Annotated in this window: 69 protein-coding genes and 4 pseudogenes (1 of these 73 cut by a window edge); 8 read left to right on the top strand and 65 right to left on the bottom strand. The window is 48.6% G+C overall.

Features of this window, described 5'->3' with window-relative positions:
- From FHS16_RS02370 to FHS16_RS02340, 7 genes are all read right to left on the bottom strand, one after another.
- Positions 1 to 2,409, bottom strand: partial view of a DUF5696 domain-containing protein gene (locus FHS16_RS02370; protein WP_183558289.1) — the 5' portion only. The gene continues 144 nt to the left of window position 1, outside the view; 2,409 of the gene's 2,553 nt are visible here — the first part of the coding sequence; its start codon is at positions 2,407 to 2,409; its stop codon lies beyond the left edge, outside the window.
- Between the two features lie 16 nt (positions 2,410 to 2,425).
- A complete protein-coding gene (locus tag FHS16_RS02365; protein WP_183558286.1) occupies positions 2,426 to 3,052 on the bottom strand; it encodes a Yip1 family protein in 627 nt (208 codons plus the stop codon).
- Entirely contained in the window at positions 3,045 to 4,508 is a 1,464-nt protein-coding gene (locus FHS16_RS02360) for a hypothetical protein (RefSeq protein WP_183558284.1), read from the bottom strand. Before FHS16_RS02360 ends, FHS16_RS02365 begins: the two co-directional genes overlap by 8 nt.
- A 16-nt stretch (positions 4,509 to 4,524) precedes the next feature.
- Positions 4,525 to 5,385, bottom strand: a complete 861-nt coding sequence (locus tag FHS16_RS02355; protein ID WP_183558545.1) for a carbohydrate ABC transporter permease — start codon at positions 5,383 to 5,385, stop codon at positions 4,525 to 4,527.
- A gap of 17 nt (positions 5,386 to 5,402) precedes the next feature.
- A complete protein-coding gene (locus FHS16_RS02350) occupies positions 5,403 to 6,284 on the bottom strand; it encodes a carbohydrate ABC transporter permease (RefSeq protein WP_183558542.1) in 882 nt (293 codons plus the stop codon).
- A gap of 92 nt (positions 6,285 to 6,376) precedes the next feature.
- Positions 6,377 to 9,271, bottom strand: a complete 2,895-nt coding sequence (locus tag FHS16_RS02345) for an extracellular solute-binding protein (RefSeq protein WP_246431542.1) — start codon at positions 9,269 to 9,271, stop codon at positions 6,377 to 6,379.
- A gap of 97 nt (positions 9,272 to 9,368) precedes the next feature.
- Positions 9,369 to 10,742: an ABC transporter substrate-binding protein gene (locus FHS16_RS02340; protein ID WP_183558279.1), complete on the bottom strand. Its 1,374-nt coding sequence runs from the start codon at positions 10,740 to 10,742 to the stop codon at positions 9,369 to 9,371.
- 267 nt (positions 10,743 to 11,009) lie between these two features.
- Here FHS16_RS02340 and FHS16_RS02335 point away from each other — a divergent pair, with 267 nt between their 5' ends.
- A complete protein-coding gene (locus FHS16_RS02335; protein WP_183558278.1) occupies positions 11,010 to 11,768 on the top strand; it encodes a helix-turn-helix domain-containing protein in 759 nt (252 codons plus the stop codon).
- Between the two features lie 91 nt (positions 11,769 to 11,859).
- Here the strand turns inward: FHS16_RS02335 and FHS16_RS02330 are convergent, their stop codons facing one another.
- The 13 genes from FHS16_RS02330 to FHS16_RS02270 form a co-directional block, all read right to left on the bottom strand.
- Positions 11,860 to 12,741 carry an ABC transporter ATP-binding protein gene (locus tag FHS16_RS02330; RefSeq protein ID WP_183558276.1) on the bottom strand — a complete coding sequence of 294 codons (882 nt, stop codon included), beginning with the start codon at positions 12,739 to 12,741 and terminating at the stop codon, positions 11,860 to 11,862.
- A gap of 2 nt (positions 12,742 to 12,743) precedes the next feature.
- Positions 12,744 to 15,605, bottom strand: a complete 2,862-nt coding sequence (locus FHS16_RS02325) for an ABC transporter permease (RefSeq protein WP_183558274.1) — start codon at positions 15,603 to 15,605, stop codon at positions 12,744 to 12,746.
- A 49-nt stretch (positions 15,606 to 15,654) separates the two neighbouring features.
- Complete coding sequence (locus FHS16_RS02320; RefSeq protein ID WP_246431541.1) at positions 15,655 to 16,713, bottom strand: efflux RND transporter periplasmic adaptor subunit; 1,059 nt, start codon at positions 16,711 to 16,713, stop codon at positions 15,655 to 15,657.
- Entirely contained in the window at positions 16,688 to 17,413 is a 726-nt protein-coding gene (locus FHS16_RS02315; protein WP_246431540.1) for an ABC transporter ATP-binding protein, read from the bottom strand. Before FHS16_RS02315 ends, FHS16_RS02320 begins: the two co-directional genes overlap by 26 nt.
- A 248-nt stretch (positions 17,414 to 17,661) precedes the next feature.
- Positions 17,662 to 19,290, bottom strand: coding sequence for a response regulator (locus FHS16_RS02310; protein WP_183558269.1), 1,629 nt, complete (start codon positions 19,288 to 19,290; stop codon positions 17,662 to 17,664).
- Positions 19,283 to 21,037, bottom strand: coding sequence for a sensor histidine kinase (locus FHS16_RS02305; RefSeq protein ID WP_183558266.1), 1,755 nt, complete (start codon positions 21,035 to 21,037; stop codon positions 19,283 to 19,285). The genes FHS16_RS02310 and FHS16_RS02305 overlap by 8 nt, the downstream gene beginning before the upstream one ends.
- A 73-nt stretch (positions 21,038 to 21,110) precedes the next feature.
- Positions 21,111 to 22,808: an extracellular solute-binding protein gene (locus FHS16_RS02300; protein WP_246431539.1), complete on the bottom strand. Its 1,698-nt coding sequence runs from the start codon at positions 22,806 to 22,808 to the stop codon at positions 21,111 to 21,113.
- A gap of 384 nt (positions 22,809 to 23,192) precedes the next feature.
- Entirely contained in the window at positions 23,193 to 24,707 is a 1,515-nt protein-coding gene (locus FHS16_RS02295) for a glycoside hydrolase family 43 protein (protein ID WP_246431538.1), read from the bottom strand.
- A gap of 197 nt (positions 24,708 to 24,904) precedes the next feature.
- On the bottom strand, positions 24,905 to 25,954 hold the full coding sequence (locus tag FHS16_RS02290) for an ABC transporter substrate-binding protein (RefSeq protein ID WP_183558263.1): 1,050 nt from the start codon (positions 25,952 to 25,954) through the stop codon (positions 24,905 to 24,907).
- 51 nt (positions 25,955 to 26,005) lie between these two features.
- Positions 26,006 to 26,974 (bottom strand): galactofuranose ABC transporter, permease protein YjfF, encoded by a 969-nt coding sequence (gene yjfF, locus FHS16_RS02285; protein ID WP_183558260.1) that lies wholly within the window; start codon positions 26,972 to 26,974, stop codon positions 26,006 to 26,008.
- Positions 26,967 to 28,007 (bottom strand): ABC transporter permease, encoded by a 1,041-nt coding sequence (locus tag FHS16_RS02280; protein WP_183558257.1) that lies wholly within the window; start codon positions 28,005 to 28,007, stop codon positions 26,967 to 26,969. Before FHS16_RS02280 ends, yjfF begins: the two co-directional genes overlap by 8 nt.
- 6 nt (positions 28,008 to 28,013) lie before the next feature.
- Positions 28,014 to 29,525: a sugar ABC transporter ATP-binding protein gene (locus FHS16_RS02275; protein ID WP_183558254.1), complete on the bottom strand. Its 1,512-nt coding sequence runs from the start codon at positions 29,523 to 29,525 to the stop codon at positions 28,014 to 28,016.
- A gap of 108 nt (positions 29,526 to 29,633) precedes the next feature.
- On the bottom strand, positions 29,634 to 30,659 hold the full coding sequence (locus FHS16_RS02270; RefSeq protein WP_183558251.1) for an ABC transporter substrate-binding protein: 1,026 nt from the start codon (positions 30,657 to 30,659) through the stop codon (positions 29,634 to 29,636).
- A 268-nt stretch (positions 30,660 to 30,927) separates the two neighbouring features.
- On the opposite strand from FHS16_RS02270, the gene FHS16_RS02265 reads away from it, so the two are divergent.
- The 3 genes from FHS16_RS02265 to FHS16_RS02255 are packed head-to-tail and all read left to right on the top strand — an operon-like array spanning position 30,928 to position 35,357.
- Positions 30,928 to 32,757: a sensor histidine kinase gene (locus FHS16_RS02265; RefSeq protein ID WP_183558248.1), complete on the top strand. Its 1,830-nt coding sequence runs from the start codon at positions 30,928 to 30,930 to the stop codon at positions 32,755 to 32,757.
- Complete coding sequence (locus FHS16_RS02260; RefSeq protein WP_183558246.1) at positions 32,750 to 34,375, top strand: response regulator; 1,626 nt, start codon at positions 32,750 to 32,752, stop codon at positions 34,373 to 34,375. Before FHS16_RS02265 ends, FHS16_RS02260 begins: the two co-directional genes overlap by 8 nt.
- The gene (locus tag FHS16_RS02255; RefSeq protein ID WP_312890753.1) at positions 34,368 to 35,357 is read left to right on the top strand and encodes a sugar ABC transporter substrate-binding protein; all 990 of its coding nucleotides are present in this window, start codon (positions 34,368 to 34,370) and stop codon (positions 35,355 to 35,357) included. The genes FHS16_RS02260 and FHS16_RS02255 overlap by 8 nt, the downstream gene beginning before the upstream one ends.
- A 232-nt stretch (positions 35,358 to 35,589) precedes the next feature.
- Here the strand turns inward: FHS16_RS02255 and FHS16_RS02250 are convergent, their stop codons facing one another.
- Together FHS16_RS02250 and FHS16_RS02245 are read right to left on the bottom strand one after the other, a co-directional pair.
- A complete protein-coding gene (locus FHS16_RS02250) occupies positions 35,590 to 36,390 on the bottom strand; it encodes an alpha/beta hydrolase (protein WP_183558243.1) in 801 nt (266 codons plus the stop codon).
- A 229-nt stretch (positions 36,391 to 36,619) separates the two neighbouring features.
- A complete protein-coding gene (locus FHS16_RS02245) occupies positions 36,620 to 37,357 on the bottom strand; it encodes an S-layer homology domain-containing protein (RefSeq protein ID WP_183558241.1) in 738 nt (245 codons plus the stop codon).
- A 462-nt stretch (positions 37,358 to 37,819) separates the two neighbouring features.
- Between FHS16_RS02245 and FHS16_RS02240 the strand changes: the two genes are divergently transcribed.
- Positions 37,820 to 39,832 carry a cohesin domain-containing protein gene (locus FHS16_RS02240; protein WP_183558238.1) on the top strand — a complete coding sequence of 671 codons (2,013 nt, stop codon included), beginning with the start codon at positions 37,820 to 37,822 and terminating at the stop codon, positions 39,830 to 39,832.
- A 116-nt stretch (positions 39,833 to 39,948) separates the two neighbouring features.
- On the top strand, positions 39,949 to 40,995 hold the full coding sequence (locus tag FHS16_RS02235) for an S-layer homology domain-containing protein (RefSeq protein ID WP_183558235.1): 1,047 nt from the start codon (positions 39,949 to 39,951) through the stop codon (positions 40,993 to 40,995).
- A gap of 237 nt (positions 40,996 to 41,232) precedes the next feature.
- On the opposite strand, the gene FHS16_RS02230 is transcribed toward FHS16_RS02235, so the two are convergent.
- From FHS16_RS02230 to FHS16_RS02085, 30 genes and pseudogenes are all read right to left on the bottom strand, one after another.
- Complete coding sequence (locus tag FHS16_RS02230; protein ID WP_246431537.1) at positions 41,233 to 41,610, bottom strand: CPBP family intramembrane glutamic endopeptidase; 378 nt, start codon at positions 41,608 to 41,610, stop codon at positions 41,233 to 41,235.
- Positions 41,611 to 41,744: 134 nt separating this feature from the next.
- Positions 41,745 to 42,479 carry a C40 family peptidase gene (locus FHS16_RS02225; protein WP_183558232.1) on the bottom strand — a complete coding sequence of 245 codons (735 nt, stop codon included), beginning with the start codon at positions 42,477 to 42,479 and terminating at the stop codon, positions 41,745 to 41,747.
- Between the two features lie 226 nt (positions 42,480 to 42,705).
- Positions 42,706 to 43,506, bottom strand: a complete 801-nt coding sequence (locus FHS16_RS02220; protein ID WP_183558230.1) for an undecaprenyl-diphosphate phosphatase — start codon at positions 43,504 to 43,506, stop codon at positions 42,706 to 42,708.
- On the bottom strand, positions 43,506 to 44,243 hold the full coding sequence (locus FHS16_RS02215) for an ABC transporter permease (RefSeq protein WP_183558227.1): 738 nt from the start codon (positions 44,241 to 44,243) through the stop codon (positions 43,506 to 43,508). The genes FHS16_RS02220 and FHS16_RS02215 overlap by 1 nt, the downstream gene beginning before the upstream one ends.
- Entirely contained in the window at positions 44,236 to 45,156 is a 921-nt protein-coding gene (locus FHS16_RS02210) for an ABC transporter ATP-binding protein (RefSeq protein WP_312890762.1), read from the bottom strand. The genes FHS16_RS02215 and FHS16_RS02210 overlap by 8 nt, the downstream gene beginning before the upstream one ends.
- Positions 45,157 to 45,216: 60 nt before the next feature.
- Positions 45,217 to 46,263, bottom strand: a complete 1,047-nt coding sequence (locus FHS16_RS02205; RefSeq protein ID WP_183558221.1) for a sensor histidine kinase — start codon at positions 46,261 to 46,263, stop codon at positions 45,217 to 45,219.
- On the bottom strand, positions 46,253 to 46,966 hold the full coding sequence (locus FHS16_RS02200; RefSeq protein WP_183558530.1) for a response regulator transcription factor: 714 nt from the start codon (positions 46,964 to 46,966) through the stop codon (positions 46,253 to 46,255). Before FHS16_RS02200 ends, FHS16_RS02205 begins: the two co-directional genes overlap by 11 nt.
- A gap of 435 nt (positions 46,967 to 47,401) precedes the next feature.
- On the bottom strand, positions 47,402 to 49,813 hold the full coding sequence (locus tag FHS16_RS02195; protein WP_183558219.1) for a glycosyl hydrolase family 95 catalytic domain-containing protein: 2,412 nt from the start codon (positions 49,811 to 49,813) through the stop codon (positions 47,402 to 47,404).
- Positions 49,814 to 49,854: 41 nt separating this feature from the next.
- Positions 49,855 to 51,018 carry a glycoside hydrolase family 88/105 protein gene (locus tag FHS16_RS02190; RefSeq protein ID WP_183558216.1) on the bottom strand — a complete coding sequence of 388 codons (1,164 nt, stop codon included), beginning with the start codon at positions 51,016 to 51,018 and terminating at the stop codon, positions 49,855 to 49,857.
- 19 nt (positions 51,019 to 51,037) lie between these two features.
- Positions 51,038 to 52,180 carry an oligogalacturonate lyase family protein gene (locus FHS16_RS02185; protein ID WP_183558213.1) on the bottom strand — a complete coding sequence of 381 codons (1,143 nt, stop codon included), beginning with the start codon at positions 52,178 to 52,180 and terminating at the stop codon, positions 51,038 to 51,040.
- A gap of 36 nt (positions 52,181 to 52,216) precedes the next feature.
- On the bottom strand, positions 52,217 to 54,292 hold the full coding sequence (locus FHS16_RS02180; protein ID WP_183558210.1) for a glycoside hydrolase family 65: 2,076 nt from the start codon (positions 54,290 to 54,292) through the stop codon (positions 52,217 to 52,219).
- Positions 54,293 to 54,335: 43 nt separating this feature from the next.
- A complete protein-coding gene (locus FHS16_RS02175) occupies positions 54,336 to 56,615 on the bottom strand; it encodes an AraC family transcriptional regulator (protein WP_183558208.1) in 2,280 nt (759 codons plus the stop codon).
- Positions 56,616 to 56,713: 98 nt separating this feature from the next.
- On the bottom strand, positions 56,714 to 58,897 hold the full coding sequence (locus tag FHS16_RS02170; protein ID WP_183558205.1) for a glycoside hydrolase family 88/105 protein: 2,184 nt from the start codon (positions 58,895 to 58,897) through the stop codon (positions 56,714 to 56,716).
- Complete coding sequence (locus tag FHS16_RS02165) at positions 58,897 to 60,255, bottom strand: Gfo/Idh/MocA family protein (protein ID WP_183558202.1); 1,359 nt, start codon at positions 60,253 to 60,255, stop codon at positions 58,897 to 58,899. Before FHS16_RS02165 ends, FHS16_RS02170 begins: the two co-directional genes overlap by 1 nt.
- A gap of 53 nt (positions 60,256 to 60,308) precedes the next feature.
- Positions 60,309 to 61,850 carry an extracellular solute-binding protein gene (locus FHS16_RS02160; RefSeq protein WP_183558528.1) on the bottom strand — a complete coding sequence of 514 codons (1,542 nt, stop codon included), beginning with the start codon at positions 61,848 to 61,850 and terminating at the stop codon, positions 60,309 to 60,311.
- A gap of 90 nt (positions 61,851 to 61,940) precedes the next feature.
- Positions 61,941 to 62,810 (bottom strand): carbohydrate ABC transporter permease, encoded by an 870-nt coding sequence (locus FHS16_RS02155; RefSeq protein WP_183558199.1) that lies wholly within the window; start codon positions 62,808 to 62,810, stop codon positions 61,941 to 61,943.
- Positions 62,810 to 63,712, bottom strand: a complete 903-nt coding sequence (locus tag FHS16_RS02150) for an ABC transporter permease (protein WP_183558526.1) — start codon at positions 63,710 to 63,712, stop codon at positions 62,810 to 62,812. The genes FHS16_RS02155 and FHS16_RS02150 overlap by 1 nt, the downstream gene beginning before the upstream one ends.
- Positions 63,713 to 64,184: 472 nt before the next feature.
- Positions 64,185 to 68,393 (bottom strand): S-layer homology domain-containing protein, encoded by a 4,209-nt coding sequence (locus tag FHS16_RS02145; protein ID WP_183558197.1) that lies wholly within the window; start codon positions 68,391 to 68,393, stop codon positions 64,185 to 64,187.
- Between the two features lie 578 nt (positions 68,394 to 68,971).
- Positions 68,972 to 70,621 carry a GTP-binding protein gene (locus FHS16_RS02140; RefSeq protein ID WP_183558194.1) on the bottom strand — a complete coding sequence of 550 codons (1,650 nt, stop codon included), beginning with the start codon at positions 70,619 to 70,621 and terminating at the stop codon, positions 68,972 to 68,974.
- Between the two features lies 1 nt (position 70,622).
- A complete protein-coding gene (gene cysD, locus FHS16_RS02135; protein WP_246431536.1) occupies positions 70,623 to 71,546 on the bottom strand; it encodes a sulfate adenylyltransferase subunit CysD in 924 nt (307 codons plus the stop codon).
- Between the two features lie 329 nt (positions 71,547 to 71,875).
- A complete protein-coding gene (locus tag FHS16_RS02130) occupies positions 71,876 to 76,435 on the bottom strand; it encodes an Ig-like domain-containing protein (RefSeq protein WP_183558191.1) in 4,560 nt (1,519 codons plus the stop codon).
- 240 nt (positions 76,436 to 76,675) lie between these two features.
- A pseudogene (locus FHS16_RS02125) lies at positions 76,676 to 76,927 on the bottom strand (transposase); the annotation flags it as partial.
- A 1-nt stretch (position 76,928) separates the two neighbouring features.
- Positions 76,929 to 77,060: pseudogene (locus tag FHS16_RS02120) on the bottom strand (sigma factor); the annotation flags it as partial.
- A 258-nt stretch (positions 77,061 to 77,318) separates the two neighbouring features.
- Positions 77,319 to 78,347 (bottom strand): S-layer homology domain-containing protein, encoded by a 1,029-nt coding sequence (locus FHS16_RS02115; protein WP_246431535.1) that lies wholly within the window; start codon positions 78,345 to 78,347, stop codon positions 77,319 to 77,321.
- Positions 78,348 to 78,505: 158 nt separating this feature from the next.
- A complete protein-coding gene (locus FHS16_RS02110) occupies positions 78,506 to 84,328 on the bottom strand; it encodes a sugar-binding protein (RefSeq protein WP_183558184.1) in 5,823 nt (1,940 codons plus the stop codon).
- A gap of 330 nt (positions 84,329 to 84,658) precedes the next feature.
- Positions 84,659 to 85,396 carry a carbohydrate ABC transporter permease gene (locus tag FHS16_RS02105; RefSeq protein WP_246431534.1) on the bottom strand — a complete coding sequence of 246 codons (738 nt, stop codon included), beginning with the start codon at positions 85,394 to 85,396 and terminating at the stop codon, positions 84,659 to 84,661.
- Between the two features lie 91 nt (positions 85,397 to 85,487).
- The gene (locus tag FHS16_RS02100; RefSeq protein ID WP_183558177.1) at positions 85,488 to 86,372 is read right to left on the bottom strand and encodes a carbohydrate ABC transporter permease; all 885 of its coding nucleotides are present in this window, start codon (positions 86,370 to 86,372) and stop codon (positions 85,488 to 85,490) included.
- 76 nt (positions 86,373 to 86,448) lie between these two features.
- Positions 86,449 to 87,816, bottom strand: a complete 1,368-nt coding sequence (locus FHS16_RS02095) for an ABC transporter substrate-binding protein (RefSeq protein ID WP_183558174.1) — start codon at positions 87,814 to 87,816, stop codon at positions 86,449 to 86,451.
- 202 nt (positions 87,817 to 88,018) lie between these two features.
- Positions 88,019 to 89,626, bottom strand: a complete 1,608-nt coding sequence (locus tag FHS16_RS02090) for a response regulator (protein ID WP_183558171.1) — start codon at positions 89,624 to 89,626, stop codon at positions 88,019 to 88,021.
- 75 nt (positions 89,627 to 89,701) lie between these two features.
- Positions 89,702 to 91,498, bottom strand: a complete 1,797-nt coding sequence (locus FHS16_RS02085) for a cache domain-containing sensor histidine kinase (protein WP_183558168.1) — start codon at positions 91,496 to 91,498, stop codon at positions 89,702 to 89,704.
- Positions 91,499 to 91,837: 339 nt separating this feature from the next.
- On the opposite strand from FHS16_RS02085, the gene FHS16_RS02080 reads away from it, so the two are divergent.
- Positions 91,838 to 95,434 carry an S-layer homology domain-containing protein gene (locus FHS16_RS02080; protein ID WP_183558165.1) on the top strand — a complete coding sequence of 1,199 codons (3,597 nt, stop codon included), beginning with the start codon at positions 91,838 to 91,840 and terminating at the stop codon, positions 95,432 to 95,434.
- A gap of 648 nt (positions 95,435 to 96,082) precedes the next feature.
- Here the strand turns inward: FHS16_RS02080 and FHS16_RS02075 are convergent.
- Positions 96,083 to 96,673: a TetR/AcrR family transcriptional regulator gene (locus tag FHS16_RS02075; RefSeq protein ID WP_183558162.1), complete on the bottom strand. Its 591-nt coding sequence runs from the start codon at positions 96,671 to 96,673 to the stop codon at positions 96,083 to 96,085.
- A 149-nt stretch (positions 96,674 to 96,822) separates the two neighbouring features.
- Here FHS16_RS02075 and FHS16_RS02070 point away from each other — a divergent pair, with 149 nt between their 5' ends.
- A complete protein-coding gene (locus FHS16_RS02070; protein WP_183558159.1) occupies positions 96,823 to 97,767 on the top strand; it encodes a ketopantoate reductase family protein in 945 nt (314 codons plus the stop codon).
- Between the two features lie 574 nt (positions 97,768 to 98,341).
- Here the strand turns inward: FHS16_RS02070 and sigK are convergent.
- The 12 genes and pseudogenes from sigK to FHS16_RS02005 all read right to left on the bottom strand — a co-directional run.
- Entirely contained in the window at positions 98,342 to 98,869 is a 528-nt protein-coding gene (sigK, locus tag FHS16_RS02065; RefSeq protein ID WP_183558156.1) for an RNA polymerase sporulation sigma factor SigK, read from the bottom strand.
- 66 nt (positions 98,870 to 98,935) lie between these two features.
- A pseudogene (locus FHS16_RS02060) lies at positions 98,936 to 99,720 on the bottom strand (IS30 family transposase); the annotation flags it as partial.
- Between the two features lie 242 nt (positions 99,721 to 99,962).
- Positions 99,963 to 101,045: a Gfo/Idh/MocA family protein gene (locus FHS16_RS02055; RefSeq protein WP_183558153.1), complete on the bottom strand. Its 1,083-nt coding sequence runs from the start codon at positions 101,043 to 101,045 to the stop codon at positions 99,963 to 99,965.
- Positions 101,046 to 101,050: 5 nt separating this feature from the next.
- The gene (locus FHS16_RS02050; RefSeq protein ID WP_183558150.1) at positions 101,051 to 102,367 is read right to left on the bottom strand and encodes a carbohydrate ABC transporter permease; all 1,317 of its coding nucleotides are present in this window, start codon (positions 102,365 to 102,367) and stop codon (positions 101,051 to 101,053) included.
- Positions 102,368 to 102,372: 5 nt separating this feature from the next.
- Entirely contained in the window at positions 102,373 to 103,245 is an 873-nt protein-coding gene (locus FHS16_RS02045; protein ID WP_183558147.1) for a carbohydrate ABC transporter permease, read from the bottom strand.
- A gap of 63 nt (positions 103,246 to 103,308) precedes the next feature.
- Complete coding sequence (locus tag FHS16_RS02040) at positions 103,309 to 104,727, bottom strand: extracellular solute-binding protein (protein WP_183558144.1); 1,419 nt, start codon at positions 104,725 to 104,727, stop codon at positions 103,309 to 103,311.
- A 94-nt stretch (positions 104,728 to 104,821) separates the two neighbouring features.
- Positions 104,822 to 106,435 (bottom strand): response regulator, encoded by a 1,614-nt coding sequence (locus FHS16_RS02035; RefSeq protein WP_183558141.1) that lies wholly within the window; start codon positions 106,433 to 106,435, stop codon positions 104,822 to 104,824.
- Positions 106,416 to 108,257, bottom strand: a complete 1,842-nt coding sequence (locus FHS16_RS02030) for a sensor histidine kinase (RefSeq protein WP_183558138.1) — start codon at positions 108,255 to 108,257, stop codon at positions 106,416 to 106,418. The genes FHS16_RS02035 and FHS16_RS02030 overlap by 20 nt, the downstream gene beginning before the upstream one ends.
- Positions 108,258 to 108,373: 116 nt before the next feature.
- A pseudogene (locus FHS16_RS31560) lies at positions 108,374 to 109,176 on the bottom strand (SDR family NAD(P)-dependent oxidoreductase).
- Positions 109,177 to 109,201: 25 nt separating this feature from the next.
- Positions 109,202 to 110,320 (bottom strand): galactonate dehydratase, encoded by a 1,119-nt coding sequence (dgoD, locus tag FHS16_RS02015; protein WP_183558133.1) that lies wholly within the window; start codon positions 110,318 to 110,320, stop codon positions 109,202 to 109,204.
- A gap of 174 nt (positions 110,321 to 110,494) precedes the next feature.
- Positions 110,495 to 113,728, bottom strand: a complete 3,234-nt coding sequence (locus FHS16_RS02010; protein WP_183558130.1) for a carbohydrate-binding protein — start codon at positions 113,726 to 113,728, stop codon at positions 110,495 to 110,497.
- Between the two features lie 34 nt (positions 113,729 to 113,762).
- On the bottom strand, positions 113,763 to 115,343 hold a 1,581-nt coding region (locus FHS16_RS02005), incomplete at its 5' end, for a carbohydrate-binding protein (RefSeq protein WP_183558128.1).

The following is a 115,343-nucleotide window of genomic DNA, read 5'->3' as shown; positions in this document are numbered from 1 at the left end:
TGCGATGATTTGCTCGTTTTCCACATTCTTCAGGACCTCATTCACTTCCTTGTAGATTTCTGCTGCCTGATCAATCCATAGCTCGTAATTGACAGCATACAGGTTATTAAATTCCGTATCCTTCACCTTGTAATTCGGCTCATGGATCCATTCGAAATAAATACCTGATCCATATTCCAGGCATTTCAGAATATACTGCCGGACACTTGTATAAGAAGTTAAATTGTATGGTGTTCCCGTATAATCGATATGGCCGCGAATGACCATCTGATAGAACGGAATTTCTTCATCTTCGAGCTTGAATGAGCTATTCGACATCGGCGCATTTGTAATGTCAGACAAGTAAGGCAAAGCATAGGCATTGCCGCCTTCCGCCAGTATTTTCATGTCCTCCTTGCGAATGTCGCTTAATGCTTGAATGGATATCTGCTCCGACTCTGTCCGGTCCACTTGATTGTTTTTCAGGAAATCGCTATTCAGTTGATCGGCCATATCCCGCAGCGATATGCCGCCCGTATCATACCCTTCGAAATCCTTAAGCATCGCATCCACATACGAGCCTACTTTCCTAGGGGATATGACGTAGGACGGAGATTTGCTTCTGTCTCGGCGGTTAAGCGCGAGATCAAGCGGAAATAACGAGGCTGGCACTCCTCTTAACGTGCGGGCAGCTTCCTTTTTCTCGTCCAATCCTTTTCCTGTTTGGGCGGTCAGAATAGAAATATCCGGAAACAATTCAAAACCTTGTTCCTTTGCAAATGACACCAGGCTGCGCAAGCCTTTGCGGCCGCCAACAGCCTGGTCAACCTTTATGCGATCCGGCACCTTGTGATTGAGACCCTCGTTAAACCAGCCCGAATACTTCATCTTAATGTTCGTAATGTCTCGCTGCTGCAACTGGCTTATGATTTGCTGTGTCTGTTCAAACGTCGTAAGCGGTTCAAGTGCCTGGTATGGAATACCCGCAAAGTGCTTCTGTTTGGAGATGCTGCCAATCAGTTCAACATAGAACGGAAGTCCCTGCTTTCCGTTTTCCTTCTTGCGCTCGGGCAGCCCGCCTTTCTGCACCAGAAATTCCCGGTAATAGTGGGCCATTCCTTGATAGGAAGCGTCTTCTCCGCTTAGAAAGGCATACCGAACCGTATAGTCGCTCTTCATCGGATTTTCTTGAAACTTCGGCAGCGTACGCTCCTGACCGTTCGCTTGCAGCGTAACATCCCCTTTATTCCTAACTGTGAAGGATGGATAAACATAGTTATAGCTGTTTAATTTGCCGCTAATATCCGCATTAATGGTGGCGGCTGACGCACCTTCTTCGATGATGCCCAGCATAGCGCTGCCCGCGCGAATCATGCCGAAAACCGGAAGTCGAACCTTCTGCTCCGTTGCTGCGTCTTCAACAGCCTCCATCGTTAGATCCGCCCCATACACCGATTGTTGATAAGCCGGATATTTGGTTTTGCCATTGTTGAAGTCGATTAATGCGCCCGAACCGTCAGGAACGAAGATTGATCCTTTCTCCTCCATTCCCGCCGCGCCGAAGAGACTTAGCAACGATATATTGCCGACCGGATAGGCAGTTGGAGCCTTGATGCCGTCATTCGGAACTTTAACCACTAGGCTGTCATGGTCAAGTGTATATTCGATAGATGCCAGAAATATTCTCGCAGCAGTCGCCTCCTGCGTAAAGCTCATTTCAGCCATATCGCGTTTCAAATCTTCATCCGAGTACCCGAGATCGTCGAAAGCCTTGAACGCACGTTCAAGTTGAAGGCCAACCAGCGCTTTGTCGTTTCTGGCATAAGCCGCCTTCTCTGCATTTTCTGTATAGGCGATTCGCAAGGCGCGTTGCCCCGTTTTATCCAGCTTGCCCGATAATTCCTTGAATCGATTAACGCTAAGCATCAGAGGAAGATCTAATGCGGTTCGTTCTGCTTTTCCGAACTGGTAAGTTACCCGAGCCCCATTCGGGATACTTTCTAATTTGATTTGATCATAGGCTGCGCTGTCCGAGTAGGAATTAATCGAATTCATCTGGCCAAAACTATTATAGTAATCGATCTTCAGCTGTGATGTTAGCAAAGCTTTATTTACTCCAGTCGCAAGCGAATCAGAGTCGCTTTCAAGCGGGTTGCTGCGATAAATAACACCGTTTGTCTGATTGAGCACAGCTATCGCGCCCGTCACATCGTCGATAAACAATCGCAATTGACCGTTCTGTGCAATCCCCTTCATGCCTGCTACCCGATTATCCGTAAATGATGCTTTTAGCGTACTGTCATTTGTGAATGCAGTCGCAAGCTCTTCGCTCCCATCCGCTGGATTCGCTTTGTCGGAACCGGAACAACCCGCAATTAGAAGCCCGAGTATTAGGAATGAAAGCAATAAGGCTTTTTTGGTCGTATGCATCTAGGGCACTCCTTCCTTAGTTCCTCATGGCGATTTCTTGATAAACAACGGTGATGAACGAAATCATTTGCTGCAGGAGACTAAAAAACAATAAACAGAGAAAAGCCATGAAGGCAATGGCTACTATAGTCAGTAAAATCGTTGCGATTGTTTTGGTTGGCGAAAACTGATGCACGGTCATATTGCCAATAAACAACAAATACATGGACCAGATAACGGCTGCGCTGTTGCAAAAGTAATAAAAAGCAGTCTCTTGAATGGAAATGACGTTGCTTAACCATATCCACGGAAAGTTAATGATGATCAACGGGATGAGTGCAAAACAGGTAGACGTAAAAATTTCAACGAACCTGCCTTCCCCGTCCATCAGTGTCGTTAGCGACCAATTCGCGATGCACCAAAATATGATCGGTACAACCACATAAGTAATCTCCAAAAGACTGTTAAAGTACTCGGGGTTATAAATATTGACCAGAAAACCGCTGTATTGACTGCTCAACACATTAGTCATAATGAGCAAAGCCATAATCACAAAGGAAAGTATCAGGTTCAGCTTCTTGCTATGCTCGTATTTAAGATCCCAATAGCCGTTAAAGGGATGAACGATGAGATAAAACGGGTATTTTAAAATCTCTCTATTCAAACGTAACGACCTTCTTTCGTCCCTTCATTTTCCGATAACCTCTAATCAGCAGAGAGCTGGCAACGATCACAATAATGATCGTCATAATCAATCCGAAATGTTCTCTAAGCACTTGCTTGCGATACAGCAGAAATGCTTTGGAATAATGATTTTGCTCAAAGCTCTGTTTGAAGTACTGCATGGATTCCTTATACTCGCCTTGCCTGAACAATGCTTTGCCAATACCGGAATAAGCGAAATCCAGATTGGCATTCCGATTAACCGTCTGGTCGTAAAGCTTGTATGCCTTCTCTTCTTCGCCTCTAAAATAGCTCCTGACCGCTTCATTTAATGTTCGCCCGTATTCCGTTGTACGGAACACCGTTATTTCCCCAAACGCCTTGTCCAGAACGAGGAAATCATCCCCTACCCTTTCAATAGCGGTAGGCGTGTTGAATTCACCAAGCTGGTTTCCCATGCCGCCAAATACATACATGAAATGTCCATCACCGTTATAAGTGAATATGCGGCCTCTCTTGGAGTCAAGCACGGAATAGATTTCACTATCCGTAACATCGATATCCACGAGCCTAGAGGGCCCGATATCGCTTGTATACCGAACATCGCCTTTCGGATTGAAGTAGCCTGTTCTTCTAAGAATATCGTTGCCTTGGGCATTCAGCTTCTTGATGCTGTCGCCCCATAAATCTCCGTTCGTTGCAAAAATGAAGCCTTCGTCATTCATATCCATGTTCGTAAATTCCGTCGGCGTGAACATGATCATCTGGCTGCGCTGCGCTTTCGTTGAGAACCTCTTCCAGAATAGCTCCACTGGATCCACCTGTACTTTATTGGCTCCAATAAATGATGTGAAAGCCCCGTCTGTGTTGAACTCCATAAAGCCGTCAAATATGCCAAGCGCCATTACATAAATACGCTGCGCCTTATCCATAACAACCCGGACCGGCTGGAACACATAATTAGCTTGCAGCAGGTCGGACACCGGCTTCTCTACGATTTTCACTAGACTATGGTTTTGATCGAGATGGACAACGCGTTTATTTCCCGTATCGGCAATAATCAAATGCTTCTGTTCCGTCACATATATGCCTTGAGGATTAAGGAACGAATACGCTTTCCCTTCATGGTCGAAGGAGTCGATCACTGCCGTCTTGTTAAACTGCTGATCCAGTACAACAATCCGATTATTGCCGGAATCCAGCACATAAATTTCGTTATCCGGCGTGACATGAAGATCGCTTGGATTATTGAATGCCCCGACACCAAGGTTCGCTCCATCCAATAGAGTTGTTGCTTCGTAAGCCGCTGGCGATGCGACGCTCCTTGACCAGTACGAATAATTATAGGAAGCTGCGCCATCAGCAGCGTGGATAAGAGTTCCCCCAGCGCTTAAGACAATAAAACAACAAAGTGCTGCAAGAATGCATACTCTCGCTTTTGGTTTGCCCTTGAACATCTTGCATGTCTCCCTTCTACTCTTTCATCCCAGATGTCGCCATCGTCTGAATGACGCTGCTCTGCGAGATGACGAAGAGCGTAATCGGAACAATCATCAAGATCAGTGCAACAGCAGCCCCTACGCCCGCACGGGCTATGCCGCCCGCCGTTATTTGTCCTAACGCATAATGCAGCGTTTTCAAGTTTTCGCTGTATATGAAGCTGCCGCCGTCAGTTCCCCATAACGCAGGGAACTGCAGAATCATAAGCGTTAACCATGCCGGCTTTACGTTTGGCATGACAATGGACCAGTAAATCCGGTACTCGTTCGCTCCGTCAATTTTGGCCGCTTCCAATAGCGCTGTCGGAATTTGCTCCATGAATTGTTTCATCAGGAACAACCCTAACGGAAAAGCAAGTGATGGCACAATAATCGACGCGTGCGTATTGATCCAGCCCAACCATGACATCACCATATAGTTCGGAATCGCGGTAACATGGCCCGAGAACATTAACGCAAGAACGACGATTGCAAATAATGCCTTCGAGCCGGGAAAATGATATTTCGCAAGCGGATATGCCGCCGCAGAAGCCAACAAGATATGGCCCGCGGTTCCAATAATCGTGATCAGCAATGTATTAGCAATATAACGCGATAACGGTACCCATGAATTGCCCATTAATGCGACCAGATCATAAAAATTGTCAAATGTCGGATTGTTGACGAAAAATCGAGGCGGGAAAATGAATAATTCATCTAACGGCTTAAAGGCATTGTTCACCGCATAAAGAAGCGGAAGCGCCATAAAAGCTCCGAACAAGGCAAGAAACGCGAACAGCAGAAAGCTGACTGTAAAAGAACGGTTCAGCTTCCTAGTCGTTCGGAAAGCGGACATCAATTTGACGACCAACGTTACTCACCTACCTTTCTTAACAATTTTTGCGTCACCATGTTGGTCCCGATCATAATACCGAAGAGTACGGTCGCAATTGCCGAGGCGTAGCCCATTTCGAATCGAATCGTTCCATAATCCATGAGATGCGTAACAATCGTATGGGCTGAATAGTTGACACTCGGGAAGCCTGCAAGCGCGATCGCTATATCCGCCACTGCTAACGAGCCCGTAATTTGCATGACGGCACCGAACATAAGCTGGGGCCTCATCGAAGGCAGCGTGATAAACCATAACTCTTGCCAACGGTTTTTGATGCCATCCACAGCTCCAGCTTCGATAAGCGTCTGGTCAATCGTCTGAAGACCTGCAATAAAGGCCAAGAAACTTGTGCCTAGGCTAAGCCAGAGCTGGACAACGATCACGATAGTAAGAATGTACTTTTCATTAGTCAGCCATTGAATCGGTTCCAATAAAAACCCGAATTTAATTAAAAACCCGTTCAAATAGCCATATCGGTCTCCGGAGAAAACAATCAGCCAAATAAAGAACACGTTTCCTGAAATCGAAGGCGCATAGAAGATCAACGTCATGACTGCCCTAACCTTCGGCGACAGCTCGTTAATAATCCATGCAAAGATAAAGCAGGCGATGTAGCTGATCGGTCCCGTGACAACCGCAAACATGAATGTATTCTTCAGCGCGATCATGAAAACATCGTCATTCAGGAATAGTCTTGAGTAGTTCTGCCATCCGACAAATCTTGGAAATTCAAGCATGTTGAAATAAAAGAAGCTTAGTCCTAACGAAAATAAGACCGGAATGACCGTAAAAGTAAAAAAGATGAGCATATACGGACTCATGAGAATGTAATAATGCTTGTTCTTTTTTATATCCGTCATCAAATTAGCGAATTTGGATATTTTTTTCGGATGGATAATATTAGGTGCGACTTGACTTGTTGGTTCGGCTTGCAATGGATTCCACCCCCAAACTATTGCGGTAAATTGAATTCTTTTCGTTTAATCTCAATTTCGTCGTTAATATACAACACGTAATCGTTTAATGCTTCTCTAGCATTTTCATTGGCATTGACGACTTTGCGGAAAGCATTATCCAAATGCCGGCCTGTAAAGTAACCGCCGGGCACCTGAGGAATGCCTCTAACCCACTCCCATTGGCTCTCCAAGTTTTTGTAATCCTTAACGGGCCACGGTAATTCTTTCAGCGCTTCAACATTAGCTGTCGGATAACGAGCAGCTTCACCCATCAGGCCTTCCATCTCGCGGCCATATGCGATTTGCGTTTCCTTGCTGGTCCACCATTTCATGAATGCCCAAGCAGCGTCTTTATCGTCCGCATTCTCAAGCATCATAACCGCGGTTGTGTGGCTGGCTACTTCATGATTAATAGTGCCGTCTTCTTTTTCCGTGCCAGGGACTACCGTAAAGTCCCACAAGCCTTTGATTTCCGGCGCCATAACCGTCAGCATGTTGTACGTCGTATAATCCACGATTCCGATCGGCATTTCACCAGTTCGGAAACGGTTAGGGAAGTCCGCCAGCAGCGGAAATTTATAGTTCGTATAAAATTGCGTCCATTTCTTGAAAACATCCATGGAAATTTCAGAATCCAGCGCACTCTTTGTGTCGCTATCTTTATAAAACTCGCCTTTATTCTGATACAACAGCATGGCGTAAGTCGCATTCGGAACCAAGCTTGCATTTGTTGCTTCAATTGGCAAATAAAATTCCATGTTATGCTTCTGAAGAACAGAGATCATGTTATAGATATCCTGCCACGTTTTTGGCGGCGTCAAGCCCAGCTCCTCTAGAATATCTTTGCGGTAAAACAGCATGGGGAATGACTGCTGCTCAGGAAGGGCAAAAACTCCCTTATCGTACTTATAGGGTACGAGTCCGCTATCATGAAACCGGGAGGCAATGTCATTGAAATCACCGAATTTCGTTAAATCGGCTGCAGCATCCCTCATTGCATAGTTCACCGGTACGTCTTCGCCAATTTGCATGGCAACGTCAGGCCCTTCGCCTGCAAGCGTAGCAGGCAATAAAATGTTACCCGGCACGAGCCTTAGATCAACGGAGATATTCGATTCAAGTGTAAAGGAATCGTCAACCAAACTTTTCAACACCTGCGCTTGATCCCGTCCGGTTGTGATCCAAACCGTAATTTTACGCTCTTGCTCCCCTTCGGTATCGCCAATACTGTCATAATCCTCGGTATAGGAAGCCAAATAGGCACCCAGCTCGTGGTTAACATCCTGTAGAAGAGTCGCTTCCGCTTTCGGCAGCTTGGAGCCGGGAGAGGAAATGATCAATGAATCCAGGCTAAGCGGTTGCTCGCGTACCGTAAGAATCCAAGTTCCGAGACCGCCGACATTCACCTTGTAAGCTTTCAATCGATTAGGCACGGTCTCAGGGTTGTTAACCATTTCTTCCAACTGACTGACCATCGTGTGAAGCACAGCTACTTTATCGCTTCTCTCACCCGTTGATTGTTCCAAATAGTCGGCTACGCTTTTAATGATTTCTGCCTGTTTCTTGAATGTCCCGATCATTTCGGGAATCCGTTTTTCCAATTGGTAATCCCGGAACGAATCAGGCGTATTCGAGGTTATCATCAGTATTTTTCTATACAATTCGTTCAATTGCAGCACGCTGGATTCGATTGTTTGGATTAAAGGAGCGATATCCCCTAGCGATACCATCATACGAATGCGATGCGTACCCTTGGTCAAATGAAACAGAAAAGGCTCAGCGCCGCCCAGCACATTCATCTGCCAATCCAAATGATAGTCGAATCTTAATCGTTTCATTTCTTGGAAAGGAACCTCTCCATCGATCATTAAACTACGAGTGGCATACACTCCGCGCAGCTGATCCTGCTTTTGCTTCAATGCGATTTGATACAAACCGTCCTCCAATACCTCGAACTCCCACTCCATCCATTGACCGGGGAGCTTCCAATTCATCCCGCCAATCGTATTGATTCTAATCTTTGATACATGGTAAGGAATGACCGTAGGGCTGGAACGATCAGTTAGCGGATAAAGGGTAGGCGACGATTTATAGATAGCATCCTCAGCCTGAATTTCAATATATTGATTATCGACAGGCTTGATTCCCGCTCCCTCGTATCGCTGTTTCAAGTCCTCATATTTCAATAATTCAGAATTCTGGTACAGCTCAATATAATCAATCGCCATCGGTTCCCTTAAGGCCGTCAAGGAAATCGATTGCTGCCCGCTCTCAAAATAAAAGGAATAAGGCTCGTCATAATAACCGTTACGATCCGTGATCGCAGTTATTTGCCATGTTGGTTTCTCTACTTGCCTTGGACGAAGGTCATTGTCACGATCGTCTCTTTCGACCTCTTCAAACCGATTTCCCCATACACGATTAAATATAATAATTTCTGCACCTTTGAAAGGTATTTGTTGATTAATGGAAAATTGTCTTTCGATTGCAGAGCTTTTGCCTTCGATCGGCAGATAGTGAATCCTCACATTGTACAAACCTGATTGCTTTATCGGCACGTCCCAACTAATCGAACCCGACTCTGGCGTCCTAACAGCTTTCCCGTCCAGCCCTTGCAGGCGGTCCGAGATTTCAAACCCATCTCCGGTTGTTCCTGAGAAGTCCTCGCCTTCGATTCGAATAGTCGCATCAGGCCTCTCCTCTGTCGAATGGCTCTTCAAGTAGCTGCTGTAGTCGCCTTCTCCAACCGAAGATGTTACGACGTTGAAATCAGCCAGAGCTGAGGCATTCCTCATATCTGACGAAGCGGATGGGTAAAAAGACCAAATCGACGTTACTAGTACTCCAATAATCAGAATGGCAATGGCGTAGTTCTTCTTTCTGAAGTTCAACCGTTCTCCCTCCTGCTGCAAGAGATTAAATTCAACAACGGTCCCCCTTGTAGAGATCGTTACCCAATAGGGACCGTTGCTCATTAAGTGATGCTTGTTACTTTAAGTACACGGCATCAATTGCTGCTTGGAACACTGATTTATATTTCTCAACGACTGTAGATACAGAAGTCCCGCTGTTAATTTCACCTACAAAATCCCAAAATTTCAGGTTGTCCCCAAACGTACCGTGGTCGAATACGATCATTCCTGACCCAACCGTTTTAGCGTTGTTGATATCTTCCTCGTTTTTGAACAAGGATTCAAAGGAGGCTTGGTCTGGGTAATCGTATTCGGAGTCAATATCGTTGATTTTTTCCCAAATATACAGCAGCTGCTCCGGATTTTTGACTGCTTTGGGAATCGTAAGCGCCTGGAACGCACCCTCGCCGGAATGGTATTCGGTGGTGCTTGGTCCTTTAGGGAACGGGACGAAGCCGATGTCTGCATCGGGCATATCCGTTTGGAACCCAGCAAGCTCATAGATCGCACCGGCATACAATAAAGTGTTGCCTTGGCGGAAAAACTGTCCAGGCTCCTGCCAATCGCCGCCTTCTGTCGGCCTATACACTTGTTCGGTAGCCAATTTGGATAAGAAATTCAACGTTTCCTGAGTTGCCGGGTCATCGAGATTTTGCTTGTCACCTTTGGTCAGATGGGCATTGTTCGAGTACATCGCGTGCTCTACCACCTGAGAATTTGCAAGTCCCCATGTATCCAGCTTGCCATCGTTATTGGTGTCTTTGTTCGCTTCTTTCGCTACCTGAACAAACGTATCCCAGTTCCAGTTGTCTTCTTCCACATAATCCTGAAGCGATTTCATGCCAAGTTGATTCAGCAGCGTGCGATTGTAGAAAATGCCTTGAACGAGGTTGCCTTGGCCTTCGGTAAAGCCATACCCTCTTCCTTCATATTGCATAAACTCATTCGTCGCTTTCTGGTTAAATACTTTCGCATTCTTCGTATATTCGTCAATCGGCCATAGCAAGTCTTGCTTGACCAACGTCGGAATCGTGTAGTTTTTGCCTAAACGCACGATATCACCGATTGGTTCTCCTGCTAGCAAGGAAGCGGTTACCTTTTGCTGGTACTCACCAAAATCAATGGCAACGTACTCCATTTTAAAGTTATGTTTTTTCATTAATTCATCTAAATTTTTCTTTTTTTGAATATTATCAGGATTATCCTCTGTAATTTCCATATTCCACCAGGATACTACCTTGATTGTTCTGCCACCCATGTCGAAATCCATCTCAGGCGTACGGCTCTCATCTACCTCTTCTTCAAGCACAGGCGGTGCCGATGCATTGGCCGCGCCGTTGTTCGAAGTTTGGTTTGTTGGCTTGTTTGTGTTGTTCCCTGAACCGCCGCTGCATGCCGATAGTACCAAGACAAGCGCGCAAAGCAGCATCATCGTTTTGCGAATCTTCATATTCATTCCCCCTTTAGTTATGAACCACAACGAAAGTGTAGCGCTTTCATAGGAGAAGCAACAACCTGCTCATTTTCAGTTGTTCTACCCTTCAAATTCTAGGTTGGCGCTTCTTCCCTATGCGTGTTGATGACAATAAGTAAAAACATGCGGGCAATGCAAAGAAAAGCACGTTGTTTCGTTTTCATCCTTTTTACATAATGAATACATAGTCTCTTTCAGTGGCTATGTTCAAAGTACTGCGAATGCAATAGGAGGTTAACCATCGTGTATAAAGTACTGCTGGTCGAACCTGACTCAAGGTCGACGGAGATGCTGCAAGTTATGCTAGAGTGGGATCGAATCGGTTTTGAACTAAATGTTTATTCAGGCAGCCATGCGGATGCTATCGTGTTACTCGATAAAAACCCTTATTCTCTCATATTGATTGGCATGAACGGCGCATATAACGATGCTTTGCTGCTATGCGACTCCATTCGCAAGCAAAGCCGCGTACCGATTATTCTTATTGGCGGGAACAACGACTTTCAGCTTGCCCGAAAAGCACTCTTCTACCAAGTAAACGACTACCTTCCGAATCCAATTTCATCAATCGAGCTTACGACAAGTCTGACTGCCGTCAAATGCAAACTTGATTGTTTCAACAATAAAAATAAAGCGCTTACATATCACTCGCAAGAAATCGGTTCTCCAGCTACAAACCATATTATTGAGAAAGTAAAGGAGTATGTGGATGTATCGCTGAATCAGAACATTACCTTGAAACATATCTCAACTATGCTACATTTTAACTGCTCTTACTTGGGACAAAAATTCAAATACCATGAAAATAAAACCTTTAATGAATACTTGCTTCAACAGCGGATGGAGAAAGCCAAGATGCTGCTAGAAAACACGGATATGAAGGTTTATGAAGTCGCAAACGATGTGGGCTATACGGAAATGGACTGGTTTTATAAAAAGTTTAAAGCCTATACCGGCGTAAGCGCTAACGAATATCGAAAAATAAATGGTATTACGGCATGATTGCATGTCATAAACAGCTGAAAATGAGGCCTATGCATATAAGCATAGGCCTCTCATCGGATCAAACGTCTGCTGTTCACTTTCTCAATGTCTATTTCTCAGAAGGATAGAGAATGATATGGCCCTCCTCTAACTCTACACGTACTTTATTGCTGCCCTTAAACCCTTCTACATCAAGAAAAGCAGCAGGTATTTGAAGCCGTCCTGCCTTGTCGAGAACAGCGTACTCCATATGGCTCTCTTCCTCATGTCGGTTACGCTCTGCATCCAGCATTGCGAGTTCTTCCGTGTATGTGATTTTTCGGATCATTTCCGCAGAGGTCTTGCCGTCACGGATTTGGACAACCCGGTCAACCTTGCGAGCCAGCAGCGGGTCATGCGTGACGATTACAATCGTAATGCCTATGGATTGATTCAGTGACCGGAACAAATCAAGCACTTGGTTCGATGTATCCGTATCCAGCGAACCAGTCGGCTCGTCGGCAAGCAGCAGCTTCGGTTCATTCGCAAGCGCAATGGCAATCGCCACGCGCTGCTGCTCTCCTCCGGACAGCTCGCTAAGTTTATTATTAATCCGCTGCCTTAGCCCAACTGCTTCAAGCAGCTCCATCGCACGTGCCCGCCTCCGTTTGCCTCGCAGCAGCATTGGCAGCTCCACATTGGCTAATGCAGTCAAATAGGGGATCAAATTCCGAGCATTGTTCTGCCATACAAAACCAACGGTATCCCGTTTATAAGTGACTAAATCCTTATCATTACACTTCAACAGATCTTTCCCGCCTACGGACAGCTTGCCTGCCGTTGGCTTATCCAGTCCCCCGAGCATGTTAAGAAGGGTGGACTTCCCGCTGCCTGAGTTGCCGATAATGGCCATTAGCTCGCCTTCCTCGATTTGGAGATCAAGTCCTTGCAGAGCGAAAACCTCAAGATCTGCCATTTTGTAAATTTTAACGAGCCCTTCGCATTGAATCATCCTTATTCCTCTCCCAACTTTAGCGCCTGTGCAATTCGAATGCGAGATAAACGATACCCAAGAATGAGCAGGCCGGCAGTCAGCATGAACCCGACTATACCGTAAAGCTGCACATAATCGCTAAGCTGATGAATAATCTCGAATGGAGGTACTTGATCCGACGTCGCGAACGACATTTCGAACAGAGGCACGAACAGGGCACTGATCGAATTGCCAATCATAACGCCAAGAAAGACCGCCGCGCCAGAGGTGAGCAACTGTTCGCTTGCCAGCATGCCGATCATTTGAGAGAACGGCAGGCCCATCGCCCGCAGCACGCCGTATTGAAGCGTCCTTCCCGATAAGGTCAGAATCCAGAAAAGCAGAAATCCGAAAAAGCTCACCAGCATGGAAATGACAAAACCAAGCGTCATAACGCCGTTGATCGCTAATCGAAACGGATCATTTTTGGATTGAATAAGCTCTTGCGTTGCGTCACGAAGGTTGGTAATGGACAGTTTTTCATTTTCCAATTGGTCATAGATAACTTGGCTGCTAACGCCTTCCTTCAGCTTCATCCATACCTCATAAGGCTCAATCGCCAGCCTGTTCTGAATCGTACCCAGATGACCGACGACCAAATAAGGCTTTTCTTGCTTTTCTCCATCCTCGCCTGCAAGCGGGTTCCAGCTTGGCCAATAATCGATAATGCCATATACGACGAACGGTGCCTGATCCAAGCCGTCCCAGGATATGCGCATCGTATCGCCAGGCTTAACTTTAGCTTTCTCGGCCAATGAACGGGAAATTAGAACCGCCTTCGCGTTCGTTGCCAACAGATTCAGATAACTGTTGATCGGATATTCAAGCAGGCCGCTCTTCATCCAAGCCGTGCTGCCGAAATCCATCGTATCGATTCCATATAGCGCAGTCGTACCGTTCACGCCGCTGCTGGCCGCGGTATACCTCGCTGTCTCTTTCTTGAATACCTTCGCGCTCGCTTCTACTCCCTCAAGTTCCTGAAACGGTACAAATGACGGCTCTGTATATTGAACCCTCTTCGTTTGGCTTATCCCATTATCAGCTTGGACTGGCTGCCCAGAAGATCCGTATATTGCCGGAGATGCGCTGCTCTGCCAGCGGGTCGTAAGCGCAATATCGGCACCTACGGCGTACTGAATTTTGCTCTCCATATTATCGTTGATCGTACGAGCCGCATTCGCACTGAACAGCCCCGTTGCGACCGTCATAATCAAGAACAGCTTAATGGTCTGGTACTGCCCGGATGATCTGCTGATCTGCACTAACGTATTGTAGAGAGCTGGCAACCACCACTTTCGGCCAGCGTGGTATACCAGTCTAATCACCCAAGGATAAATTCGCAGCAGCAGCAGACCACCGCCTAGCGCAAACAATGAAGGCATGAAGAACAACAACGGATCGAGCTGCAAGGAGTCCGAATCCAGACCCAGCCTCTGCAAATCATCCTGGCGCTTATTGAAGTTATAGAGCAGATATACGGACACGGCTACAAGCACGACATCGAGTCCGGTCTTATGCCAGAATGTAGGCTTGTTCAAGCGGGCAGCCTGCTGCTTATGACTCACTATGCTGACACGAGTCGCCATAAAAGCGGGAATCAGGATGAGTATAATCGCTGCGGCCACTGCTGCAGCTGCAACTTTATACGCGTCGCTGCTCAAGCTGACGTCAAGCGCCGACCGCTCCACAAATGCAAGAAATCCGTTCGATGCCCCAAGTACCTTCGTAAACGCAATCCCAAGGAATGGACCTACGGCAAGCGCACTAAGCCCTAGGAATAAGCCCTCAAGCGTGTAAGCCATCATAATCTGAAATCGGCTTGCCCCTCGGCTCCTAAGCACTGATATTTCGGTTTTCTGCCGATCAATAATCAGATTAGCAGCCATATACAAGTAAAAAGCAAGCATCAGCATAACAGGCGCGTAGAGCGAAAGCATCATAATATCAAGCTTATCTTGCTTGTCCATATAACCTGCAATTATAGCGGCAGACGGGATATTAATCTCGTCGACGCCGATACGCCCGCGGAAATACCGACGAATTTCCTTGTCTGCCTGTACAAACTCATCGATCGTATCCACCGTCAATTTTTCGTAATCCAGCGCAAATTTCCATTCCAAGCTCGACAGCCTTGTCTTGCCGCCAAGAACGAATTCACTCTCAAACTGCTCATAAGGGATAATGAAGCCATCACTGTCTTCGTTCGTTAGGAATGGCAAATATAGGTTTGCAGTGGGGTCCGTTTCCATGATCCCCACAGGTACAACTCGGAATTTATCCTTCTCAGGCGACTCCGCGATCAGTTCCTTGCCTAAGTCGCGTTTTACCGCGATGAGAAATTTCTCCGTGACAAGTGCTTCCATCACACCATCCGTTCGTACAATAGGCAAACGGCCATCGACAATTCTCACATGCTTTTCTATGCTGGAGTGCGACTTGATGCTGCCTGCTGCTTTCTGCGATTGCTTCTCCTGATCTGATGCGTCGGCCCCATACACCTTCATTCGTTGAGTGGAACGCTGTTGGTAGAATGATAAAGCAACAAGTCCCATGCGCTCCGGAATACTTTGCACAAACCGATCAGCTCTCTGAATTGCCGTTATCGTCTTATCATCTATTTGGGCTGCGGATACGGTCGTACTCATTCGAATATAACCTGGATAAACATTTTCCTCATGCTGCACCGACTGAACTTCTTTCAACAGCGTCCTCTGCAGAATAGCCTCTGAATATAAGGGAAGCGAGCTAAACAAGGCTACGCATACAGTAAGACCGATCCATAAATTGAGCTGCAGCCATTTGTTATTTGCCATCTTGCGAAGGATCATCGTCCATAAGGCCATGCGTACATCCCATCCTTGCGCCCGAATAAACCGGGCAGTCATTTGTTCGTTAGTTATTCAGAATGACCTGCTGGCCTTCCGCAACGCCTTTGACAATCTCTGCTTCAGTCGGCGTTGTTAGACCCACCTCGACATCAACCTCTTTCCGACGATCGCCATCCGCAATTTGCACATAAAGCCGCCCCATGTAAGTGCGAACAGCTGAGCGTGGAAGCACGATAACGTTCTCCCGCTTCTGCAGCTCGATCGTGAGCTCAGCGCTGTCGCCAATATGAATCCCGTCAGGTTCCTCATTCACGTTGATAAAGATCGTCACCGCATTGCTTTCAATCTTCGCGTTATCTGCTCCGATAGGCACGTTGGACGGAGACTGCACCACATTGCCCGTATACGCTCTGCCTTTGTACTTCAACTTAACGGGCATGCCTGCCACAACGGCTTGAAGCTCCTTTGCTTCTGCAGCTACATAGGTAAGCTGCATGCGCGAAGTATCCGCAATGGATACAATCGTTTGATAGGCATTCACCATTTCACCTGCGTTGAGTTTCTCCACAAAGGTCACTGTTCCGGAAATCGCCGCGTAGATTTGCGATTTCTGTAAGCGGCTCTCCATCGACACGAGCGATATTTTCTCTCGTTCCATATCAATTTCACGAAGTCGCAAATCCGTTTCACTTGCGTTAGAATCGCGAGCTTGTTTGTAGAGAAGCTGCGATCGTTCAACGTTAAGCCGCTGCAGTTTAACCTGGAGCTCCAAGTCTCCCATCTCAAGCTCGACGAGCAGATCGCCGGCCTTTACTTCTTGACCCAGACTCACACGGATAGCCCTCAGTCGCCCGCCGGATTCCTTGAATGATACATGTTCAGCGCTAGAGGATACGAAATGGGCAGTCCCTTTCAGCTGTGTCTGAATGCTGCCCCTGCCTGCTTCCACCATATCCAGCTCTTCCTGAACCGGCTGCACAAGCGGCGGCTGAAGCGCTTCCTGTTCAGCAGGGAGCAGCCCGCAGCCGGTAAGCGCAAGCACGGCTGCAAGTGCCGCTGCAATACGCTTTGCCTGCCGAAACAAACTAATAGATCGATTATTCGATTGTCGTCCGCGATACAATTTTCCCATCCTCCAATGCAATGACATGATCAACAAGCTCCATAATGCCAGGGTCATGCGTCGTCATAACGACAGTCATGCCGGACCGACGCACAAGCTCACGGAACACCCGCATAACTTGCAGTCCCATTCTGGTATCCAATTCTGCCGTCGGTTCGTCTGCGATAAGCAGCACCGGCTTATGCGCGATAGCACGGGCAATCGCAACGCGCTGCTGTTCACCGCCTGACAATTCCCCAGGCCGATGCCTCATTCTCTCCTTCATGCCCACCTGCTCCAATGCATGTTCCGCTGCTTCTTTATTGCCTTTGACCGGCGTACCTGCTATTCGCAGCCCGAATTCCACATTCTCGTAAGCATTCATTAATGGAATCAGTCCAAAGGACTGAAAGACCAAGCCAATGTCCTTACGACGCCATGCACTGCGATCCTTGCCCGACATCTTAGTCATTTCACAGCCACGGAAAAAAACCTGTCCCTCTGTCGGCTCGTCCAGCGCGCTTAGCATGTTCAGCAGCGTTGTTTTGCCTGAGCCGGATCTTCCCTTTAGCGCTACCATCGATCCGGCCGGTATTTCCAAATGCACATCCGTCAATGCGGTGACGGCGGCTTGGCCTCTGCCGAATACTCGCTTGAGTCCCGCAGCCTTAAGGATAACCATTTCGTTTATACCGCTTGGTTCCATTTGCAAAGAGGTCATTGATATCCCCCATCTATTATTTTGGAATAGGTTTGCTAATCCATGGCGTTCCTACTGTATGTTGTCATTTTAACGCGTACCTTTTTCAAACAATACCCGTTCGATCATGTTCAATTACCTAGGAAATAATAGGTTTTCTCGCCTAAACAAAGAAAAAGACCGCAAGTCATCCTGTTAAGAGGAGAACTTGTGATCTTTTTATTGGGTCGGCAATACTGCTTGATCCTTTTCATAAACCGCATCGCTTCTCAGTTTGCAGATAGCGTATCGCGGAATTCTTGCGGAGTCATCCCCGTCACTTTCTTGAAGAAGCGGGTAAACGAATAGGCTGCCTCGTAACCGACAGCGGCTGCCACTTCCCTCACCTTCAAATCGCTGTCCTGGAGCAGCTCCTTCGCCTTCCTTGCCCGGCTATTATCAATATACTCTGATAGATTGATGCCTCGTTCTTGTTTGAAAAATCGGGATAGATAGGAGGGATTGAAAAAGTGGATTTCCGCCAGTCGGACTAAGGACAAATCCTCTCTCAAATGCTCCCCAATATACTGGCATATTCGGTCGATCACTTGGGACGCCCGATCACGTTCATCGCTGTGCTTATGCCTGAAAATGTCCTCCGCCGTTTGCTTCAAATAAGAGAAGCCTTCTTTCATTGAAGCATGATCATCCAGCCGCATCAGCTTGCCATGATCGTCCAAACGATTTTGAATTCCCAATCGCATGAGGCTTGAAAACAAAATGAGCGCGACTGAATAATACACTTCAATCAACCGCTGGGCATGCTCGTTCTGTTGGAGAGCAGCATTCGTCAATTGCTCCAATTCGGCATAAAATTCATTCCCTCGACCTGCTTCTAAATGCGCGGACATGATTTCAACTTTTCGATGTGGCATATAAGACTCTTTGCTGGCAAAGTCGATCGTCCCATTATGATCCCGTAATATCATCGAGATTCCATCACCGATCTTCAATTGCTGCAGTCGACGAAGCCTTTCATATTGTTGGGTGACAGAAACCCATTGGCAGCTTGCGCTGCAAATGGTCAGTGCGATCTCAAGGCCTAATGAAGCCAGGCAGGCTTCTTGGACAAGCTCCAGCATCCCCTCCAAATAGCGCAAAAACCGACTGTCATTGTCCTCATCCGTGTGTAGTACCGGCTGAATCATCCATAAAATGTCACCATATTTGTCTACAATGCCGATACTGCTGGTTTGATCATTCAGAAAGGAATCCAGCAGCGTTCTAGCTGCCGCAAGAAGCTTGCTTTTTTCCGTATAAGATACACCAACGGGGTAAGATAACCTTGCAAGAACCAAGATGACGTCATGAGTTGGATCGAGCGGAATATTCAGATGATGAAATTCCTTGACAAGTTCGTCGCATTCCGCGCAAAGCACATCGCTTTCTTGCAGGAGATGCCTCATGTAATCCCCTTGCGCCATGAACTCGTACGCATACATTTGCTCACGTGACTGCTCTAATAGCTTGCTTTCCAGATTGCTGCGATGTATATCCGATAACGTATCGCTTACCGCTTCGACTACCTTCGCATAACCTTCTGTTTTCAGCAAGTAACGGACATTCGGCATTTGGAAAGCACGGTACGCATAATCAAATTCACTATGCCCGGTTAGGAAAATTACTTTGCACCTCGGCCAATACATTAAAATTTCCTCCGACAATTCCAAGCCGTTCATGCCGGGCATCGCGATATCCGTCATCACGATATCAATTCGCGTACGCGACATCCAATTCAGTGCTTCCTTCGCGGAATAGGCCTTGCACACATCCAGTTGATCTGGCATTAGATTGCTCATTACTTCGTATAACCCATCGGTAATAATATCCTCGTCATCAACGATCAGCAATCTATGCATCTAGATCTCCCTCCTTGATTTTGATTCGAATTTCGACGCGCAAGCCGTTAAGCTTGCTTCGCGATAAGAACAAGCCGCTGCCCTCGCCGTACGTTAACATAATGCGCCGATGGATATTCATCATTCCGGTCATTTCATGCTCATCGTCCGTATTGCCCAATCGAAGAATCAACGAGTCAATTGCAGCATCTTCCAAACTGCTCCCGTTGTCCTCCACAATGATCAGCCACTCCAATGGTTGCTGCTCAAACGAAACATGTAGAAAACCTTCTTCTGCCATATTCTCCAGACTATGCTCATACGCATTCTCGATAATGGGCTGAACGACGAGTCTTGGGACTCGAATACGATCCATTTCCTTAGGCAAATCATCAAATTGGACGCTAATGCGCCTAGAAAACCGGAGCTTCTGAATTTCGGTATACATTCTCGCATGCTTGATTTCTTCCGATAGCCATACGTTCTCCTCTCCATTGCGGGTAATAAATCGAAAGTATTCACCGAGCATGTTGGTGAATATCTCCATTCTTTCCGTATCACCCGTCTTGGCAAGAGAGTTTAGGATGAAGAAGCTATTATACAGAAAATGAGGTTTAATTTGCGATTGCAGCTGCTTCAGCTCCGCTTTCTGCATCATCAGCTTTTGTTTGAAATCCTGATCGATCAGCGACTGCAGCTTAATAAGCATCTGGTTGAAACGATCGTATAAATAGCCAAATTCATCCTTTTGCCCATGCTCGATCAGAATATCAAGGGAACCGCCTTCCATTCTTCTGAAGCTTTGCACGAGAAGAAGAAGCGGGCGATGCACAAGCTTATAGGTATAGAACGAATAGACGATAATCGCTAAGAGCGATGTGCCAACGAACAGCCATGCCCAATAATTGAACCGATTCAATGGTCGTTTGACCGTTGCTTCCGGCAAATAGGTCACGATTGAAAGCCCCAGTTGCGCGGAATCCGCTTTGTCGATATGATAGTTGCGCCCTTCCACTTTCATTAGCATTGAATTTTCTTTTAAATGATTCATGCCATTCAGATATTTGTCCAATATATTTTCCGTTTGGATGTTACCGCTAAGCGTAAAGCCCGCCATTTCGGCGATTAGAAAAGAACCGCTCTTCGGATAAACGCTCAATTGGACCAGTGATTCCTTTAACTTCTCGCTATTAAGCTCTATTTGAACAATAAAGAGCGGCTCATCGCCTTTCCTCCCGCCAAATTTGGAAGCACTGAGGTGCAGGGAATCATTTTGCTCGACTAATCGGCTTCCGCTCTGCTCTGACACGGTACGGATATGATTGTATCTTTCTCGTTCAAAATCATGAACACCGTTACCGGCTGAAATCGTTTTATCAATAGAGCGAATATGTACATAAATATCATTAATATATGCACTGCTATTTTTGATGGAAGTTAGGCGATGCAACAAATAATCCATGCGTTCCTTCTTTTCCGCGTTATCCATCAACTCCCATATGACTGCGATTTTATTAAGCTCGGCATCTTGCAGCATATCGAATTGTTGAATTTCCAACCATTCCACTTCCCGGTTCAAATCTTCTAAGTAAGAAGACATTTGCGCAAGCGTATTTCTTGAAATTTCTTCACTTGCATTTTTGTAGCTCCAATTATACAGATAGACGCCAAGCAATATAATAGGAAGAATCACGACGAGATACATGAATACTAACCTTATAAATAAAGCATGACGCATTGAATTTACCGGAATCTTAAGCAAACACATACATCTCCTCAACTGCATCATTCCACGAAGCGAGCTATGAATATCACGCATGATCTTTATTTTTTATTGTGTATCACTCCTTATTCCGTCCTTTCTCTGAATACCACTGATTAACTTCGGTCGTCATCTCGTTCCCTCCAAGCCTATGCCACTCTTCAACAAACTGATCGAACTCTTCGATAGGCCGGCCAAGAATAATATTAAGGAAGGTTTTATTTTTTAATGTATCCAATATAGGTTGCTTCTCAATAATCGATTCTGTAGGGACACCAACAAAGCTTTCGTACATCAGCTGATTATTTTTTTCATAGTTATCCAGTATTGCGAATGCTCCATTAGGTCCATAGGTTCGCTCCCATCCCCATCCAGATACATCGTTTTTCGTAAGATAAGCATCGATATTTTTTTTAATTGCGCGGGCCTCGTCATGCAAAACAGATTCGTCCCCCGTCAGTCGGTTTTCTTTAAGTTGACGATATGCCTCCATATTTTTCATTAGGGGAGCCGGTGTAAACGGCGAAAGCTGCCAGACTGGATACGGCGTGCTGTAATATTTCTCGTATTCGGCAGTTACTCCCCAATTTTTCTCTAGATGCAAATTGATTAGCTTTACGATCGCTTCAGGATGCTCGAACTCCTTCCTTACAGCCAGAAACTGACTCGTTGCGAACCTCAGTGGAACCTTAGGGAGAAGACCCGAATCCGCTACAATCGGGAATGGCCGCCACTCCGCCTTTGGATCATTCATGTAATTGGCTTGAACGATAAATGAGCCCCATTGCTCCCCATACATGATTCCAATTTTACCTTCAGCTATCATTGCTTTTTCTTTTCTGCCATCTTTAAATGCGAATTCCTTGTCGATTTGGCCATCCGCATACATGCCTTGCACAACTTGCAGCGCCTTCTTCACCTCTGGCTGAACAGCGCCATAGACGAGTTTCCCCGAATCATCCTTTATCCACATATTGGGGTAGGCTTCGTAGCCTGCCATGAAATCGGTCAAACCCATAACAGGATCCCATAAATATTGAGTAAGTGCGAGCCCGTATGTATCTGGTTTCCCGTTTCCATCGGGATCGTTTTCTGTAAACGCTTTCGAAACAGCAAGCAAATCATCCATTGTTTTCGGAGATTGCAACCCTAGCTTTTCCAGCCAATCGACACGAAGCCAAATAAACTGTGATCCTTCGATCGATCCTGCTGTTTCCGGTATCGCCATCAGCTTGCCATCGATTGTTGCGGCTTCGAACGGACCTGTCCCCTCTTGACTTAGCACATCCTTCGTAAACGGCGCTGCGTACTGCTCATACACATCGGTTAAGTCTTGAATCAAGCCTTCATTCGCAAGCTGCCTAAGCTGCTGGGCATTGACCCTTACGATGTCCGGAATATTTCCTGAAGCTAGCGCAAAGCCAAGCTTTTGTTGATATAGATCTCCTTTGGCCGTCCAATTGTACTTGATCTTAATCCCCAGTACATCCTCATAAAGCCTGGTCCATCGATTGTCCTCTAGTGTATCGCCTGGGAAATTAGTGAGTACATCTTCCAAATCGCTGCTCGTTTCACGTACCAGCACAACCTCAATTGGCGGGTTGTATTTGGATAATTCCGAATTCTCGTCGTTTGATTGTACGCCTTCATTGGATATTGGATTTCCATCCGTAGCGTTAGTATCCAAAGCCATGTTTTGTTCGCAAGCTGTCAGTATGAGAGCGAGCATGAGTACGGCAAGTAAATATTTTACTTTATTCCGATTCGGCTTCCGCAAAGGGGCATCCTCATTTCTTGAATATCCATTTAGCTTTAATAAAGTAATTGTCTATCACTCCAATTATCCTGATACGCAAAAGAAATTACAATCTGCATTTATTGACATCGTTATCGAATATTTACTAGAATATCAAAGCTTTCATACAATAACCACTCTTTTCATCATAGTTGTCGAAAGACTTGAAGTCCCCTATTCGGCAATCTTCGCACCATGAAAACAATCGAAGAACTAATAATGAACGCAAAAAGCGAGCACCGAGATCTAACGAATCTCAGTGCTCACTCTTTATTTTTTTATTTTTTGTTTATATATGGTAATCGCAATATATCAGCTTACGAAAGCAAGCGACTCCATTATTCGTCTTCTACCAGCTTCTACCGGTTACTTGTTAAACTGCCAGGATTCCAGATTAAACAAATGCTGCCCTGATTCTCCTCCGAATACAAAAAATAAGGAATGTACCCCATCGGCTTCCATTATTTCCGTTTTCACGTCAGTCCAACTTTCCCAACCGTTCGTTCCAGGCACATTAACCGTTCCGATCCGTTTACCTTCTGGATGATCCAAACGAAGCTCAATTACACCGCCGCCGTTTGCACTAGCTACGGAGGCTGAGAATGAAGAGGCTCCATCGCCAAAATCCACGCTGGATACAGCGATCCAATCACCATCATGAATGTCGGTTACAGCCATTGAGTAGGGTTGAGACTGCTCATCGCCAGCAGCTCCTATTGCTGCCACATTAATACCAGCATTCCAAGCCATTGTCTCGGCCTGTACTCGAGTATAGGGATCAAGCAATTTAACATGCTCGACACCTTCATAGTTAGCAATAACCTCCTGTATCGAACCGTCCTCCTGAAAGAATACCTGATTCAGATGCGTAGAGCGGTAGCCTTTCGGGATTCCCATCGCTTTGGACAACGTTTGGGCATGGTATGCGATATACCAATTATGATGGAACTGGAAGATGGCATGGTGATTGTTGCCGCCGACCCCGAAAAAATGGCCAGGGTTTTTCAAAATCGTTCCTGCGTAAGTCCATGGTCCCATTGGGTTATCGCTGATCATATACGCAATCTGCCCGGCGGGCGGGCTTCCAGCGGAACGTTCGCCATCGTAAAAATTCGAGCAATACGTATAATAATATTTATTGTTATATTTATTAATGCCGGCATTCTCGAACATAAAAGGGGCAGGTATGACTGCGGCACGATCGATAACGCTGACCATGTCCTCGCCGAGCTGCATGACCCGAGCCGTATTCGGCATCTCGTACTCGCCTTCCGGTACTCCCCCTCCAAAATAAAGATAAGCATGTCCATCATCGTCAACCAGAACGGCCGGGTCGAACAGCCAGGTTACAGCCTCTACGCCCGGCGTTGATCTTAGGATTAGCGGTCTGTTAATCGGGTCGATCCAAGGACCGGTTGGACTATCACTGGTCAATACGCCAATCCCGCTGGCATTGTTTGCAAAATACAAGAAAAACTTGTCCTGACCGTCAATGACCTTGTGCGCAATTGCCGGCGCCCAAGATTGGGTAGCCCATTTAGCCGCGCCTTGTGGGCCGGCAGCGATAATAACACCGTGATCTGTCCAATTGACCAGGTCGTCTGAGGAGATCACCGATATTTTGTTAATATGGCCATACGTGTTGTCTTTGACGTTGCCTTCCGCATCAAATTCCAATATATCGTTTGTCATATACAAATAGACGCGATCTCCGAAAACCAACGCATACGGATCTGCGCCAAATTTATGAGCGACAAGCGGGTTGCCGTTAGGCGGCAGCTTGCCAATCGCACTTGCAGGCATTGTTTTCGCTCCTTTCACGGTTTGTTTATCGTTGGTAGACTGAGCGTCTGAGATTTTCATCGTTATTTCTTCATTCATTGTTCTTGTCATCTCCTGTTTGCGTATCATTCGGCTTGCATCATCGCAAATCGATTCCTCAGCCACCTCCTATTTCTCTCTATTCCAAATAGTATCGTTTGACGAGAACGGCAACAACCTGCCAAGTTATAGGTTTTTACCCGATTCGGCTGTTGAACGCCAAAAAATCCGCACTTCGATGAATGCGGACGGTTTTATCAATATGGTCGATTTAAAACTTCTTTCTCAGCCACTCCTTCTGTATAAACGCTCTCCTGGGGAACAATTCGTTTGGGCAGGCTGCGTCCATCCATCACCTCTTTAACGGCTTGCATCAGGATTGGTCCGAGCAGCGGATTGCATTCTACGATGCAGTTGATTTTTCCAGCTACCATCATTTCAAACGCCTTGCGCGTCCCGTCTACCGATATGATTACAATATCTTTTCCGGGTACGAGTCCGTACGCTTCAATTGCCTCAATCGCACCAAGAGCCATATCATCGTTATGTGCGAACAACACTTTGATGTCGCTCCCCATCTCTTCCAAGAACGAGGTCATTGTCTCTCTGCCCTGTTCTATCGTGAAATCGGCTGGCTCAGCCCGTCGGATTATTAAATCGCCGCGCTGTTTAATGATATCCCGGAAACCTTTCCCCCGTTCAATCGTCGGAGAAGATCCTTCCGTTCCCTGCAGCTCCACGATTCCAATCGGTCCCGGCTCGCCGCTCAGCTTATCGAGCAAATATTTCCCTGCTTTTTCACCCTCCTCATAAAAATCCGAACCAATTGTCGTGATATAAAGGGAGGCATCGTTCACCTCGACAGCTCGATCTGACAAGATAACGGGAATGCCAGCCATTCTGGCTTCATGGAGAATAGGCTCCCACCCTGACTCAATGACAGGCGAGACCGCGATCACATCGACCCGTTGTTTAATGAAACCGCGAATGGCTTCGAACTGCTTCTCCTGGGATTGTTCGGCATTCTCGAACATGAGTTGAATGCCCGCTTCCTTGGCCGCGTCACGAATGGACTCGGTATTCGCCTTTCGCCAATCGCTTTCTGAACCAAGTTGCGAAAAACCTACTACAATCTGCTGCTCCAATATGGATGATTCATAAGGTGGGTTTGTCTCTGTCGACACCGTAATAGCCGTTGCAACAGGGTCGAGACTCGTATGATTCAAGCCGCTATTCTCGCAACCGCCTATGAACAGCAGTACACACGCACAAACGATCCAAACGATTCGACATGCAAACTTGCTCATCAGTCCACTTCCCTTCCCCGCCGCAAATCTGCTTTTAAGTTGCAGTATAACTTATACCGCCCTGCTTTTGGAAGCTCTTACATTGATGATGCGCTGCAAAAGGATAAACACAAACAGCAATATGCCAATGACAATTCGCGTCCACCATGAACTGAGCGTACCTTCAAAGTTGATGATCGTTTGAATGACGCCTTGAATCAGAACACCGAAGACCGTTCCCGCAACATAACCGACACCACCGGTTAAGAGCGTGCCGCCAATAACGACAGCTGCTATGGCATCAAGCTCCAAGCCAACGGCATGGAGACCATAACCGGATAGCATATAGAACGTGAAAACAACGCCGCCAAGCGCTGAACAAAAGCCGCTAAACGCATAAACCAGCATTTTAGTGCGGGCAACTGGAAGTCCCATTAACAAAGAGGACTGCTCACTCCCTCCTATGGCGTACGTATTGCGTCCGAATCTCGTATAATGAGCCAAATAAATGGCAAGCAGTACGACCGCTAACGCGATAATTACGCTAATGGAGATGAAACCGCCGCCTGGAAGCTGGATTTTGGTCATCGCCATATCCTTGTAGAAGGCGTTATCGATTGTAATTGTATTAATGCTGATGACGTAACATAATCCGCGCGCGAGGAACATGCCTGCTAGTGTCACGATAAAAGGCTGGATATTGAAATAATGGATAATGGCGCCCATCCCCAAACCGAACAGCGCGCCGAATAGAAGCACACAAGGAATGACTAGGGATGGCGGCCATCCTAGCTGTTCAATTAACGTGGCGGAGAGCATTGTCGTAAGAGCCACCATAGAACCAACGGACAAATCAATGCCGCCAGATACGATAACGAATGTCATGCCGACGGCTACGATTAACAAAAAGGCGTTGTCGATCAATAAATTTGTAAGCACCTGCATGGAGAAAAAGCCTGTGTAACGAAAAGAACCTGCCAGAAAAACAAGTATAAACAATGCGACCGTCACCAATATGGGAAGATATTGCCTTTTAACCATGTTGCGTTACCTCTCTTTCGGCTGGAGCTCGGCGCCTTTTCCCTTTTCCAGTCATGGCCATTCGGAATTTTTCAGACTGAATCAGACAAACGGTAAATACGACAAACGCTTTGACGACCAGCGTTATTTCTGGTGGTACGCCGACCATATAAATCGTGGTGGTCAGCGTCTGAATAATCAAAGCTCCAACGACTGTGCCTGACAGGTAGAAGCGTCCACCGTTCAAGGAGGTGCCGCCAATAACGACTGCCAATATGGCATCCAGCTCGTACCATAAACCCGCGTTGTTCCCATCTGCGCTTGATACATTTGAACTTAGGATGATTCCAGCTAATCCGGCACATAGGCCGCAAAAAATGTAAACGGCAAATATGACCGAACGTGAGCGAATTCCCGCGAGGCGGCTTGCCGTCGCGTTGGAGCCCACAGATTCAATGAACAGACCGAGCGCCGTTCTGCGCGTTAACCAAGCAGCTGCAAGCAAGACAGCCGCAACAATAAAAATCGAGAAAGGCAGCATCGCCAGCCATCCCGCACCTATGTATTTGTACGGGTTGCTCGTCACCGTAACAATTTGACCATTTGTCACCAATTGCGCAATGCCTCGGCCTGCAACCATCAGAATGAGCGTTGCTATAATCGCCTGCATGCCCGCGCCGCCGACAAGAATTCCGTTCCATAAGCCGCAAATGATAGCCAAACCTAATGCCACTCCAACAGCAGTCAGCACGATGCTTAGCGAATGCTGATCAGATGCTCTGCTGACAATGAGACAAGCTATGGCTCCCGATATCGCGACAATCGAACCCACCGAAAGATCAATCCCGCCGGTTGCTATGACGAGTGTCATTCCGATCGCAACTAGAATTAACGGAGCGCCATAATTAAGAATGTCTATCAAGCTTCCATACAAATGCCCTCCTTGAATACGAACAGAGAAAAAGCCTGGCTTATACACCAAATTAAACAGTAATAGTGCCGCAAGTACCGTGAGCGGCCAGAACAGGTGATGCTTAGATATCCGATTCCACATGTTGAATTACCCTCCCGCTATAGCCTTCATGACGTTCTCGTGACTGAGCTCATCCGCTTGCATCATTCTCACGAGTTTCCGATCGCGCAGTACAGCGACACGGTCGCTAACGCGCAGCACCTCTTCGAGCTCTGAAGAAATAAACAACACGGACATGCCTTTACGCGACAAAGCGAGCACGAGTTTCTGAATTTCAGCTTTTGCGCCAATGTCGATACCCCGCGTCGGCTCATCGAGAATAAGCAGCTTAGGCTCCATCAGCAGCCACCTTGCAAGCAATACCTTCTGCTGGTTTCCGCCGCTCAAATTCCGGATCAACTGCTCTGGATTTTTGGGGTTGATATTCAGCGCTTTGATATATTCATCCGCAATCTCATCTTGACGCTTGCGCGAGATTGTCCTGAACCATCCCCGGCTTGCCTGCAGGGCAAGAATAATATTTTCGCGAACGGTTAGATCCGCTATAATGCCTTCTGTTTTACGGTTCTCGGAGCAGAAGGCGATTCCCTCGCTAATCGCTTGTCTTGGCGATTCGATTTTGAGCGTTTTCCCCGCAATTTGCAGTCCGCCGCTGTCTACGCGGTCTGCTCCGAACAGCAGCCTGGCAGTTTCTGTCCGGCCAGAGCCAAGCAGTCCAGCAAAGCCGATAATTTCCCCGCGGTCTATTTGTAGATCATAAGGCTCGATTGCTCCTTTTTTGCCGAGGCCCTTAGCTTGAAGGAATGCTTCTCCCTTCTTAGCAAGCTCCTTTGACCCGGTCTGAGGAAGCTCCGCCAACAGCTCCAAATCTTTGCCGATCATCTTCAGAACAAGATCGATCCGCGGCAGCTCCGAAGCTAGGTATTCACCGACAAATTCCCCTCCTCGAAGAATGGAGATACGGTCCGATACTTCGTAGACCTGATCAAGAAAGTGGGTTACAAACAGGATCGCCAGTCCTTGTGCCTTCAGTTTGCGCATAACCGTAAATAATTCGCGGACCTCGCTCGCATCAAGACTGGATGTCGGTTCATCCAAAATTAATACTTTTGCCGATATATTAAGCGCTCTGGCAATGGCAACAAGCTGCTGCACAGCCACTGAATATGCATCAAGCGGCAAAGTAACGTTTATGCTCAGATTCAGCCTTTCCTTCAGCAGCTGTGCGGCTTGGCGATTCATCTCCTTCCATAGAATCCGGCCGAACCTGCGCGGCTCCCTACCGATGAATATATTCTCGGCCACACTCAGATTCGAGCAAAGATTAACCTCTTGGTAAACGGTCGTAATACCTGCTTCTTGTGCTTCTAGCGGGTTGCTTATCGTTATTGAATTGCCCTCCATGACAACGGTTCCTTCATCAATTTCATGAACGCCGGTAAGCACCTTAATGAGTGTTGATTTGCCTGCCCCGTTCTCTCCCATTAATGCATGGACCTCGCCTGGAAACAGCCGGAAGTTTACGTTTTGAAGCGCCTTAACGCCCGTGAAATATTTATGGATGCCCCTCATATCCAGTATGGGGTTCTGTTTTTTCATCGCGGCTCTCTCCTTCCTTCGAATGAAAGAGTCACCACGCCCTTCTTGCTTCGGGTCGAGAGTGACTCCATCGAATAGATTTAATCCATTACAGGCTAATCCCGCTATTTAGTACTTCCTGTCAGCAAGCACGGCTTTCGCTTCTTCGGACGTGAACGTGCCTTCTTCCGTTACGATTCTTCTTTCAATTTCCGTACCCGCAAGCACATCGTTCACTGCCTGCATGAGCTGTGGCCCTAGAAGCGGGTTGCACTCGACAATGAAGTTGATCTTGCCTTCCGCAGCTGCAGCCATGCCATCCTTAACCGCATCAACCGTAATAATGATAATGTCCTTGCCCGGTACTAGTCCTGCAGCTTCGATTGCTTGAATTGCGCCAAGCCCCATATCGTCATTGTGAGCATAAAGCACGTCAATATCCTTATGTGCCTGTAGGAAAGACTGCATAACTTCCTTCCCCTTGGCACGAGTGAAATCACCGGTTTGTGACGCAATAATCTGAAGGTTTGCTTGATCCTTGATTACTTCCTCGAACCCATTCTTACGGTCTATTGCCGGAGCAGAGCCCGTTGTTCCTTGAAGCTCCACGATTTTGATCGGTTCTGCCGCGTCCTTGTACTGCTCAACAAGCCACTTGCCTGCCCGGCGTCCTTCTTCTACGAAGTCTGAACCAATAAAGGTCTCATAGAGCGATGTATCCTTAGAGTCAACTGCGCGATCCGTCAGAATAACCGGAATGCCAGCCTCTTTCGCCTCTTGCAGTACCGTATCCCAGCCCGATTCTACGACTGGCGAGAATGCAATGGCGTCTACCTTTTGCAAAATAAAAGAACGAATGGCTTTAATCTGGTTTTCTTGTTTCTGCTGTGCGTCAGAAAATTTCAATTCAAAGCCGGCAGTTGCCGCTGCCTCTTTGACAGAGTCGCTGTTTGCCGAGCGCCAGCCGCTTTCTGCACCAACTTGTGAAAAGCCAAGCACAACTTTGCCGGCAGCCGGAGCAGTGGTTTGTTCACCGCCTGCATTTGTCGTATTGGTTGGAGAATTCCCGCTCCCCGTGTTGTTTCCGCACGCCGCGCTAAACAATGTGACAGCAATGAGAGCTGCAGCAGCTCCTAGTTTTGTTGCTCTTTTCATTTTTCATGCCTCCCCTTATTTCACCGCGTTACCGGTGTGTTGCCATTATAAAACGCTTCCAAATGTAAATATACGGAGCATCATATGCATTCTGTTTGTTATTTTGGTAGTCTTTCCGCATCGATCTCTTGAAAGTTTCGTTATTTTATTAGAAATATAGATTATTATGTGCGATGGATGCGTTTTCAAGAGTTTATGTTGTATGATTGGAGCAATTAGGCTGCTCTGGCGCAGTTATTTATACCGGTTTGAAAGGAGCAGAATTACGATGACGAAACGATATCGTCTGGCCTTGTCCAGCCTTAAATCCAAGATGCTGATCATGTTCGTCATCCTTACATCTATCCCTTTAGTTGCTGTCGGCTTAATCTCTTATCAGAAATCGTTTCATACGATTTCCGAGAATAGCAAAGCATCGACGATTTTTGTCGCGGATCAGCTTGCACGCAATATTGACATCCTTGTGCAAGACAGCAGCAGGCTTCTTGAGCTTGGGAAAAATCCGGCCGTGCTTCAGTTTCTGTTTCGCCAAACAGATTCTTACGCCGATGCCAAGGAAATTTTACTCACGTTTGATTTATATCGAACGACCTATAAATACGAGGACGTGCTCAATATCTCCATCGTCAATTTATACGGGCGAGGCATCAGCGAACGCAAAGGCGTTTTTGCACTGAATCAAAACCCGCTGCGAAATCCGCATTTTCAGCAATTAATGTATAATCCCGACGATATCTTGATTATTCCGCCGTCTGAGAGTTCTCCCCTCGATCGATTGGATGGATTCCAATACCCGGATGGCGGCGTGATTTCCATCATAGCAACAGTCAAACAGCGCATCACGCATGAAGTCATGGGATTTATCGTCATTGATTTAAATGATAAATTCGTCAAACAATTTTCTGAGGCGTATCACATCGGAAGCACCGGCCATTTCATGGTTACCGGACAAAAGGGTGAGCCCATTTATCAGCCAGCCAACAGAGAGCAAGATCTCGCGTCTGCATCTCTCGCATCACAGCTTGCTTCCAATAAGGACAGCTTTGTCACCTCAGGCACGGGGAAGCCCGTTTTTGTTACCTACACGACTTCAGAAGCTACCGGGTGGAAAATTATTGGGGTTGCACCATTACAGGAGATTGTCGAGGAAGCGAATGAAATCAGGCAGCTCATTATTGTAAGCGTCTTCCTAAGCATCTTGTTTATTATTATTTTGTATGTATTTATTAGCTCTCGGCTAATCAAGCCGCTTAAAATATTAAAAAACAAAATGCGTCAGGCTGCACACGGTTTTTTGGAAGCCAAAGTTACGCCTAGCGGATCAGATGAGATTGCCGATCTCGGCGTTAGCTTCAATAGCATGATTGAACAGATCAAAGTGTTGATCGCCCGCAGCATACAGGAGCAAAAGCAAATACAAATCGCCGAGCTTCGAACGCTTCAAGCACAGATTAATCCACATTTTCTATACAACACGCTGGATTCAATCGTTTGGATGGCGGAGGCCGGCAAAAATGATCAAGTCATTGGACTTGTCAAAGCGATGTCCCGCTTCTTTCGCATTAGCCTGAGCAAAGGGAAGGATTGGATTACGGTTGCGGATGAGTTGGAGCATGTCCGCAACTACCTTGTCATTCAGCAGGTAAGATACCGCGATATTTTGGACTATACGTTGGATATTGACCCTGAGGCGTACCGACACCACATGCTAAAAATGACGATGCAGCCGATTGTCGAGAACGCGCTCTATCACGGAATCAAAAATAAGAGAGGAAAAGGGTTGATTGCGATTCGCGGCAAGCTTGATGATGCAGGGCAGAGCTTTGCCATTACCGTCCAAGACAACGGCGTAGGCATGAATGCCGATACGTTGGCATTGCTGATCAAGCACATCAGCGGCAGCATGCAGGAACTTGAGCTTGATGAGACTTCAGAGGGCCATCCAACCCAAGGCGGTTTCGGCCTTCATAACGTCAATCAACGTATTCAGCTTTATTACGGAGCCGCATATGGCTTATACATTGAGAGCCAAGAAGGAGTCGGAACATCCGTAACCATCCGAATTCCTATATTGCCAGGAGGAAAATCCAATGGTTAAAAAAGTTTTCTTCGTCGACGACGAAATCGTCATTCGCGAGAATATTCGCGACTGCATTAATTGGGAAGCTGAAGGATTCATATATTGCGGCGATGCCCCCGATGGAGAATTTGCCCTCCCGCTTATCGAGGAGCATAAACCTGATATACTGATAACCGACATTAAGATGCCGTTCATGAACGGGCTGGAGCTCAGCGCAATCGTGAGAATGAGGCTGCCCGATACCAAAATCATTCTTCTAAGCGGTCATGACGAATTCGAATACGCCCGGCAGGCACTTCGCATTGGCATTGAGGATTATTGCCTCAAACCATTAGGCGCACAAGATATCGTGACGTTGCTGCGTAAAGTTACAGATAAAATCGATAAAGAAAACGCGGAAAAAATAAAGATCGAGCAGCTTACGCGAAGCCTGAAGGATAAAGCGAAATTTACACAGGACCAATTGCTTAGCCAGCTTTGCGGAGGCATCATTGCTTCAGCCGAGGCCATTGAGCTGGCTTCTACACTCAACCTTTCGCTGATTGCCAAACAATACGCTGTCATCCTTACCGATATACGGCTCCATACGGAAGATTCGAATGCTGAGCAAAACCTCATTAACCGCATAGAATCTGAGATTTCTGCGCTTTTTAATGAATTTGCTGAGCATTTAACTAGCAAGCGCAGCCGTACTGAGACAGTCTGGGTATTGAAATCCGAATTAAAAATCCGTTTGCAACATTTATGCGAAAAAATAATTGATGCCGTGCGCCTTATCGAAGCATCTTACGGATGCAGCATCTCAGTTGGAATCGGAAGCATCCAAGATAGGCTGCAAGGGGTACATGCCTCATTTCTCGAAGCAGAAGAAGATAAATACTGGCGAAGGCTTGCTGAGCAGCACCGCACCGCGCTTTTCGAGCTATCCGGGTCATTTGACCGGGAGCTGTTTCTCGACCGAGACGGCTTCATCGAATTTCTTTCCATGGGCTCGCCGCGTCAGGCTGATGCTTATATCCAACAGTTCGTTGCCGGACTCGCAGCCATTGATTGGGAATCTTCATTGTTCGGTTATTTCAGCTTGAATCATTTGACCTTCGAGGTCATCCGCAAAGCTCGCAAGCTATTTCGTACCGCCCTAATCACTGAAGAATCCATTGAATCGTTAAAGCGAATGATCCATTCGATTACGTCCACCGATGACGCACGCGTTTATATCGCCCATCTGGCGGAACTATTCTGGCGCTGGCGGTCAGACTCGGCTGGCAAGTACGGAGAATTGATCACGCAGGTCAAGTCATTCGTTCAAACAAGCTATGGCAAAGACGGGCTCTCCCTGCAGGATGCGGCCGACCAAGTCAATGTCAGTCCAAGCCATCTGAGCAAGGTATTCAGCCAGGAAACGGGGCAGACCTTTATTGAGTTTCTGATGAACACCAGAATTCGAAAAGCAATGGAGCTCATGCAATCAACCAATGCCAAATCATATGAAATCGCGAATGAAGTTGGCTATAATGATCCTCATTACTTTTCGAACCTATTCAAGCGCGTGACGGGGATGACCATACGAGAATTTAGAAAAAACGGCTGGCAGCATGATATTCCTTTCGGAGAAGGAGGTACAACGAGTGCCTAGTCGTTTCAATGATCGCCTTGTTATCCTCCGCTTCACGATTGTAATAATGGGAATAGGCTTGCTGCTGCATGCAACAGGCTGTATGAATGTGAATGACAGTGACGCTCCGCCAGTACGATCTGAAGCAGCCATTCCGAATGATGCAAACGCGCCTGCCTTCACTTTTGGCATTATTTATCCGATCTCCCATCCTTTCTATGAAACCGTAACGGAACGCGCAGAACAAGCTGCAGCTGAGGCTGGGGGCAGACTTATCGTCAAAGCCCCAGATGAAGCGAGCCTGGAGCAGCAAATCCGATTGCTGGAGAACATGATTCGCCTGAAGGTCGACGGCATCGCACTTTCACCGATTAACAGTCAGGCGCTGGCTCCCTACATCGATCTAGCCATTGAATCTGGCATTCCCGTAGTATGCTTTGAGTCAGATGCCCCTTCAAGCAGGAGACTAACCTATATTGGAGGCGACAACGCGCATGCTGGGGCTCAAATGGCCCAATCTCTCGAAGGCTTGCTGCGGGAAAGCGGAATGGTGCTCGTTGAATCTGGTCTGTCCACTATGAGCAGCCACAAGCAGCGTTTGGATGGATTTCTAGGATATATACGGGATAACACGGACATTCAAGTAGTTGAGCTAAAATCTCACGAAGGCAGCGATGCGCACGCGCTTGCTGAACTCGAGCAAATGATAAACAACCATCCTCATTTTGACGCGTTCGTTGCTCTGGATTTCATCTCCGGATCCAGCTCCATTCTCGCGTGGAAAGCAATGGGGCTGAACCGTTATGCACTCACTTTCGGCATGACGCCTTCCATCGAGGAAGCCATAAGAAATGGTCAAATTACGTTAGCTGTCACTCAAAACGAGGCCGTATGGGGTACACAAATCGTAAGTACGCTGCTTCAAGCCATGCAAGGCGAACCAGTACCCGATACATTCTCTACTGGCGAGAGTATCATTGATCTGCGAAAACTGTCGCTTTAGCTCCAGAGAAAATGGCCGGATGCCCGCTGCTTCAACGTCCTATTGATTCGCAATCATAAACGGGATTTCATTGCGTAATTTTCCAACTATGGCAGCAGGCAATTATAACTGCCTTAGTAATACGAAAACCCTTCATGTATTTCATGAAGGGTTTTCGTTGAATCTATACTTTACATTGACGCATATCGAGCTATGTTCCTGTAGTGATTTCTCCTCGAACGCATGCTGCTATTTAATCTTCTTGCTGAAATAGAAGTTGAGAAAAATGATATAAATCATTTTTCCATACCAGCCAATCATGGCTCCCGTTCTCCTCATACCATATATGCATTACATGATGCATCGTCAAATACGCATGCATCTTGTCGCTGACATACTTCAGATTGTCCAGATCTCCGCATGAAAGCCATAACAGCTTGAGACGAGCCGACGCTGCTGCCGGATTTGGGACAAGCAGCTCGGGCTCCTTCGTGTTAGGTGCGGATGAGAATCCGCCAATCCATGCGAAATAATCAAGGTTTGCCAGTCCGATATTCAATGACTGGCCTCCCCCCATAGACAACCCGGCAAGCGCTCGATGCTCTCGCCCTATCAAAACCGAATAGTTTGATTCAATAAAAGGAATTAGATCATGAAGCAAGTCGGACTCAAAATTCTCGAATCCTTTTAATTTGTCAGCATCGAATAGGTTCCCTTCCGGCCTGTCGTTCAGCATCGCGCGCCCGTTAGGCAGAACAACGATCATAGGCGCAAGCTTTTCGTCAGCATACAAATTATCGAGAATGGTCTGCAGATTCGCATGATTATGCCATTCTGTTTCATCTCCGCCAATGCCGTGCAACAAATACAACACGCTATATTTCCATTCACTTGAATACCCCGGAGGGGTATATATCATCATTTTACGTTTATTGCCTACTGTTTGAGATAGATATTCGATCGTTTCCATCTCTCCCCGAGAGATCTGTTCCTGGTATTGGTCATACCCTTCTTTCGCATAATGACATATCCATTTATTGTTAAACGCACTCATTTCATTCACGCCTCCTCTAGCAATGCATCTCCTATTTTGTCTAGAAGTATAGCGCATCCCTACATAGCCAACAACCTGTCTATTTATACAATTTGTTCGCCAAATCAAGATAGAATTTTTCGCTTGAAGGAACGCTACTTGAGAATGAGGTTAATCCTCCATAAAGACAAAAATAAGCGATCTCCCATACGCTGGGAGACCGCTTTATCATTTTGAAAAAATGTAGCTCCTATATTGTTCCTGGTATTTGCGGGCTAGTTGACGAAGGAGATCTTTTTGCGTTTGTTTCTGAATCTGGTTGTGACGATGGTGCAGGATGTGCCTTAATGTATTCGAGAACATTGTAGATTTGTTCCGCTGCCTCGGCACGAGTAATCTCCGCTTTAGGATGGAAGTTCCCCTGCTCATCTAATTTCACTACGTTATAAGAAAGCGCGCGCTGAATGGCTCCATCATAATCAACGGTTAGCTCCGTGCTATCATTGATCTGAACGGGAGCAAGCTTAATCATCGGCAAACTGCTATGTGTTTCAAACGTGCTAATAAGCTGGTAAGTGAACTCTTCACGCGTCCATTTCTGGTTAAGATCCAGATCAGCTGGTAATACGACCCCATTAACGCTTGCGGTAATTAATGCATTCGCATACCAAGCATTATTGTCTGCGTTTTTGAAATAATCCGTAGCTTTGGGTGCTACAAGGAATCTGACTAGATCTAGATTCAGATTCGCAGCATTCACAATAAGCTGAACCCCTTGCGCAGCTGTGATCGTGTTATTCGGGGCAAATAAGTCGTCCGAAACACCTTTGACTAAGCCTTGTTCTTGTAAGGCAATAATTTTATCCTTTGCAGCGATATTCGAAATATCCGAAAAGTTTTTGGTAGCCGCGAAGCTTTGACCTGCAAAGGTTAAGGATATTGCGGTAACAGCGGTAAGAGTAATCATTTTGAATGTAGTTTTCATCATTTTCACCTCGTAGAGTTTTTGGTTAAAATTCAAGCATTTATTCCTTGTTCGGATTAACCAGGCTATCTCATGGTTTCCTAATGTCGTCCTTACATTAGTAATACAATCGAAGAGCCCATTATTTTTCACGCTGAAAAAATATTTTTTTGACATAGCTTTAAAAGAGACCATTTAGCAAATGAATAGCGCCTATTTATACAAAAATGATCACAATTGCCGTGGCAAAAAAAAGTTCATGGAGTTTCTATGATGAAATTCTCAATTAAGTAAACAACGGGTAAGTATGTAAAAAAATGCACATTGTTGCTCATGTAAAGAGTTAATATACTGAAAGCGTATACAAAAGGAGCTCCTGAAACTTCCACATGTATGACAAATGAAGAGGGGGAATGAAATTATTCACTATAAAAAGCATCAATTGGAAACTTTCTAAAACATTCGTTTTGAAGGGAGCAACGGAAAATGTTTAAGAAAAGATTCATTACGCTTTATTTGTTTCTCATAGCGATGGTTTTCAGCATACCTTCGGCTTTCGCTTCAGAAGCAACACCGGATATTACTTTGCCGTTTATTCTCAAAAATGTGAACTTTGCTTTTGAGGAGCGTACGGATGCTGTCATTATTGACGCAGGCAAAATTGTAAGCAATTCCAAACTGTCTGTATCGGACTTTAACATACATGTGAAAGCTACTAGAAAGGTCAACGCTGACTTTGTTGTTTATGACGGCCCACGCGTGGTCACAGATGTTTATACTAGCCAAGTGAATGATTCCGGTACTCCTTCCGATACCGGTCGGTATATTGTCGTTGATTTTGCTGACGTTGGTTGGGGCGACGGCGGTACAACGATTGATGGGGGCTACACCCTCAATCTGCAATATACGATCACACTTAATGGGAACAAACTTGAATATGTGGACGGTTCCTCCATTGTACCTGCATTCAACCAGACCGGAGCTGTAAGTCCTGTCTTAGACAAATACAAATATGCTAACTATGACGGGCTGGATTACAGTTACTTCTATAACGAGGATGCTGAGGAGCCGCTGCCTTTGGTCGTATTCTTCCATGGCGGCGGACAGGGCAACGATATCTATACGCCTATCAGATTCAGTAACGGGGGTACCGTATGGGCCAACCCCGAGAATCAAGCCAAGTATCCTACTCATGTTCTAGCCCCACGTAATGCAACAACTGTCCAAAGCATGCACAAAGTTAAAGCTATCATCGACGACATGATCGATGCGGGCAAGGTTGATCCGAACCGAGTCTATATTACCGGGTTCTCAATGGGCGGAGGCTCCACCTGGACTTTCCTGCAGACATACCCCGACTTTGCTGCTGCGGCTGCGCCTTTATGTCCTGCGGGTGGTCCTGGCAATGTGGAAAATGCTTTAAAGGTAGCCAATTTGCCGCTGTGGACTTTTGTCGATGCAGAAGATTTCTTGTACAACTCTGTAGTGAACACGGACAAAACCTACTCGCCTTATTGGAACGACTCCCTGTTGACCATCATTCCTTTTAACCAGTTGCTTGATCCCCCTTATAACGGCCACAGATTCGATGGGCACTCCGTATGGCTTCCGGTCTACAACGAATACGTACATCCGGAGCGCGGCATGCTGATCGACTGGCTATTCTCCCAAAGCAAAATTAAAGAGATAGCGAATGTGGAAGTTGCAACAGAACCCGGAGTTGCTCCTGTTCTCCCTGAAACGGTGGCTGTAGATGTCAATCACAGCGCTACGGGAATTGCTACTGAAGAACGTGCTGTTGTATGGGAGGCAATTGATCCGCAGCTCTATAAGGCGCCAGGAGTTTTCGAGGTAGCGGGTACGATTGAGGATATTGTTGAGAAGGTGACTGCTAAGGTGACAGTTGTCGCCGCTTCCGCAACTCTGTCAGGCCCAGCATTGGTGCAGCCAGGACAACAATTCGATGTCACCTACGGCCTGCAGTACGTGAAGAAGGACGTGTATGCGCAAGACATTACGATCAAATACGACGCGGTTAAGCTGGAGCTTGCCGGTCAGCCCGTATCGTTGGATTCTGAAAAATTTAAAATTGTGGATACGGATGAGCAAGAAGGAATCATACGAATTCTCGGCATCCATTTGAATGATAGCGCAAACAATCCGAACAAGGATCTCATTAAGCTAAGCTTCAAAGCAAAGGAAACAGCCGGAATATCGAATATCGAAGTCTCGCTGCTCGTCCTTGCCGATGGCGAAGGAGTAGAAGTGGAAGCAGGTGGAGATACGCATACGGTTGAGATTCGCAAACCAACAGTACCGGGCGACATCAACGACGACGACAGAGTTAGCGTTGGCGACCTGGCTCTGGTTGCTAAAGCTTATGGCAAATCCTCAGATAGCCCGGATTGGAATCAAGTGAAGAAGTACGACATCAATGCTGATGGCACAATCGACATTGAGGATCTTTCCGCTCTGGCACGTCTCATCTTGAAAAAATAATAGTTATCACACAGCCCAAGGGTATCGCCAAGGCTTGATACGGTCGATACCCTTGTAGCTGTCCCTTGCCTATCCATTCCTATTCTCGATTTTTATGAACAAGGGAGACGATTCACTTGAAGATTCGAATATTACTGCTGCTGCTGTCCACGCTTCTGCTATTCGCGATGTTGCCGGCCATGACATTCGCCGAGGACAAAACCACTTTCTCACTAAGCAGCTCCATCAGCAAAGCAAAAGTTGGCGATGAAGTAGTGGTCACTGTTGAAGGCCATAGCGCGAAGGACGTTTATGGATACGAGCTTCGTCTAAACTACGACCCGAAGGTATTAAGATTCCGTCAAGCATCCACTGCTTGGGGAGGCTTCACGGTCCCTCCGATCATCGAGAACGGAAAAATTACATTCGCACACACTACGGTAGGCAATACCAAGGGCGAGAGCGGACAAGTGCGCTTCGCTTCGTTGCGATTCGAAGCCATCAGTCAGAGCGATGCCGCCATTCAACTAACGCGCGTCAAGCTGGTTGACAGCGTGGGCGGCAGCACAACTGCAGAGCCCGGCTTGTTGTTGAAGGTCAGCATTGCTAAGAAGAGTCCGATTACCTATCTTGACATTAAAGGCCACTGGGCCGAGGAAAATATTGAAAGGGCGACGGAGATGGGCTGGATCAACGGATATCCGGATGGCAGATTCGCTCCGCAGAACGAGGTAACTCGCGCTCAATTCACTACGATGCTTTCAAGAGCGCTCGCTCTGTCTTCTGAATCAGACCTGGCACAACCTTTTAAGGACCATGGGCACATCCCTGAGTATGCAAAACCCCATGTTTCGCAAGCGGCAGCTGCCGGATTGGTTAAAGGATTCGAAGACGCGACGTTCAGACCGTCACAATGGATTACTCGTTCCGAGATCACAGTCATGCTGATGCGTGCAGTAGGGTATGAAGACAAGATGGATTTGAGTCCTCCACTCGCCTATGATGATGCGGACCAAGTTCCTGATTGGGCTTACCCAGCCATTGCGACAGCTACGGACATAGGCATAGTCAAGGGAAGGGGCAATAACAAGTTTGCGCCAGGCGGTTACACGACTCGGGCCGAATCTGTTACCTTGATTCTAAGAATAGTAGACCGTATTTCTTCAACGTCTACCGTCAACTGACCTACATCCTGCTCAAACCGTTATAGCCTGTCTATACAATAAGAATCGACTGCTAGCAGGGTCGCTCTTTTGTACAGACAGGCTATATAAGTGGGTTTACGCTTTTTGACCATTCTTCTTGGATCCATTGCTGTTTGATCTTGCTCGTCAACCGTCTCCGCTGCATAAAAGATCTCCTCCATGGATTCTTCATCCAGATTGCTATGCTAAGCCACCTCAAATCAACCGTGCTCCGAATTATTTCATAAACAAGGCACTGAATATAACGACATCCTGCAAGAAATGAATCGTCAGCGCCCAGAAGAATCCTTTCGTCTCTAACATCGATTTGGCCAAAAACCATCCGATAAAAGCAGCCATCAATACACCCAATATCCCTCCTGGGTTTCCAAAATAATGAACGACGCCAAAGACCACCGCTGCTAATCCTTGCGCTACATACGGGGAGAATCCATATTTGCTGACAACGGCAACAAACGAAAACCGAAAGATGATTTCTTCTGAGAAAGCATTCATAAGCGCAAAAACAAGGATGAGTGGTTGTATATTTCGCTGTCCAATACCTTTAATGCGAGGAGCGGACTGCTTCAAATCCATAGCAGAAGTGGGGCGCAAACAATCACCACAATCGTGATCAACAGGATGGGAACCATACTGAATCGTTTGTGGGTAATCAACTGCAAAACAAACAAAAAACTCCGCACACTACTGGACGGAGTTTGAAGTCTACTTATTGGATTATCTATCTACTACAAAACTCTACGCGCACTGACGTAATGACTAGACCACCAGCCGGAGCTTAAGCTGTTAATGGAAATTCCATCGACAGACGGCGTATTATGAATAAACTTCCCCTCACCTATATAAATTCCAACATGATTAATAGCACGGTTATTGCTGCCAATTGTATCAAAAAAGACCAGATCGCCTTTGCGAAGATTGCTCTTACTTACAGCAGACCCTTGATTTTTCTGAACTTTCGTTCCCCACTTTAAATCTACCCCAACCTTGTTGAAGATGAATTGTGTAAAGGACGAGCAGTCAAAAATAAGGCGGCTTGGATTTCTCGCACCGAAGACGTAGCTAACGCGGCCTTTGTAGCTCTCGGCTAAACGGATGACCTTTTCGGCCTTCGAGACTGAAGCTGTTTGACTACTGCCGCTGCTGCCGCTTTTATAATTCGTATATTTCGTATTAGCCGATATGTACCCGGTTTTCTTATCTTTAGTGCTAACCTTCAACCAATAGCTGTTGACCTTGGAGATTACGTTAATACTCTCGCCTTTGGAGATCATACGAATCTTCTTTCCGCTGGTGCTCGGTTGGGATCTAAGATATACCCCGAACTCGACTTTAGTCTCATAGGTCACGGCTGCTTCAACTTTAGATGTAAAAGGTGCCGGTCCTATCCCTAAAGCACTAAACCCGATTATCGCACTCATCCCTACAATAGCAAACTTCTTTTTCAGTACCTCTAGCTGCATTAATTTGTTGCCTCCCATTCGTTAGGTTAGTAACAAATATAGCAGGAATTAAGTTACCTAAATAATTCCTATGAGAACAAAAACCTAGCAAGAATAGGATAATGAACCTTTTTATTAATAAATAATGAGAGTTGCTTAATCTTTTACGATCCATAAAATGCATTATCATCCGATCTTAACTGCAACTATTTTTGACGATATGATAAAAATCAATTTGCCATCCATATTACATTAAAAAGATGTAAAATACCGCTGCGAGTACAAAACGGTAAATAGCAAACCATTCCAGCTTAAGTCGCTTAATTAAATTCAAAAAAGTAACGACGGCAATCATGGCCACGATAAACGCCGTAATAAACCCGACTAAAAACAGCATCAAATTGCTCGACGTCAATAACTCGCGGTTGTCATACATGTCCAGAATCGTTGCACCGAGCATGACCGGAACTGATATCATAAACGTGAAATCCGCAGCGGCTCTTTGGCTTGTTCCGAGCAGCATTCCACCCGCTATCGTCGATCCCGACCTTGAAAAACCCGGCCATAGTGCGAGACATTGAAACAATCCGATTCCAAACGCCTGTTTGTAGGTAATGTCGTCCGTATGCTCGGTAGTCACTTTCCGATTTGCCCGTGCGCCAATAATCAAGAGAATTCCTCCCAGGATCAAGCCAATTAATACAGGTGCCGGCCCGAACAGTTCTTGTTTAATGACATCCTTGAAAATAAGGTAAACGATAAGCGCAGGAACCATGGCGATTATCAAATGAATGGCGTTTAATTTCCTCGCTGCGGAAAAGTTGAAAGCCAGCAACCCTTTTAACATATCCAAGTACCTTTTCCAATAAAGCACGAATACCGCCAACACAGCACCGAGTTGAATGACAATCTTGAACGTGGTAGCTGCATCACCTTCGAAACCCAGCAAATGACCTGCCAAAATCAAATGCCCTGTAGAAGATACGGGCAAAAACTCGGTCAACCCTTCAATAATACCTAATATAATCGCGCTGATGATATCATTCATTAATGGATGTCCGCCTTTCTAAAGTAGAGAAGTGCTGCGATGAAACAACCAATTGATGGCAAAGCGATCGAAATGTATGAGAATATAGCGGGATACTCCGGCAGGAGCATTCCATTCACAATATCGAATGCCGCTGTCCACGGAATCAATCCTTTGTACTCGGAGTTCCCACCCATAACATTGATCAAAGTAATCACAATGGTCAAAATAATCGCTGGCACATAATTTTTCAACAGGAGTGTAATTAAAATAACAGGCGTGGAAAGAACAAACAGAAACGAGCCGGCAACGATAAATTGCGTGAATGACTGCAGAAGCAAGGACAACGTCAAGCCATCAAACTGTCCGAGCATGCCCAGCAGCAGTGTCAATCCCCAAGCCTCCATCGTAAGCGCAATGATCCACACGAATAAAAGCAGCATCTTGCTGACAAGTATGCCAGTGCGGGAAACCGGGATAGTAAGCAAATTTTTCAACGTATCCTCCGCGTATTCCCGACTAAAAAGATACGCTGTCGCCACACCGTAGAGTGGAACGCCTATCAGTAACGTCGTATATAAGTTGGTGTCAAAGAATAATTCAGCAAACAAAATCTGCTCTGTCGGCTCATTGCTATGAACATGGATATAAGTCGAAACTACGACCAGAAACGGAGCAACCAAGGCACCTATGAACGTTAATAAAAACATTTTAGAGCGTTTAAGCTTCAATATCTCTGTGTAGACCAGATCAACCAATGCTTCCGCCTCCCACGAGCTGAGTAAAATAATCTTCTAATTTGTCCTCACTGACAGCAATCTTTGAAACTTCGATATCATGCTGAACAAATACTTTATTGATTTGACCCTGCTCACCAAAATGCGAATAAATACGGATCTGCCCTTGCTCACGAATTTCATAATCAATGATGTTAAAATGATTCTCAAGAATCATGGCGGCTTTATTTTCGTTTGACACTTGAAACTCCACATGTTTACGATTAATTTGGCGAAGCTTGTCAAATGCGATTTCCTCCAGCAATTTACCTTTATGAATAATGCCAACACGATCCGCAAGCTGCTCGATTTCGGATAAAATATGGCTCGATAAAAGAATGGTGATTCCGCGTTCCTCTGCTAATAATTTAATCAGTTTGCGTATCTCCTTGATCCCGATTGGATCAAGCCCGTTGGTAGGCTCGTCCAGTATAAGTAGCTCTGGATAGTGAAGAAGCGCTCTCGCAATGCCAAGTCGCTGCTTCATCCCGACAGAATATTTTGCTACGACCTTCCTTGTTTCATCCTGCAGTCCAACCATCTCTAGCGTTTCCGCAACCGCATTTCGTTTGTGAAGCCCCATTATTTTGGCGTTAATAGACAAATTCTCCGCCGCAGTCAGATTTTCGTAAAAGCCCGGCACCTCAACAATCGACCCGATTCTGTGTAAAATATCTTTTTGACGGTGAGCCAGATTTTCGCCGAATATATCGATTTGGCCATCCGTAGGTTTGATCAGCCCCATCAGCATGCGAATGGTCGTTGTTTTGCCGGCGCCGTTCCGTCCTAGAAAACCGTATATTTCGCCCTGATTGACTGTCATGCTTACACTGTCGACCACCAATGACTTACCGTAAGCCTTTGTCAGGTTTGTGGTTCTAATAATAACGCTAATCGTGAATCACCTCTCTTCGTGTGTCTCTCATTATTATAGACAGACGATTTTAACAGCTTCTTATCTATTTTTTAATCGTTTCTTAATTTTCAAGCCGTCTCTCGGCAAAAATACGCCGAAAGACGTTTTTTCCCACGGCTTACTTTGGACAACAATCCGTCCGCCTTCTCTTTCCGTTAGCGACCTAGCTATCGCTAGCCCGAGACCGCTTCCACCGCTTACCGAGCTTCTCGCCTTGTCACTTCTGTAGCTTCTTTCAAATATATGCACAAGCTCCTCTTCCGGTATCCCCGGCCCCCGATCCCATATGATCAATTTGTACTCATCGTCCAACTCTAGTAAATCTACACCCAGCACTTTCCCATCTTTCCCGTACTGCACAGCATTTTTCACAATATTTCCGATCGTTCTCATCAATCCCATTCGGTCTGCCCGCACTGAGTATTTGACATCCGAAATCTGTGTTTCTAAGGCGATTCCATTCTTTTTCAGCTCCGGTAGAAACTCAATCAACAGTTCTCTGGTCAGCTCGCCCAAATCGATAGTTTCCTCTTTGCGAGGTATCTCATCGGCATCGAGCTTGGCCATTATAAAAATCTCATCAATCATTTCCTTGAGCGCGGAAGCTTTTATCGACAGAATCGCGATATACTCCTGTTTCTCTTGTTCTGAAGCGGCAATGCCGTCCTTCAAGGCGTCCACATAGCCAATAATGGAGGTGAGAGGCGTTCGAATATCATGTGAAATGCTGGACAAGAGACTTACTCTCGTCGACTGCGATTTGACTGATTCGATTTTAACTTGTTCCAGCTGACCGATGATTTCATTGATTGAAAAAACAACCTCATTCCAAATCGCATCTTCTTTTGCAAATAATCGGGTCTTGAAATTACCGTCAACCGCTCGTTTTAACTCCGCGGACATGTGCACCAATTTCACGCGGAAACGCAGCACCATGGCCAAAATAATGCCCATAACTACGATAGATACACCGAATAAAATCCACTGTGTAACAACTGATCCGTTGCGATTCGTAACCGTGATAGCAATCCCAACGATGATGATCCATTGAACCGCAAGAAGCACGATGAGCTTATTAAGATTCATCTTTTTCACCCGTAAATTTGTAACCGATCCCCCATACCGTCTGAATGAACCTAGGGTTGGAAGGGTCCTTTTCTATTTTCTTGCGCAGTTTTCGGATATGCACCATTACCGTGTTGTCGTCTTCTATGTAGTTGCTATCCCATACATTACGAAATAGCTGGGTCTTGGTAAAAACCTGTCCGGGATTAGTAGCGAAGAACTTAAGCAGTTCAAATTCCTTAGCCGTAAGGGATATCTCGTTTCCGCTGACATTAACGGTATATTGACGGAGATCGATCGAGAAACCTTTGTACGTGATCTTTGCATTGCCCTGGGCAGCCCGTTCGCTCCCTAAGATCAGATATCGCCTCATAAGCGACTTTACTCTGGCGACAACCTCATTAATGCTGAACGGCTTCGTTATATAGTCGTCAGCGCCAATACTTAAACCCAATATTTTCTCCACTTCATGATCCCTGGCCGTGAGCATAAATATAGGAACGTTAGATTTGTTCCGCAGTCTTCTGCATACTTCGATCCCATCCACCTGTGGCATCATAATATCCAATATAACAAGGTTGTATTTGTTAGCGTCAAACAAGCGCAGGGCATGCTCTCCATCTTCCGCAACATCTGCTTGATAAAGCTCTCGTTCCAAATATTTCTTCAACAAATCCCTGATTTCCTTGTCATCGTCGGCAATCAGTATCCGTACCGCGTCCATGGCTTCACCTTCTTTTTTAATTTGTCTATTATTCATTTATATTTCCATGTCTAACCATAATTCAATAGAGTTGTTTCTGTCCATAGTGCTATGTTCGGAGTCAGCATGGAACGCTTTCGCCGTTTCATATTCATAATAAACATATGTTTGGTTGGGAACCCGGAGTTTACAGCCATGCACGCGTACAATAATACGTTCCCGTTCGCCTTTTTTCCATCTTACTCGATGCTGGTCTATTTGCAGCAAGGCGTCTGATATCCCCCTTCCGTCATTGAATACAGTATTGTCCATAACAATAGCGTCACGGTCAATCCCTCAAACACTCCCTGTCCTCTCTTGTAAAACTTAAAAGGCAGCCATTCCATCATAGATGGAATGGCTGCCTTGCAGCATAAGTGCAATAACCCTATTTTGAAATGCGATCATTAATTTCTTTCAAGATTCGAAGACAACCGGCAGGGCCCCGCTCTTCATTCGTACCGTAAAGTAAGTAGGACCGAGCGGAGAAGACTGAACGTCTCCGCCGGTTATGGTGCAGGCTCCTGCCCAATCAGGCAGCTTGACGATCGTATCGGTATCCCTATCGGCTGTCAGCACCGCTTTGAACGAGCCCGTATCTCGATTCCAGTGAAGTGCCACTTTGCCCGTATGGAACCTCCAATCGGCTAGATGTCCGCGCTTCCAACGCCCCGGCAGCGCCGGCAGTAACTTTATGAGGTCGGCCGATACTTGAAGCAGCTGTTCCTGAACGGCATTCACCCACCCCATATTGGCGTCCAATTGCACCGGAGCCGCAGGCATTTGCATCGAGACGCCCATCCCCCGCCAATCATTATGGAGCGTGAATAGATTGGGCATCAGACTCGATCTTGCTAGGATATCCAAACAATCCAAGGAGCTGTCTCCATCGCCCAGCCGCGCATAAATTGCCGCCATATGGGCCAGCGACCAGCCGCTTTGGGCTCCGATTTCACGCCGCTGCACTGCCGTTTCGAACGCTCCGAACAGGCTTGGATCACTCTCTTTTGTTACTTCCTGCCCTGGGAAGACCGGGTACAGATGCGAGAGATGACGGTGTGCGTAGCGATCCTCGAAAGCCGGATGAATCCACTCGCTGACCGCGCCGTCCTTATTCAGTCGGTACGCCGGCAGCCGCGTCAGCATTCGGCTCCATTCCCTCTCGGCTTCCGGATCGCCGCCTGCCATCCGATTCGCTTCTATTACATGCTGCAGAAGCTCCTTCAATATGGCAATATCCATCGTCGCGTTAATCGCCGTAGGCATCGGATGTGCCAGCTGTTTGCCGTCTGACGGCATGAAGTTGAGCGGAGTATTCTCGGGGGATACGGAGGGATACATTTTGTAAAAACCATCCTCGCCAGCAACTAGGAAGTCCTCGTAAAACCTCAGTGCCTCGAGCATGAAAGGCAGCGCCGTCTCCCGCAAAAATTGAATATTTCCCGTGAAACGGAAATGTTCATAATAGTGGCGGGCCAGCCAGCCCGCCGCACCGATCCAGTTCAGAATGACTGGCACAATCTGATTAGGAACACCGATACCCGTCGTCGTGCCTGCCGGGATATAGATGCCGCTGCAGCCATACAGCTTGCTCGCATTTTCACGAAAATCATCCATCAATCCCTCATAGTAACGGAATAAGGAAGGGACCAGTTCGCCCAGTCCTCCAACATGCGCATGCCAATACATCATCTGAATGTTCTCGTTCGCCATGTTGTGGCTCCATACCAACCTATAGTCTCCTCCCCACAGGCCGTACAGCCCGAAAGGCTCCGCTTCTTCCGCAGCTGCAGTTCCACTCAAAAACAAATAACGGCCATATGCCCACATCTTGCGTACAAGCGCGGGCGGCGCTTCCCCCTCATACGCATCCAGCAGCAGGCGCTCATTGGAAAGCAAATCATCATCCGCATCATCCAATTTGAGCGAGGCTGAACGGTACAAAGGCCGGTGGAGAACGAGATGGCGCTCCAGCAAGATCTCATAAGAGGTACCAACAGCAAGCTCGGCCAATTTCTTCTTCAATTGTTCCCAGTCCTTGGTCCGCTCGCCTAGGACGAACAGCTTCACAAGCACGAGCAACCGTCTCGCTCCCTCGAACCGGATCACGTCTCCCTCCGCTTCGATGCATCCGCCCTCCGGAATGACATGCATGACTGCGCCGTAATCCGTTCCATCGTCATTCGTTCCAGCGAACCAGGCATATGCGCCTGCAGCGCTGGTTTCAATCGACTGCTCAAGCTCCTTGAATTCAGGCGTATCCGCCCAGCGGTCGCTCGGGTGAAGAACAAGGCCAAGCTCACCCGATACTCGAGCTTCCCCGTACCCTCCAAGCTCATAAACAACCGTATCGTCAGCGCGCGATACGAACAGCCTTCGCCGGTACTCGCTTGATCCGTCCATCCAGCCTACCGTTACTTCTCCGCTGTCCATCGCAAGCGTTCGGCTGTACCCGCGAAAAGCACTGCCGCAGGGCATGGCAAGCCAGATCGCAGCAAGCGGGAATCTGGAAGCGAGCTTCGTCCCGTACCCGCGCTCCTTTAAAGCATTCGCGAGCTGCCAGCTAGCCTCGGCATAACGCTCTTCATCCATCAGCCTGCGGGTTTGAACCAGCGTGCCGCTTACATCCGGCAGCTCATCCCTGCTCCCCCAATGCCATAGGCGAGCATGATTAAGCAGCACCGTTTCCTCCTGGACGCCACCGAATATGGATGCACCGATTACGCCGTTGCCTGAGGGAAGCGCTTCGCGCCACATGTTCCGCCACCAGGATGCGGGATAATTCATCAAGAGCTTATCGGCGCTGCGGTTGTCTTTTGGCTCCCGCATCCCTATCAGTCCTCCTTCGAATGATCAACGTCAAAGCCGCGTTAAATCTTTTCAGAATCTATTTCAGAATCTGCTTGCTCCCGAAGCCGCTCTATTTCCACGCTCGCCAGCAGCAGCGGAGCAACACCCATAAGTACATCGCTGACGACCTTCTCGCTCATATAATAAGCATAGGAGCCGTCGCGGTATTTGCGCCCGCCCAAGCCGGCTCCGTTGCAAATATGGTGAAGATGAACCCCTTGCTCATCCTCGGTTACGAAGCGGTCAAGAATGCCTTCATATGCGCGCTCCGCTGCCTGCCTGTCAATCTCCGACAAATAGCCGAGTCGAATCCCCTTCGCGAGCGCATAAGTCAGCATGCAAGAGCCCGACGACTCCAAATAGTTTCCTTGGCGTCCGTTGGAGTCCATAAGCTGATACCATACGCCGCTCTCTTGATCCTGCACCCGCAGCACCGCATTTGCCATCCGCTCGAAAATCCCCATCAGCTGGCCGCGTTTCGGATGATGGACGGGAAAATGCTCAAGCGAGTCTACTAGCGCCATGGCGTACCAACCCATTGCCCGGCCCCACACATGGCGTGAGCGGCCCGTGCTGCCATCGCACCAATACTGCTCCCTGCTCTCATCCCAAGCATGATGCAGCAATCCCGTTTGAGGATTACGCGTTCGCCGTTCGATCAGAAGCAGCTGATGCGCCGCTTCGTCAAACCAACCGCTCTCGCCAAAAGTTTTGGCAAACTCGGCCATGTAAGGCGAAGACATGTACAAGCCATCCAGCCACATTTGGAAGGGATATATTTTCTTATGCCAATATCCTCCTTCATCCGTACGGGGCTGGCCGATCAATTGGGTAATTAGAAGCCGAGCCGCATGCTCATACTTGGATTCGCCAGTCTCTTTCCATAATTTCAGCAGATTTTTCCCTTTGTTAATATGGTCGAGATTGTATTCCTCCAGCGCGTAGCCGCGAATGGAACCGTCCTCTTGGACGAAGACGTCCATATGCCGCTTTACCATCGCTTGATATTCGGGTTCAGATGTCCAATCTCCGAGCCGACCGATCGCTGTTAGCGTCATGCCGGACACATAACCCCATTTGCCCGCAATATTCGGGTGATAGCCATCCTTGCTTTGGGACAGGATCGTTCTAGCGACCTTAACGGATATGCGTTCTGCGCTAAGGATTTCAGTTGCAGCGTTCATCAAGCTTCTCCTCCTTCGTTTACGTTGCCATTAGCGGTAAAGAAGTAAAGTCTTCTGGAATCTCGACTAGATATAAATTGCCATAGCCGTTCTTATCGCTTGTGAACAGCAGCTTCTTTCCGTTCGTGTTAAAGCGCGGGTGGGCATGCACCTTCTGCGAATGAAAACTGCAGCGCAGCTCGCACAGGATGCGAGGGCCCTCGTACACGCCTTCAATCTTGCGCCACAGGCTCAGTGTCTTGACCGCACCCTTGCCATCCACGATCGCCTGCCCCAAACCGTCCGCGTATGCGTGCCAAGTATCGAAGCCGAACTCCGTCTCTTCCATACCCGAATTGTCATAATGAATGCTGCCGAAGAAGTTGGTGCCGTTCGCACGGAAACCGTGATAGCCGACCGTCACGCCGTCGGGATAGAAAAATTCATGCCCGACCTTCTCGCCGCCCTCCAGCCGCTCCCTGATTTTCCAAGCTTGGCCGGTGCGCAGGTCCAGCCCCCATATCCGATGGTCAACCAGATGCCATGGGCCTTCATGACAGAAGGTCATAAGCCATGGCTCCTTTGGAGATGTATTAATATGGGTAATGAACCGATTTGCTTCATATACCTTCTCTCCGCCTCCAGCTTGAGCATCAACTCGTATGATCATGCTGTGAGGCGCGGCCTCCATCAGCTCCCGATGGCCGACATAGCCGTTGCCTAGATCAAGCCGAATGCGATGCGACAAATCCTCTTGCACGCAGGTCATAACGAAACGGCCGTCGGCTGTCGCGTTTGCATTGCCAAGGAGATAGCCCTCCGGCGCTTCATAGATCAGCTTCTCTTCAAGCGATATCAGATCCAGACGAATAAGGCACCGGCCAAGCTTGACAAACGCCGCGCTTCCATCCGGCGATAAACAAGCATCCAATTGATCAACATCGTTGTAATCCGTCAGTTGGGTAATCAACCCGCTCTCCACATGCAGGCTGTACAGGTTCGTGCAGTTGCCCCTATCCGAGATCATCAGCAGCCGCTCTTCCCCGTCGTACCAACCGTTTTCTGTAAAATATAAATGATGGCTGTGCGCCTTATAATGGGTTAATTGTGTCACTTCAAGTCCTGTTAGCCGATCGGTCTCCGTCTTCCGTTCCGAGGGCCACACTGTTCCTTTTGCAGACATGCTCTCGCCTCCTGAATATGAATTCCTTAGAAACCTCTACAGCCAGGGCTTCAGCCCTTCCCATTTCACCGACCAACTTCCATCCTGCGGGAAGCCTGGGTTATTGACAGCCATGTCCCCCTTCGCTTCTCCGCCATCGCTTTCCATCCAGCCGGAAGCCATCATGGCAACGGCTGCCAGCAGACCACCATTGCCAGGCAGATAAGCGGACAAGCCAGGGCGCTGATAATTATGTCCGTTGGTTAAATACGTATTCTTGGAAGCATCCAGCAATAGGAAATCCACGGCGAGATCCGGTTCTCCAAGTCTTGCCGCCGTCATGGCGCACATCGGGAAATCCCAGCCCCACGCCGATTCCCAGATCCAAACCTCCTTCACCTTCAACAAAGTATCCCGCATGACCTTGCGGTCGATCAGCGTACCCGGCAAAATGCCAAGTGCCCCCAGCATGGACGGATGGTCGCGATTTTTCGTCAGAAATGTTTCCGGGCACAGCTCATGGGCAAGATATACGCCCTCCGCCTGCGGAGGCACAGCTAACGAACCGGCAACCTTTGCCCATAGCGGGTTGGCAGGCTGCTGCATGCGTTCCGCCCAGCGCATCGCAATTTCCAAACCATATTTCCAGTATTCCAGCTCATAGGGCGGGTTTTTGCTGCCCTCCATAGGATGGCATTCCTGCGCCGGAATAAGAGGAGGTCCCAGATCATAGACTCGATTCTCTTCATTCCAGTGGGCGAAGGATACCATGAAATCAGCAGATTCGAACACGATGCTGCGGAACCGCTCCAGCGTAGCGCTCGATGGATCAGCCTGATAACACAGCTCGGCGAGCGCCATCGGATGCGGCTGCTGCCATATTAGACCGTTTGCAACCGGCGATGGGCAAGGCTTGCCGTCGAAGCCTACCATCTTGGGCCAACGCGCCCCCTCATAGCCTTGAGAGTGCGCCAATTCACGCGCCACAGGCAGGATTTGCGCATACCAATCCATGCTGTTAAGCAAATAATTTTCTCTGCCCCACAATGGAAAATGAGCCGCATGCCACCAATGCATCTCCAGATGGGATTTGCCGAACCAGCTGTTGTACATCAGTCCGGTCTCTTGCGGCGGCAGCGACCCGCCGCTATGCAGCGCAAGCAAGAATTGGGACAATACGACGCGTCTCTCCAGCTCATAAGCTCTTGGATCAGCGCTTCCCGAGAAATCGATCGCCGCGCCGCTCATCCAGAACGACTCCCAGTGACGCTCGCTCGCGGCCTTTATCTCCTTGACTTCTGATGTCTGCGCCGACTCCTGCCCGAAGCCGATCGAGAATTCCAGTGACTCGCCGCTCGCGTCCGGCAGCAGCGTGAACTCGTGCGCGCCGGTCCGCTCAAGGCTCCCGGCGCTCCAAGACCAGCTGACCTTATAAGAATCCGCATCCATGCTTCTCGCAATACTTGCTCCGTTAATGCCTGACTCTCTCAGTTCCGACTGATGCCTGCCGTCATTGCCAAGATCCGGGAATACGGCCTTGGCCCATGTAGCAGAGGTCATATCAGGTGCAGGAAAACGGATGAACACCTGCAGCCTTCCCTGCTTAATTAGCGGCGAAATGACCCTAACACCAATAGCGTCAATCGCCGGATGGCAAGCCGTCATGACATGAACCGGTTCACCATGTACAACGAATTCGCTGTTCAATATACCGGACCATAGATTCAATTTTTGGCTGATATTCGTAATATCCTCCGCTTGCGCTTCTTCACCCGACTCGGTTAAGAATCGAAACGAAATACGCCCAAGCTGAAGGCGATGGGGGTTTTGGCGAAGCCAGTGATAAGCCTCAGCCTTATCCCCTGGCTTCATGGCATACCCAACCGGCCTGCCGTACGTATCGTAAGCCTGGTACGCGGCATCACGCTCGGTGTACAGTTCAGGTCCCCCTGAATAATGCCATCCCCAATTGGACTGCGTGCCGAGCGGCACTTCATATTGATTCGGAAAAGACTGCAGGCCGGTAATATCGGCGCTGAACGCAAACTCTCCATTGCCTACGGTAAACGGGGACACGGGGTCCCATTTATTCAACTCCGGTTGATGTCGTTCCACAATCTGTCGTCTGTCCATGGGCCCTCCTATTATTAGAACCCAGAGGCCGCCCAACCTCTACTTATTCAAACGGAAAATCCATCCGGGTTCTCATCATATCCCGGTACTTGCCCGGGGTAATATCTTTGAATTTACGGAAACTGCGAATAAAGCTATTCTCATGCTGGTAGCCGACCATCAGCGCGATATCCGAAATGCGGTCATCCGTCTTCAGCAGCAGTTCACTCGCTCGTTCGATGCGAAGCCGGGTCAAATAGTTATAGATTGTCTCGCCCGTTTCTTGTTTGAACAACTGGCTGGCTAGACTACTGCTAATGCCAACCGCGTCAGAAATCTCCGGTATGCCTATCGGTTCGTTAAGATGCTGCTTCAAGTAGTCAATCATCCGCTGGCACATGATGAAATCCTTGCTCTCGGTCAAGCGGCGGAAACGCTGCGCCAGCATAATTACCCGGCTCTCCAGCTCGTCTTTGATATCCGCCAGATGAAGAGTGTCGAAGCGTACATAGGATTGGCCTAAGGAGCCGTCTGCGGCTGGACGGATCTGCTCGATTCGCTCGACAGCCGACTGCAGGAATGATACAGCCGCTGAAGGATATCCATACTGGCTGCGGATACAATCGATCATTCGTCCGACTGCTTCCAGGGATCCTGGCTCATTGCCCATTTCAATAGCGCCAATCAATTCATCTAGCATGCTTTCATGCTGCAGCGGTTCATTCACTTCATGCCCGGACACCTCTTGGAACGTGATCACCTGTCCATAGCCTTGGTACAACCGGTATGTAAGCGCATTCTCCGCTTCCAGCATGACTTGCTTCAGTTTGGCAATATCCGTCTGCGCGTTGCCGATTCCCGCCGATATGCTGAATTTCAATAAACGCGATACAACCTCCAGCGATTCCGCGAGTATATTCTCGCATCGCAGCCCTTCTACACGCGGCTGCAGCAGTATGGCTGCCTTATCCGTTCCGAAATCGGCGCATACAATTCGCCATTGCGGCTCGAACAACTCAGCCACAATGTTGGCCAAAGCGAACTTCAACAGCGAATGATCGCCGCCGGTGAACGTCCTTGACCATTCTTCGTAACGATCGATCGATAGAATAGCCACCGTAACCGGCGCTGCCGTCCACTCTCCGAAATAGCGGCTCCATTTCTCTTCAATATCCCGCTTCCCGATAAGATTGCCGGAATAAATATCTGTAAGCAGCTTCGATGAGGCCTCAGACATCGACTCTCGGACGAGCTGTGACAGATGCGCATGGTTGGTGAGCAGTTCCCCGGCAAGCTTCTCCAGATCAATGCCTTCCGGACCGTTTGTTTTGCGGTCAAACCTGCTAAACAACTGCTTCAGCCGGCGCACCGGACGGAAAGCCGCCGCATTAATATAAAAAATCGTTGCTCCGCCAAGCCCTAGAGCCGCAATAGAAACCAGCAGAACCACCTTTGCCACCCGTTTGGACTTGGCCAGCAGGCTGTCCTGCTCAACAATGGACACATACCGCCACCCTGTCACGGGTGATTCGAGCTGATTTATAAGCAATTGGCGATTCTGGATCATGATGTCCCCGCCCTCGTCCGCCCTGAGCGCCTCAATCGCGCGGCTTACCGAGTCTTGATTGAAATCGTAGTTCGAAACGGAGTAAAGCAGTTCGTCATGCTCGTCGATAATATAGCGCATTCGATTCAAATTGCTCATGATAGGCGGATTCAGCTTAGCGAATAATTCCTCGTTTTTCAGATTGACGGCGACAATTCCTTTAAATTCCCCTTGGATCATGATCTTACGAAACAGCGTAATGCTCGAGCCCTTGGCTCCGGCCCCTTCAGGCACCATTCGCTTCTTAATGAGCGTCGTCCGCTCTCCGAATTCAGAGGCTATGCTGGTCCAGCCGGAATCGTCGAACGTCAGCTTATTGGAGCTGAAGCCTTGCGGGATTGCCAAGAAGCTCTCCTTCGTAAGATCGTAAACATAAATACTTTTGATATACTTGGAATTGCTGATTAATGTGGATAGAAATTGGTATGCCTCCGTAATATTCGTGTAGGAGCCCTGTACTTTGCTAGTCAAAAACTTGTAGACATTATCGCTCAAGGCGACTTGAATCGCGACCTTGTCGCTCTCGCTGACCAATTCGTCGATTACGTTCATATCGAGCTTCAGCATCTGACGCTGCAATTCGCTGAGCTCTTCCTGCATCACCGACTTCGACGTATTGTACGAGGTCAGGCTTACAGCCAGAATAATGAGGAAGACAGAAACGGTTAAAATCAGCACGAGTCTAACTTGGGTATGTGCCAGATTGTATTTCAACCATTTCTTGATAGACTGTGTCACGATAAATCCCACCTTATGCCGAGGATCATTCCATTATAACGTGAACCTGCCCTCGTAACATACTCAGCCTGATCTACTTACTCACACTCCGAACCCGCTCAAGCCTTCTCTTTCAACCATTCTTTCATTCGCTGCGTTTCGATGCCGGCAAGCAGCACGATGCCGATGCCATGCGTATCGTTCAAATTCCAGCCTAAATCATGCTTATAGTAAGCATGGGAGTTTGACCAGCTCGATCCCTTGCAAACCCCGTATAGATTCCCTCGTTTGTCGACAGCCCGCTCGCATAATCCCTGCCAGCCGGCCAAGGCCGTCCGAATGTACGGCCCCGGATCCTCAAGCCAGCCATGGCGGACGCCAAGCGCAAATCCGTATATGAACATCGAGGTGCACGAGGATTCCTCATACGACTCCGAATCGACCAATACTTGATGCCACAGGCCGTGCTTGCCCTGCAGCCTGCGATACCCTTCCGCCAGCTCCCTAAAGAAAGCAAGTACGGAAGGATAGCTCGCATGCGTATTCGGCAGTGCTTCGAGCATTACCGCCAGCGAGAAAAATACCCAGCCATTGCCCCTGCCCCAGGCCGTCCGGGAAGGCTTGCCATTCCTAACATCGTACACATGGGACATGATCTGCTGCTCCGCCATATACAAATACTTCTTATATAGCAGAAGCTGCATGGCGGCTTCGTCGATGTATCTTGAATCGCCGGTAAGCTCGGAATACCTGCACAGGAACGGAACGCTCATATACATATCATCGCACCACATCGTATTATGCATACTTGGCGAGACGCCGACCTTGCGGTAGAGCGCACCGTCCTCCATACGATCCTGTACATTCATAATGTAATGCGCAATTTCATCGGCCACCGCGCGCGAACCTTTAATTGGACGGTGCCGTTCAGCCATGACGGCCAGTGCTCCGAAGGACCCGCAATCATCAAGGCTATCGATATGCGACAGCTGATTATTCAAGCCTGCTGCTCCGAAGCGATCGCGGTCCCAAAGGGAGTAGGCATACGTCGCTGTCGCAAATTCGACATGGCCAACGACGTAATCAGCAAGCTCTTCGCGCTGCAGTAGTTGGCTCGTACCCAGCAGTCCGGACAATGTGACGCCAAGCGGATAATTCCACCGGCCGTACAGCTCATTTTCGAGAAATGGTCGCACATGCGCTCCAGGCTGATCCGTCATCCAAAACACGTTCACGTGCCGGTCCGCCACCGCTTTGTCGAGCGCCAGATAATCAGTCGGATCGATATTCGCTTCCGCAGAAAGAGGACCTAACTGCAGCCACTTCCCGTCATAGCCATGTACGCGTCGCCCGATTACGAATTCAACCTCAAGATTCGCAAGGTCCCGAAGCTGAAAACCCCATCCTTGCCCATCGCAATAACAATGGGCGATCAAGTCACCGCTTCCCGGGTCTGCATCCAGATCGAAGGAAAAGTCTCCCGGTCGCTGAACCGCAAGCAGCTCCTTCCCCTGCCAGATGAACCGTAAAGTACCATAGGCCGTACCAGCGATCGATACCCGGTGTTTTGAAGCGGTACGGTTGGCAAGCGTCGTCCATGCAAAAGCGGAATAGCCCGATTGCATCCCGTATAGATGATTCAGATGCCCATTTCCTTCTTCTATTGCAGGCAGCCACTCCACTCCGGTGGCTGCCTCCGCCTGATTCGTACCTGGGATGCGATTAAGCGGCTGCGCGAGCGGCGCCGTATAGATCCAGCCTTCCTCCCCTTCCCGCTCAACCGATGGCGTCAGAAAGTGGTACGGTTTATTTTTACGGCTGCCTGTTCCGAAGGCTGCCCCGCCGATCCCTTCTCCGTCCTTTCCCAGCTCTAATACAAAATGATTCCATCCACGCAGCAGATTTATTTTCAGCTTTATCGGCAGTGCAGCTGTGTTGGATTCCTCCTCCTCCGTTGACGATCCGAAGCGCTGATCCCCGTTATGGTACAGCTTCACTTGCCCGAAGCAGCGAAGATGGAAGATAAACTCATGCGGCTGGTCGATCCAAAGCTTTGCCCAAGCGTAAACGCGCTGACCCGCTTCCATATCCTTAAACATACTTCCCAGCGGAAATTCATATAAATGATCCGCTCCCTTGCGAATCGCGCTGGTCCTCGTCACCCGGTACACAGGTTCATGCGGCGGATTGTCGCCAACATACCGCTGCGCGATGACCTTAAGCACATGCGGTATGCTGCTGCCCTCCGTCTGCGAAGCTATGCTTTCCATCGGATCGAAATACCGGCTTAGATTTGTTGTCATTACGCTCTGCCTCCCTGGCCGCTCAGGCTCTCTTGACATTGCTGCGCTTCGCTGCCAGATGTATCGGTGCCGCTGCCCAATACCTCCTCAATCGTGATCGGACGATGCTCCTTCACCGAACGCCATACCGCTTCGCCCGTCGCAACCGAATAAGCGCCATCCACGGCGCCCGACAACATTCGGAACGGCCGTCTGCGGTCTTCACCCATGAACAAATCTTCAAGCAGCAGAGGATCTCCTCCGCCATGCCCGCCTTCCCGATGCACGACATGTATCGTTTCCTTCGAGCCAAACAACGGAAAGTAGTCGATCGTTTGTACTGGCGTAGGGAAAGGGGTTCTGCCCGGCATATGATATTCCACCGTCTCGATTCTTCCTTTCGTCCCGTTAATGGCAAGTCGATAGCCTTCATACGGCAGCGAGAAGTTGACGGAATAACTGAGCAGAGCGCCGCCGCTGTATTTCACGGTCGCAGTATACGTATCCTCAATTTCGATTTCCGAATCGAAAATACAGCGATCCGGACGATAATCCGAGTAGGGAAACGCCGAGGTCTTCCCCGCTTCGAGAGAACCAAGATGGTCATCCGGTACATTCAGATTCCGGCTGCGGGCATTCCACCGCGAATAATACGAGCAATCCTCGGTATACGCGCAGGTACTGCAGAAGCGTCCGTCTTCCTTCTTCGGATTCGCCTCTGCCTCTGCGCCATAATAGTTCAATGCGCCAAACGCGAATACCTCAACCGGCCTCTGATCAATCCACCAGTTAACCAGATCGAAATGATGCGTGCTCTTGTGTACGGACAAGCCGCCTGACAGCTCGCGGTCCCGGTTCCACCTTTTGAAGTAGCTAGAGCCATGATACGTATCCAAATACCAGTTCAAGTCAATCGACGTTATTCTGCCAAGCTTTCCTTCCTGCACAATCTCCTTGATCTTCGTATGAATCGGAGCATAGCGGTAATTGAATGTCACAATAACAGTGCCTTTGCTCGCCTTCTCTGCTTCGGTAACGCGCCTGCTATCCGCTCCAGTCGTCACCATCGGTTTCTCCGTAATGGCATCCAGATCGCGTTCAAGCGCGGCAATCAAGTACTGTGCATGCGTGTCGTCGCGGCCCGCGACGATGATCACATCCGGCTTCGTCTCATCGACCATGCGATCGAACTCGCTCTCGCCATAGGTCCTTACATCGGCATGCTCCGGGTATCTCGAGCGGTACAGCTCAAAGCGCATCGGATCGCGGTCGAGCAGGCCAACAAGCTCACAGCTTCCAGCGAAAGTGGTCAGGATAGGCTTGGCGAACATGCCCAGCGCACGTCCGCTCACTCCGCAAATGGCGTATCGTTTTCTCATCTGAACCCATCCTTTCTTGCTATTTCGCGATCTTAAAGGCTGCCTCAAGCCGCCTAATTCTTCACTTTGGCATACCATTCTTGGACGCGCTTGGTAACGGCTTCGCCTCCAGCCTTATTCCAACGGTCAATGAACTCGTCAAATTTCTCCAGCGGCCATTCGCCAATGACGATCTTCGTCAGATACTCTTGGAAAAGCTTATGCGATTGAATGTCCGGGAAACCTTCGTACACCGTATTCGGCAATCCATCGCCAGCGATGCGGCGCGCGTCGGCACTGCTGACAGCAAAGACATCCTGAACCATCTTCTGCATGTCTTCCGGAATCGTCTCCTTAATCCGTACGTCCATATCTTCTTTCGTCGTCAGATTGCGCATTCCAAGCGCGATCGGACGGCTGTCCTCTGGCGGAAGCACGACCTTCTTGCCGTTTACGACTTCATGCTGCTGCCCCTCGATACCAAAGCGAATAAATTCGTCATTGCTTTGGTCATAGAAGAAATCGAGCAGCTTAAGGGAATATTCCGCTTTATCCTTTGCCACAGTCGGGATCATCCATTCTGGTTCTCCCATGCTCTTCTGCGTAACGAATCCTTCATAGCCTTCTGCCTTCGGCATCGGCATGCCGACGACATAAGCATCCGGCGCTCCTTTTAGCATCGCCGTATAGCGGTCCCGGAGGTTCGCCGGTAGATGATACCAGCTGCCGACCAAATTGTTGTTGATTTTGGCCTGCCAGACATCGCCTTTATTCAGAAACGTCTCATTGTCAAGCAGCTTTTCTTCGTAAAGCTCACGAATATAAGCGATAGCGGCCTTCATATTTTTCGTAACGCCTGCGTATTGAATCTCTCCTTCATAGCTATCCCATTCCGGTACGCCTTCCCACATCGCGACGCCATACATACCGAACAGATGGTCCATCCACTTGCCAAACTCACGTCCCGAGGTAGGCAGCTCATCCGCTTTGCCATTGCCATTCGGGTCCTTGTCCCGGAATGCCAGCAGCACCTCTTTATACTCCTCTGTTGTTTTTGGAACAGGCAGTCCCACCTTGTCAAGCCAGTCTTGACGGATCATCGGCGCCCGCTCGGGGACGAGGAACACCTTAGGCACATAGTAAATATGGCCGTCCGGGGAAGCAGACCTCACGATATCCCAAGCTTCTTCGGGAATGTTCTCCCATACATTCGGCGCGTACTTCGGCAGCAAATCATCTAGCGCCAAAGCGCCGCCCTGTTTGATTAACGTCTGCTCGATGCCCCCGATTGGACGGAGAATGTCCGGCAAATCATCGGAGGCAATCATCAGGTTCAGAAATTCCGTCGGCTCCGAGCCGGGTGCCGTCGTCACCAGTTCGTATACGACACCCGTCTTCTCCTCCACATATTTCACATGCTCATTATCATTGTCCGGAATGGTTCCTACGCCCATATGGCTTTTGAATACTTTTACCGTAACGGATTCATTCTTGTCTGTGCCATCGGCCGAAGCCGCAGGCTTCTCACCGTTGTTAGAGCAGCCGCTAAGGATCGAAACGACCAGCAGCGATGCCAATACGAATATTCTGGCCGATTTTCCGAATACAGGTTTCATCATGTGTTCAGTCCCCCTTAATTGTATAAAAGCTATATATCAAGCCAGCGAGTCGGCTTCATACCTCTTGTTCTCCCGCCAAAAGACCAGCTACTCCTTCAAGGAGCCCAGCATAGAGCCTTTGACAAAATATTTTTGCAAATAAGGATACACGAGCACAATCGGAATGGTAGCAAATAATATTGTAGCCGCTTTCAACGTTGTCGTATTGAAATCGTAGTCACCGAGAACCAGATTGACTGCCGCCAGCTCCTCCGGCGAGGTCAAATAAGCGCGAAGCTTCGTTTGCAGCGGCCATTTCTCCGGATCGCGAATGAACAATACCGCCCGCTGAAAGGTATTCCAATAGCCTACCGCGTAAAACAAGCTTACGGTTGCCATCACCGGCTTTGACAGCGGCAAATAAATTCGGAATAATATACCGGCCTCGTTGCAGCCATCAATTCGCGCAGAATCATCAAGTTCTTTCGGAATGCCTGAAAAGAAGGTGCGGATAATGATCATATTGAACGTACCGATTGCTCCAGGCAAGATGAGTGACCATAAGGAGTTCATCATGCCGAGCTCGCGCACCGTAAGAAAAAACGGAATCATCGGCGCATTGAAAATCATCGTAATAATAATACCGAGCATGATCGGCTTACGGATGAGAAATTGCTGATGCGATAACGGATAAGCCGTCAGCACCGAGAACAGCATGCTCAGAAAAGTTCCAGCCACCGTTATATACACGGTGATACCGAACGACTTCCACAACCCCGTGTTCTGCAGGATGTGCGACCAGGAAGCTGTCGTAAATTCGACGGGGAATAGGAATACCATCTTGGAATCGGCTGCGACCGGCGAACTGAAGGATACGGCCAGCAGTTGAAGAAGCGGAAGCAGCATCGTGGCAGCCGCAGCGATTAGAAACGCATAATTGAAAAACTGGAATAGTTGATCTCCTGTCGTTTTTCTCATCACCACAACCCCTGTTCTGTTTTTCGGGCCATGCGGTTAAATATCCACAATAACATGAATCCGATGACCGACTGGAATAAGCCGATTGCTGTCGTTACGCTGTACTGCCCTTGCAGCACGCCTGCGCGGTAAACATACGTCTCGATGATATCACCGACCGAATAAGTCATCGGCGTCAATAAATTATAAATCTGATCAAAGCCAAGTTCCAAGAAATTGCCGATATTCAATAGGAACAATACGAGTATGGTAGGGAACATGGTAGGCAGCGTAATGTGGATCGTCTGCTTCCAACGGTTTGCCCCGTCCATGACAGCCGCTTCATATAAACTCGGATTAATGCCGGCGATTGCGGCCAAGTAAATGATCGTTCCCCAGCCCACATCCTTCCAAATGCCGGATATGACGACAATGGTGCGGAAGTATTGCTGCTCCTGCATGAACAGGATCGTTTCATGCCCGAACCATCCTCGCACCATATTGATGACGCCCTGGCTCGACAGCAGCTCGAATACGATGCCCCCAACGACGACCCAGGATAAAAAATGCGGGAGATAGAACAAGCTTTGCATAACCCGTTTGGCCAGCATCAACCTGACTTCATTAAAGAGAAGAGCTAAGATGATCGGTGCCGGGAACCCAAACACAAGCTGATAAAGGGCGATTGTCGCCGTATTTCTTAATACTAAATAGAAGTCTTCGTACGTGAATATAAATTTGAAGTTGGCGAAGCCGACCCATGAGCTTGACAGCATACCTTTAAAAATCTGATAGTCTTGAAACGCGATCACGCTGCCGGCCAGCGGTAAGTATTTAAATACGAGATAATAGATGATGCCAGGCAGTATCATGACGTAGAGCATCCAATACTTTCGCATATTTACGAGATAACGATTCTCCATCAAGTTGAATCTCCCGATTGGTATGCGAGTGGAGCCAGGCTCCAAATGATCTTGCGCATTTGCCATCGTGAACCTCCTTCGCTTCTGTTACCGCCATCTTACCTGTTCAAGCGCTTGATAAACAATCGATCAATTCTCCATGGCATGCACAAATCCGCGATCTCTCCCAATTTGGAGGATTAGCGTACTCAAACCAAGATAGGTTGATGAACAAATACGGCTCGCTAGCGATTCCGATGATCATATCGAGACATGAAAAAACACCGCAGCAGCAAGGCTTCCGCGGATTTGTTGATGCTGTGGCGGATTGGTTTGTTGACGCACAGCGGCGTCCCCTCTCTGCTTTTCAATTCCTTTCTAATGCTTGGCACATGCCGCATACAAAAGAAAACTGCCGTTAAAATCCCGGCAGTTTTCTGGGCGGATCGTTGTTCTTTATCCTTTATTTCCACCTTGTTCACTGGATATCTAATTATTTATTGTATACGCTGTAAAGCAGAACGGCAGCCTCCGCTCTGGTCGCTTTCGCAAGAGGATGTATCTTGCTTCCGCTCCCCTTAATCAGGCCTTCTTCAACCATTATTGCGATGTCCTCTGCTGCATAGGCTGCGATATCCTCCCTGTCTGCAAAGTTATCTAGGCTGATATCCAGTTCGGCTGCATGCCGTTTCTTCGCTATTGTCATAGCTCTTGCAGTCAAAACTATCATATCCTGCCTGCTAATCGTCTCTTTCGGATGAAAACGATTTTCTCCTTCTCCTTTCGCAAGGCCCAGCGCTTTTGCAATGCCTATTGCTTCATAGTAATAAGCTGATTCATTCAGATCGGCAAAATTCGAATCGGCTTTTGCCGTCAATCCAAGAGTCTTGATCAACAATAAAGTGAAATCCGCTCTGGTAACAGCGGCAGCTGGGTCGAAGGTATTCTCTCCGATTCCGTTAATGATGCCTTTAGATGCCAAGACGTTTACCGAGTCTTTTGCCCATTCATACTGTTCCAGATCCCCAAAACGTTTAAAAACAGACACAACGGAAAATGTTCCTGTACGCGTGGCTGTAAATGTGATCCTTCCCGCTTCCTTATCATACCTTCCGCTAGGTACAGGCTTGATGTTTCCCTGCCCATCTATTAACCATACCGTAAGATATTCCGGATCTTTCAGCTGCTCGGCTGTTGGCTTGTAAGCTACAGAAACGAATACAGGTTTCTCTAGATCGTTAAATTCCACGATTTCGCCGTCAGCCCATACTTCCAAATGGAGAACCGGGCTATTTCCAGCATTGTCCTTCACCTGTGCAGGAAGTGCCGCGATATTCCCGTTACCTATTCGTATGCCGATTTCTTTCGCCGAAACCTTAGCGCCTGAGAGCATGCCCGCCGGCACGGCCAGCGTGCCTAACTCGGTTTTTATCTCCATTCGTCTGACTGTATCGGCAATGGTAAGAAACTCAGCCGGGAGTACCGTCGTATAAGCCTTCGCTCCTTCAACCCTAGGGATGTCGACAGTAAATGTCTTATATCCGTCTTTGTCCACCGCTGTCTGCTCAAAAGCAGCCGCAATGTCTTTCATCGCCAGCATTATCTTTGCTTCTCCCGTTCTGGGATCAAGGACCGGCTTGGGGACACCCATCTCAGGCTTGACGGTGTTGTCGGTGTTGTCGGTGTTGTCCGGTTCTACGGACGTTCCCAATGTCCTAATCTTCACGGTGTTGGACTTTTCTGATTCTCCGCTCGCATTTTGGGCGATGATGTAATACATGTATTCGACACCCGGCTTTACCGTGCGGTCATAATAAGCGCCAACCTTGGCAGAACCGGGATTGTATACACTCTCGCCAACGGATTCCCTATATATGTTGTATTGAGTTGCATCGCCTTTGGCTGCCCATATGAGACCGACAAATGATTTCCCCACCAAACCAACAGTCAGATCGGAAGAGGTAGCGGGTACAGGCACTGCAATCGTAAGCGCATCGCTTTGCATGGACTCTCCCATTTCGTTTACAGCTGATATTTTGTAGGTGTAGCCTGACTCTGTCACATAAATGCTGTCATCAACGTAGACCGCTGACTCGGTACTGCCTACCTTCGCATATCCATTTTCTCCATTTTCTTTTCTATACAAGTTGTAACTCTCTGCCCCGTCTACTGGATTCCATAATATTTCAATAGATGAGGTCGTAACTGTACCTGCTAAAATGCCTGAAGGTACTTGCGGAGGAAGCACGGGCGGATTAGTCTCGGCACTAACACTGCTTGACTGGCCGGACTCGCCGCCAATGCCTATCGTCGATACCTTATAGAAATAGGCAGAAGAAGGACTCACCGTCTTATCGGTGTATTCTTCCGTTAAAGAAGCGCCAATCTTTTGGTAAGGACCTTCCTGTACCTCAGCTCTATAAATATTGTAGCTTGCGGCTCCGTCCACCGCTGTCCAGCCTAGTTCCACGCTCATGCTCTTTGCCGCTTCTACAGTTAGCCTCGCCGGCACAGGAGGTACGGGCTGCGATGGATCAAACGTAACTGCTTCTGCCATATTGGAGTAAGGAGATTCCCCTCCGGCATTCAAAGCTGACACTTTATATTGATAAGTAATCCCCCGAACGATGGCCGTATCCTCAAACGCTGCTGTCTCAGAACTGCCAATGGCTTTAAATGCATGGTTAATGGAAGAGGATCGATAAACGAGATAAGAGGCTGCTTCGCTCGCCGGTGACCAATTTAGCGATACAGCGGCACCTGATGCAGAATCAGCTGTCAACTCGGAAGGAGGAACTGCAGGCGGCTCTGTTTGCGGAGCTGTCGGTTTTAGAACAACGTAGTAGTTGCCCTTCGAAGTGCTGCCATTCGCCCCCATCGATACCAAAGTACCTGCTGAATAATGCTTTTTGTATAACCGGTACTGCACCGGCTGATCATCGGTAATATTCTCGCCTGTGTCCTCATAGGAGGATAACCATGCAGGAATCTCCGGAATCCTAGTATCGTATACCACATACACATCTGCATCAGCAGCCAGATAGAAGGAGAGCAGGTCACTGCTCGTAGCGCTTCTAGATTCCATAGCGGGCCGAATCCATTCCAAACCTTTCAGTGCATCCGGTATGGTTACGAGCTTATACATTTTGGTGCCGGTCGTTCGATCTCCATATTCCACATCGCCTGGCTGAAAATGATGTTGTACCGACCATTTAGACGCATTTAAGCTTCCATTTTTACTATTGTCGTTAATGACGACATTCCTGACCCATTCACCGTCCATACTGGTCTCTGGGGTTGGAGCAGGCGTTGGTTCCGGCTCTACCGGCGGTGTGAACGGCGGACCGGACCATGCCGGCGGGGTTAAGGGATAATGGGCAGGGAAGCCGCCAGCCGCCAGCTCATTCAAATAATCCTCCAGATGCGTATAGCCATCTCCATTGCTGTCACCGTTTCCGTCGCTCAAATCATTCGGATTCAGTCCTCTTGCTTGTTCCCAGACGTCAGGCATGCCATCCCGGTCTGTATCGGCTGGGCTGGATTCTTTTTTCAGCAGAGGGTATCCGCCTACATCATTCTCATGTCCAATAATAGCTCCCGTCTGGCTTCTTACTTGATCAACAACCCGCTGATCAACCGCATCCCTTGCCAGAGAAGATCCGGAGTGATCCAAAACGTGATTGTACGCATCTTCCGGTAATTCGGTATGAATGAGGGGGTATTCAAACCGCTCTGGCACCATAATGCTGGGCCTATCAGCCTCCATCATGCCCGCTCCCGTATCTGTTCCATCCAACATACCATTTTTATTGCTGTCAATACGATTGTTTTGGAGATACAATTGATAGTTCTCATTTCCGCGTACAATGGCATACTCCGGATCTACAGAGTTAATACCTGCAATAAAATAGTTCCCGACGACATTTCCGAACCCTTTGGTACCGGACTCCCCGCCAGCTACATACGGAAACTGTCCCCAGTTGTATACGACATTGTTCACAAAATCGATCTGCCCTTTTGTTTTTGGATTTCTGTCGTTATTGTGGGCATAGAGATTATGATGCATGGTGATGGTATTCATTTCAATTAAACCGCCCATGGAATGGGTAAGAAGAGCCTCCGAAATCATTGACCATTGTACGGTAATATTTTTGGATCTGGGATGATCATAATCTTTGCTCTTAATGGACAAGACTTCATCCGTCGCCCATGAAAAAGAGGAGTGGTCGATGATAACGTTTTGGCAGTCTTCAAAATACATGGCATCATCCTTGACGCTTAATTCACCCATGCGAAAGGTCAAATACCTGATGATAATATCTTTGCAATCAATGAACCGAATATTGTTTGATCGGATAGTCACGCCGTCCCCCGGAGCAGTTTGGCCTGCAATGGTGATATTAGATTTATTTCTCAGAATAATCTGGGGAGCAGTAATTTCTCCCGATATATCGAATACGATAGTGCGCGGCGTGTCCCCTACTGTCGTAAGCGCATCATGGAAGGTGCCCGGACCCGTAAGCTCATAGCTTGTGACATGATAAACCTCGCCGCCGCGTCCTCCTTTTGCAGCATAACCGAAACCTTCCGCTCCCGGAAACGCCTGAAGCACAGTAGCAGCAGCCTTTACTGTAGAATTATGCAACGGGAATATAGATAAACAAAGAACCAAACAAAGCATGTGTGCCAGAAGCCTTTTCATCCTGCACCTCCGCTAAATGATATTTGTTCATATAATAGGAAATTTGAAAATGTAAGCGTTGTCAACATTTAATTTTAAAGTCTATCCGTATACGTTTAGATACCGTATCTAAGTCATCGCTTCCGCCCCCTCTATTTATAGTCACGGTCATCATACCCCTAGCGTTTGAGAGCCGCAATTGCGATATCCTCCACGGAATGCACAATTCGGATATTTAGCAGGATGTATAGATATTGTTTGCTCCAGCAGCGATCGGTTGATCTTCTATCTGCCCAATATTCTTATTTCTTGATACAACTTTTGTATATATAAAGCAGCAATTAAAAACAGCGGCAGCTTGGGACAGGAAAATAAGCCCCAGACTACCGCTGATTTATTGAAACATCATTCTCTTTTGCCACTAAACCTGACTCCAAGCTTCAAGTTTATTTGCTGCATCAGTGGATCGGTACAATAACATCTTTTATTCATAAACGGGAGAAGCCGCCCTCCAATTAGTTGGAGGGCGGCTTCTTGAATACGTTTTATTTGAACCATACAATGCTTCACTTGATGTCCTGACCGAGTTTAACCTGAAACTAGACTTGGATGAGAGCCTTCACAACTTGTTTCACGGCATTATTAGCCGCTTCCTCGACCGAAGAGCTGTTTACAGCAACATCAATTGGCAAAAAGGCTTGGCCGATTATTTCTTGCGCAATGGCTTGGTCGTTGCCGCTCGTAGTGCCAACCAGTACCAAAGCAATAAGACCCGCGTTGTTTAGCAATGTGGCATAACCCGCGATTTGCCGCACAGATTCTCCTAAGCTGTTATCGATTAGCATCGTATGATAACCTCTAGCTACCAACCGTTTCTCGATTTCCTTCGCAATAGCCGAGTTGCCCGACACTGAACCAGTAAGCCAAAGCGTTAATGGCTGCTGCCCTTTTTGCTGTGCACGAACATCTCTTGTGATATCCGTATCGATCCGGTCGGCATTGCCAGAGCTTTGAAGCGCTTCGTCAATGACGCCGCAAGCGGATGTCATATTCGTTACACGATCAATGAGAATAAATCCACCAATGCTTTTATTTTTTTCAAACGCATCAAAAACAATACCATCTGATAATGAAAATTCACATTTAGCCACTTCATTCTTAACCACATGATCGGCTGAAACCGTCTTGCCTGTATTAATATCGATTTTGTGTTTAATTGCCGTCACAGTACCAGGAAGAACCTTTGTACCTACCTTCACCAGAACATTTTTTCCCGGCGTCAGGACAGAATCATCCATCCAAAGAATCGTGGCGCTAAAGCTGTCAGCCTCTTGGAGCTGATTGTCCTTCGTAAACACACAGCCGCGTGAAACGTCGACTTCCCGATCCAATTGAATCGTGACTGGTTGTCCAGCATGAGCCGAATTCCTGTCTTGATCTGTTACAAAGATGCGTTTAACCTTCGCCTTCTCACGGCTAGGCAGAGTTGTCAGTTCATCGCCAACTGCGATGCTGCCGGCTTCAATCTGCCCTTGGAATCCGCGGAATGTGTGGTCCGGTCGGCATACCCGTTGAATAGGCATCATAAACGGCTTCACGTCATCGTTCGCATGAACATCAACACTCTCCAAATAGGGAAGCAAAGCAAGACCCTCGTACCATGGCGTATTGGGCGATTTCTTTGTAATGTTATCCCCTTCTGTTGCAGAAACAGGGATCACCTGAATGCTTTCAAACTGGAATTCAGTCGTGAGGCGAGAGAATTCTTCTTTGATTTCATCAAATTTCTTCGTATCGAAACCAACCAAATCCATCTTGTTTACCGCCAAGACCAGATGCTTAATCCCCATGAGGGCGCAAATCCTTGTATGGCGCTTCGTTTGAGTAATAATCCCTTTGGTTGCGTCCACCAGAATAACGGCAAGATCCGCAAAGGATGCGCCAACGGCCATGTTGCGTGTATATTCTTCGTGTCCCGGTGTGTCCGCTACAATGAACGAACGGTAATCCGTCGTAAAATACCGAAATGCCACATCGATCGTAATTCCCTGCTCACGTTCGGCTATCAGCCCGTCAAGAAGCAAAGAGTAGTCAATTTTGCCGCCGCGGCTGCCCAGCCTGCTGTCCAGCTCCAATGCTCTCTCCTGGTCGGCGAACAAAAGCTTAGCCTCATAAAGCATATGCCCAATCAAAGTGGACTTTCCGTCATCCACACTTCCACATGTAATAAATTTAAGCAGAGTCTTCATCTTAGAAATAGCCCTCCCGTTTACGTCGTTCCATGCTGCCCGCTTCTTCCTGGTCGATAACCCTTGTTGTCCGTTCGGATGATACCGCACCAAGCGTTTCTTCAATAATAGCATCCAGCGTGTCCGCATCTGATTCGGCGCCGCCAGTCAATGGATAGCAGCCTAATGTGCGAAATCTCATCTTGATCATTTCAATCTTCTCGCCCGGCTCGAGCTTCATCCGCTCATCATCCGCCATAATAATCTGTCCATCGCGATTAACGACAGGCCTTTCTTTCGCCAAATAGAGGGGTACAATATCTATGTTCTCTCTGCGAATGTATTGCCAGATATCTTTTTCCGTCCAGTTGGATATCGGGAATACGCGAATGCTTTCACCCTTATTAATTCTCGTATTGAACAGCTTCCACATTTCCGGCCGCTGATTTTTCGGATCCCAGGCATGATTTTTATTACGGAATGAGAAAATCCGCTCCTTCGCACGTGACTTTTCCTCATCACGTCTTCCACCGCCAAAAGCAGCTGTAAATCCATACTTGTCCAAGCCTTGCTTCAGCGCTTGGGTTTTCATAATATCCGTATATGCGGAACCATGATCGAATGGGTTGATCCCTTGCTCGATTCCTTCCTGATTGGAGTGAACAATCATGTTGATTCCGAATTCTTTCGCCTTGCGGTCGCGGAATTCAATCATCTCTTTGAACTTCCACGTTGTGTCGATATGCATGAAAGGAAACGGCGGCTTCTCCGGATAAAATGCTTTCAGCGCCAAATGCAGCATCACAGAGCTATCCTTACCGATTGAGTACAGCATCACGGGATTTTCACATTCCGCCGCTACTTCTCGAATAATATAAATCGCTTCAGCCTCGAGTTGATCTAGATGTGTCGTTTCATCTATGGAATCAAGCATCAATTTGTCCATGAAAAAAGTGCCTCCTTTTAATCCTTACTAAATCTATAGACTATAATTTATATCCTATCAGATTTTCACTTTAATGCAAAGTGGAATAAAGTTTTTTCTTTTATTTTTTGAAGCGTTGTTTTTCATAAAAAGGATACCGAAACTGCTCACATTTCACCGACTAGAAAGTTTCTGCCTCTGGCATAGTCAATCCCAATTTTCTGAGAAGCCGCTCCTTTCTTTCTATATGATCCCAAGCCACATTTGCTATTGGTGATCTACGGACAGCACAAAGCCGCCACCCGGCTTGAAGTGACGGCTTTGTTGCGATAAGAATACAACGTCAGTGCTTAGGGTTTGCTCGCACTCTCAATATCTTTCAAAGCCCAATGGCTGAGAGGGACATCTGTCCAGGATGATTCGACTAAACCGGATTCCTGGAGCTTACGTTCGAACAATCGATTCAGGAATACGGTGCTCTCCGCTCTCGTTACTCCACGGTCAGGAAGAAATCTGCCATCCGGATATCCTGTGAGGATTCCCGCTTGCTGGACCGCTGCTATAACTTGCTCGGCCCAGTGCTCCTTGATGTCCGTGAAGCTTGATACGCTTGTAGGTAGAGAGAGTACCTTTAACTTCTGCGCGATTGCTGCAATCTCCGCCCTCGTAATCACGGCGCCTGGATCAAAGGAACCGTCCGGGTACCCATTCATTAATCCGGCTTGATTTACCTTCGCAATAGAATCAGCTGCCCAATAGGAATTTGGAACATCCACGTATTGTCGATCCTCTGCCATCTCATCCGAACTCGCAGGCAGCAATCTGGCGAGCATTGCAGCAAACTCCGATCTTTTCACGAATTGGTCTGGCTTAAAGCTGCCATCCTGGTAACCAAATACATAAGCGGTCCCCCTGTATTCTTCAAGAGAAATAACAGTGAAGAGACCGAATTTAGCTACTTCGATTTCAATCCCAAGCGGGTTTCCGTGCTCATCGTATTTGATTACACCCCGCTGCAGTCTCTTCTCGCCGTCGCTATACTCGATAAAGACAGAGAGGGAGTTCAGAAAGGCTTGTCGGAGCGCAGCGTTGCCTGGCAAGGAGGTGATCGGGAGCATAACTTTTGTAGCATGATCCTTATAGTTCGTCTCGATCGTAATCGAGCGTCCAATTACGTTAACTTCCTGATCGCCGGCAATCTCTTTAACCTCATCCGCACTCACGGAGCGGTCTGTAATAACTTGCTGCTCTCCCGAATTACGGACCGGAATAAACCGGAAATAAATATCCTTTCCCTCTGCCTGCAGGGCTTTGAGCGTTTCATGCGTCAGTGTATTTAAGATGTCTCCTACTTTTAATTCAACAACGAGCCCTGCTTCGCTCAACTCACGCAGAGATGACCTCGGTAGATTAACCATGATCTCATCAGCCTGACTTCCTGGAAACGGTGGATCCGTAATGATGACTCGCACGGAATGATTGGAAGACCGGTCAGCGCGGTCAATTATTTCCCTTGTTTTACTATAGCTCATATCAACCTTGTCCTCAATTATCCCGTTCGTTCCCTTTCTGACAATGTCGATTTTGATCAAAGGTTTAGCGGGGCCTTCATCCCCAACGAGCACTTCGCCTTGTCTCGTTTGACCTTGCGATGGTGCTGGTTCAGGTGAAGAGACCGATCTGATATTCGAAATAGCTTGTAACGCTTCCTCGCTCCAGTTGCCCGCTTCATCCTGTCCCCTCGCATACAGCGTGGTATTCGTATGGATCACTACAGGCTCGGTATAATTCGTATAGACACCATCTAATCCGAGCTTATATTGCTTCACCACAACATCATCTTCGTAAATTATCGTGGCAGTAACATGATCATAGGTTACTTCCACAGGTGTAACGGTGATTACTGGAATCGATGGGGCGAGTGTGTCCAAGATAAAGATTGCATCATACACCATACTCTTATTTCCAGCTGCATCTATGAATTGAACGTATACGGCTCTAGCTGATCCATCACCGGCTTCAATCTCATAATTCTTAGTAGAGGAGTACCTCTCTATAGCACTCCACGAAGAACCATCCTGTGATAGTCTCATTTGAATGTCCTCTGGATCAGTACCTTCCTTACCATCCTCCACCGTAAGGTCAAGACTCAGCATAAGATTATTAGATGTGGTACTACCATTCTTCAGGGCTATACTTCCCGTTGGAGGGGTTCTATCTATGTTGGCAATCGCAAGCATTGTTTCTGTGCTCCAGTTGCCCGCTGAATCCTTCACTTTGGCATATACATTAGTGTTGTTTTCTACAGTGACAGGCAGGGTATAAGGTTCGAATACGCTTCCCGCTCCATCACCGACTTTAATGTGCCGTTCCACGGCGTCATCCTCCGCAGCCTGATCTAAAAACCCTAAGGTAACCGTTACATCTGTATTGGTCCAAGCCGTTGTGCTCGGCTCAATGATCGGCGCAACCGGCACAAGAGTATCCAAGGTTATGGAAAAAATGACCTTCTCCGTGCCTACGTTACCTGCGGCATCAGTAGCCATGGCTTCAAATACGTGAATGCCATCTTCCAGAGTTATGCCTTTAAGATTGTAACTCCAATCGCCGAAAGCATCCGCAGTTACCGTAGTGATCTCTTCCGAATCGATCCATACCGTTATTTTGCTGAAAGATTCTGCTGCGCCCATCAACTCCTCAAATATCGGATTATTCGTAATTCCAAAATTATTCACGCTTATCGTTGAGGTTTTAACTTCGTTAATCGTTGGCGCATCAGGCTTTGACGTATCGTAGATGATCTTGAATTCGCTGGATCTGGCACTGCTTAGACCAAACTCCAAATCCGTTGCCATTGCACGGTAGGGATTATCCCCTTGCATCATGGAGCTCTGAACCAGCGACCATCGCCCCTCGGCAGTCACAACTGCAGTTCCTGCCGTTACGCTCATACCTAACTCGTTTTTCTTATACACTGTAATCGTAGTCCCTGCATCTCCCGTTCCATGAATGGTGACAGGTCTTTTATTCGTTGCTCCATCAACTGCTACAGGGATAACTACAGAGTCATCCATTACACTGAAGCCTGTAATTACAGGAACAGAAGGGAGTGATGTCTTGATCCTAACAGCAAAATCAGATGATTCCGGGCTTACATTCCCGGCAATATCCGTGGCGGTAGCCTTGAATGTGCGGACACCATCAGCAAGCGTTGTCCCTGTATAGTCGAATGACCATGTTCCATCGTCTGCTGCCGTTATCGTACCGATACTGCTGCTTCCATCATCCAAGTATATCGCGACAATGCTCTTCGCTTCCGCTGTTCCCTTAAGGATTAGGGTATTGTCTGTTGTTATGCGGTCGTCATCCGAATCGTCCAGCACCCTCGTTATTGCCGGAGCAGTAGGAGCGTCCAGATCAATCTCTACGACTTGCGACAGGGATCTGGCTCCGGTGATGTTCAATGTATTCGTCGCCGTTGCGGAGAATGTGTAGCTTCCCGCAGCCAACGTGGTTGCCGTATAATCATAGCTCCACGCTCCGCTCGCGTCAGCAGAAGTTGTTCCTGCAATAACATTGTCCACATATACCGTAACCGTTACAGAGGCTTCAGCAGTCCCTTTAATATACAAGGATTTATCGTTCGTAATATAGTCCGTTCCCGATCTCCCGCTATCCTCCGCAATCCCCGTTATTATTGGCGGAAGCGGAGCGAGATCCGGATTCACTTTTGTTTTCACCAGATACATCTGCGAAGAATTGGTGCTTCCAACCAAGACATATTCATTGTTAGGAAGAGCTTTGATGTCATAGGCAGTGTCGAAGCTCGCTCCTCCGAAATTCGTTTCCCACAGCACATCACCCGAAGCATTGATTTTAAACATATAGATGTCATTAGGACCATTGGTATAGGAGTAGGTTCTGCCCGCTACCATATAACCGCCGTTCGCAGCTTCAATGACAGAAACGCCAACATCGCTGAGACTGCCCCCGACTGCCTTCTTCCAAGCGGCTTCACCAAGACTATTCGTCTTCACCAGATAGGCATCCCCATTAAATGAACCATTAGGCTTCGTCTCTCCGGCTAAAATAAATCCACCATCCGATGTGGCCGTAACGGAGTTGAAGAGCTCCGTCTGTCCGCTTTCACCATAGGTTTGTTCCCAGACGAATTCCCCTGCAGCATCGTATTTAATTAGAACGGCATCAGACGTGTTTGGCGCAGATGTAGCTTTCTTAGATCCGGCAACAACGAATCCATTATCTGCTGTCAGCGTTATGTCAAATACATCATAGCTGTCATCCGGTGATAAGTATTGTTCTTCCCAGAGGATCACTCCATTGGCAGCAAGCTTATACACCTGAATATCATAATTATTCGCTCCGGTATTCGTTCTGCTGAGGACAAGATACCCGTCAGACGTCTCAACGATTCCCCGGCCGGCTTGTTCTCCGCTGCCTCCGAGATGCTTCTCCCACTGCATGTCCCCGGATGCATCCGTCTTCACGACAAAAGTATCATAGTAGGTAGACGCCGAGTAAGAATATCCCGTCATCAGATACCCCCCATCAGAGGTTGCGATTATAGAATTAAACATATCATTGCCTTCCGTACCACCGAACTGCTTAGGCTCGCCGACGAGATCGCCAATTAAATTCGTCTTCAGCCATACTGCATCCGTGTGGCTGGATACAGGATCAGAAACGATCTTCTGCCCTGCAATAACATAACCGTCCGCTAAAGGTATAACTCCGTAACCAATGTCTGATCCTGAGCTTCCCAGTACCTTCTCAAGATCAAGCACCTGCTCAGGTTCGGCTGGTGCTGCTGACATTTGAGCCGCATACAAAGCGAAACTAATAGATACAGTAATCAGTAAAGCAATAAATCGATTTCGATTCTTCTTCATTGTGTTGCCTCCATTGATGTCTTTCTATAAGTCCACCGCAATTTTACCATATTAATCTCTGAATCACTTCCCTTTTTTGATATAAATCGGTCATGCACCGTATGAAGAGATGTACATTCTAAAGTGGTCAAAAAGAAAACTGCCCATTATATAAGAGAGCTGATAAAAGTCTAACTTTTTGTTTAAATGAGCTCTGATAGCTGGAAAAATAAAGGTATAATACAAAAAAGCAGTCCATCTTTATTCGAAGGCGGGCTGCTTTCGTTCATTTAGCTTCACCACCCGCTTTACGTTCACTACGAAAGCGGTGAGGTACGCTTGGATGCGCATGCGGAATAAGCCGTGGTATCTTGCTGTAGCCATACCGTGAAACCTCTTCATTTCCGCATTTTTATGATCAATAATCGGTCTTCGCCGAATCCGTACTTTGAACGTATCGCTGAGTTCGAATTCGATCTGCTCTTTAAAATGTTCCTCTATCATTCGAATGGAATTTCGTGCCTCTTCCAGTCTGGAAGCTCTCAATAGCTTTGATCAGCCCAATTGTTCCAATCGAGATCAAGTCCTCGAGATCCTCCCCGGTATTGTCGAATTTTTTGACTATGTGTGCACAACCTAATGTCATTATTTCATGATGACCTCATCGCTACCAGTGATGAAAAGCTAATCCTTTTTTTCTTATTAAAACCGCTGGCGCAATTAAGATACCGTTTTTACGCGGATAACGATTTCATTTGACATGTGTCTGGAGCCTTGTCATGCACATGCTCTTCTCACACAACAAAAAAGGAAGCACATTTATGAAAACATGCCTCCGATTATTGATTGAAACTTTTTCCCTAAGAAATAATGTCGATTACAAATGATTACTGGATATCACGTATCACTTTTTTGCATCAATCAAACGAAGCAGCATAATCGTCGCTTCAGCCCGTGTAGCAGGATCCGTAGGAGCGAATCGATTACCGTTCTTGCCCTTAATGATGCCCAAATCAGCGGCGGCCGCGACGGACGGAAGCGCCCATGGCTTAATATGTTGCTTATCGGCAAATGAGACCTTTGCGTTCGGATTAAGCTCGCCGTCATAAAGCCTCATGATCAAGACAGCCATTTCGGACCTGCTAATCAATTGGTTCGGTCGGAAGCTTCCATCCGCATAGCCTTTAATAAGGCCAGCCTGTTCCGTTTCCGCGATATAAGACCTCGCCCAAACAGGGATTTTATCTACATCACTGAAATTCAGCGTCATACCGCCTTTAGCTTCGAAATCAAAAGCCCTCGCGGTCATAACAACGAACTCCGCGCGCGTAATCTTCAAATCCGGACGGAAAGTTCCATCACCGTAACCGCTCACAAACCCCATATTGACAGCGCGTTCTATCCCTTCTTTGGCCCAATGACCCGCAATATCCTTGAATGTTCCGGAACTTCCCGCTGCTTGCACTGCGATGTCTACTTTCGTTCTCGGCTTGACAACAGTATCAGTAAGATCGCTTTTCACCAGCTTCACGCGCGTTAATTCTATTGTCGACTTTTCCGTATGATTGCCAATGACTTCGAAAGTGACTGCTGCGAGCTCGACTTTTCCAGATAGGCCGACGACCTTTCCGACCTTCGTATGCGCGAACACGACAAGGCCATCCTCAGGAGCAATCGGTACGGAGAACCCTTGCAGCAAGCTTGCGCTTTTTTTGTACAATAGTTTGTTTTTATCGTACTTCAAATTGATTTCGAAGCCATATACATCGGTAAGATCCGTTCCCGTCACCGTCACCACAACTTGATTTCCCTTCATGGATGCATGATTGGAGATTGATAAGCTAAAGGAAGCGTCCTTGGCCATTGCATACACCGGCAGCACGCAAAGTGCAAGCCAAGCAGCTAGAAGCATCATTCCGACTCGATATTTCAAGCGAATTCCCTTCCTTTCAAGATTTAAGATTTGATCAAGCTAATATTCTCGATTCGAAACGGGCGTAATGATAACGCCATTTTAAATTCCAAAATAAAGAAATGGCGGCTCATAGTTTACTTCAGCTAAGGCCACCATTTCTTTATTTTCACACGTAATTAATTCAAAATTTTACGAGCCAGCATCGAGATATCAACGATGTCAATCTTGCCATCGCCATTCAAATCCAACCCTCTGTACTGATTCCAATTTGAATCTTGATCATTTTTACCATAAGCTGAAGCAACAATCGCAAGGTCACCAACACTTACTCTATTGTCGTTATTGTAATCTCCTTCGATTGCTTTAATCCTTGAATCATTAAAGCTTTGCAGAGCCGCGTGCAGCTTCATGATCGCCTCTTCAATTTCAGCCTGGCTTACTCCTTGAGTCGTCGCCACCGCTTGAGCGGTATCGATTGCTGACTGCAGGGTTGCTTTCGAGCCTGATGGATATTGGCCAGGATTTACGCCTTCAATTGCTGCATCATGCGCACTTTGCGCTTCCGCAATCAGAAGCAACAAGCCCGACTTATCCAGCTTATTAATTTGGACTGCGTGAGTTGCACCAGCCCAATCTGACTCTTGGCCCGCTCCATTAGCAGCCGTTAACTGAGTTACACGAATTGAAGCGATCTGCGAATGATCCGTTGCAACAGCTTTAAACTTAAGCTTAATCAACCCATTCGTCATATTCGTATTTCCAATATTAGTCGCGATGGTTCTAAGCTTGCCGCCCGTATTTACTTCGCCAACTAGTTTGAAATCTTGCTGGAGCGATTCCATTGCTACAAACTCCAGCTTATCCGCATCATAATTAATCGTAATATCCAGTGCTTTGACATCTGTTCCAGAATGCGCCAAGCTGAATTCAACATCAAAGTTTTTGCCGCCTTCAACTGTTCCCGGTCCGGTCAGCAAGGCGCCTTCTTGACCGCTGATTGAGATCAGCGCGCTGCCGCTCATACTGGACCCGCTGGCTTTCGCCGTTACTTTCACGACGCCGTTCTTTTTGGCCGATAGCAATCCCGTCTCACTGATGGTCGCCGCATTTGTCTCCGAACCGTCTTCTGCGGTTACCGACCATACGACGGGTACTCCAGCCAACATTTGCAGCGTACCGTCTTTCGTCGTGATGGAGGTCGCTCCGGCCGCGCCGGAAACCGCCAGCTTCATCTCGTTCACAAGTGTAACCACACCCCATTGTGAACCGTTCGTATAGGACTGTCCGGTCTCGTCATGCCACATGATAATGTCCTGACGGCCACCAGCGTCTTTCGCGTCATTGATCTGCAAATCAAATCCAATTGCACGATCAACCGCAGGAATACCAGCTTTAAAGGGGATTTTAGTTTCAATGTAATAACCGCCATCCACGACTTTGGCAAAAGACTCGAAACCCGTACTGATACTGCCTGGATTAAAGCTTTTCTCATTCAGATAGTTAATGCGGTATTGTCCCATACCTGTGCCGTAAGAGGTTTGTTTACTGTTGGTCTCATCCACAAAGATCTCGACCGAGTCCTTCTCATGCGCGGTGGTGCTGCTGCTGTTCAACACAGCGTCTTTCACACGCACCAGAACATACAGGTTAGCATCGTCCCATAGCAGTTTAGCGGAACCGTCCGTCGGACCGTTCACCATGGTCAGATGCTTAAGGATCGGCAGCGTGGCGGTCGTATTCCAGAGTGGGTCGAGCTCGGAGCCGCCGAGAACCGGCGTACCGTATGCGGCGGTCCCAACTCCGCCAGGTAACAGTTGAAGCGCTTTGATCGCGTTACGCAGCGCGTAATATGAATGATCCGCTGCTGCCTGCCCGATCTCACCGTTGGAGGCAGCCGTTTTGGCCTCACTTAATGCGCTTGCAAAAGCGTTCCATGAATCGCTTGTATACATCGTTTTATCCTTGTCATTGGCGGCCTCAATCAAGGAGGTCAGCAAGGTTTTGTCGACCGCTTGGACGATTGGGTTCGCGGATCCACCACGGCCGGCTTTGACCTCGTTAAAATAGGTTTCAACTTTCGTAATTTCGTCAGCTGTCAACACCCTGTCGTAGATAAGAATCTGCAAGACTCTACCCATGAAGCGGTGAGGGGTTGCAGCTGCCATTGTGTAACCTACTCCAATATCCGATTTGTTCCCTAGAAGGGCCTTAGCGTTCGTTCCAGAGGTGCCGATGACATTGTTATTAACATAAACTTGTCTGTTGGTTCCGTTTAACTGCGCCCGAACGCTAACCAGAGCGTCCGTGGCTGTTGTTGTAATTTGTTGCCCGCCGCCCGATACGCCGCCATCCGCATTACCAAAGCGGACGTTAACTCTATTTGTTCCTACACCGAGACTAATACCGCTCCAACCGTCGTTGGCAGCCCAAGTTTGGTAAGCCTCGTTCAATCCGAAATAAACAAGGCCATTTTGGTCGCTAGAGTTGTTGGCTGTTGTTGTTGGTCTAACCAGCGTGTATATCGTCATCTGTGTGCTGCCGTTATAATCTTTAAAGCCTGCAGCTTTGAGTGGCCTTGAATTCGCGGCAAATTCTACATAGTCGTATACATCTTTCTTTAGCGCAGGATTCCCGATTGGTGTTCCAAGATTATCGCCGCCGCTGCCAGGAACGTTCGCCGGGACAAGCTTCGCCGGGATGTTCCCCATATTTGTCCATCCAGTCACATTGCCGCTGCTATCTGTTTCCACGCCTTCATCGCCCTTGAGCCATAAGTCAAGACCATTTCTAGGAATATCAGCAGGCGTTATATCTCTCACCACAACACGAGCGTGCGACTGACTAAGTACTTCGCCGTCTTCCGCCAGTACATAAATAATGTATGGACCGGGTACCAAAGGCGCGATCATCCCGAGCGCATCGCCGGAGGCTACTGTTTCATCGTCGCCTCCATCAAAATGTCCGCCGCTCGACGAGGAAATCCATATTTTTTTTGTCGCGTCGTCCAAATCGTATGCAAACCTGACTGTCCCGCCGGGGGCTACTGACACGTCAGCCGGGAGCAGCTTATTTGCCACCGATACTGTAGTGTTAAAGTTGACGGTTATCTGACGCGTCGAAGTGCTGCCTACCAAGGTCCAGCTTCCTGCTGTGCGGATTTCATACCCATCCGCCACGGGCGTGCCGTTAAGCGTAAAGGTGTATTCATCACTCAAAGTCAGTTTAAGAGGCTGTACCTTTGAAACTTCGTAGCTTTTCCCATCTTCCACATTGGTTGCTGGCTTGCTCGCGTCGACGAATACCGTATACTTGGAAGTGGCCGTTTCTCTGCCGTCTCCATATACGATATATAGTTTGAATTCTCCTGCGGCAGATGGGGTGTTGATTGTCATTAGGTTGCCGGCAGCTTTTGTCATCGTAATGCCTTCTTTAAAAACAGTTGTGTTCGCAGGCGCGAGCCAAACCGTGTCTTCAGCCTTTAGCAGACCTCTGCGGCTCAGCTTTTCATCGTCTATACCTATAATGACGTTGGAAGCAAGCTCAAACTCGGTATCGGCAATGAGGCTTCTTGGGATCATATGCGTGTATTCGTTGGTAAGACCCGAATTCAATACGATTTCGTTGCCCTTAACCGGCCAAATGCGGGCTTCGCTTTTGTAATTGTCGTAAGTAATCCTAGGGCCGCCATTCTGGTTGTTATTCCCATCCACGTAACCATCGACGGCAATCATATCGCTTTTGCGCTTCCAGTTGTTAAACTCAAAAAGACGGCTCTGTCCGGCAGCATGGGAGAGCTTTGACTGCACGACGTTGCCTATCATCTTGATGAACGTGCTGCCTTCGTCGGGATGGAACCCGTTCGTCCAGTTGTTGGAGGTCGTGGGTTTGCCAGTTGGATTCGGGTCAAGGAAGTTGTAGTTCATCTCGGTGAAATTCGTCCAGTTGTCAGAATGCCAGTTACTATTCTTGTCGGCGACGGGGTTGTTGGTCAAATCGCTGATGGTGTCCCATGTCCCTCCGCCCGGCAAATTACCCGGATCGCCCTGCCGTCCCAGTGAGTAGATGGCTCCGGAGTCGTTAACTACCGTGCAGATTTCCTCTACCCGATTATAGTTTATTTTGTTATTCCTAGAGGTCGTAGAGATTACTGGAGACCTTGCGACGCTCGTTTCATGCGTACCATGGTAGGGACCGCCGGTCTTGTTGGTACCTTGGGCGGTAAAGCCGAACCCATCGTACTCGTCCCAGCCCCAGCCGATACTCATGGCGCCGTAAGTGGAGTCATAAAGGTAGTTGTGCAGTACCTGCATGTTGGTTGTGTAGAAAGAGGTTAGTGAGTTGGCGCCCGGGAATCCGTAGCAGTTCCTGTACAAAAAGTTATTTGTAATAAAAATATTTTCCGGCACGGCTTCCGTACCCGCCGTATATTTCTCTCTATTAACGCCGGCCCAGTTCCTTATTGGCGTGCCAGAGACCGAAACGCTAGATTCATGCTTAATCGGCTCATCGTTTTCATAGATATGCTGCGGATGTCCGACTACAACGCCAGAAGCAAGCGTATCTACGATATAGTTGCCCGTGACTTCGATATCCTTGACATCGTTTTCCACATGGATGCCGTTAAATCCGGTAAGCCCGATCTCGCCATTCAGCACTTTGATGTTCCTTGCCGCGTTGATCATTACCGCTGCCGGCGGTATGTCATACCCACGGTAGAACGTCTCATGCCAGTTTATGCTGCTGGGGAAGTAAGCGGTGTTCACGATAGAGCCTTGAACGGAAGCGTAGCCGCGAGAACTGGTCGTTACCGGTCCGGTTCCGTCGCTTAGTGTATACGTACCCGTCAGTTCATACAGTTTGTAGTCGGTATGGGCAAACTTCAGCCCGTTGAAGGTTATGTTTTTGACACGTCCATCATCCGAGCCGTCCACAGGGCTCAACCGATCTCCTACAGGGATCCCTCTTATATCGAGGACCGTCTCAAGCCTTGGAATGACCACCTCGGCAGTATTGATATCCTCGCCTACAAGCGGGATGTAATAGAGCGTACTTTCCGCCTGGTCGAAATAGAAATCTCCACGTTTGTTGAAAAACTCGAAAGCGTTGCGGATAACTTGATTGTTGCCTGGATTATATTGCGTGTTATTGCTCAAAGACTGTGATATCGCCCCATACGGCATTTGGAACCGGAGCATGACACCGCCAGGCTTGTTGCTTGCTGCCGGCGCTTGTTCGATCGACGCGAAGGTAACAAAAGGCCGCGACCATCTGGCCGTGGAGCCGCCCATGCTTTCCGCTTCGATGTTTTGGGGATTTTTCGTTGCCGTCGTCAGACCTACGCTGGCATCGAATACGATACCCGCCCGGATGTTGCTGCCGTTCTGCCACGCCCAAGGGTTATTGGCAGCGGTAAAGCTGACAGTAGGGGTGCCAGTGACGGTTCTGTTCGCCGTAACGATTTGCGAGCTCAGCGTCATGTTCGCTCTCTTATCGTTTACATAGATCGAGCGCAGCTTATCGCTCCGATTAAGAGTCGTTTTATACGCCGTTAAGCCGCCAGTCTGGGTAAGGCCAACAGCTTCTGTCCATACGCCTTTTTGCAGCATTTCACCGGCGCTGATTACCGGCTTCGCACCAGGCGCCGCCTCATAGCGAATCGTGCTACTTGCACTTCCGGAATCATCTTTGTTAAAAACGAGAGTTTCATCAAGCGAATAATATCCATCCGCAATTTGAACGACGATATCACCGCCAGTCTTAGGCAGAGTCCTTACTGCTGCTTTTGCCTTGGCAAGCGTTTTGTACGGCTTTTCTTGTGTTCCGTCACCTGTGTTATCATTGCCATTTGTAGCCACATAGATCGTTGCACTTGGCGCACTGTCAGCCGCGCTTGTACTTGGCGCACTGTCAGCCGCAACTACCGACCCTGAAAATGGTAGCATGGGAAATAGCATTACCAAAGTCATAATCCAAATGAATGCTCTTCTTCTCACTTTCATAAAACCTCCTTGGATTTAAGTAAAATCATGTGCGGATTCCGAACTTTATTTCATCCCCCCTGCATGACCGTCCTTTGTTCCTCGAGCAGGATTCTGGCTGCCAACCTTTACATTGCCTTGAATGAGCAGTTCGATTTCCAAAATGGAAGCGCTGTCAATCAATGCTTTTATAATACCAGTCTGTATGAATATTCCAAGAGACTATTATTGGACCGTAAGGAAAATTCTCGGGACAATAGGGAAAGATAGAGCGCTGCGCCAGCCTGAAGATACGAAGAAAAAGAAAAGACACCTTGTCAGGTGTCCGTCCCTTCTCCCACAATGCATTCGTCACTTCAGAATAGCGCCTGCAGTCAATGCATTTTCGATCTTTTCGTTGCCTATTAAATAAACGATGATCATAGGCAAGCTGGACAGCAGCATACTCGCGCCGATGAGCCCCCAATCCGTAACTCCCACATTGATAAAGAATCCAAGCAACCCGACTGTTAGCGGCCGGAATTGATCCTTGGAAGCAATAATAAAGGCAAGCGGAAATTCGTTCCAGATGCGAATGAATATCAGAACGCATTGTGTCACGAGCGCTGGCATTACGATTGGAAATATGATTTTAATATACGTTTGATAGACATTCGCTCCATCTATGCATGCCGCTTCTTCCAGCTCCTTAGGCAAAGAACGAAGAAAGGCATACAGCATCAGTACGCAGGAAGCGATGGCGAAGCCGGAATACGGCAAGATAAGACCCAAATAACTATTTTTGATATGCATCCATTTAACCAGCTGGAATAAAGGAATAACGACTACTTCGATTGGGACAATTAAACCCATAGATACATAAAACAGCATCACCGAATTGAATTTCCATTGCATGCGGCTGAGGCAATAAGCAAGCATGCTGCCCGTTGTCAACGTAATAGCGATTGTGCCTGCGGTATAAATTACGCTGTTCTCGAAATACGTATAAAAATGATATTTGGACAGCGCTTCGCTGAAGTTCAGCCAGTCCCAGGAAGACGGTAACCCAAAAGGATTGTCGTAAGCTTCGCTTTTGGACTTCAATGACATCGTCACCATCCAGTACAAGGGAAACAGAAACGTGCATCCCGCGGCTACCCAAAACACTCGACTTAATAATTTCAGAAAGCTCCCCCCCAGCTTAAAACTCCAGTTTTTCTCTGGCAACGTACCTTTGAATGACAAAGGAGATCAAAAGGCATTCCAGAATAAAAATAACGGCGATCGCAGTGCCTTTGCCAAATTCGGAAGTATCAAATGCCGTATAATACATCTGGTAGATGACCGTCCTGGATAGATCTCCCGGGCCTCCTGCCGTCATGACTCGTACATGCGAATAAAATGCCATTGAGCCTAATGTAGACAGAATAAGTACGTATTTGATTACATTCTGCAGCAAGGGGATCGTAATTCGTAAGCAAACTTGAATATAATTAGCGCCGTCGATCAATGCCGCTTCATAGTAACTTTTGGGTATGGTCTTGATTCCTGTATAAAACAGCAACGCGTTCAGTCCTATATATTGCCATAGGAATGTCACTCCGATGCTGGGCATTACCGTTTTCTTTTCCGTCAACCACGAATGCGTCCATGAACTGAGCCCTAACGAATGGAGAATCTCGTTAAATAAACCCCAATTTGGTTCGTAGAACGCCAGCCAAATCTGGGCAACAACCGTGACCGACAAGATAGCGGGGAACATCGCCACCGTCTTGAAGAATCGGCGAAACTTCGGTGTTTGCGCATCCATAAAAAGCGAAAGCATCATGGATAGTGGGAGGCCCAGCAATAATGAGATGGCTACAATGAGATACGTATTCTTATGAGCGGTCCAAAAGGATGGGGAAGCCATCACTTCTTTGTAATTATTTAAACCAACAAAACCCAAACTTCTAAACCCGTCATGCTTATGCAGGCTCATCCAGATCTCCGGCAGCAAAGGGTATACGCAGAATAAGGTAAATAGCAGCAATGCCGGGAAAGCAAACACGAATATAGACACTTTGGTGCTAAAGTACTTGTTCATCGCTCTCTCCACCATTTAATTTGTGTCTAAACCCCCTTGGATTTATTCCAAGGGGATTTAGCTGTTATTGTATCTCTTATTTGTCAAACCACGTATTTTCGCTCCAGATCTTGTTCATCGCCACATTAAAATCATCGGCTGCGTACTCGCCCGTTAATAAATTCGCTCCTTGCGTAGATATTTCGGCAGATGTCCTCGCATCTAGTGAATTAAGAGCAAATGACGCGATTTTATTAGGAATCGGATTGTACCAGTCAACGAACTTCTGCATAAGTGGGCTCCTATCCATTGCTTGGTTGCCTGTCTGCAAAGATATAGGAGCACCAGTAGATTCGAAGTATAACGCATCCGCCATGGCTAGAAATTCGGCAAGCTTGACGGCCTCTTCCGGGTTCTTGGTTTTGCCGTTTACCGCATAACCGTTAATCGGAGAACCCCAGAACTGTACGTTTTCTGTAGGGCTATACTTATCGCTGGCACTTGGGAATGGGAAGAAATCAACCGTTTCGTCTTTCGCGAGATTTGGCAGCTCCCAAGTAAACATCCATAACATAGCCGCTTTTTTGGACGTAAACATTTCCATCGCCGGACCATAATCTATATTGGCAATACCGTCTGGGAACACGCCTTCCTTAACCAGCGTTTCGATGCGAGCCGCTCCTTCCTTGACCGATGGATTGTTGAAGTCCGTTTTGTTGCTGACAAGGTCTGCCATCGCCTGCGGATCTCCGATTTGAATCATTTGCTGAAGCATAAACAGTTTCGGTCCCCACCCGTCCTTGCCGGGAGTCACAGCCGGTATCATGCCTTTGCTCTTGAGCGTCTTCGAGATTTGAATCAGCTCATCGAACGTGGTTGGCACTTGAACCCCTGCTTCCTCGAACATATCTTTATGATAGAAGATGACAGGGGTGAAATACGTATCCGCTCCGGAAGACAAGCTGTAGATTCCGTTATCGACATGCTTTAACGCATCCGGCACCGCGTATTTGTCCAAGAAACCATCTTTGGAAATATAAGGTGTCAGATCCAGAATGCTGCCTGTGCTCTTCAACGGCGTAAAGTAGCCCGCATCATTCCAGAATACGTCCGGCATATCCCCAGATGCATTCAACGTCTTCAATTTGTTTGCCATATCCTCGCCACCGCCGCCGGGCTCAAACTCGACTTCAAGATTAGGAAGCGCTGCAGCAATATTCGGTTTGATGAATTTTTCCATAATGTTGTTTCTATTCTCGTCCGTCGTAAGCGTTATGACTCTCATCTTGATTTTTTTGCTGTCCGTCTTTGTCGTATTCTCGTTATCCTCCTTGCTTGTTGCCGACGGCGACGGATTGTCGGACGGCTGGTTGGACTTTGTTTCATTCCCACTGCTGCATGCTGATGAAACCAGAAGAGTACTTGCCATAAGGAACATAGCTGCTGCCTTTGACTTCGTTTTCATTGTTTACCTCCCCTATTTGTCAAAGCGAATATCGGATTGATTTTAAATGTTGAAAGCGTTATCAACCTTGAGTTAATTTTACGAATCTTCCCAAATTTAGTACAGAGATTATTCTCGGACCAGCAGTAAAATTAACGGCAAAAAAATAGACGATAGAGGCAAAGTTTTCACTTTTCCCCTACCGTCTGCGTTGAAGTATAGACTATTGGATTTGATTCACATATTTGCTAGGCGTGATTCCTATAAATTTTTTGAAGCATTTGCTGAAATAGTTGGCGTCCGCATATCCCACTCGGTTCGCTACGTTTTGGATAACCTTCTCTCCCTGATCAAAAAGCTCTTTTGCTTTAATTATCCGTATTTCGGTCAGGTAGTCATTGATCGTAAAGGTCGTTTCTTTTTTGAATACGAAGCAAAGATGATTGTAATTCATATGAACGCTCTTTGCGATATCTTCGATTCGCAGTTCTTCGTTGCCGTAATGCTTCAAAATATACGCTTTGACCTCCTCAATAACTTTGACGGCTCTATTGGTTTTGCGACTATGCACATGATCCATGGCCTTTAGAATTAATGCGCGTATCCATTCCTCCAACTCGTTGAAGGTTTTCATCCGCTGGACATGTTGGATCATATCGGGTTGTGTCGTATTTCGGAAGACATCTTCAAAGCTTTGCGACGCTTCGGCCAAAAATTCCAGGCATGTGGATACGATTTCGATTCCGGCGAGAAGCAGCATTTCCATAGAAGCTTTTAGGACGCGAGTATCATGAAAAAAACGCGAGAGCCATTCTTCCGTCTCAGTCATGTTCCCGATTCGCATGAACATCAGCAAGCCGCTTCTCTTTTCCACCGAGAACAATCCGACCTTCATCCCGGTTTCCGCAATCAAGGAATGTGCGAACACCTTGTTGCCACCCCATACAAACCGTTGCTTCAAGGCGATTAACGCTTCCTTGTATGAAACCGAAATCGACTCAAACGTTTCGCATCCATTCCCCATGCCGATCGTAACCGTACAGGCCAAATCATTCTCTACGTTCAATCGAATCCGTTCGCAGATCGTTTCCAGCTTGTTGAAGGAGCCGTCAGGCGATCCTATGATCAGAACCAGACGAGCATTATGATCATGACAGCCGACACACTGAAAGGCGCTTTGCATATCTTTTTGAGCGATTTCTTGTACCTTGGCTTTGCGAATCAGCATACCCTCCTCAAGATTCCTCTCCTCGCTTGAATCCAGGTCGACGACAATCGCCAGGTAATGCAACCCTTCCAACTTTATTCCCAAATCATTTAATCGATCCCGTTCGGAACTGGAACTAGAGATCGTCTTGCCCTGCAGCCAACCGTTCAGCACTTGCTCCTTCATGACAGACAAGCCTTCGCTCGCCTGCTTTCTTAAATCGTCCATCTCAAGCTTGCCCAGACGCTCCGTCCGTATCAGTTCCTTTATATCTAGTAAGGAGCTTTGGAGTTCTTCTTCATTAATGGGTTTCAGCACGTAATTAAAAACGCCTAATTGCACGGCCTGTTTGGCATACACGAATTCGCTGTGGCCTGACAAAACCAGAAATTTTGTTCTCCGGTCGCGCGCCTTGGCTTTGTGTATAAACTCCAATCCATCCATAATCGGCATATTCATATCGACCAACACGACATCAGGCTCCACCTCGGACATCAGCTCCAGCGCTTCCGCCCCGTTTTTTGCTTCCCCCGCGATTTGAAAGCCCAGCTCACTCCATGGCAACGAAATTTTCAGGGCTTGCCTGAAGTAATATTCATCATCGACGATAAGAACCTTGTACATGTTCTTTCCTCCTAATCTATTCAATCCTTATCTTGCGGATAATAGAAATGCCAACCTCGTGAATGTGAGCAGGAGCTAATGATGACGAAGAGGCAGCACGATTATAATTTTTGTATATACGCCGTATTCGCTTTCAACTTGCAGTCCGTATCTTTCCCCGTACAGCATTCGGATCCGATTCGATACGCTTCTAATTCCAAATCCGCCAGTTTCGTCAAAAACGGAGGATCCTGCATTTATCCCCTTGGTTTGATTCTGATGCATACCGGCCCCGTTATCGTAAATTTCAATTTCAACATTGTTGCCGCGACGCCTTCCTGTAATGCGTATAATTCCTTTTTCCTTTTTGAGCTTCAATCCGTGATAAATGGCATTCTCCACGATTGGCTGCAAGGTTAACTTCGGTATCGAATAGGTTATAATTTCATCATCAATTTCCATCGTATACTCCATATACTCCACGTAACGCAGCTGCTGAATTTCCAAATAGCTTTCCGTTAAACGCATCTCTTCACCTATCGATATGATATCGTTGCCATTGCTTAAAGAGATCTTATAGAAATTCGCCATGTATTGGGCTGCCTGTATGGCTTGCTTTCCTAAGTCCAGCTTAATGAGCGAGATAATCGTTTCAACCGTATTGTACAAAAAATGAGGCTTCACTTGCGATTGCAGCAATTTAAATTCTATCTCGGCCTTTGTCCTTTGTTTCTCGACGTTTTCGGCCATAAGTGCCTCAATGCGATCCATTAAGCTATTGAAGCCCTCGCTTAAATATCCGATCTCATCTTTTGATTGGTAGGAGCTTCTGACTTGCATCTTTCCCGTCCGGATTTCTCTCATGGTCTTGGCAAGCTGGAAGATGGGCCGTGTGATCGACCGGGACAATAGGAAGGAAACAATTAAGGCAAGCAGCAAACATGCTGCGCCGATCCCGAGGATCAATTGATTGATTTCTTTCCGATCCGAAGAAATGTTATCCATTGGGATAGCGCTTACAATTGTCCATTTCAATGGTTCGAAGCGATGGGTGAATATCAACATTTCATCACTTCCGCTGCCCTGGGTATAAGTTGTGTCTTTACCATTCTCGGGAATGCTTATAGAGACGGCTTCCTTGAAATCCCGGTATAACATGGCTTTATTCTGTGAGGAAATAATTCGGCCGGCGGAATCTACGATATAAAATTCCCCACCCTTATGTTTCCCTTCCTCGTAAATCGAGGCAATAGTCGTTTCTTTCACGTACAAAAAAATGGTGCCAATCTTTTTTCCGGTATCTTTGTGAATGACCGTTTTTGAAACCGCAAATACGCTGTCTTCACCTTCAGACAAAAATCGGAATGTGATCAAGCCTGTCCAAATCGGTAAATATGACTGATCATCCGCTCCATAACTGTCACCGAATATGCGGGAAGCATATGCGTTATCGGCAAACCCGACGTCTACCCATTGATGATTTGAGGTGAGGATGCTTACCGCTTTGATTTTTGTGTTAGGCTCCACAATATTGCTGATCGTCTCTGAAAGGGTTTTTTTCATCGAAAGATTATTTAAACCTTCAACCGGCTTGCTCGCATAGAACTCATTATTTAATAATAAATCGTTATAAAGCACGTTCTGCAATCGATAATCGCTGGCCAAAATTTTTGAATAATCTTCAATTGTAGATACCAAGGTTTGAAGGTTGTTTTTGATGAGCACAAGCTCTCGGGATGAATTATTAATCTCTTTCTTAATAATGGCCTTCTGTGAAATCGTGTTGGCAAAGTATGATTGAGTAGATATAAATACGACAATAATTAATATATTCGCTATGAATATTTTGTTTTTAATGGAAATCCCGCCTATATACTTCGAGAATCCTTTCATAACGCGATTACTTCCTTTCTTTTCAATTCGACAAGGAATATATGGAAATAATAATGATGAAGGAAGGTGATCTGGGTGCGCGGAGAAAGCATCTTTATAGATAAGATATCTATGTGGGGGAGATTACTTTTAAGGATAGCATAGGTTTAATAAGTGTCAAATTGAATCACTGATAAGTCAACAAAGGGTAATTGAAGTAAAAACATGCACATTGTGATAATAGACGCTTCCCTCTAGAATGAAAGCGTAAACATATACCGTTTGCGTGTCAAGTGTCTGAATACGATGCGGGTAAGCCGTAGGCGCACCGGATCGAAAATTAAGGAGGGTTATCATTATATGTCAAAACGATTTAGCAGAATGCTCGCGTTCCTCTGTTGCTTGGTAATGGTGGCGTCGCTAATGCCTGCCAGCTTTGCCGCCGCCACTGACAACATCGAGAACGCAATGGTTAATGAAACGCCGACTGCCATTTTCGGAACTCCCGAACTCGGGTCAGGCGACCCACTGTGGGCCCTGACAATGGAGCATCTCATCAACAAAAGTACTGTGCCCGGCGACTCCAAACCCCATGCCACTGGCACAGCCAGGATCCTTTGGGACTCCGACTACCTGTATGCCCGCGTGGTTGTGCAGGACAGCAATCTATATCAGGGAGCCGGCGGAGATCACCAGTACGATAGCCTGGAGTTTTATGTAGGCACCGGAACCGGAGGCGCAAACCAATGGCGTGTCAGCGCGACGGGCGTGTTTTCAGGGCAGTCCGCTCCGGGCAGAGCTGCTTGGACTCAGATCACGGAAACAGGATATATCGTGGAGATGAGAATACCGAAAAGAACCTTGACCCTGAAGGAAGGCGATTTTACCTTTGATGTTTATATCAATAACTCGTCGCAAACGGGTGGTGACCGCTATGAAGTCGTTTCCAGTTTCGGAGATCCGGACAAGGCTTATAGCAGCGCTGCTTCATATACAAACAGCCTGAAGCTCATTTCAGCCAATGAAGTGGACACCAGATTCTCAATCACCGCCACGGCGGGATCGGGCGGCCGAATAACGCCGAACGCAACAGGCGATGTTCTGAGAATAGCTAGCGACTCAAACAAAGAATTTACGATTACCCCCGATTACGGCAAAATTGTGGATACCGTAACGGTAGACGGCGAGGCCGCGACTCTATCCGATGGCACTTATACCTTTTTAAATGTTAACGCTGACCATACTATTCACGTGACATTCAAAAATGATTCGGCCGCGGAGCTGCTTCCCTTTATCGTATGGAATGACAACTTCGCCAGTGGCGAGTACACGGCGGCTGTAATCATTGACTTGGGCGAAGGAAAGGCGGCGGTGAGCTCCGAGCTTAATCCGGGCTTGTTTACCGTGTCGGCAAGGAACACGACCCTGAACGGCGCCTCGGTGACCTTTGCAGGGACGCGCAAGATCACAAGGGTATATGCCAATGATGAACCAAAGGTGCTCGGCTATCTTGGGACGGTAAGCAATTCACCGGATTATCAAGCCGGACTGGAAAGCGGTCGTTACATCGTAGTTGAGTTTGAGTTTTATTCAGCTGGCGGAGGCACTATAACGCTGGATGGCAGCATGAACTCGACAAAGCAGGTTTACAGCATCGTCCAAAACGGCGCGGTCGTACTGACAGAAGGGAGTCCGCTTAGCTACGTGGTTTTTGAACAGGAAAAAGTTGTGAATCCGATCCTTGACAAGTTTACAACACCAACGGGCAATTCGGTCAATCGCGGGCTCTACCTTCACCAGGATGACAACGGTGAAGTATTGCAAGGATTGCCGCTGTATGTCTATACCCATGGCATGGGACGCGGCGGCACAAGCGCTACGACAGACCAAAAAGCGGCCATGAAATCCGCCAACGGCGCAGTCGCTCTGATGAAGAAAATGGAAGAAGATCCCGGCAAATACGCCAGCCATATTTTGAATATTTCCTATAATGGCACGTCTACTCCCTCCACAGCCAATGTTAAGACGGTTATAGACGACCTGGTTGCCAGCGGCGCAGTAGACCCTAACCGTATTTACGCGGCGGGCTTCTCATGGGGCGGCCAGTATACGAACAGCTTAGTTAACGCCTATCCCGGCTTCTTCGCGGCCGCCGCACCTATGTCTCCGGTAAGCGGCTCACCGAACGCGAACGCCAACAACGTTCACAACGACCTGGCCTATTGGATGTTTATAAATGAACATAACGTTGGAGGATACCAGACTAACCTTACTACCTTCATTAACACCAATATGCCGAAAATGATCAACGCGAGGGCCTCGCGCTTTGAGAGCAATGAGCCTCTTACGTGGCCCTACAATCAATTTGATCAGCCGAATTGGAGGCCGAATCCGGCCAACACACCTGTCCTGGGTGATCAAGTAGCGCATGAAGTTGAAGCGGCGGTTCTTTACAACCAGATAACTATGGGGACTTGGAGCATAGCTCCCACGGCGCAGTCCTCTAACTTGTCGGCTTGGGACAATGATTACACAGACGTCTTTGATTGGATGTTCGTGCAGAGAAAAATGAACGTTCCTGGTGCTCCTGGCGACTTCCGGGCTACGGCGGGCGATGGACAGGTCACATTGAGTTGGACTTCTCCTGACGATCCTGACGACGGTCGCAGCGCGATATTGGACTACAAGGTCTGGTATGGCGACGTGACGCCGATCACACTGGATGCAGCGACGACCGAATATACCTTCACGGGCCTGAAAAACGGCCAAGACTACGCCTTTAAGGTCATCACGGTAAGCGCGAAGGGCGACAGCGCGGAGATGAGTGCAACGGCGACGCCGACAACGACTCCCATTGTGCCCAATCCTTCTGACGGCAATACGGGCAATACGGGCAACACCGGCAATACGGGCACCGGGACAGACGCTGGATCGTCGAAGCCGACCTACACAGTGAACACACCGAAGGATAAGCCCGCGGTCACGGACAAAAACGGCAACACCACCCTGCCCGGCGGCGGCGAGATTGCGACCAAGGGCGGGACGAAGATTGAGGTACCCGAAGGCACAACGATAGACTCAAACGGTAAGGTGACTATTCCGGCGAACAAGAGCGCCGAAGTGACAATACCCGGCGGCAACAGCAAAGTGACCATTCCGGGCGGCTCGACGATAGCGGGCGACGGTACGGTCACAGTGGGCGGCGGAGACGCGCATGTGAACCTGCCGAACGGCAACCAGGTGGATATCCACGGCGGCTCGAAGATACAGAGCGGCGGCGCGGTTGTGGTAGGACCGGGCGGCGCGAGTGTCGGCTTAGACAACGGCATGTCGCTGAACATCCATGAGGGTACGGAGCTTCTGTTCGATGACGACACTCCGCTGGGCTTCCTCGTGACGTCGGGCAATCCTTTCAGGGATGTCAACATGAACGACTGGTTCTATAGCTACGTAAATTTAGCCTACACATACGATCTTTTCAACGGCACGTCATCCACGACGTTCTCACCGGGCACCTCAATGACGCGTGCGATGTTTGTACAGGTACTGGCCAATCTTGAGAACGCAAACCGCTCCGGCTACACGAGTTCCCGCTTTAGCGACGTGACGGACGGGCAGTGGTACACGGCGGCAGTCGAGTGGGCGGCCGAAAGTGGCATAATCAACGGTATAAACGCAGACCTGTTCGACCCCAATTCACCGATGACGCGCGAGCAGATGCTGATGATACTGTACAACTACATGAAGTACAAGGGCTATGAGATACCTGAAAGCCAATCTACGTCCTTCGCGGACGAGAGTGATATCAGCTCATGGTCGTTGGAGGCCGTTCAGGCGCTGCGGGGAATCGGCATTGTATTAGGCAAGCCGGACAACCTCTTTGACCCCAAAGCTACCGGCACCCGCGCCGAAGTAGCTGCTATCTTTACAAGGTTCGTCGAATATCTGGCTAAGTAAAAGCGTAAACAGAAAAATGCGGACCCTTCCGGCTGGACAATATCCAGCCGGAAGGGTCTTCTTCTATTTTACAAAGAAAATCTCCGGTCTGATGCTGCTAAACACACAACAGGTTATTAGCACACACCACTTGTACTTGATCAAGGTTGGAAATCGACTCTTTACAAACACTAACATTTCGCAATATAAAGCATATATCTTCAACTTCGAAAGACTGATCCGCTCTTGTTTTGTCGCTGCTTAACTCAAGCTTCATATTGCTTGTTTTATCATCCGTTACAATACTGGCGGTTACACCCCATCTGACCTCAGTGAGGCAAATTTGCTCGATCGTATAAACTCACGATGGGCTTCCTGAATCGAATTCGTACGCATCAACAGCTCCTCGGAACCACTCTGCTTCAGTTCCCCGGCAATCTGTATCAGCTTAAACGTGTTGTAAAAGTTCGCATCCGCTTTGCTACGACTATGCCGCAATGCGTCCTCATACGCTTGGCGTTCCATCGAGAGGCTCATTGCTTGATCATATATGTGTTCAGTAAAAATCAAGGCCGTATTGCCCTGTATATCAAAAATGCGCCAATGATACCCGCCCAATGGCAGAATGAGCCGATATAAAAGTCCCTCATTCTATTTCTCCTCGTCCCCTTACTTTTTATTCGAATCAGAGCGCCGCGGATTGACCGTGCCAAAGATATGATACGGTGTTATCCCATTTGCAAATAGGCTATCTACCAACTTGACCAATTCTTCCGACGATAGATCTTTGCTGTTGCGTATCCAAAGGCGAAACATAGATATTAATGTTGATATGTAAAACTCAATGATGTATGGCGCTAAGACATCATTTGTTGGAAAGTCCACAATCAATCGCTCAAAGGGAATTTCTCTTTTCAGGCGTTCAACAAAATGAACAGAACCATAGTCGCCCAAGAGGGCTTTAAGAACTGAAATTTCCTCTGCATTTTCCAAGCATTGAAGTGCATCTTGGAAAGTATGTGTAGAAAACTCTCTGCCTGCCATTTCCTCGTTAATGGATTTCAAGACATGCTCTTCAACGCAGTCCAACAACTCATAGATATCCGTAAAGTATTGATAAAAAGTACTGCGATTATATCCTGATTGGTTAGCAATCTCTTGAATGGATATTTTTTCAATTGGTTTTTGGCTATATAAATCACAGAATACATTTATAAATGTTTGCCTTGTTTTGTCCGTAATTTCAGGTTGCTTATTCATTATTTGCCTCCATTTTTCTGTTCAATCGATTATACGACAGAAATTAAAAATCTGATGGTTGATGACCATATAGTGAATCTATACAATAACATTATACAACACGTTGTTTGGTCATTAACAATGATTAATATATATTTTTAGGAGGCAATATGAGAATTTTATTCTTCGGTAGAGGTGTAATATCGACCCAATATGCTTGGGCTTTTGAAAAGGCAGGGCATACAGTTGAGTTTTACGTTAGAAAAGGGAGAAAAGAAACCTTCGGAAGCAACATAGAGCTTGAAATGTGGGACGCACGAAGAGGGAAACAGCTAATAAAAGAAAACTGGAACGTCAAACTGCATGAGGAGATGAGCCCAAATTATGATCTCATTATTGTGAGTGTCAACACGGAACAACTTCCAAAAGCAGCACAATTACTATCGACTGCTGCTGGAAACACCCCTGTCCTAATATTCAATAACGTCTGGCAAGATTTGAAATCATCGATCTCACCATTGTCTATGAACAATGTTGTCTTTGGGTTTCCAGGAGGAGGAGGCGGCATCGCGGACAATAGGCTTAGAGGTGGCTTTTTGAAAATGCTATTTCTGGAAAAACCACGGGAAGGCACTGAACATATTAACAACAAGGTCAAAGAACTATTTGAAAGTGCCCATTTTAAAATTAGTTGGAAAAAGGATATGCAAAACTGGCTATGGAATCACTTTGCCATGAATGCGGCTATAGAGACCGAGGTGTTAAAACTGGGAAGTTTTCCAGCACTCATGAATCATAGTGACTCGTTCGCAAATCTTGGTAAGAATATGAGGGGAATTATCCCTGTACTTAAAGCAAGAGGAGCAAAGATTGATACGATTTCTCTACTGTTAACTAAGATTCCACCAGCACTACTCGGTACGCTTTTTAACAAGGTTATTTTTGCAAAGGGCAGCTTACCACGACTTTTCATCGAATACAACAATAGTAAAGCAGGTTTTGCGGTACTTGAAGTTGTGAGAGAAGCAAAAAAGTTAGGTATACCTTTACCACGTCTTACTGTGGCAATTGAAAACAATGAACAAGACAAAGCTATTGAAAATTCCAAATCATAAAATTTTGCAGGATTCTCTGTCATCATGCGAATCATTTTGGCCTTAGATTCTATTTTGTTCCAAGCCTTTTCTTCATTGAGCTTAGCTTTTGATTATCGTGGTATGCACCGCCCTTATCACAGCATTTTCTATTCCTACTCTATTTAGTCCTATAGACCTTATTCAATTAATCTGTTCATCTGATCTCGTACCCCAACACCATACACCTGATAAACTGTAAACTTGATATTGTTCGGACGAACATCAACTCTACTAATGATTATATAAATCTATTCTCCATTCGACGACGGAAGCCTCATCAAATGCCCTGCACTGAATTAATTACTTTGGTTATAACAAATATAGCCCGAACTTTAGAAGCTTCGGGCAAAGTAGCTATTTATTAAAGCAGGTAAATGTGGCTTCTTAACAATACTCCCTAACCAACAACACACAGCACTCCACATGTGTCAAGTATGTAAACAGTAAAAAACCAAACGACATCTCTGCCATTTGGTTTCATTTATTGAAAAAACATTTGATTTCACTACTACAAACCATAGTACCAAATGTTCTATCAGAGCTCAGATATTTCTTATCGCTTCGCCTTATAAAACTCATGATACAACTTCATGAGCGCCCTCTTCTCAATCCGCGACACGTAGCTGCGACTAATGCCCAATTCCTTCGCTATCTCCCGCTGCGTCCGCTCATCCCCGCCATGCTCGAGCCCAAAGCGGCCAATGACAACTTCTTTCTCTCGATCGAGTATATCCAAATTCTTATATATCTTGCTCTTCTCAATCTTCAGCTGTACCTTATCCACGATATCATCGGCCTCCGTGCCGAGTATATCGATCAACGTAATCTCATTGCCTTCCTTATCCGTGCCGATCGGGTCATGCAAAGAAACGTCCTTCCGGGTTTTCTTAAGCGACCGCAGATGCATAAGTATTTCGTTCTCAATACAGCGAGCCGCGAACGTCGCGAGCTTCGTGCCTTTGCCGGTCTGAAAACTCTCTATCGCTTTAATCAATCCAATCGTGCCGATGGAGATTAGATCCTCTAAATCCTCCCCGGTATTGTCGAATTTTTTGACTATGAGTACACAACCTGATGTCATTATTTCATGACGACCTCATCGCTACCAGTGATGAAAAGCTAATCCGTTTTTTCTTATGACGAATTGTCAAGCTAAGTGCGACACCTCTTCCATGAAGGCTTCGTGAGCCGACTTCCATCCGTGACATTTACGGGAGCGATTGTTAATCAAACGAATGACATCCGCGAGTTGGCTATCGGTAACGGAAGCGAAGTCATGCCATTTGGGGAAGAATTCCCGAAGGAGACCATTGGCGTTATCGTTGGAACCTCTCTGCCAAGAGGAATAGGAAACAGCAAAGTAGACTTTCACGTTGTGCACAGCTTCTAGGCGCGCATAGCAGGCAAACTCTTTGCCACGATCAGTTGTTGCGGTTTGACAGGTGCCAAGTGGGTATTGGCTGGGCACGATACCAAAGGCAATCTCCATCGAGTGAGCCGTACGGTCAGGCATCTTCAGTGCAACGTACAGTCGCGTTTTTCGTTCGATGAAGGTAGGCGCGCAAGCCTTGCTTTTGCCTCGGCTGGAAACGACGGTATCTAGCTCCCAATGACCGAACGTCGTACCCTTATGCACTTCTTTCGATCGCTTGCTGATTGGCGTACCGACGAGGAAACGACCGCATGTTTCCATTGGCTTTTGGCGCTTGCCCCTCCTATGTCGCAGTACGTTGATTCCCGCTGTGAGGCGCCTCTTGATAGCCATCTGTAGATCGTCTTGAAATGAACCAAAGGCTTTCCATCCATACAACGCTTCTCGGCGATCTGCTCAGGAGACCGGGTTTCCTGCAGCTTCAACTGGAGTTCTTCGGCGAGTGCCTTCGTATATTTGCCGACAGGCACGCTAGAAGATCTTCGCTCATAGGATGCTTCGTTGTGGCGACTTCCATTTTACACGAATCCTTTCATGGGCATCTTTGTTTTTAGCTGTCGCACTTCATATTACAATCCGTCAAATAATAAAACCACAGGAATGCCCATTATAAAAGCATTCTTGTGGTTTCACTTCCAAACATGAGATAAAAATATATAACGAGTTGAAATCAACCAAAATATTACGAAATCCCTTGTCGCTACGCTGTTTTTCAACTTCCATTGTTATCCTTTTCGAAGACTTATAGCCCTTCCGCCCGAGCCATCGCTTCGACCAGGATCCGGAACAGCCTCAGATCGTCCTCGAAATCCTCCGGCGTCGTCTTCACCGTGCCGCCATGCGCGACGGCGTCGTAAAACTGCTGGAGCTCCACCGTATACGGGTCCGTGTAGGTCGGCCGTAGAACGGTTTCCTTGTAGGCATCACCCTCCGTCTCCGTTACGGTAACCGTGATCGGCAGATGGCGTATGTAAGGGGTATCGTAATTGATACTCACCGATTTCTCCTCACCAAATACTTCAATGGAGGCGTCAAAGCGTCCCTGTCGGTCGACGCCCGTCTCGTATAGAACATGGAAGCCGTCGTATTGGAAAATCGCGCTCATGAACTGGCCACCGTTCCAGCGGGCTGCCGCAAGAATGCCGGAAGGCATGCCGAGCAACTCCCTCATCGCCGAGAGATCATGGCTGCTTAACCCTCCCATGAAGCGATACGTATGGTAGAATGGCTCGGCAAGCTTCCCGAGCGCCTGCTCCACCTGAGTGCGTCCCCTCCTTTGCCGATCCTCGTCGAGCGCCCTCGGCATATCCGAAAATCGCAGCACATTCGAGCTTTGCCCGGTGAAATAGCTGTTCGGTCCGATAATATCCCGGACGCGGGCGTAATTAATCCGCCCCAGACTGCGAATTTCCCTGGCCGCTTGCGCGAACGCGGGCGCATAACGCCTCATATAGCCGACCATCACCTGCACACCGCTCTCGTTTCTCGTCGCAATGACCCGCTCCGCGTCCCCGATGTTCAGGCACATGGGCTTCTCTACGAATACATGCTTGCCCCGCTTGGCCGCGGCCACGATGCAATCCGCGTGGTACTCGTCGCTGTTCAGCACGAATACCGCTTCGACCTCCGGATCGGCGATCAGCTCCTCCGCATCCGAATACCTGCGCGTCACCCGGTACCGTTCCCCGATCGCCGCGACCAGACCGGGCGATACGTCGCACACCGCAACAAGCTCGAACCTCTCCTCCATGTTCTGGAGAATGGGCAGATGAATCACTTGGGCCACCTCGCCGAGCCCGATCATGCCAACCTTGATTTTCCTCATGTCCGTCATCCTTTCACCCCGGAGAAGGCAACGCCTTTCTCGATATATTTCTGCGACGTAATAAACACGATAAATAGCGGTACCATAGACAGCAGCGAGCTTGCCATCACCATGTTCTGCTGGACGCTGCTCTTGTTCTGAAGATCGTTGAGCGCCACCGTGAACGTCCAAAATTGCGGATTGTTGTTCACGACGAGTGGCCACAGGAACTCGTTCCACACCGGGATGAACGTCATGACGGCGACGACGGTGAATACGGGATAGGAGAGCGGCACGACGATCTGCGAGAATATTCGGAAATCCGACGCACCGTCCACTCTCGCCGCTTGCATGAGCTCTCCCGGGAGCTGGTCGAAAAAGCCTTTGAACAAGAAGATGACGATTCCCCAGGCCGAGTGCGGCAGAATGATAGCGTACAGCGTGTTAACGAGTCCCAGATCCTTCATTAACAAATATTGCGGGAGCAGCAGGGAAATGCCCGGAATCATGATCGTGGCTAGGAAAAACATGACCCAAATGAATTGCCATTTCTTGCTCTTAATGAGGAACGAGATAGCGTAACCCGCAATGCCACCAAGCACCAATTGTATGGTAACGGTAGCCAACGTAACGATCGTGCTATTCAGGAAATATTGGAAAAACCCGAGTGTTCCCGATGCGTCTTGCGCGATTTTGTTTAAGGCAAGGTAGCTGTCAAACATGCGGATCCATGAGAAACGCTCCTCGATGCCCGTCACCTTGCCCTCGACCAGCGGGGTGGACGAATAAAACGATTGGAACTTGCTGGAGATCGCGGCGTCCGATACGAAGAGTCCGTCTGACGCCTGTTCTCCCCCGTCCTCTCCGAACCATTCGAAATCAGACAACTTCTGTTCCCGGATGAACGGAAGCTTCAGATTCATCTGCGTTTCGTTGAACAGGGTTGAAGGCACGATCAAGGGCTGGCCGACATGGAACGACGACGAAATGGTACGGGCTCTATAGATGATCTGCCCATCCCGTACGCCCGTTACCTTCACTTCCCCGATGTTCTCGCGGAGATTTTTCATCCACGGGTACCAGGTCGCTTTCATCGCTTCTTTCTCGTAGAATAGGGCATCCCGCTCCTCCACGCCGGAATAGTCCAGCGTTACCTGCACCGACTGCGGAATGCTCGGCGTCCATTTGGGCGGATAGGCCAGAATGTCGGTTTCCGTTTTCAAGGAAGACACGAGCATCCAGAGTACAGGAATGATAGCCGAGACGACGAAGAAGATCGTAACGACATACGCCGTAATGATCAAAGACCGGTGGCCTTTCTCCACGATGCGGTTCGGTTTCATGGCAATCAATCCTTTACCGAAGAAATTTTGTTCTGAATGATCGTCAAGAGGGCGATGACAAGGAACATAAAGGCCGACATCGCTGCGGATACGCCGAATCGAGACTGTTGAAACGCGGTATTGACGATCAACATGGAGACAACCGTCGTGCTCCCCGCCGGTCCTCCCTGCGTCATGACGTAGATGTTGTCGTACGCCAGCAGGACGCCCGACATGAAGGTGACGAATTGGATGATGATGATGAATTTGATATTCGGCAGCAGCATCGTCCACATGCGCTTCCACGGACCGGCGCCATCCACCTTGGCAGCCTCCAAAATTTCCGTCGGAACGGAGCGGATTGCGGAATAGTAGAGCAGAAGCGAGATGCCGGAGCCCGCGAACAGGCTCGGCAGAACAATCGCCAGCTTCGTGATATCGAGATCGTTCAACCAGAGATAAGGTCCCAATCCGACGAATGATAACCAGTAATTGAGCAAACCGAAATCCGGATTGTACATCCACTTCCAGATGAGCACACCCGCCACCATAGGCATGATGGTCGGCAACTGGTACAGAAACCGGAACAAGGCGTTTCCTTTGCGGATTTCGCTGAGCAGCAGCGCCTGGATAACGGGCACCCAGAACGTCAGGACGAGATAAAGGACGAAGAAGACGAACGTATTTGAGACCGCTTCCCAGAAGGTGGCCGACGTAAGGATACCCGTATAATTGGTTAAGCCCGCGAACTTGCCGGGCGGATTGACGATGCTATAGTCGAATAGGCTGATATAGATCATGTGCAGCAGCGGGTAATATTTGAATAGCAGGAAACAGACAACGGAAGGAAACAGGAAGAGAATAAGCATCCAAGGGATCGAAAACCGTTTTATCGTCATAAGGCATTCCGCTCCTAGAAGAAGAGCGGGACTCCAACCCTAGAGAAGGAATCCCGGCATCCGTTATTTTTGGATCTCGCTATTGTAAGGATCGATGACTTCCTTCTGCGCCAGCTCCTGCGCCGCTTGCAGTATGGCTGCCGGCTCGGCCTTCTCGTCCAGCAGGACGGTCTGGATCGGCTTCACGATATAAGGGCTGAGTCTCGATTTCAGGAAATATTCCAGATGCGGCTCCTTTGCGGCATTCCGGACGCCTTCCACGAGATCGGTCGGCATTCCCTCCACGAACTGCGACATGTCGATATCCGTACGCACGGTGAGCAGGTTAGGGAAGATGCCGTTATCCTTGTTGAACTGCAGGCCTTCCTCCATGACCTCCTTGGACGAGAAGTACATGGCGTACGTAAACGCCGCTTCCTGCTTCTCCACCGAGGCCTTTGGATTAATGATCCAGTAGTTGCCGCCGACCTGGGCCGGGGAAGTGCCCGAAGGACCTGCCGGGAGCGGCGCAAAACCGATGTTCGCTATATCCATGCCCTTCGTGACCATCGTTCCGAACCAGTCGGAGGCAGCTACGGTCGACGCCGACCGTCCGGTATAGAAGTCCTTCTGGTTATCGTCCAAGCTTTGCACGACGTTCTTCTGCGTGGCTTTGTATTTCCATTTTAGATCCTTGTAATATTGCAGAGCTTGAACGGTCGCGTCGGAGGTGAACGTCAGCTTGGCCGTGCCGTCCGCCTGCTTCTCCGTCAAGTCGCCGCCCGCCTGCCAAACGTAATATTCGAAGAACCAATCCGCCCAGTCCATGCCGAGAATCGCGTAGCCGTATTGGTTCTTGGCCGGATCGGTCAGCTTCTGCGCCGCTTCGCCGAACGAATTCCAATCCTTAAGCGCAACGGCCGGATCCAGACCCGCATCCGCGAACATCTGCTTGTTGTACATGAGCGCCGTGACGTACATCGAGCTCGGCACGCCGTAGATTTTGCCGTCCGCCGTACCCGCGTCGAGCGAGGACGGAAGGAAGTTGCCTTTGTCCGGATGGCCGTTCCACAATTCCGTAATGTCCGCCGCGATGCCCTCGGCAATGTATGTCTCCATGTCCGGGTAAGCAGTGAAGTACGCGTCGGGCTGTTCGCCGCCGGCGACGGCCGTCATGAACTGCTCGCGCTCCTTCTCCTTCGTCTGCTCCATGTGGTTAACCTTGATATGCGGATACTTAGATTCGAAATCAGCGAACTGCTTTTCCCGCAGCGCCTTGTTGGCATCGTCCGCGTGCGGTTTGTCCCAGACGACGATCTCCACCGTCTCCGGCGCTTCCGACGCTTGCTCGGTCGGCTCGCCGGACGGGCTGTTAGAAGGCTCGGAAGATGCGTTCCCTCCTGTGCCGTTCCCCCCGTTATTCCCGGAACATGCGGTCATTACTACGAGTACTGCGGTTACCAAAGCCATTAAAGATGTTGTTTGCCAGCTTCTCTTCACCATGGGTTCCTCCTCGGCCTAATGTCTTCTCTTCCTCATTATAGGGCCGCTTCGGCTCCGCTTTAACGGAATATCTTAAGGTCTATCCATGAATATCTTAAGCTCTTGCAGGCTTCTCCCGGTACTGCTTGGGCGTCTCGCCGTACATCTTGCGGAACACGCTGCTGAAGTAAGCCGCATCCTCGAAGCCCACACGCACGGCGATCTGATGAATCTTCAGCTCGCTGTCGCGAAGAAGGAGAGCGGCCTGCTTCATGCGAATGGCCGTCAAGTAATCGATAAAGCTGATCCCGTACTTCTCCTTGAACCGCTTTGAGAAATAATTCGGGTGGATAAAAAATTTCTCCGATATGGATTGGAGGGAAATCGGCTCGCCGTACCCCGAATCGATATAGGCTTTGACAGCTTCCATGATGTCTTTGCCCGCCGCCGAATCCGTGCGCGACTGATGTCCGATAATGTTGTCGGTCATCCGCTTCATCTGAACGACGACATCCCGCCAATCCGTCAGCAGCCCGAGCCACTGCTGCAGATCATCCATCTCGCCAATCACCCATTCCGTGGAGTGTGGGACGGAGAGCAGGTACTTGTGGAGCAGGAGGTAAAGATCGACGCAGAACCACTCTAGCTGCACGTAGACTGAATCGGGATCCTGCGCGATGGAGCCGATTCTCCGCTCCGTCCATCGATGGATTTTGTCCGCTTCCCAGCTCTTCAGCGACTCGAACAGCATTCTCTCGTCTTCTTCGCTGATGATGGACTTGCGGTTTGGATGACCGGGGGCCGGACGGTTCTTGTCGTAAATCCGGTTGCTCCCGTGCAGAATCGCATTTCGGGACAACTGGCGGGCTTCACGGTAGCAAGCCGGAATCGACTGGAGCTTCGATACGTAAGCGCCAACGCCGATCGTGATACCGAGCCGCAAATATTTGTTCATGCCATAAACGATTTCTTCTAGGGCGACCGTCACTCGGGAACGCTCTTCCGCGCTCCGCAAGCCCGCAATGAATACAAACTCGTTCCGATCCAACGCGTGATGGACGAGCAAGCCGGCGATGCTCGCCGATTCGAACCGCTCCATCATAATGTTCTTCATGGCATAGAAAAGAAGCTCCTGCTCCCCGGCTTCGAATGAAAAATGGGGCAGGGTAAACGGCTTGACTTGCAGCACGACAGCTGCAAGTAGCCCGCTCCTTTGCTCCAGCTTCCTAAGCTCCTCGTGATCGAGGGCAGACTCTCCATGCTGAAGGAAGCGGGTTAGCTCCTGCCTGAGGCTGAGCTCGCGGCTAGATTCCTCCAGCGATTGAAGCTGTTCCATGGCGGATGCCTTCAGCCCATCCTTCTCGACCCGCTCCATGATTTCGGATAACGACTCGTGCAGCTGGTCGTCCTCCAGCGGCTTAAGCAAATAATGCTTGACCCCGTAACGCATCGCCTGCTTGGCGTAGTCGAAGTCATCATATCCGCTGACTACGATGAATTCGGTTTCGGGCCATATCTCCTTCACTTCCCGGATAAACGCGAGACCGTTCATTCCCGGCATTTGAATATCGGTAATGACAACCTGGGGCCGGACGGAACGGACAAGCTCAAGTCCAGCAATTCCGTCGGAGGCTTCGCCGACGATCGTTACAGGAAGACCGGTTCGCTTCATCTTGTGCACGATTCCCTGTCGAATGATTGGCTCGTCGTCAATGATGATGGTCCGCATGAACATCCCCCTCTCCGGGCAATTGTCGATGAATCGTAACCGTGAACGTCGTGCCGCGTTCCTCGCTGCTCATGAAGCGAAGTCCGCATGCGTCCCCGTACAACATTCGGATGCGGGACTGCACGTTCAGAAGCCCAATGGAAGATTCCTCCAGATAAAGCTCCCCGCTCCTCACATGGGAGGACAGACGCTTGCTCAGCCACGCCTGTTTCACCTGCATAATCGGGCACCCGTTATTCCATACACTGACTTCAACGCGGCCGTTATCGGCGGCAGTCGCTTCTATCCGGACAACACCGCCTTCCACGCTTGGTCCGATGCCGTGCAGAATACTGTTCTCGACGAGCGGCTGGAACAGCAGCTTCGGAATCGGAACATCCTCGAGTCCTGGCTCCAGGTAAATGGAATAATCCAGCCTGGCATCGAACCGGATTTTTTGAATCGATAAGTATAACCGGATTTGGGTCATCTCCGCTTCCAAGGTGGAAACCGGCTGGCCGCTGATATTGTGGCGGAACATCTTCGCGAGCGAGCGGCTGATCATGGACACGCGGCCGTCGCCGTCCATGGTCGACAGGCTGTCGATTATACCCAGCGTATTGTAGAGGAAATGGGGATTGATCTGGGATTGAAGCGCCTTAATTTCCGCATTCTTCTTCACAAGCTCCGTCTCGTATACTTTCACGATCAGCCGGTCGATCTCCCTCGCCATCCTGTTGAACGAAGTACTCAAATAGCCGATCTCGTCTTTGCTTCTCACGGGCAGGTTAATGGCGTAGTTGCCGACCTCGATCGATTTCATCCCTTTGCTCAGCTCTTTCAAAGGAGTCATCGTTCTGGAGGAGAGAAAGCTGGCGAGCAGCATCGCCACGAGGAGAATCGACGCTCCGATGACGACAGTCCGCTTAGTGAAATCATTTACGGGCTGCATTAATTTATGGGTCGGATACCTCGACATGAGTAGCCAGTCCGTTCCCGTCAGCTTCTGATACACCGCAAGCGAGGAGCCGGCTCCCTTGCCGGAATTGAAATGCCCGTTCGCCCCGCCACTTCTTATCCGGACCAGCTCCTCCGGACTTAGCGCGACGCTCTCGCTGGCTTCCGCGGCCGAGCCATACACGACGCTTCCGTCCTCGCTTCGAACGATGGAGGTTAAGCTGTTGCCGTTGCCTTCCACATCCTTCAGCCATTGCCGCAGCGACACAGGTGACATCTCGTAAATCATAACGCCGATCGTTGGTCCGGGGGAGGACAACGAAATATTGCGTATCGCCTGGACGAAGGCTAACGTAAGTCCGGCATCCACATTCCGGTTGTCGATGCTCGTAGCCACCCAGGCGCCCTTCCCGTTCTGCTCCAGACCGATGTCGATCAACCGATCGCGCTCGCCGGGCACGGTATCCAGAAAGGAGGTGCCCACCCGGGTGCTGAAGCCATCCAGCTGAATCACAGTAACGGAAGTCATAATCGGGTTGTCGTTAATGAATTGGATAAATTTATTCTGATAATAACTGAGCGCGTCGGGGTCCTGTCCCATCGTAAGGACGAATCGCTGAAATTCCGCATCGCCAAAATAGTTCCAGGCGAATGCTTTGGTATTGCCCATATAGGAGTTAAGCGTCGCAGAGGATTGCTGGGTCAGCCGCATCATGCTATCGACGGACTGCGATCTCAAATCTCCCGCCGTACGAAAGTAAAAGTCGGTCATTAGAACGGTAACGGTCAAAACGATGATAAAAAAGAAGGAAAGCAAAATTCTCCGGTACATCGTGCTCCGAAAATAACGAAACGGCGCCAGCAGCATCCATGTTACCGCTTTCATAACTAGTTCTCCTTTCGTTGTTTCCAACGCTACCTGCATCTCCCATTGTAGCACAGCGCCTCGCAGCGTAAATACAAATCACCTTACGCTTCGGGCCGTAAGGTGATTCGCGGGAGCTATGGATTCCAATGCAAATGCAGGGACTCTCCACCGTCGACCGTCAGAGCCGTACCGGTAATGAAAGCCGCGCGATCGCTTGCCAGGAAGGCGACGGCTTCGCCGATCTCGGAAGCTTCGGCAATCCGGCCAAGCGGAATGTTGCTCCACATTCCCCGCTCCTTCTCCGCCCGTTCCTCCGGCGCGGCCCTCGCGAGCCGCTCGTCATCCTGCCGAATTCGAGTCTTGCCGGGCAGCACCGTATTAATCCGGACTCCGTATGGAGCGGCTTCAAGCGCGAGAGCTCGCGACATCGCGATCATGCCGCCTTTGACAGCCGCGTAGACCGAGGCGCCTGGCAGCGTCTGCAGCGCATGAATGGAAGCAATGTTAACGATCGCCCGCTGTTTCGGCTTTTCATGTACGGAAGAACCTCACGGATGCCGAAGAAATGTCCTCTCAGATCCGTTGCCATGACGCGGTCCCAGTCCTCGACGGCCACTTGTTCGATTCTGCGGTAGAAATGAGTTCCGACGTTATTGACCAGAATGTCAATCCGGTTCCAATGGCGAAGCGTATTGCCCATTAACCGCTCGATATCGCGCGGGTTCGATACGTCCGTCGGCTGGAACAAGACGCGATTGCCGGCGTTGGCGCCCCGCTCCTCATGGACGCTCATTTCCAGCTCCTCCGCGGCTTGCCTGCCCAGCTCTTCATTCCAATCCGCGATTACGACGCGGCAGCCCTCCCGAAGCAGCACTTCAGCTATTCCTCTTCCGATGCCGCCCGCGGCGCCGGTAATTATCGCAACCCGATCCTGCATGAAGTCCCTCCCCTTCTCCGGTGCTCTACCAGTCCGCTACCGAACCGTCATCCTCGTGGAACCATCTCGGAGTATCCCAATCCCCTGCGTACAGCTTATCCTTCAGCGCATCTTCGTCGACCTCGATCCCGAGTCCCGGTCCAGTGGGGATCTCCAGGTAGCCGTCCGTGACGACGAACGGCTGCTTCAAATACCCTTCTCCGAGCGACGCATGCTCCTGCGCGAGGAAGTTCGGCACGTTCGCGGACAGCTGGACACTAGCCGCCAGGTTGATTGGACCTAGCGGATTATGCGGCGCGAAGCCCGCGAAATAGACCTCCGCCATCGCGGCGATCTTCTTCCCCTCCATAATGCCGCCGCAATGCGCAAGGTCCGGCTGCAAGATCGCCGCCGCCTGCTTCTCCAGCACATTGCGGAACGCCCACTTCGTGAACAGCCTCTCGCCCGTCGCGATCGGGAGCGTCGTGGAGCGGGCAATCGTCGCCATCGTGTCGACGTTCTCCGGCAGGCAAGGCTCCTCGATAAACGCGGGCTGGAACCGCTCCAGCTCCTTGATCAGCCTGACGGCAAGAGCAGGGCTGATCCGTCCGTGAAAATCGATGCCGAGATCGCAGTCGTTGCCGATTGCGTCCCGGATTGCTTCAATTCGCTCCACCTGCTTCGAGATCCAGGCTGGCGTCTCCATGACATGGGCCATCGCTTCGATGCCGGTCTTCATCATAGTGAAACCCATCTCGCGCCAGCGCTTGGCATTAGCGTACGTCTCCTCCGCATAGCTTCCGCCCACGCCCTTGTACATTCTAATCCGATTGCGCACGGCTCCGCCCAGGAGCTGATAGACGGGAACATTCAATGATTTGCCCAAAATGTCCCACATCGCTTGCTCGAGACCGCTGATCGCGCTCGTCAGAATCGGTCCCCCGCGATAGAACGTCCCGCGGTACATCGCTTGCCACAGATGCTCGATCCGTCTCGGGTCTTGGCCGATGAGATGGGGCTCGAGCTCCTTCACCGCCATCTCGACTGTGCGCGACCTGCCCTCCACCACCGCTTCTCCCCAGCCGGCAATCCCCTCGTCGGTGGACAGCTTCAGGAAGCTGAACCTCGGCCGAACATGGAACATTTCGATCTTCGATATTCTCATGCGTACAGTCTCCTTTCCGCTCATGCCTCGTTATAGCTTTATTGTACTGCGCTCCGCCAGTACCCCCTATGAAATATTCAATCGATTTCCACGAAAATCTTAAGCTTTTTACTAGACGCTTCAAAAGAAACCGCCCCATCCCGTTTAGACGGATAGGGCGGTTGGATAAACCAATTATTGGGTTACTTTTACCGTTATCACCGCGCTGGAGGTACTGCCCGCATCATTCACCAGCTCTCCGCGATATTGATAGGCCCCCCTGCTTCGGCCCTTGACGGCAACCGTGGCGGTCTGCGCGTTCGGTGTGCCAACCTCGAGCTGTTCGGAATGAATGAGAACGCCGTTCTCGTAGAGATTAAACGTGGTTCCGTTCGTCCCCCACCACATATTCATGCGGATGTCGTAGCTGCCGTCTCCATCCCAGTTGTTGCTGGACAACACGGGCATCCCCGGATTCGCCTGGGTTACCTTCACGACAAGCTCCTTGCTGACCGTTGTTCCGAACACATTCGAAAGCTCCGCCCGGTAGTGGTACTCGCCGTTCCGCTTACCTTCGATAGCCGTTGCCGTGGTCTGCGCTTTCGGCGAATCGTCCATCAGCCTTTGAATATCGATCAGCACGCCGTTCTCGTACAGCTTGTAGACCGTTCCGTTGTTGCCGTACCACATATTCATGCTTACCGTGTAGCTTCCGTCCAACAATCCGTGATCATGTCCGTTGTTATGGGAGATGACGAGGGTGCCGGGAACACCGGTCGCTTTGGGCGCATCGATGACTGGGCTTCCGGCGAGCAGGACGTTGTTATATACCTTCGTATCCGCCCAATACGGCAGATTTTTGTCGACCCAGCTCATGTAGTTGTCGCGTTTGCCGTCGCCGTTCGCGTCGTCGTTGGCGCTTGCGTTGAATCCGATCGTCTTCCCTTCCCCCGGAATCAACGCCGTGTAAGGAACGGCGAGTTCCACGATGTAACCGCCTGGCACCATGCGCACTTCGCTCTGAACGGAGGACAAATTAAGCCCCGTCGCAGTGGATTTGACGTTCGCGATATCCACTCTCGCCTGGTAGTCGCCTACGCCCCTAGCGCCGTTCTTGGCGTTCAGCTCGTCGACCCACACCTCCACGGAATCATTATGCTCGTTGGCACCTATCGCGAACGGCGCGGCGTCCGTCATTTGGAACAAATAATAAAGCGCCGTCTCGTCCCAGATGATTCTTGCGATGCCGGTCGTGCCCTGGACCGTCGTATCCATCTGCAGCGCCGTCGAGTACGCCCACACATCGTCAACGCCGCCGTCTATCACCGGCGTGCCCTTCACAGCGACATATTCGCTGCCTTCTCCTCCTCCTCCGGGCGTTCCGTTCAGCATGTCGCTGACGACGTCGGCACCCGCTGCCAAATTGGAGAACGGATGCTTGCCGGAGCCGGTCACCGTATTCCCCGAAATGGTATAAGAACCTATTACGGTGCTTACCAAGCTAATGCCATAGCCCTGCGGATTCGTAATGACATTTTTCTGAATGACGGCGTTCGCCTCCGCCGAGCCTACGATCAGAATGCCGCTATCCGTCGCGCCGAAGATGAAGTTCTGCTCGATCAGCGCGTTGTCGATGCTCGGATTCTTGTATGTCGCCTGCAGCCGGATGCCTCCCTTCTCCGGAATCGAGCCGTTCAAGCTGTCCTTGTAAATCGCGTTTCCGATTACATGCAGGCCATTCACGGTGTACGTCTTGTAGCTTCCTTCGGAAGCGATAAATACGCCTGCCCCGCCTGTCAGAGAGATCTTGTTGTTCTCGACTGCGATGTTCTCGCCGCCGGATACGGTAATGCCCCGGGCATGCCCGCCCGCGACGTCGTTATGGCGGATGGTAACGTTCCGTACCCAGGAGCCGAATTTCTCATAGGACACTACGGCGATCTGATCGTCTCCCGTGTCCCGACTCACATTGTTTTCGATGAGAATGTCATCGGAGAGCCCCGTAATATGAATGCCGTCCGCCAGCGTATTGCGTACCGTGTTGCCGCTGATGATGCCGTGGCTGCCGAAGCTGATGATGCCCGCCGACGTCGCGCCGTCGATGACAGTGTTCTTCACAGAGAAGTTCAAGGCGTTCGGATCGACGAATACTCTGGCTGACACGTCCGTCGACAGGCGGTCCGTCGTCGTAATCGTCGTGAGTTGGACATGGCTGACATCCGATCCGTCTCCCGTTAGTCTCAAGCATTGCTCCAGGGCGTTGATGCTCTTCAAGACCGAGCCATGACCGGAGCCCGTCAGATCCGCTCCATCTAGAACGAGGCAAGCGCTATATAGGAACGTGCCCTCCGGCACGTACACGATACGGCCCTCCGATCGGGCGGAATCGATGCACGCCTGAATCGCTGCCGTGTCGTCCGTGTTGTCATCGGCCGTTGCACCACATTCCGCGATCGACAGCGCGTTCGCTGGCGCCGGCACCGTCGTGTCGGCCGGTTCGGCAAGCTTGAAGGCCATCGCGTCCAGGTTGAAGCCGCCTTCCGCCGTCACGAGCTGCAGCGATTGGCTGCCTGCCGGAAGCGTCATGATCGCGGAGACGGTCTGCCAAGCATCCCAACCACCTGTATTCGGTACCTGCACGTCGGCCAGCACATTGCCCCAGGCATTCTCGAGCTGGAATCGCTTGCCGCTGTTCGGGCTGGCGACCTTGAACTCCACCTCGTACACGCCTGCTCCGGCAGCCTCCACATAGGTGTATTCCATCCAGTCACCGGCATCTAGAGCTCCCACATATTTCCCGGCCCCCACATGCGCTGAGTCTTTGACCTCGGCTCCGCTGCCGAAGTGGAAGGCCTCCACTTCTACTGCGCCAGGGATCTGGAAGAACGGTCCATCCGTCGGATTAGGCTCAGGCTCCGGTTCAATAACCGAGTCGGACACAAATTCGAAGGACAGCCAGTTAAAATTAAAACCGGCGTTCACCACGTAAACCCTCAGCGTCTGCTCACCCGCGGAGAGACTAAGCTTTGTCTCGATATTCTGGTACGCACCCCAATCGCCCGTATTCGGAATGTTGATTGCCGCGAGCGTCTGGTTTGCCGCGTTTCTAAGCTGGATTTTGGAGGTGCCTTCCAGCGGACTTGCGAGACGCAGAGTAGCGGCATAGACGCCCGCCTTCTCCACGTTCACCGTATAGTCCATCCAATCGCCGGCGTCCGTCCATCCAATGTACGAGCTACCACCGGAGTCGTCGGTGACATCCAGCTGAATGCCGCTCATGTCGGCGAAGTCCTCCGCCTCGATCATGCCGGGAATGGGATGCGCCGCAGCCGAATCGGCGGCTGCCATCCCTCCGGCTACGTTCAGCCATAAACTCGAAAACAACGTAAGGCAGAAGAAAAGGTATACCATTTTGCCTGGTCGAATCATCTCGTTTATTCCTCCTCCGAAGGTCCTTTGTCTGCTAGAATCCGGTATTATTGTTTAAGTGAATCGTTCCCTTCTGAATATTCGTCGCGGAGCCTCCCGACCCCGATACCGTGTTGTAGTTGAAGTACACGTCGCCGATCGTTCCGCCTCCCCATACGCCAATGCCGGAATTAACCGCGTTAATGATCAAGTTGTTGTTGAACGTGATTTCGTCGAGATTGCCTTGCGAGCAGTAGACCAGCACGTTCGGATGGCCGCTTGCCGCGTAAGTGCCCGTATGGTCGATCGTGTTGCCGGTCAACGTAATCCGGTCCACGTTCGCCGTATTCCACTCGGCCTCGACGGAAATGTAGATGCCGGCGTATCTCGTGTTGTTGATCTCATTATCCTCGATCGTGACGTCCGCTCCGCCGACTACTGAAATGCCGCGGGCTTCCGAGTCGTAGCCTACGTCGTTGCCAATAATCGTAATATTATGGACTCTCGGTCCGTCAGGCGTGTAGCTGACGACGGCGATGCAGTCATCTCCGACACTCGTAACATAGTTGTTCTCCACGGTAATATAGGAGCTTCCGTGCGTCATATGAATGCCGTCGGCATTCGTGTCTTCCACGGTATTGTTGCTGATCGTGCCGTTCGAGCCGTTGCGGATGAAGATGCCGGCGGTGCTCGCTTTGTATACCCAGACGTTGTCGATCGTGAAATTAGCTGTGTCGTAGAGCGTAATGCTGTTCTTCTCGTTCGCCCCGTTTCCTCTAGGCACGACCGTCGCGTACGTATGCTTCAGGCTCCTCAGCTCGACGCCGTCGCCTCTCAGGTCGATCGAACCCCGCTCCGGATTGGTGGAGGTTAACGTCGTTAACGTCTTGCCCGCGCCGCGTACCGTTATGCCGTCGAACGTGATGATATCGCTCAGAATAAAGTTGCCCGAGGGAATTGAGAGCTCCCGGTCAAACAGCTTAGCCCTTGCCGAACACAGGTTGAATGCCGCTAAATCATCGGTTTGATCATTGGCGGTTGCGCCGCAAGCGGTCACGGAGATTGGGCCTGGAGGCGGCGGAGTCAGATAGACAAAATCGAGCCAATCGATATTCCAGCCTTGCGTCAAACTGTGTATGCGGAGCGACTGGTTGCCGACCGGCAACGAGACAGTCGCGGATACCGTTGTCCAGTTCTCCCATCCGCCCGTATTGTTGAACGTAATGGCCGCAAGTGCAGTTCCGGAGGCATTACGCAGCTCAAATTGTCTGTCGGAGCTAGGTGCCGCGACGCGGAAGACAACCTGATAATACCCCGCCGTTTGCACGTGCAACGAGTAGTTCATGCCGTTCCCCGGCAGCGTGTTGCCGACATAGACATCTCCTGTCCCCGAAGTAAACTGCGCAACTCCATTGCTGGAGGCATAGCTCTCGGCTTGAACCTTTCCGGGCACCGTCTGGTACCCGCCAGGTGTTGGTGTTGGCGTTGGCGTTGGTGTTGGTGTTGGTGTTGGTGTTGGTGTTGGTGTTGGTGTTGGTGTTGGTGTTGGTGTTGGTGTTGGTGTTGGTGTTGGTGTTGGTGTTGGTGTTGGTGTTGGTGTTGGTGTTGGTGTTGGTGTTGGTGTTGGTGTTGGTGT

The sequence above is a fragment of the Paenibacillus endophyticus genome (assembly GCF_014192395.1).
GTDB classification, from domain to species: domain Bacteria; phylum Bacillota; class Bacilli; order Paenibacillales; family Paenibacillaceae; genus Pristimantibacillus; species Pristimantibacillus endophyticus.
This window is presented reverse-complemented; position numbering and strand designations above follow the sequence as displayed.

Coding starts and splice junctions, on each gene's coding strand:
- FHS16_RS02260 (WP_183558246.1), top strand. CDS start 32,750: ATGGTTAAAAAAGTTTTCTTCGTCGACGACGAAATCGTCATTCGCGAG.
- FHS16_RS02190 (WP_183558216.1), bottom strand. CDS start 51,018: ATGAACGCTGCAACTGAAATCCTTAGCGCAGAACGCATATCCGTTAAG.
- FHS16_RS02105 (WP_246431534.1), bottom strand. CDS start 85,396: ATGTCATTGAAGTCCAAAAGCGAAGCTTACGACAATCCTTTTGGGTTA.
- FHS16_RS02340 (WP_183558279.1), bottom strand. CDS start 10,742: ATGAAGATTCGCAAAACGATGATGCTGCTTTGCGCGCTTGTCTTGGTA.
- FHS16_RS02010 (WP_183558130.1), bottom strand. CDS start 113,728: ATGATTCGACCAGGCAAAATGGTATACCTTTTCTTCTGCCTTACGTTG.
- FHS16_RS02265 (WP_183558248.1), top strand. CDS start 30,928: ATGACGAAACGATATCGTCTGGCCTTGTCCAGCCTTAAATCCAAGATG.
- FHS16_RS02170 (WP_183558205.1), bottom strand. CDS start 58,897: ATGACAACAAATCTAAGCCGGTATTTCGATCCGATGGAAAGCATAGCT.
- FHS16_RS02325 (WP_183558274.1), bottom strand. CDS start 15,605: ATGGCCTTATGGACGATGATCCTTCGCAAGATGGCAAATAACAAATGG.
- FHS16_RS02275 (WP_183558254.1), bottom strand. CDS start 29,525: ATGAAAAAACAGAACCCCATACTGGATATGAGGGGCATCCATAAATAT.
- FHS16_RS02160 (WP_183558528.1), bottom strand. CDS start 61,850: ATGAAACCTGTATTCGGAAAATCGGCCAGAATATTCGTATTGGCATCG.
- FHS16_RS02280 (WP_183558257.1), bottom strand. CDS start 28,007: ATGTGGAATCGGATATCTAAGCATCACCTGTTCTGGCCGCTCACGGTA.
- FHS16_RS02070 (WP_183558159.1), top strand. CDS start 96,823: ATGAGAATTTTATTCTTCGGTAGAGGTGTAATATCGACCCAATATGCT.
- FHS16_RS02290 (WP_183558263.1), bottom strand. CDS start 25,954: ATGAGCAAGTTTGCATGTCGAATCGTTTGGATCGTTTGTGCGTGTGTA.
- yjfF (WP_183558260.1), bottom strand. CDS start 26,974: ATGGTTAAAAGGCAATATCTTCCCATATTGGTGACGGTCGCATTGTTT.
- FHS16_RS02355 (WP_183558545.1), bottom strand. CDS start 5,385: ATGTCCGCTTTCCGAACGACTAGGAAGCTGAACCGTTCTTTTACAGTC.
- FHS16_RS02240 (WP_183558238.1), top strand. CDS start 37,820: ATGTTTAAGAAAAGATTCATTACGCTTTATTTGTTTCTCATAGCGATG.
- FHS16_RS02130 (WP_183558191.1), bottom strand. CDS start 76,435: ATGAAGAAGAATCGAAATCGATTTATTGCTTTACTGATTACTGTATCT.
- FHS16_RS02330 (WP_183558276.1), bottom strand. CDS start 12,741: ATGATTCAATGCGAAGGGCTCGTTAAAATTTACAAAATGGCAGATCTT.
- FHS16_RS02180 (WP_183558210.1), bottom strand. CDS start 54,292: ATGGACAGACGACAGATTGTGGAACGACATCAACCGGAGTTGAATAAA.
- FHS16_RS02220 (WP_183558230.1), bottom strand. CDS start 43,506: ATGAATGATATCATCAGCGCGATTATATTAGGTATTATTGAAGGGTTG.
- FHS16_RS02030 (WP_183558138.1), bottom strand. CDS start 108,257: ATGAAAGCGGTAACATGGATGCTGCTGGCGCCGTTTCGTTATTTTCGG.
- FHS16_RS02035 (WP_183558141.1), bottom strand. CDS start 106,435: ATGCGGACCATCATCATTGACGACGAGCCAATCATTCGACAGGGAATC.
- FHS16_RS02155 (WP_183558199.1), bottom strand. CDS start 62,810: ATGAGAAAAACGACAGGAGATCAACTATTCCAGTTTTTCAATTATGCG.
- FHS16_RS02205 (WP_183558221.1), bottom strand. CDS start 46,263: ATGAATCTTAATAAGCTCATCGTGCTTCTTGCGGTTCAATGGATCATC.
- FHS16_RS02050 (WP_183558150.1), bottom strand. CDS start 102,367: ATGAAACCGAACCGCATCGTGGAGAAAGGCCACCGGTCTTTGATCATT.
- FHS16_RS02045 (WP_183558147.1), bottom strand. CDS start 103,245: ATGACGATAAAACGGTTTTCGATCCCTTGGATGCTTATTCTCTTCCTG.
- FHS16_RS02110 (WP_183558184.1), bottom strand. CDS start 84,328: ATGAAAGTGAGAAGAAGAGCATTCATTTGGATTATGACTTTGGTAATG.
- dgoD (WP_183558133.1), bottom strand. CDS start 110,320: ATGAGAATATCGAAGATCGAAATGTTCCATGTTCGGCCGAGGTTCAGC.
- FHS16_RS02195 (WP_183558219.1), bottom strand. CDS start 49,813: ATGCGGGAGCCAAAAGACAACCGCAGCGCCGATAAGCTCTTGATGAAT.
- sigK (WP_183558156.1), bottom strand. CDS start 98,869: ATGACATCAGGTTGTGTACTCATAGTCAAAAAATTCGACAATACCGGG.
- FHS16_RS02040 (WP_183558144.1), bottom strand. CDS start 104,727: ATGGTGAAGAGAAGCTGGCAAACAACATCTTTAATGGCTTTGGTAACC.
- FHS16_RS02150 (WP_183558526.1), bottom strand. CDS start 63,712: ATGGAGAATCGTTATCTCGTAAATATGCGAAAGTATTGGATGCTCTAC.
- FHS16_RS02315 (WP_246431540.1), bottom strand. CDS start 17,413: ATGACCTCTTTGCAAATGGAACCAAGCGGTATAAACGAAATGGTTATC.
- FHS16_RS02075 (WP_183558162.1), bottom strand. CDS start 96,673: ATGAATAAGCAACCTGAAATTACGGACAAAACAAGGCAAACATTTATA.
- FHS16_RS02270 (WP_183558251.1), bottom strand. CDS start 30,659: ATGAAAAGAGCAACAAAACTAGGAGCTGCTGCAGCTCTCATTGCTGTC.
- FHS16_RS02360 (WP_183558284.1), bottom strand. CDS start 4,508: ATGTTCAAGGGCAAACCAAAAGCGAGAGTATGCATTCTTGCAGCACTT.
- FHS16_RS02310 (WP_183558269.1), bottom strand. CDS start 19,290: ATGCATAGATTGCTGATCGTTGATGACGAGGATATTATTACCGATGGG.
- FHS16_RS02250 (WP_183558243.1), bottom strand. CDS start 36,390: ATGAGTGCGTTTAACAATAAATGGATATGTCATTATGCGAAAGAAGGG.
- FHS16_RS02085 (WP_183558168.1), bottom strand. CDS start 91,498: ATGAAAGGATTCTCGAAGTATATAGGCGGGATTTCCATTAAAAACAAA.
- FHS16_RS02200 (WP_183558530.1), bottom strand. CDS start 46,966: ATGGACGCGGTACGGATACTGATTGCCGACGATGACAAGGAAATCAGG.
- FHS16_RS02245 (WP_183558241.1), bottom strand. CDS start 37,357: ATGATGAAAACTACATTCAAAATGATTACTCTTACCGCTGTTACCGCA.
- FHS16_RS02295 (WP_246431538.1), bottom strand. CDS start 24,707: ATGAATGAAGAAATAACGATGAAAATCTCAGACGCTCAGTCTACCAAC.
- FHS16_RS02095 (WP_183558174.1), bottom strand. CDS start 87,816: ATGAAAACGAAGTCAAAGGCAGCAGCTATGTTCCTTATGGCAAGTACT.
- FHS16_RS02055 (WP_183558153.1), bottom strand. CDS start 101,045: ATGAGGAAAATCAAGGTTGGCATGATCGGGCTCGGCGAGGTGGCCCAA.
- FHS16_RS02165 (WP_183558202.1), bottom strand. CDS start 60,255: ATGAGAAAACGATACGCCATTTGCGGAGTGAGCGGACGTGCGCTGGGC.
- FHS16_RS02185 (WP_183558213.1), bottom strand. CDS start 52,180: ATGTCTGCAAAAGGAACAGTGTGGCCCTCGGAACGGAAGACGGAGACC.
- FHS16_RS02350 (WP_183558542.1), bottom strand. CDS start 6,284: ATGACGGATATAAAAAAGAACAAGCATTATTACATTCTCATGAGTCCG.
- FHS16_RS02140 (WP_183558194.1), bottom strand. CDS start 70,621: ATGAAGACTCTGCTTAAATTTATTACATGTGGAAGTGTGGATGACGGA.
- FHS16_RS02090 (WP_183558171.1), bottom strand. CDS start 89,626: ATGTACAAGGTTCTTATCGTCGATGATGAATATTACTTCAGGCAAGCC.
- FHS16_RS02145 (WP_183558197.1), bottom strand. CDS start 68,393: ATGAAAAGGCTTCTGGCACACATGCTTTGTTTGGTTCTTTGTTTATCT.
- FHS16_RS02305 (WP_183558266.1), bottom strand. CDS start 21,037: ATGTGTTTGCTTAAGATTCCGGTAAATTCAATGCGTCATGCTTTATTT.
- FHS16_RS02225 (WP_183558232.1), bottom strand. CDS start 42,479: ATGCAGCTAGAGGTACTGAAAAAGAAGTTTGCTATTGTAGGGATGAGT.
- FHS16_RS02100 (WP_183558177.1), bottom strand. CDS start 86,372: ATGAACAAGTACTTTAGCACCAAAGTGTCTATATTCGTGTTTGCTTTC.
- FHS16_RS02080 (WP_183558165.1), top strand. CDS start 91,838: ATGTCAAAACGATTTAGCAGAATGCTCGCGTTCCTCTGTTGCTTGGTA.
- cysD (WP_246431536.1), bottom strand. CDS start 71,546: ATGGACAAATTGATGCTTGATTCCATAGATGAAACGACACATCTAGAT.